Source organism: Rufibacter psychrotolerans (genome assembly GCF_016924645.1).
Classification (GTDB): Bacteria; Bacteroidota; Bacteroidia; order Cytophagales; family Hymenobacteraceae; genus Nibribacter; species Nibribacter psychrotolerans.
The window spans coordinates 1-115,343 of record NZ_JAFFJV010000016.1; the positions used below are offsets into that span (position 1 = coordinate 1).

The 115,343-nt window shown below is 54.5% G+C and carries 89 protein-coding genes and 1 pseudogene (1 of these 90 running past the window's edge); 46 read left to right on the forward strand and 44 right to left on the reverse strand.

Going from position 1 to position 115,343, the window contains the following annotated elements; all coding sequences use genetic code 11:
- Positions 1-494 (forward strand): hypothetical protein (locus tag JT718_RS15565; RefSeq protein WP_205503645.1); only part of this gene is annotated, 494 nt, incomplete at its 5' end.
- Between the two features lie 511 nt (positions 495-1,005).
- Here JT718_RS15565 and JT718_RS15570 read toward each other — a convergent pair.
- From JT718_RS15570 to JT718_RS15600, 7 genes are all read right to left on the reverse strand, one after another.
- Entirely contained in the window at positions 1,006-3,048 is a 2,043-nt protein-coding gene (locus tag JT718_RS15570; protein WP_205503646.1) for an IPT/TIG domain-containing protein, read from the reverse strand.
- A gap of 18 nt (positions 3,049-3,066) precedes the next feature.
- A complete protein-coding gene (locus JT718_RS15575) occupies positions 3,067-4,230 on the reverse strand; it encodes a glycan-binding surface protein (protein WP_205503647.1) in 1,164 nt (387 codons plus the stop codon).
- Between the two features lie 52 nt (positions 4,231-4,282).
- Positions 4,283-5,977, reverse strand: a complete 1,695-nt coding sequence (locus JT718_RS15580) for a RagB/SusD family nutrient uptake outer membrane protein (RefSeq protein WP_205503648.1) — start codon at positions 5,975-5,977, stop codon at positions 4,283-4,285.
- A gap of 18 nt (positions 5,978-5,995) precedes the next feature.
- On the reverse strand, positions 5,996-9,139 hold the full coding sequence (locus JT718_RS15585; protein ID WP_240337128.1) for a SusC/RagA family TonB-linked outer membrane protein: 3,144 nt from the start codon (positions 9,137-9,139) through the stop codon (positions 5,996-5,998).
- 1,583 nt (positions 9,140-10,722) lie between these two features.
- Positions 10,723-13,137 carry a glycosyl hydrolase family 95 catalytic domain-containing protein gene (locus JT718_RS15590; RefSeq protein WP_205503650.1) on the reverse strand — a complete coding sequence of 805 codons (2,415 nt, stop codon included), beginning with the start codon at positions 13,135-13,137 and terminating at the stop codon, positions 10,723-10,725.
- A gap of 70 nt (positions 13,138-13,207) precedes the next feature.
- Complete coding sequence (locus JT718_RS15595; RefSeq protein WP_205503651.1) at positions 13,208-13,879, reverse strand: GDSL-type esterase/lipase family protein; 672 nt, start codon at positions 13,877-13,879, stop codon at positions 13,208-13,210.
- Between the two features lie 127 nt (positions 13,880-14,006).
- Positions 14,007-16,865, reverse strand: coding sequence for a TIM-barrel domain-containing protein (locus JT718_RS15600; RefSeq protein ID WP_205503652.1), 2,859 nt, complete (start codon positions 16,863-16,865; stop codon positions 14,007-14,009).
- 383 nt (positions 16,866-17,248) lie between these two features.
- Between JT718_RS15600 and lpxD the strand changes: the two genes are divergently transcribed.
- The 4 genes from lpxD to JT718_RS15620 are packed head-to-tail and all read left to right on the forward strand — an operon-like array spanning position 17,249 to position 21,115.
- Positions 17,249-18,271, forward strand: coding sequence for a UDP-3-O-(3-hydroxymyristoyl)glucosamine N-acyltransferase (lpxD, locus tag JT718_RS15605; RefSeq protein ID WP_205503653.1), 1,023 nt, complete (start codon positions 17,249-17,251; stop codon positions 18,269-18,271).
- A 30-nt stretch (positions 18,272-18,301) separates the two neighbouring features.
- On the forward strand, positions 18,302-19,696 hold the full coding sequence (locus tag JT718_RS15610) for a bifunctional UDP-3-O-[3-hydroxymyristoyl] N-acetylglucosamine deacetylase/3-hydroxyacyl-ACP dehydratase (protein WP_205503654.1): 1,395 nt from the start codon (positions 18,302-18,304) through the stop codon (positions 19,694-19,696).
- Positions 19,693-20,484, forward strand: coding sequence for an acyl-ACP--UDP-N-acetylglucosamine O-acyltransferase (gene lpxA / locus JT718_RS15615; RefSeq protein ID WP_205503655.1), 792 nt, complete (start codon positions 19,693-19,695; stop codon positions 20,482-20,484). Before JT718_RS15610 ends, lpxA begins: the two co-directional genes overlap by 4 nt.
- Positions 20,474-21,115: an ABC transporter ATP-binding protein gene (locus JT718_RS15620; RefSeq protein ID WP_205503656.1), complete on the forward strand. Its 642-nt coding sequence runs from the start codon at positions 20,474-20,476 to the stop codon at positions 21,113-21,115. Before lpxA ends, JT718_RS15620 begins: the two co-directional genes overlap by 11 nt.
- 373 nt (positions 21,116-21,488) lie before the next feature.
- Here JT718_RS15620 and JT718_RS15625 read toward each other — a convergent pair whose 3' ends face one another.
- Both JT718_RS15625 and JT718_RS15630 read right to left on the reverse strand, forming a co-directional pair.
- Entirely contained in the window at positions 21,489-22,772 is a 1,284-nt protein-coding gene (locus JT718_RS15625) for an erythromycin esterase family protein (protein WP_205503657.1), read from the reverse strand.
- 291 nt (positions 22,773-23,063) lie between these two features.
- Positions 23,064-23,804: a DUF4197 domain-containing protein gene (locus JT718_RS15630; protein WP_205503658.1), complete on the reverse strand. Its 741-nt coding sequence runs from the start codon at positions 23,802-23,804 to the stop codon at positions 23,064-23,066.
- A 71-nt stretch (positions 23,805-23,875) separates the two neighbouring features.
- Between JT718_RS15630 and JT718_RS15635 the strand changes: the two genes are divergently transcribed.
- The 3 genes from JT718_RS15635 to JT718_RS15645 all read left to right on the forward strand — a co-directional run bounded on the left by JT718_RS15635 (position 23,876) and on the right by JT718_RS15645 (position 27,430).
- Positions 23,876-25,138 carry a competence/damage-inducible protein A gene (locus JT718_RS15635; RefSeq protein ID WP_205503659.1) on the forward strand — a complete coding sequence of 421 codons (1,263 nt, stop codon included), beginning with the start codon at positions 23,876-23,878 and terminating at the stop codon, positions 25,136-25,138.
- Positions 25,139-25,301: 163 nt separating this feature from the next.
- Positions 25,302-26,681: a dihydrolipoamide acetyltransferase family protein gene (locus tag JT718_RS15640; RefSeq protein ID WP_205503660.1), complete on the forward strand. Its 1,380-nt coding sequence runs from the start codon at positions 25,302-25,304 to the stop codon at positions 26,679-26,681.
- Positions 26,682-26,887: 206 nt separating this feature from the next.
- Entirely contained in the window at positions 26,888-27,430 is a 543-nt protein-coding gene (locus JT718_RS15645) for a coiled-coil domain-containing protein (protein ID WP_205503661.1), read from the forward strand.
- Between the two features lie 387 nt (positions 27,431-27,817).
- Here JT718_RS15645 and JT718_RS15650 read toward each other — a convergent pair whose 3' ends face one another.
- Positions 27,818-30,451, reverse strand: coding sequence for a valine--tRNA ligase (locus tag JT718_RS15650; protein WP_205503662.1), 2,634 nt, complete (start codon positions 30,449-30,451; stop codon positions 27,818-27,820).
- Positions 30,452-31,005: 554 nt separating this feature from the next.
- A complete protein-coding gene (locus JT718_RS15655) occupies positions 31,006-31,353 on the reverse strand; it encodes a 4Fe-4S dicluster domain-containing protein (protein WP_205503663.1) in 348 nt (115 codons plus the stop codon).
- A 123-nt stretch (positions 31,354-31,476) separates the two neighbouring features.
- On the opposite strand from JT718_RS15655, the gene JT718_RS15660 reads away from it, so the two are divergent.
- Both JT718_RS15660 and JT718_RS15665 read left to right on the forward strand, forming a co-directional pair.
- Entirely contained in the window at positions 31,477-32,496 is a 1,020-nt protein-coding gene (locus tag JT718_RS15660) for an acyl-CoA reductase (protein WP_205503664.1), read from the forward strand.
- Positions 32,497-32,650: 154 nt separating this feature from the next.
- Positions 32,651-32,950, forward strand: coding sequence for a hypothetical protein (locus tag JT718_RS15665; protein WP_205503665.1), 300 nt, complete (start codon positions 32,651-32,653; stop codon positions 32,948-32,950).
- A gap of 255 nt (positions 32,951-33,205) precedes the next feature.
- Here JT718_RS15665 and JT718_RS15670 read toward each other — a convergent pair whose 3' ends face one another.
- From JT718_RS15670 to JT718_RS15710, 9 genes are all read right to left on the reverse strand, one after another.
- Positions 33,206-34,069 carry a nucleoside phosphorylase gene (locus tag JT718_RS15670; RefSeq protein WP_205503666.1) on the reverse strand — a complete coding sequence of 288 codons (864 nt, stop codon included), beginning with the start codon at positions 34,067-34,069 and terminating at the stop codon, positions 33,206-33,208.
- A gap of 214 nt (positions 34,070-34,283) precedes the next feature.
- Entirely contained in the window at positions 34,284-35,252 is a 969-nt protein-coding gene (gene trhO, locus JT718_RS15675) for an oxygen-dependent tRNA uridine(34) hydroxylase TrhO (RefSeq protein WP_205503667.1), read from the reverse strand.
- A gap of 223 nt (positions 35,253-35,475) precedes the next feature.
- Entirely contained in the window at positions 35,476-36,108 is a 633-nt protein-coding gene (locus JT718_RS15680; protein ID WP_205503668.1) for a NeuD/PglB/VioB family sugar acetyltransferase, read from the reverse strand.
- 150 nt (positions 36,109-36,258) lie between these two features.
- Positions 36,259-37,548, reverse strand: coding sequence for a hypothetical protein (locus JT718_RS15685; RefSeq protein ID WP_205503669.1), 1,290 nt, complete (start codon positions 37,546-37,548; stop codon positions 36,259-36,261).
- Positions 37,545-38,846: a DUF2851 family protein gene (locus JT718_RS15690; protein WP_205503670.1), complete on the reverse strand. Its 1,302-nt coding sequence runs from the start codon at positions 38,844-38,846 to the stop codon at positions 37,545-37,547. Before JT718_RS15690 ends, JT718_RS15685 begins: the two co-directional genes overlap by 4 nt.
- 144 nt (positions 38,847-38,990) lie before the next feature.
- A complete protein-coding gene (pyrF, locus tag JT718_RS15695) occupies positions 38,991-39,821 on the reverse strand; it encodes an orotidine-5'-phosphate decarboxylase (protein ID WP_205503839.1) in 831 nt (276 codons plus the stop codon).
- A 187-nt stretch (positions 39,822-40,008) separates the two neighbouring features.
- Positions 40,009-40,662: an outer membrane lipoprotein periplasmic chaperone LolA1 gene (gene lolA1, locus JT718_RS15700; RefSeq protein ID WP_205503671.1), complete on the reverse strand. Its 654-nt coding sequence runs from the start codon at positions 40,660-40,662 to the stop codon at positions 40,009-40,011.
- Between the two features lie 29 nt (positions 40,663-40,691).
- The gene (locus tag JT718_RS15705; protein WP_205503672.1) at positions 40,692-43,340 is read right to left on the reverse strand and encodes an FtsK/SpoIIIE family DNA translocase; all 2,649 of its coding nucleotides are present in this window, start codon (positions 43,338-43,340) and stop codon (positions 40,692-40,694) included.
- An 84-nt stretch (positions 43,341-43,424) separates the two neighbouring features.
- The gene (locus tag JT718_RS15710) at positions 43,425-44,453 is read right to left on the reverse strand and encodes a quinone-dependent dihydroorotate dehydrogenase (RefSeq protein WP_205503673.1); all 1,029 of its coding nucleotides are present in this window, start codon (positions 44,451-44,453) and stop codon (positions 43,425-43,427) included.
- 381 nt (positions 44,454-44,834) lie between these two features.
- On the opposite strand from JT718_RS15710, the gene JT718_RS15715 reads away from it, so the two are divergent.
- The 4 genes from JT718_RS15715 to JT718_RS15730 all read left to right on the forward strand — a co-directional run bounded on the left by JT718_RS15715 (position 44,835) and on the right by JT718_RS15730 (position 46,879).
- Positions 44,835-45,359 carry a GAF domain-containing protein gene (locus JT718_RS15715; protein WP_205503674.1) on the forward strand — a complete coding sequence of 175 codons (525 nt, stop codon included), beginning with the start codon at positions 44,835-44,837 and terminating at the stop codon, positions 45,357-45,359.
- A 10-nt stretch (positions 45,360-45,369) separates the two neighbouring features.
- Positions 45,370-45,666 carry a hypothetical protein gene (locus JT718_RS15720; protein WP_205503675.1) on the forward strand — a complete coding sequence of 99 codons (297 nt, stop codon included), beginning with the start codon at positions 45,370-45,372 and terminating at the stop codon, positions 45,664-45,666.
- Positions 45,639-46,010, forward strand: a complete 372-nt coding sequence (locus tag JT718_RS15725) for a hypothetical protein (RefSeq protein ID WP_205503676.1) — start codon at positions 45,639-45,641, stop codon at positions 46,008-46,010. The genes JT718_RS15720 and JT718_RS15725 overlap by 28 nt, the downstream gene beginning before the upstream one ends.
- 122 nt (positions 46,011-46,132) lie before the next feature.
- On the forward strand, positions 46,133-46,879 hold the full coding sequence (locus JT718_RS15730) for a DUF72 domain-containing protein (protein ID WP_205503677.1): 747 nt from the start codon (positions 46,133-46,135) through the stop codon (positions 46,877-46,879).
- 629 nt (positions 46,880-47,508) lie between these two features.
- Here the strand turns inward: JT718_RS15730 and JT718_RS15735 are convergent.
- Positions 47,509-48,537, reverse strand: coding sequence for an LLM class flavin-dependent oxidoreductase (locus JT718_RS15735; RefSeq protein ID WP_205503678.1), 1,029 nt, complete (start codon positions 48,535-48,537; stop codon positions 47,509-47,511).
- 161 nt (positions 48,538-48,698) lie between these two features.
- Here JT718_RS15735 and JT718_RS15740 point away from each other — a divergent pair, with 161 nt between their 5' ends.
- Positions 48,699-51,194, forward strand: a complete 2,496-nt coding sequence (locus tag JT718_RS15740) for a penicillin-binding protein 1A (RefSeq protein ID WP_205503679.1) — start codon at positions 48,699-48,701, stop codon at positions 51,192-51,194.
- A 508-nt stretch (positions 51,195-51,702) separates the two neighbouring features.
- Here JT718_RS15740 and folB read toward each other — a convergent pair.
- The 3 genes from folB to JT718_RS15755 are packed head-to-tail and all read right to left on the reverse strand — an operon-like array spanning position 51,703 to position 54,014.
- A complete protein-coding gene (gene folB / locus JT718_RS15745; RefSeq protein WP_205503680.1) occupies positions 51,703-52,062 on the reverse strand; it encodes a dihydroneopterin aldolase in 360 nt (119 codons plus the stop codon).
- 9 nt (positions 52,063-52,071) lie between these two features.
- A complete protein-coding gene (locus JT718_RS15750) occupies positions 52,072-53,088 on the reverse strand; it encodes a DivIVA domain-containing protein (RefSeq protein ID WP_205503681.1) in 1,017 nt (338 codons plus the stop codon).
- A complete protein-coding gene (locus JT718_RS15755) occupies positions 53,085-54,014 on the reverse strand; it encodes a WD40 repeat domain-containing protein (RefSeq protein ID WP_205503682.1) in 930 nt (309 codons plus the stop codon). The genes JT718_RS15750 and JT718_RS15755 overlap by 4 nt, the downstream gene beginning before the upstream one ends.
- A gap of 83 nt (positions 54,015-54,097) precedes the next feature.
- Here JT718_RS15755 and JT718_RS15760 point away from each other — a divergent pair, with 83 nt between their 5' ends.
- The 4 genes from JT718_RS15760 to JT718_RS15775 all read left to right on the forward strand — a co-directional run bounded on the left by JT718_RS15760 (position 54,098) and on the right by JT718_RS15775 (position 58,587).
- Positions 54,098-54,781 carry a 4'-phosphopantetheinyl transferase family protein gene (locus JT718_RS15760; RefSeq protein WP_205503683.1) on the forward strand — a complete coding sequence of 228 codons (684 nt, stop codon included), beginning with the start codon at positions 54,098-54,100 and terminating at the stop codon, positions 54,779-54,781.
- A 16-nt stretch (positions 54,782-54,797) separates the two neighbouring features.
- Entirely contained in the window at positions 54,798-55,391 is a 594-nt protein-coding gene (locus tag JT718_RS15765; protein WP_205503684.1) for a redoxin domain-containing protein, read from the forward strand.
- 138 nt (positions 55,392-55,529) lie between these two features.
- On the forward strand, positions 55,530-56,174 hold the full coding sequence (locus tag JT718_RS15770; RefSeq protein WP_205503685.1) for an O-methyltransferase: 645 nt from the start codon (positions 55,530-55,532) through the stop codon (positions 56,172-56,174).
- Between the two features lie 205 nt (positions 56,175-56,379).
- Entirely contained in the window at positions 56,380-58,587 is a 2,208-nt protein-coding gene (locus tag JT718_RS15775) for a LysM peptidoglycan-binding domain-containing protein (RefSeq protein ID WP_205503686.1), read from the forward strand.
- A 683-nt stretch (positions 58,588-59,270) separates the two neighbouring features.
- On the opposite strand, the gene JT718_RS15780 is transcribed toward JT718_RS15775, so the two are convergent.
- Positions 59,271-60,614 carry an MFS transporter gene (locus JT718_RS15780; protein WP_205503687.1) on the reverse strand — a complete coding sequence of 448 codons (1,344 nt, stop codon included), beginning with the start codon at positions 60,612-60,614 and terminating at the stop codon, positions 59,271-59,273.
- Between the two features lie 189 nt (positions 60,615-60,803).
- Here JT718_RS15780 and JT718_RS15785 point away from each other — a divergent pair, with 189 nt between their 5' ends.
- Both JT718_RS15785 and JT718_RS15790 read left to right on the forward strand, forming a co-directional pair.
- Complete coding sequence (locus JT718_RS15785) at positions 60,804-61,889, forward strand: AI-2E family transporter (protein WP_205503688.1); 1,086 nt, start codon at positions 60,804-60,806, stop codon at positions 61,887-61,889.
- 323 nt (positions 61,890-62,212) lie between these two features.
- Complete coding sequence (locus JT718_RS15790) at positions 62,213-63,112, forward strand: cyanophycinase (RefSeq protein ID WP_205503689.1); 900 nt, start codon at positions 62,213-62,215, stop codon at positions 63,110-63,112.
- A gap of 51 nt (positions 63,113-63,163) precedes the next feature.
- Here the strand turns inward: JT718_RS15790 and JT718_RS15795 are convergent, their stop codons facing one another.
- The gene (locus tag JT718_RS15795) at positions 63,164-63,472 is read right to left on the reverse strand and encodes a DUF3817 domain-containing protein (protein WP_205503690.1); all 309 of its coding nucleotides are present in this window, start codon (positions 63,470-63,472) and stop codon (positions 63,164-63,166) included.
- A 275-nt stretch (positions 63,473-63,747) separates the two neighbouring features.
- Here JT718_RS15795 and dnaE point away from each other — a divergent pair, with 275 nt between their 5' ends.
- Positions 63,748-67,383 (forward strand): DNA polymerase III subunit alpha, encoded by a 3,636-nt coding sequence (gene dnaE / locus JT718_RS15800; RefSeq protein ID WP_205503691.1) that lies wholly within the window; start codon positions 63,748-63,750, stop codon positions 67,381-67,383.
- Between the two features lie 207 nt (positions 67,384-67,590).
- On the opposite strand, the gene JT718_RS15805 is transcribed toward dnaE, so the two are convergent.
- Positions 67,591-68,082: a hypothetical protein gene (locus JT718_RS15805; RefSeq protein WP_205503692.1), complete on the reverse strand. Its 492-nt coding sequence runs from the start codon at positions 68,080-68,082 to the stop codon at positions 67,591-67,593.
- Positions 68,083-68,312: 230 nt separating this feature from the next.
- Between JT718_RS15805 and JT718_RS15810 the strand changes: the two genes are divergently transcribed.
- Both JT718_RS15810 and trxA read left to right on the forward strand, forming a co-directional pair.
- On the forward strand, positions 68,313-69,077 hold the full coding sequence (locus JT718_RS15810) for a hypothetical protein (RefSeq protein WP_205503693.1): 765 nt from the start codon (positions 68,313-68,315) through the stop codon (positions 69,075-69,077).
- A gap of 237 nt (positions 69,078-69,314) precedes the next feature.
- A complete protein-coding gene (gene trxA, locus JT718_RS15815; protein WP_062542637.1) occupies positions 69,315-69,641 on the forward strand; it encodes a thioredoxin in 327 nt (108 codons plus the stop codon).
- Between the two features lie 161 nt (positions 69,642-69,802).
- On the opposite strand, the gene JT718_RS15820 is transcribed toward trxA, so the two are convergent.
- Positions 69,803-71,734, reverse strand: a complete 1,932-nt coding sequence (locus JT718_RS15820; protein ID WP_205503694.1) for a hypothetical protein — start codon at positions 71,732-71,734, stop codon at positions 69,803-69,805.
- Between the two features lie 196 nt (positions 71,735-71,930).
- Here JT718_RS15820 and JT718_RS15825 point away from each other — a divergent pair, with 196 nt between their 5' ends.
- Complete coding sequence (locus JT718_RS15825; RefSeq protein ID WP_205503695.1) at positions 71,931-73,538, forward strand: glycosyltransferase family protein; 1,608 nt, start codon at positions 71,931-71,933, stop codon at positions 73,536-73,538.
- Positions 73,539-73,702: 164 nt separating this feature from the next.
- Here JT718_RS15825 and JT718_RS15830 read toward each other — a convergent pair whose 3' ends face one another.
- From JT718_RS15830 to JT718_RS15840, 3 genes are all read right to left on the reverse strand, one after another.
- Positions 73,703-76,723 (reverse strand): M4 family metallopeptidase, encoded by a 3,021-nt coding sequence (locus JT718_RS15830; RefSeq protein WP_205503696.1) that lies wholly within the window; start codon positions 76,721-76,723, stop codon positions 73,703-73,705.
- Between the two features lie 21 nt (positions 76,724-76,744).
- A complete protein-coding gene (locus tag JT718_RS15835) occupies positions 76,745-77,179 on the reverse strand; it encodes a hypothetical protein (protein ID WP_205503697.1) in 435 nt (144 codons plus the stop codon).
- A gap of 388 nt (positions 77,180-77,567) precedes the next feature.
- Positions 77,568-78,137 carry an apurinic/apyrimidinic endonuclease family protein gene (locus JT718_RS15840; RefSeq protein ID WP_205503698.1) on the reverse strand — a complete coding sequence of 190 codons (570 nt, stop codon included), beginning with the start codon at positions 78,135-78,137 and terminating at the stop codon, positions 77,568-77,570.
- Between the two features lie 75 nt (positions 78,138-78,212).
- Here JT718_RS15840 and JT718_RS15845 point away from each other — a divergent pair, with 75 nt between their 5' ends.
- Complete coding sequence (locus JT718_RS15845; protein WP_240337129.1) at positions 78,213-78,743, forward strand: DUF4385 domain-containing protein; 531 nt, start codon at positions 78,213-78,215, stop codon at positions 78,741-78,743.
- Between the two features lie 62 nt (positions 78,744-78,805).
- Here the strand turns inward: JT718_RS15845 and JT718_RS15850 are convergent, their stop codons facing one another.
- Entirely contained in the window at positions 78,806-81,028 is a 2,223-nt protein-coding gene (locus JT718_RS15850) for a cytochrome c biogenesis protein CcdA (protein WP_205503700.1), read from the reverse strand.
- Positions 81,029-81,249: 221 nt separating this feature from the next.
- On the opposite strand from JT718_RS15850, the gene JT718_RS15855 reads away from it, so the two are divergent.
- Complete coding sequence (locus JT718_RS15855) at positions 81,250-82,560, forward strand: hemolysin family protein (protein ID WP_205503701.1); 1,311 nt, start codon at positions 81,250-81,252, stop codon at positions 82,558-82,560.
- A 58-nt stretch (positions 82,561-82,618) separates the two neighbouring features.
- Positions 82,619-83,107: a hypothetical protein gene (locus tag JT718_RS15860; RefSeq protein WP_205503702.1), complete on the forward strand. Its 489-nt coding sequence runs from the start codon at positions 82,619-82,621 to the stop codon at positions 83,105-83,107.
- Between the two features lie 88 nt (positions 83,108-83,195).
- Here JT718_RS15860 and JT718_RS15865 read toward each other — a convergent pair whose 3' ends face one another.
- Positions 83,196-83,360 (reverse strand): hypothetical protein, encoded by a 165-nt coding sequence (locus JT718_RS15865; protein ID WP_205503703.1) that lies wholly within the window; start codon positions 83,358-83,360, stop codon positions 83,196-83,198.
- 534 nt (positions 83,361-83,894) lie between these two features.
- Here JT718_RS15865 and JT718_RS15870 point away from each other — a divergent pair.
- The 16 genes and pseudogenes from JT718_RS15870 to JT718_RS15950 all read left to right on the forward strand — a co-directional run bounded on the left by JT718_RS15870 (position 83,895) and on the right by JT718_RS15950 (position 103,841).
- The gene (locus JT718_RS15870) at positions 83,895-85,013 is read left to right on the forward strand and encodes an NAD-dependent epimerase/dehydratase family protein (protein WP_205503704.1); all 1,119 of its coding nucleotides are present in this window, start codon (positions 83,895-83,897) and stop codon (positions 85,011-85,013) included.
- Positions 85,014-85,059: 46 nt separating this feature from the next.
- Entirely contained in the window at positions 85,060-87,111 is a 2,052-nt protein-coding gene (locus JT718_RS15875; protein ID WP_205503705.1) for an SDR family NAD(P)-dependent oxidoreductase, read from the forward strand.
- A gap of 9 nt (positions 87,112-87,120) precedes the next feature.
- Positions 87,121-88,125, forward strand: coding sequence for an MDR/zinc-dependent alcohol dehydrogenase-like family protein (locus JT718_RS15880; protein ID WP_205503706.1), 1,005 nt, complete (start codon positions 87,121-87,123; stop codon positions 88,123-88,125).
- Positions 88,126-88,366: 241 nt separating this feature from the next.
- On the forward strand, positions 88,367-89,413 hold the full coding sequence (locus JT718_RS15885) for a Gfo/Idh/MocA family protein (protein WP_205503707.1): 1,047 nt from the start codon (positions 88,367-88,369) through the stop codon (positions 89,411-89,413).
- A complete protein-coding gene (locus tag JT718_RS15890; protein ID WP_240337130.1) occupies positions 89,403-90,527 on the forward strand; it encodes a glycosyltransferase in 1,125 nt (374 codons plus the stop codon). The genes JT718_RS15885 and JT718_RS15890 overlap by 11 nt, the downstream gene beginning before the upstream one ends.
- 300 nt (positions 90,528-90,827) lie before the next feature.
- Complete coding sequence (locus tag JT718_RS15895; protein WP_205503708.1) at positions 90,828-91,967, forward strand: CgeB family protein; 1,140 nt, start codon at positions 90,828-90,830, stop codon at positions 91,965-91,967.
- Positions 91,957-93,087 (forward strand): CgeB family protein, encoded by a 1,131-nt coding sequence (locus tag JT718_RS15900; protein WP_205503709.1) that lies wholly within the window; start codon positions 91,957-91,959, stop codon positions 93,085-93,087. The genes JT718_RS15895 and JT718_RS15900 overlap by 11 nt, the downstream gene beginning before the upstream one ends.
- A gap of 306 nt (positions 93,088-93,393) precedes the next feature.
- Positions 93,394-94,521, forward strand: coding sequence for a CgeB family protein (locus JT718_RS15905; RefSeq protein ID WP_240337131.1), 1,128 nt, complete (start codon positions 93,394-93,396; stop codon positions 94,519-94,521).
- A 184-nt stretch (positions 94,522-94,705) separates the two neighbouring features.
- The gene (locus JT718_RS15910) at positions 94,706-96,361 is read left to right on the forward strand and encodes a carboxylesterase/lipase family protein (protein WP_205503710.1); all 1,656 of its coding nucleotides are present in this window, start codon (positions 94,706-94,708) and stop codon (positions 96,359-96,361) included.
- Between the two features lie 164 nt (positions 96,362-96,525).
- A complete protein-coding gene (locus tag JT718_RS15915; RefSeq protein WP_205503711.1) occupies positions 96,526-97,410 on the forward strand; it encodes a 3-keto-disaccharide hydrolase in 885 nt (294 codons plus the stop codon).
- Between the two features lie 153 nt (positions 97,411-97,563).
- Positions 97,564-98,373, forward strand: a complete 810-nt coding sequence (locus JT718_RS15920) for a class I SAM-dependent methyltransferase (protein WP_205503712.1) — start codon at positions 97,564-97,566, stop codon at positions 98,371-98,373.
- A 231-nt stretch (positions 98,374-98,604) separates the two neighbouring features.
- Positions 98,605-99,420 (forward strand): TIGR04290 family methyltransferase, encoded by an 816-nt coding sequence (locus JT718_RS15925; RefSeq protein ID WP_205503713.1) that lies wholly within the window; start codon positions 98,605-98,607, stop codon positions 99,418-99,420.
- Positions 99,421-99,509: 89 nt separating this feature from the next.
- Entirely contained in the window at positions 99,510-100,067 is a 558-nt protein-coding gene (locus tag JT718_RS15930) for an NUDIX hydrolase (protein WP_205503714.1), read from the forward strand.
- A 173-nt stretch (positions 100,068-100,240) separates the two neighbouring features.
- A complete protein-coding gene (locus JT718_RS15935; RefSeq protein WP_205503715.1) occupies positions 100,241-100,828 on the forward strand; it encodes a Pycsar system effector family protein in 588 nt (195 codons plus the stop codon).
- A 228-nt stretch (positions 100,829-101,056) separates the two neighbouring features.
- Positions 101,057-102,394 (forward strand): annotated as a pseudogene (locus JT718_RS20565) (DUF2254 domain-containing protein).
- Between the two features lie 19 nt (positions 102,395-102,413).
- On the forward strand, positions 102,414-103,841 hold the full coding sequence (locus JT718_RS15950) for a glycoside hydrolase 5 family protein (protein WP_205503718.1): 1,428 nt from the start codon (positions 102,414-102,416) through the stop codon (positions 103,839-103,841).
- Between the two features lie 485 nt (positions 103,842-104,326).
- Here the strand turns inward: JT718_RS15950 and JT718_RS15955 are convergent, their stop codons facing one another.
- A complete protein-coding gene (locus JT718_RS15955; protein WP_205503719.1) occupies positions 104,327-104,611 on the reverse strand; it encodes a hypothetical protein in 285 nt (94 codons plus the stop codon).
- A 254-nt stretch (positions 104,612-104,865) separates the two neighbouring features.
- Positions 104,866-105,468, reverse strand: coding sequence for a histidine phosphatase family protein (locus tag JT718_RS15960; protein WP_205503720.1), 603 nt, complete (start codon positions 105,466-105,468; stop codon positions 104,866-104,868).
- Between the two features lie 366 nt (positions 105,469-105,834).
- Here JT718_RS15960 and JT718_RS15965 point away from each other — a divergent pair, with 366 nt between their 5' ends.
- On the forward strand, positions 105,835-106,917 hold the full coding sequence (locus tag JT718_RS15965; RefSeq protein WP_205503721.1) for a polysaccharide pyruvyl transferase family protein: 1,083 nt from the start codon (positions 105,835-105,837) through the stop codon (positions 106,915-106,917).
- The gene (locus JT718_RS15970) at positions 106,914-108,302 is read left to right on the forward strand and encodes a Coenzyme F420 hydrogenase/dehydrogenase, beta subunit C-terminal domain (RefSeq protein WP_205503722.1); all 1,389 of its coding nucleotides are present in this window, start codon (positions 106,914-106,916) and stop codon (positions 108,300-108,302) included. Before JT718_RS15965 ends, JT718_RS15970 begins: the two co-directional genes overlap by 4 nt.
- Positions 108,303-108,642: 340 nt before the next feature.
- On the opposite strand, the gene JT718_RS15975 is transcribed toward JT718_RS15970, so the two are convergent.
- The 9 genes from JT718_RS15975 to JT718_RS16015 all read right to left on the reverse strand — a co-directional run.
- Positions 108,643-109,581 (reverse strand): glycosyltransferase family 9 protein, encoded by a 939-nt coding sequence (locus JT718_RS15975; RefSeq protein WP_205503723.1) that lies wholly within the window; start codon positions 109,579-109,581, stop codon positions 108,643-108,645.
- A 260-nt stretch (positions 109,582-109,841) separates the two neighbouring features.
- A complete protein-coding gene (locus tag JT718_RS15980; protein WP_205503724.1) occupies positions 109,842-110,726 on the reverse strand; it encodes a glycosyl hydrolase in 885 nt (294 codons plus the stop codon).
- Positions 110,727-110,992: 266 nt separating this feature from the next.
- A complete protein-coding gene (locus JT718_RS15985; RefSeq protein WP_205503725.1) occupies positions 110,993-111,793 on the reverse strand; it encodes an alpha/beta hydrolase in 801 nt (266 codons plus the stop codon).
- The gene (locus tag JT718_RS15990; RefSeq protein WP_374729172.1) at positions 111,790-112,335 is read right to left on the reverse strand and encodes an STM3941 family protein; all 546 of its coding nucleotides are present in this window, start codon (positions 112,333-112,335) and stop codon (positions 111,790-111,792) included. Before JT718_RS15990 ends, JT718_RS15985 begins: the two co-directional genes overlap by 4 nt.
- Before the next feature lie 73 nt (positions 112,336-112,408).
- A complete protein-coding gene (locus tag JT718_RS15995) occupies positions 112,409-113,047 on the reverse strand; it encodes a class I SAM-dependent methyltransferase (protein ID WP_205503727.1) in 639 nt (212 codons plus the stop codon).
- Positions 113,048-113,230: 183 nt separating this feature from the next.
- On the reverse strand, positions 113,231-113,761 hold the full coding sequence (locus JT718_RS16000; RefSeq protein ID WP_205503728.1) for a GNAT family N-acetyltransferase: 531 nt from the start codon (positions 113,759-113,761) through the stop codon (positions 113,231-113,233).
- Positions 113,762-113,850: 89 nt separating this feature from the next.
- Positions 113,851-114,351: a hypothetical protein gene (locus JT718_RS16005; RefSeq protein WP_205503729.1), complete on the reverse strand. Its 501-nt coding sequence runs from the start codon at positions 114,349-114,351 to the stop codon at positions 113,851-113,853.
- A 63-nt stretch (positions 114,352-114,414) separates the two neighbouring features.
- Entirely contained in the window at positions 114,415-114,936 is a 522-nt protein-coding gene (locus JT718_RS16010) for a gamma carbonic anhydrase family protein (RefSeq protein WP_205503730.1), read from the reverse strand.
- A 290-nt stretch (positions 114,937-115,226) separates the two neighbouring features.
- Positions 115,227-115,343, reverse strand: the end of a protein-coding gene (locus JT718_RS16015) for a radical SAM protein (protein WP_205503731.1). 864 nt of this gene lie beyond the right edge of the window; 117 of the gene's 981 nt are visible here — the last part of the coding sequence; its start codon lies off the right edge, out of view; the stop codon is at positions 115,227-115,229.

Genomic DNA, 115,343 nt, shown 5'->3' on the forward strand with positions numbered 1-115,343 from the left:
CGAGAATCTTCCGTTCTGCAAACCCTCAGCGGCTTTTTTTTCTTTCTTTTTTTTCTCCCCGAACCTGTCGTCCTGGCCTATTCCCTGGCTTCGTTTCCGAAGCGGGTGCAAAGGTAAGAAACTCTTTTCGCTTTGCAACTCTTTTTTTTTTATTTTTTTTCTTCCGCCCAACCGGCGAAAGCCCCCCCTCGGAAGGGGCTGCAAAGGTAAGAACACTTCCGCTCTTTGCAAGCAACCCTCAGGATTTTTTTCAAGCTTTCCCCTGCCCAACCGGCAGGGAAACCCTCCTTTCGGAAGGGGCTGCAAAGGTAAGCAGAACTTCCCGCTTTGCAACTTTTTTTCATTTTTTTCTTCCGCCCGGCCGGCGGAACAACCTCCTTATCGGAAGGGCTGCAAAGGTAAGAAGCTCCTTTCACTTTGCAAGCACTTTTTTCTTATTTTTTCTCCGCCCATTCGGCGGAGCAACCTCCTTATCGGAAGGGCTGCAAAGGTAGCGAACTATTCCGGGACCGCAAGGGGGCGGGGCGAACTTTTTTTCTACCCGAACCCGCCTGGGCTTAGGCCGCGGCGGGGGGCTTCCCGGCCGGCGCCTAGGCAAGAACCAAACCTGATGCCCCGAAGTTCAACCGGGAGCAGTTTTTTTCAAGGCTTTCTCCCTTTGGCCAGTCCCCACCCCGCGGCCGGGCTCCAGAGGTGCTGGCGGCGGCGGGGACGAGGGATTGGCCTACTCCGTTACGCCCATCCGTCGGCAGCAGACGCTCCGTTTTTAGGCCGTTTCCAGGAAAACACGCCTAAAACCTCTAGAACTTCTGGGTATCTGTCCGAAGTTCGAATACTATGTCCTCTAAGTGTTGGTTAATCCTTTTTTGTAGTGAGCAATACATAAGAGTAGGAACGAAAATCCAACACTCCTCTTTATAGTAGTACATAACAGTTATAGCAAAGTAGGAAATAAAAAAGGGAGAGCAGTTCTGCTCTCCCTTTTTTATAAGCATTCCCCATCTACTATCTCAAACCTAAATCATCAATATAGAACGTGTTGGGAATAGTTCCTTGATTTTTGATCAGGAACTCATCTACACCAGATGAGATGTTGCCAAAGTTACTTAGCGGGATTTGAACAACAGTGTACTCACCTTCTACCAAATCAAACGCCTGTTCACCGGTAAAGGATCCATTGCCAAGCTTGAATTGAATAGCAGCTCTGGTATTGGCTGTCCCTTTTACGTAGAGTACGATATGGGTGAAACCATTAGCAAAGTTTGGCGAATTAGGCTTTAACTGGATAGTGCCAGATGCTCCGGAAAATGTTATTTTGAAAGATTTAGAACCTCTTTTAACATTGGTCGCATTATCTAAGTCCTGTACATCTACTCCGTTGTAACCATTCCATTTAGCCCAACCACTAGCTAGGGCGTCATCGTAAATGTACTCACTGATGGTTGGAGCCGCGGCGCCAACGGTAGCTTCTTGGGTTGTCTCAATTTCGGTATTGGTGTGAGTAACCAAAATTAGCTTTCCTGTTCTAGCCCCTGTCGGCACCATCAAGATTATCTGATTTTCAGACTGGGTTAAGAAGTTTGTCACCACTGAGTTGCCAGTGAACTTAACTGACTTCACCAAATTCAGGTTTGATCCATTGATTGTCAAATAAGAACCGGGTGCTACAGGCGTTGGTGTGATACTGGATACAGTTGGCATTACCACTGATACTTCAGGGGCTTCTACCACATAACCGGAGGCTAAGGTAAATTTAAGCGCACCTGTTTTGGCAGTAGTTGGCACCGTTACCTGTAATCTAGTAGCATTTTGGTTTAAGAACGTAGCAACTTTGGTAGTCATGCCACCAAACGTAATATCCTGTATAAGATCTAAGTTAGTACCATTGATAGTTAAGGTTCCGTTAGGCGCCACAACTGCTGGTGAATAAGAACTTACAGATGGCAACAATACATTGAAGTTGCCGGCAGAGGCTACGGTAAAATCATGCATCGTTTTGTAGCCGAGAGCTCCCGGTCCTGCCATTGCCGGCACGGCAACTACAATCTGGGTTTCAGACTGGCTAACAAAGTTTGCCCTAGCTACTCTAAAGTCTCCTGGGAAAGTAAGTTCCTTAATCTTGTCCAGATCAGTACCTGTAATGGTGGTATTCTGATTGTGTCTAACAGTTGTAATACCAGAGATAACCGGCAACGTAACAGTAATAGTCTGCGTAGGTTTAACCTCTACCATTGAGCCCTTAGTAACCAGGGTAAGTGCACCGTTAGTAGCATTGGTGGGCACTTTAAGGGTAATCGCCGTTGCCGATTGGCTTTCAAAGGTAACTACATTGCTCCCACCCGGGAACCTAACCTGCCCTACCAAATCTAAATTTGCTCCATTGATGGTTAACACTTCATCATGCCGAATAGCGGCAGGCGATAAGCTTGTCACCGTTGGCAAGGTTACAATCAACTCATTCTCAGTTTCAAGAAAGGTAGGATCCTCCCCTCCACCGTAAATTATCAATTTACCGGTTTTAGCATTTGCCGGCACCTGAAGTTGAATCTGGGTTGGCGTTTGATTGATAAACTGTTTTACCGTTTCATTGCCAAATCCCACGCTATCTACCCACGTCAACTTGGTTCCGGTGATCGTGATGGTGGCTCCTGGCCTGGCTTCTGCAGTTACGTTGGTAATGGTGATGGGCACGTTAAAGCTTAGAACAGTCTTGGACACAACATCGTCTCCCCCGCTCACTTTTAAGGTCACCATACCTTCCATGGCTTCCTCTGGCACGGTCAGCCTGATCAATTCAGAGGTGTGCTCAATAAACTGCGCCTTGGCAACAGTTGCTCCCTGAAACTGAATGGATTCAACTTTATTAAGATTATGTCCTATAAAGCGAATCTCCTCCCCGTGCTTAGCACCAGTGGGGCCGAAACTTAACAGTTCCACCTGCCCCCCGTTTGGGGAGTTCTCATCATCATCTCCGCACGAAGACAGGAATCCTATGGAGAATACAAGCAGGGCAAGTAGTGCTAACCTGATCTTATAAAGGTTTTTCATACGTAGTGCTTTCTTAAATTAAGGATTAACATTAGGTACTACCCGTACATTGTCTAACCCGAACTGAGCCGCTGTACCTGGTCCTACAAAGTGGAAGGAAACTGCATAGCCATTTGGGTTGTAGGTGAATGTATTACCACCTGCATTGTTGGCCGCATAGATTTCCTCAAAAGGAATGCTAACTGTCTCCCACTTGTTCTTGGTATCAATATTTGGCTCCCATGTGTAAGCGGCTTTGTCTCTGTCCCCAGGTCCACCGGTTCCGAAGAAAATCCGGGCACCGTTGTACACCAGGGGGACCTCTGTGTTTATCTCAAATTTGAGGCTATACTTGCTAGGGTTGGCAAAAGCATCTTCCGGGATATTTTTTGTCTTCTGCTTGATTGTACCATCTCCTACCCAAGCCTCAAACCAGCCACCGGTGTTCTCCTTATTAATGCGTAAGAATTTTCCGTTGATGCCCGAAATCTTATCATCTCCAGCAATAATAAAATCTTTACCATGCCACCAGCCATTGAAGTCTGTGTCTTCATAATCAGCAATAATGTTGCGATTATCACGGAACCAGAAATCTGATTCGGTTGCCCCAAAATTAGAAGTGATGGTGACAGGACCGGGCTGGGCTCCTTGTGGCACTCTTACTTCAAGGGTATTATCATCCTTGACAGAAACTACTTCCCCTTCTACCCCACCAGTAAAAGTTACCTTTAACGGTTCGTAAAAGAAATCTCCCACAATGGTTGCAATTTCACCCGTAGCCACATATTCACTCACCATTCTATCAATTCTTGGTTCGCTGATATCTACCGTGAAATCATGCGTCAGCTCTTCGCCGCTGGAGAAAACAAGCCTCATTTTATTGGTAACCTCAGTAGGAATCTGAGACGGAACCCTTACAATGATGGTATTATTGGTGATATAAGTGGGAGTTAAAGCAGCTGGTTGGTCATTGAACCAAAGCTCCCGAACATTTCCCAGGTTCTGCCCAACAATAGCAATCAGGCTACCCTGACCCGCCTTCGTAATGAGAGAGTCTGCAGAAGCAGGCCTGGTTACCCTAATGTAGCTTATCATGGGTCTCCCTCCGTTCTCAAGATCGTCATCTTCGGAACAGCCCGTAAATACTCCTGCCATCGCAAAAGCGATGAAAAGGAATAACAAGGTTTTTAAACTTGATTTCATATGGTTAATTTTTTCTGTACTTGAATAAATTTATCCTTTTCCCCTAACGGTGTTAATCTTTGAACACGTAAGGCACCGGGTCATTTCTCAAATTTGGAGCTTGGCTTAGTTCCACATCGGGGATTGGAAGCTGGAAGTTCCCAGAGTTGGCAGTGGCAGTTCTCTCATTAGAGGTTGCACTCTTGGTGAAAGTCCAGCCGGTGGGGTTAGGCATACGATCTGGTCTAATCAGGAATATCTCCCGGTCCTGGCTCTTAATGATGTCGTAAGCCTTCTGTGGATTGGAGTAATGCAGCCTCACTAAGTCATACCAGATCAAACCTTCCACTGCAAATTCCTTGGCGCGCTCCTCAAAGATGTCATCCCAGGTAAGCGGGCCCTCAAAGGGAGCTAACCCTGCCCGGGTATGCACTTTATTGAAGTACTCCAGCGCTTTGGCATCTGTAGTGGACGCACTGCTCCCTAAAGCCGCCTCGGCATAAATCAGGTACATCTCGGCCAACCTTAACATGTACGTGTTGTTAGGATATCTTTGCTGCGTAGCCTGCCCGCCAACGTCCCTTGCTTTCCCCACCACATACTTCTTAACGTTAGCGTAGCTAAAGTCATCATTAGCCCCCGGAGCTGGGAAGACTAACTCTTGTAAAAACTCTTTACCGGCTGCGTCTCTGGCAGTTTGCGAGATTTCTGGGTAATGAGCACCAGGCAGCATGAAGGTTGCCTTGAGCCGTTGGTCAAGGGTGAAACCAGGCCTTGTACCGTTATCCCGAATCAGGCCATCATAAAGGCTCAGCATCCACCAGGAGGCACTAAGGTCACCTCCCCATCCATCTGACCCAGCGGCAATGTCATTGCTGTAATTGAGCTGCGAAACCATGGTGTTGGCATACCCATACTCAGAGGTAAACACCCATTGCTGCTCAAACAAGGATTCATTATTGTTGTCATAAGGCCAACGGAACAAATCTGCATAGTTAGGCAGGAGGCTCTTACCGCTCATGGTAATAACCCGCTCAGAAAGCTCCTTGGCGCGGTTCAGGTGCTCCTGCTTCAACGTACCGCCGCTTGACTCCACCCCCGCTCTGGTTAGGTACACCTTGGCAAGCATACCTTCAGCAGACCAGTTTGTGATTCTACCCGGCTGAACTGGGGTGGCAGGCAGGTTGGCAGCGGCAAACTGCAGGTCTCTGGTAATAAACTCCCAAACGGTCTCCACGGTATTCCGGGCTACCTCAGGGTTATTCAACAGTTCCAGATTGTTCTCAATGATAGGAACGGGCCCATAATTAGAAACCAGGAAGAAGTACGCCATGGCACGCATGAACCTTGCCTCTGCAATGGCGTGATTTTTTATCTCCTGGCTCACAGCATCGCCCGCGTACCTGTTCACGTTCTGAATGAGCGTGTTGGCCTGACCAACTACAACATAAAAGGATCTGTACGCTTCCACATTGGAGACGTCAACCCCCGACGTGCGAAACATTACATCATTCTTGAACACATCATAGAATCCCCGCTGCAGAGTACCTCCCCTAACATCGCCAAGTGCCCAATAGCTTTTATCAACGTAGTCTTTCCAAACCACCGTGTACAGGGGAGCCGAAGCCGCCAACACCTGATCATTGGTTTTAAAGAAGTTAGCGTCTACTAAGGTATCTTGGGGAGGTCTTTCAAGGAATTCAGGTTCACAGCCAGAGAAGGCAGACAATGCTGCAAAAGCGGCCAGATATAGATATTTATTTTTCATTTTGCTTGAAGAATTACATTAGAAATCAATACCAATGTTCACTGAGTAAACAGGGGTTAATGGGTAGCGGCCATAGTCCACCCCAATAGCGGCATTATTTGCGTTTTCCAGCCCACCAACGTGAGAACCAACCTCCGGATCATATCCTGAGTAGTCTGTGATGGTCCAAATGTTCTGTGCACTTACACCAATTCTGGCACCTTTGATGTATTTCTGACGACCAACCAGGGAAGTAGGCAGGTTGTAGGTCAGGGTTACGTTCTTAAGTCTTACAAATGACCCATCTTCTACATACTTGTTTGTGTGACGGTTAAAGTTGTTGTTTCTGTTACCGCCAGACATTCTAGCCACAGTAGTTCCAGGATTTAACAGGTAAGGGTTGCCTTGCGCATCAAGCCCTACTCTGGCGTAGTCTAACGCCCCTACAAACAGGTTCCTACCCAGGTTGATGTTATTAGGGTTGGTGTTTTCATTACGCATCCAGTTGTAGATGTCATTACCAAAGGTACCGGTGATCAAGACGCTAAGATCAAAGCCCTTGTAGGAGAAGTTATTGGTGAAGCCGGCGAAAAACTTAGGCCAAGGATTACCAATGAAGGTTTGGTCATAGCTGTCAATTTTACCATCTGGCTGCCCCTGCGGGCCACTGATGTCGCGGTACTTCACGTCACCTACCCACACGCTGTTGGGGGCAATTGGAATGAGATCTCCGTTGTTGTCTGCAGGACGAGGGCTACTTTCCAGCTCCTCCAGACTCTGGAAGATGCCATCCTCTATATACCCCCAGAACATCCAGGGAGCCTGGCCTACCACGGTACGCTGTGACCACAGGTTCCACTCTCTGGTGGTTCTGTTTAAGATACTGTTCTCAGTAGAAAGACCGGTTACCTCTGTTTTGAAGTGCGAGATATTGAAGTTTGATGACCATTTAAACTGGCCATTGTCCACGTTCACGGTGTTCAAGGCGAAGCTCCAGCCCTTATTCTGAAGGGAGCCAATGTTTACGGTTGGCGGGCCAACCGAGCCGCTACCGCTAGTACCCATATAGATAGGCAAGCTCGCCTCAAGGATCAGGTTATCGGTGTTTTTAACAAAGTAGTCTGCCTCCAGCTGAATACGGTTCTCAAACAAGCCCAGGTTGATACCAATGTTGTTTGTTTTGGTTTCCTCCCACTGGAAGTTAGGGTTAGGATATCTGTTTGGTATAAAGCTGGTTCCTCCGCCAAAGGCGGAAGGTCCGGTTAAGAGGGTACCGTAGATTGCGCCACCACCCCGGGCATTGCTACCGGTTAAACCAATCTCATATCTCAGTCTCAGGTCACTTACGAAGGGCACATTGAAGAACTTCTCTTCAGAAACCCTCCAGGCAGCGGACACTGACGGGAAGTAACCCCATTTGTTCTCTGGACCGAAGAACACAGAACCATCGGCCCGGAAGGCTGCCTGAATAATGTAACGGTCACCAAAGTTGTAGTTAATACGACCCAGGTAAGACTCCATTGCCCAGTCACCATGACCACCATTCGCCACACTAGTCAGGATGGCACCCGCGTTCAGGTCAATCACATCATTGGTCTGGAAACCGCGTCTCTGCCCGGAGAGGTTTCTCCATTGAGACTCCTGCGACTCGTGCGTGGCCATTACGTTAATGCTGTGCTGCCCGAAGGTTCTCTGGTACTGGAGCATTTGGTTCCAGTTCCAATAAGTACCCAAGTTGTGGCTATTGTCTAATTGCGCCTCATCGCGTCTTTGATAACCAAACTGGTAGGTTGGTTGGAAGAAAGTTGAATTAGAGAAGTTCACGTTTCCGTTGAAGGAAGTACGGAACTCCAAGCCTTCCAGAATCTTGAAGCCCAGGTTAACACCACCCAAGACTTGTCTTCTGGTAAGCTCATTGGTAATGATGCTAGCCAGACCAATGGGGTTAGCCGGGGTAAAAATCTCAGACTGGTTAGTGGCCGTTACCGTTCCGCCACCAAAAGTTCCGTTGATGTTTCTAACCGGAATGTGCGGAGGCAACTGGAGGGCAGTTGAAATCAGGTTTGACTGGGTAGAGGCTAGTCTCTCGTTAGTTTGGGCAAAGTTGAAGTTACCGCCAATGGTCAGCCATTTTTTTGCCTGGTTGTCTAAGTTCAGACGTATTGAGTAACGGTCAAACCCAGATCCCAGGGCAATACCTTCCTGGTCCATATACTCCCCAGACAAATAGTACGTAGTTTTTTCACTACCGCCACTAAGGCTGAGTTGGTGCTTTTGCATGGGCGCACTGTTGAAAAGCTCGTTCTGCCAGTCAGTTCCTTCACCTAACAGCGAAGGATCCAGGAACTCTTCTCTAACAGCACCACCGGCAAGCGCCTTGTACTCATTCTCCATTTGGGCATACTGCCGCAGATTCATCACCTTCTGTCTTTCTGGGGCCGTCTGAATGCTGTGCAGATATCCGTAGTTCAGGCGAATCTCACCAGATTTACCACGTTTGGTGGTAATGAGTACCACCCCGTTAGTTCCTCTTGAACCATATACCGCGGTAGCCGAAGGACCTTGCAACACTTCCATGCTCTCAATATCTGCCGGGTTGATGGCCGACAAAGGATTTGCGCCAGAAGCTGAGTTGGTGGGTTGAATCTGCACACCGTCTATCACGTAAAGAGGCTCATTGGTACCACCAAGTGTACTTACCCCTCTAATGTTTACAGAGATGCCACCCCCTGGCGCTCCAGTGTTTTGGGTAACGTATACTCCGGGCGCTCTACCCTGAATAGCCTGCTCAATGGTTGTGTTTACGGTGCGCTCCATCTCTACCGCGCTGATAGTTGTCTGAGCACCGGTGATGTCGTTTCTTCTCAGTTCACCATAACCGGTCACTACCACCTCGTTCAATGTTTGAGCGTCTTCTCGTAGACTCACATTGATGGTAGATCTATCTCCTACTGCCACCTCCTGGGAAACATAGCCAATGAACGTAACCACCAGAACATCATTACTGGTAGCCTCCAGGGAAAAGTTACCGTTGGCATCAGTAGAAGCACCGTTGGTTGTGCCCTTCACCACCACGCTAACCCCTGGCATTCCCGTATTGTCAACGGCCGAGGTTACTCTGCCAGTGATGGTTCTTCTGGCGCCCTGGGCCAGACCATCATAAGCATGGAGAACGATAGCCATAAGTAGGACTATCACCTTCCATGCTGTTCTGGACTTTAAGGCAAGATTACTGGTTAGGTAATCTTTTTCTGTGTAAAAGTTTTTAGTCATAGGGTAATTTAGGTTAGGTAGTAAACTTTGAAAATCAGTTAGCAGCACTAATGATAAAGCGTTCAATAAACTGTATTACATATAATAAAAAGACTAGAGCAGACACCACAACTACAGAGTAGCACTTCCAAAAGGCAATGTTACCGGCCAGTGTGCAGGAGGGGGAGTGACACACTTTTTCACCGGACCTTACTACTTTTAGCGTTACACCTAAACGGCACTTTTCAACAGCTATACAAAACTAGTAGGATTGCGCACAAGCTTATAACACTATTTTATCAATTGTTTGATTGAAGAGACCTTAACTGCCCCACAATCAATGCCATCGTTGGCATAAATAATAGACTTTGGGGCTATTTTAATGAAAACTAACCAAACAGGCTACTAATCTAACTGATTTTGTTGAATTCACAATCAAAAATGCATCTATTAAAATTTATTCAATCCCACACATGCTTAAAACTAAGCTTCCTTCATGTATAATCTTACATGCTAAGTTTTGTTAGTTATAAGAAATCAGGTTTCACTTAACCATAATCAAGAACCCACACTAATACTTATTTAGCCTCTTCTTGTATAAGGCAGAACATGATTCTCAGGAGTATTCTAGGTTTTCCTTTGATTTATTAGAGTCTTCTATCTTGATTCCCTTCCCACAAAACTCATTACAACAAACTTTTCCCTTATTGGATAGGTGCTTGCGTCATCGCCATTCATCTTGACTGGAATGATACTCAACAAGGATATGTATTGTTTTGGGTGCGTTTTAGAAAATCTACCCCAAAATCAGGCTTCTTACTCCTCAACCAGGGTGCAGTGATCGTCAGAATCAAATTCTACCCCCAGTGTGGTTAACAAAACAGACTCTGGTTTCAGATGAATAAAAATACGCATCATTATCAAATTACAAAGGATTGAATGTTTTGATTGAGGGTATCAAATGTTAACATCGCAGAACAAGCCTTATTTTACCAGTATTTGAATGCTCTACTTTAAACCACACAGATTGTAAGGAAACCCGTCAACGCCCTTTTCAAGAAATGTCATTAAAACATTTATATTTTCACCTCTATGCTCCACTCTTCAGGTGGTTTGTACAATTCAGGGCTGCAATATTTTTTTTCAGTTTTACACCCATTAACTCAAAGCGATTGCCAAGCTTATCTTCAACACAGATTTATTCTAAGATTTTATCAACACAGTTCAATGAAGTTGCCTCTTGTAATAATTGCTAAAAGCAGCTACTCAGGCACAGCTTGCGCCAGGAACCTCATGCCGCGGTCTACCCATATTCTACAGGATTGAAGTTTTGAATGGCCGCAGGAATGAACCGGCCAAACTACCAGGTAAACCCTTGAGAGTTAGCAGGAATTTTTACGTTTTTGCCCTAAATTCTGGAAAACGGCTCTGAAAGAGGCGCCCAGTACCCTGACTTGCCCCATCCACCGCCTACTTCTTCCGCAACCCAGCTCCCAGAGACGGGCCTGTCCCTTTCAAGGCGTTTTGAACACCAGCCGGACTTCCTTCCCGGCGGGCAAGGTCACCTGGGTGGACTTGTTGGTTGTGGGGAACCTGGCATTACCGCCAGAAACTACCCGCATGGAAGCCGGCCCCTGCACCGAAATCACCTGTTTTCTGGGAGATTGCAGCACAACGGCAACTTCCTGCTTGTTCCAACTAAGGTGCTTTACCTCTATGCCTCCCCTCAGGAGCAGCCCCGAGACGCTACCGGTGGACCAGGAAGCCGGCAATGCGGGCAACAGTTTCACCAAACCTGGCTCAGAGTAAATCAGCGTACGCATGATGACCGAAGGGTAGCCGCCGCTCAAATCCATATTGAAGAGGTTGCCAGGGTTGTGGTACGTGCCCAGTCCGTTGGTCCAGTAGTAGCGGGCCAGCCAATCAATAAGTTGGGCGGTAGTGGCGGCGTCTTCCAGGTTGGCGGTCACAAAGGCCATCTGGGCCAACCCAAATACCATCTCCCCCCCGTTTTCGCGGTGGCGGAACTTCATCTTCTCCAGCACCACCTGGCGGGCTCCTTCTAAAAGCGTGGGATTCTGCTTGAAATCGGGGTCTAACTGGTCATAGAGGCTGTACAGGTGCGAAACGTGGCGGTGTTTGTGGTTGTTCTGCATCCCGGGCCAAAGCCACTCCTTCAGGGCGCCGCCTTCATCCAACGCATAGGCCGGCATCCTGGTGAGCACCTCCTGCCAGCGTTGCACCTGGCGTTTATCAACCCTCAGCTCCTGGGCTGCCGCAATGCAGTTCCGGAGCAGTTGCTTGGCGATCATGACATCCATGGTAGCGTTGATGCTGGCCTGCGAGGTGGTGTTGGCGGGGTTGTTCTCGGGCGAGTACGACGGGTTAAACCTGTACTTGCCGTCTGGCCCCACCTCCACAAAATCCTCGTAAAACAAGGCCGCTTCCTTCATGAACGGGTACGCCCGCTCTTTCAGAAATTTCTTATCACCAGTGTGCAGCCAGTAATCATAGTAAAAGCTTGCGGTCCAGCCGGCCCCGCCCGTCCAGAGGCAGAGGCACCAGACAGGGTCAAAGTGGTTGTCCCAGCCGTGGCTGCTGGTGTGCGAGGGTACGTGGATGCCCCGGGCCCCGAACATCTTTCTGGCGTTGTCGCGGTAGAAGGGCAGGCGCTTGTCGTGGTAATTGAAGTAAGCCAGCAGGAGTTCGGGGGTACGGCTGGTAAGCAGGGCCGAGATGGCCACCTCCACATTCCCGTCGTGGGTGAAATCTGATGACCAGGGTGGTGTCCAGCTGCCGCCCCAGATTCCCTGCAGGTTGGGCGGATTTAGGCCGGTGGCCGAGATGATGTTATACCGGGCCGCATCAAACTGTTTCTGGATGATGGCTGGCGACACCTGCCCGGCGCGGGCAACCTGGTTCATGGTCTCGCTGTAGAGATCCTCGTCCTCCTTCCCGGTCCCCAGGGTGAGCTGCACCCGGTTGAACAGGTCGCCGTGTACTTGCCGGTGGCGGTCGAGCAACGCCTGGTACTCCTGGGGCAAACCCGTTAAATGCTGCTTGAGCTGCGGCACCTGAGACTGTGCATAGTCAAAGTTGGCGTTGATCTTGATGAATACCAGCACCTCATCGGCGTTCTGGATCACCATCTCCGCGCCTTCGGTCCGGGAGCTTCCGCCTTTCACCTCTACCCTGCCTACCCCTTCATAGCCCTGCAAGCTCCCGGGCCAGCGTTTCTTGTAACCGCTGCGGTAGGTGAGCCACTGCCCTTCAGCGGAAGCCTGCACGCTTTCAATGGTTTTGTTAATGTGCTCCCACTGCTGCCACTCCACCGGGCGCCGGGCGAAAGACAGCCGCCCGGTGATCTTAGCGGTACCCGTGATCTGGATGACCACCGCACTGTCGGGCCGGGACACAAACACCTTGCGCTGGAAGGTGCCCCGGGCATCGGTCCAGGCCACGGTGGCCTCGCCGGTTTCAAAGTTGACCGTGCGCACGTATTTCTGCACGTTGCTGGGCTCCTGCTGTAGGCGCACATCAAACGCCGGCACGTACGGGTCTGACCAGCGGTGCCCCCCGTAGCCTTCCTTCAGGCTTTGTTCCACGGGAATCCTGGCGGCCTCCTCGTATTTTCCCTGCAGAATGAGCGACCGTATCTGGGGTAGTCTACTGGCTTGGTCTATGGGCGGCAAGGGCTCGCTGGCGGGCAGGTACAGCAGCGCATGGTTCAGGATAATGGTCTCCTCGTGCGGATTGCCCATGACCATGGCCCCCATGGTGCCGTTGCCGCTCAGCAGGGCGTGCTCCCAGGCCGGAGCCGGCAGCCAACTGGCGAAACCTTTCTTAGGAGTTGCAAACGGGTCTGCCTGCGAGAACGCAGTGGCTGCACGAAGCAGCAGGAACAGCAGCAAAAGGGGCCGAGGGCGCATGTACCGTAGAGGATAGGGTTAAGAGCTTTGTTTCTGGGCTGTTCTGCGGGAATTGGGCCTAAAACAGCACTTACCGGTGGGCACTCGCTTTTTGGTTTACCTTTTTCTTAGGCAGGGCCTTGAACACCTGGGTCGCCAGGTATGCGGCTCCTTCGTCGTTGGGGTGAATGCCGTCATAGGTCAGGTGGGGTTTGCCTACAAAGGGCGTGTACAGGTCAATGGTCTTTACCTTGGTCTGGCGGGCCACGTCCTTTATGGCCGGTACAATCTCGTCCTGGATAATGCTACCGGTTATGCCCCACTTCTCCTCAAAGGCCGGCAGCGGCAGGGCCAGGTAAATCTTGGGCTTGGAGGCCAGCGCCTTGAAGGAACGCACGAACGCCAGGTAGTCTGGCTTGAACTCGTCTTTGAACGCCCAGTTCTGAGGTTTGGAGTCGTTTGTGCCCAGTTTGATGATGACAATATCTGGCTGCCACGCCAGGGCCTCCTGGTACTTGTCTTCCTGCCAGTACGGCCGATTTCCTTTTTTGAGCAGCGTGCGCCCTCCCAGGCCAAAATTGCGCACCTCGTAGGCCTGCCCCAGGAGTTGCTGCAGCGCAGCCGGGTAAGGTTGCGTGAGCCCCGCCCCTTCCGTGATGCTATTGCCCACGCAGGCTACCTTAATCTTGTTTTGAGCCTGCGCGCCGAACGCCAACAGCAGCAGGCAACACAGGGCAAGCAGCGACAAGCCTTTGCTTTTCATGGTGAACTGGTTTAGTGATTGATCTCCCTAAAATGGGAATTCTTTTGCTGGTTTTAGGCCCGTTTCCGGAAAAACAGGCCCAAAACGATTTTGGTCCGGCGCCCCCCCCAAAGGCAGGGCCCCAACCCTACGGTAACTTGATGGATTTCGCCTCGCCCGAATAAGCAATGGTGGCATCTGGCTTCGCCTCAAAGTTGAGGGGCTTGGCCCTACCCGGCTGCACGTACACCACCTGGAAGGTTCGGTTCCTGAGCATACCATCAAAGTCTCCCTGGCGCTTGCCCACCGTCAGCGTCTTGCTGGCTTCATGGTAGGTGATGGGAATGGTGGCGAACTTGCCCTGCTCGTAATTGTAATTGGTGTTTTCGTCTTCGTACAGCTCAAAGCGGGCATCTTTGCCGCCGTACACGTACAGGGTGATGATGTCGGCGGGCTTTTCCAGGGCGTACTGCAGTTCCGGCCCGAACGGCAAAATGGAGCCTTCCTTCACAAAGAGCGGCAGGCGCTCATAGGGAGCATCGGCTTCAATCTGGCGGCCTCCTTTCTGGTACGTGCCATCGTAGAGGTTGTACCAGCCCGTGTTGGCGGGCAGATACAGGCTCCGGGTGGTGGCGTGGCGGGCGTACACGGGGTTCACCAACAGGCTGGGCCCAAACATGAACTGGTCGCCTATGTTCTGCACGTTTTTATCTACGCCGAAATCCATGATGAGCGGGCGCATGATGGTGCCGTGCTGGTGGTACACCTGCCCGGTGAGCGAGTAGATGTACGGCATGAGGCGGTAGCGCAGCTTGTTGTAGTACACGATAGACTGGTACGCCTTGTGGTCCTCCGGGGCTATGTTGAACACCTCCCGGAATGGGAACTGCCCGTGCGAACGGTACAGTGGCGTGAACGTGCCGTACTGGTACCAACGGGTGTTGAGCTCGCGCCACTCTTCCTGGGCATCCGGGGTCATAGGGCCGCGGTCATACTTGTTCTCCACGAAGAAGCCGCCAATGTCGGTGGTCCAGTACGGCAGGCCGGAGAGCGAGAAGTTGAGTCCGGCCGGAATCTGGCGCCCCATTTCCTCAAAGGTAGCAGCTATGTCGCCGCTCCAGGTGGCGGCCCCGTAGCGCTGCAGCCCGCCAAAAGCCGAGCGGGTCAGGATGAACACCCGGTCTTTGGGGTTGGTGTTGCGCTGGCCCTCATAGATACCTTTGTTGTGCTGCAGGACGTAGGCGTTGAAATACTTATCGGCGGGGCCCAGGTAGGTGGGGTTCATGAGCGCCTTGCGGTGCGCAATAGAGGCGTTGGAAAGAATGTCTGGCTCAGAGGCGTCTTGCCACCAGGCGTCTATGCCCATATGGTAGAGCTTTTGGTTAAGCAGGTCCCAGAACAGTTTTCGGCCCTCTGGGTTAAAAGCGTCATAAAACGTAGACACGTAGCCCTTGCCAATCCAGTCCCTGATCTGCTCTTTGATACTGGTTTTGTACAGCAGGCCTTTTTTGTCAAACTCTTTGTACGTGTCTATGCCCTCGTAGAACTTGGGCCAGGTGGAGATCATGAAGTGCACCTTGTGCTGGTCGTGCAGTTCCCTGATCCAGCCTTTGGGGTCTGGGAAGCGGGTCTCGTCAAACTCCTGGCTGCCCCACTGGTCCTCTTTCCAATAGGACCAGTCCTGCACAATGTTGTCCAGGCCAATCTTGCGGCGGCGGAATTCCTTGACCACGTTGGTGAGCTCGTCCTGGGTTTTATAGCGCTCGCGGCTCTGCCAGAAACCCATGGCCCACTTGGGCATCACCTGGGCCGCCCCGGTAAGCTGGCGATAGCCGGCAATAACGTCATCCAGGTTTTGGCCGTGCACAAAGTAGTAGTCCATTTTATCACCGGCCTCTGAGGAAAACGCGATTTTGTTCTGGTCTGCGGCCGGAATGGGCGGCAGGTAGCGCAGGGCCAGGTAAGACACGCCACCGTCTGGGTTCCACTCCAGCTTGAACGCGTGCTTCTGCCCTTTCTGCAGTGGGTGCTTGAACACCGAAAGGCCCGGGTTCCAGGCTTCGCGCCAGCGGTCCAGCAGCAGCTTGCCGTCAATCCAGACTTTCACGTAGCCGCTGGAGGGCATTTCAAAGCGGTGCTCGCCCGTAGCGGCCGACTCTATAAAGCCCTCCCAGGTCATGAGGCCACCATCCAGCTTGTAGCCCTGCGGAAACTCCTTCTGGTCTTCCAGGAACTCGTAGCTGATCTCGGACTCGGGCCGCACAATGGGGGCTTTGCCGGTTTTTGGGTCAAAGGCGTAGGTGGCGGTGAGGCCGCCGGGCTTCTGGTCTTTGCCGTAAAGCTTGAGGGTGGAAAGGGGTTGGTACGGGCGCACATCCCCAAACTTGGTGATAGAATTGTTGTCCCACAGAAGGCCGTAGTTCTTACTGGACACCAGGAACGGCACCACCGCCACTGAGTTGTATTGCGTGAGGTCTACCTGCCAGCCCCGGTAATTCATGAGCCCCGCCTGGTGCTGCCCCAGTCCGTAAAACGCCTCGTCTGGCGCTACGTTGAATGCTTTCTGCAACCGGTAACTCTGGGTGGTACCCAGCGTGACGGGCGCAAATGCCGGTTGGCCCTGGGTGTTTTCCTGCAGCAGCTGTTTCCCGCTTTGGTCAAAGAAAGCCACCGCCCCGTTCTCCGGCCCAATCTCTACCCGAAGGGCTTTGGTACTGACCACCAATTTGCCTTTCCTCTCCTGGAACTGCCAGTGGGCGTTGGGGTTCTTGTTCTCCAGCACCATCAGGCTTGGCTCCTCAGAGAACTTCTCCACCGGCGAGGCCGACACCTGCACGATGTTATCGGCCAGGACCCGCACCTTCACCATCTGCGGGCTGCCCGCGGTTGGCTTCGCCACTTTCACCACTACCCCGTCGGCAAGCTTCTGGTAACTTTTGTCTGCCGGTCTCTTGAAAGAAAACAGCCCCGCTACCAGGGCAAAACAAAGCACGTTTCTGATTTTCATTCTGTATCTACTCTCATTAGAAAAGCTGGTCCGCTGCCTCCTCCACCTGAACCCGAAAGGTAGGAAAAGCGCCCAAGTACAAAAGGTACCATTTGTTTCTTATAAGTGACAGATTTGTTAACAGGGGCAATAAAAGCAGATGGGCAGGGGACCAAATGTTTTGCCTGGGCAGCGCACGGTTCCTGAGACCGCCCTCTCCTCACCCCGCCGGCTGCCCAGAACACTCCTTTTAAGGCTCGCCTGTTTTTGCCCCATTTTCCCGGAAACAGCCCCAAAAAGCAGCGGTCTCCTTTGCGCATAGCGCAACCCCCCTGCACCTTGAAATAAGGAACCGAACCGGCGCACATGCCACCGTTTAAAAATTGTTTCCTTACCTTTGCCCCATGGAATTTACGGTACAACAGATTGCTGATTTACTCCAGGGCCAGGTGCAGGGAGATGGAAATGCCAAGGTGAATACCCTGGCCAAGATTGAGGAAGGCACCCCCGGAGCGCTTTCTTTTCTGTCTAACACCAAGTATGAACCTTACCTCTACACCACCGGAGCCACGGCGGTGATTGTGGCTAAGACCCTGGAGATCAAGCAACCCGTTTCCGCTAACCTTATTCTGGTAGAAGACCCGTATTCTGCTTTCTCCACCCTACTGGAAGTGTACCAGCAAGCGGTGGCCGCGGCCCGCCAGGGCGTGGAAGAACCCTGCTTTATGGGCGAGAACTCCACCATTGGCGAACGCCATTACCGGGGCGCCTTCTCTTACATTGGCAAGAACTGCAAGATTGGTACTGGGGTGCACCTCTACCCGCACGTCTACATTGGCGACAACGTGACCATCGGGGACCATACCGTTATCTACGCCGGCGCCAAGATCTACGCCGACACCAAAATAGGCAGCCACTGCGCCATTCATGCCGGGGCCGTGATTGGCAGCGACGGATTTGGCTTTGCGCCGCAGAAAGACGGTTCCTACAAAGCCATTCCGCAGATTGGCAACGTGGTGCTGGAAGACCACGTGCGCATTGGCGCCAACGCCACCATTGACTGCGCCACCATGGGCTCTACCATCATCCATGCCGGTACCAAAATTGACAACCTGGTGCAGATTGCCCATAACGTAGAGATTGGTAGCCATACCGTAGTGGCCGCCCAAACCGGTATCTCGGGTTCTACCAAGATTGGCAACTACTGCACCATTGCCGGCCAGGTGGGCATAGTAGGCCATATTTCCATTGCTGATAAGACCATTATTGGGGCGCAATCGGGCGTTTCCAAAACCATAAAAGAGTCGGGCACCATCATTCAGGGGTCACCGGCGTTTGATTACAAACAGAATTTAAGGTGCATGACGGTTTTCCGGAAACTGCCCGAGTTACAGAAACAGATAGAGGAACTCAGAGAAAACCGCTAACTTTAGCCCCTCTTTACCATTTAGTGCTTCATGAACGATAAACAGCATACCATAAAGGCGCCGGTAACGGTATCCGGGATTGGGTTGCATACTGGGGTAGTGTCTAACATGACCTTTCTGCCCGCTCCTATCAACCACGGGTATAAATTCCAGCGCATTGATTTGCCTGACCAACCTATTGTTGACGCCGATGTAGACAACGTGGTAGACCTCTCCCGCGGCACTACCATTGAACAGAACGGCGCCCGGGTCAATACCGTGGAGCACGTCTTGGCCGCCCTGGTGGGCCTGGAGATTGACAACGTCCTCATCCAGATTGACGGCCCCGAGCCTCCCATCATGGACGGTTCTTCTATCCTTTTCGTGAAACCCCTGCTGGAGGTGGGCCTGGAAGAGCAGAACGCCCTGCGTAACTTCTTTGAGGTGCCCGAGGAAATTATGTTCCGGGATGGTTCGCGCGAAACCGAGATCGCGATTCTGCCCCTGGATGACTACCGCGTCACCGTAATGGTAGATTACCACTCGCCGGTACTGGGTTCTCAGCACGCTTCCCTCACCGATCTGCGTCAGTTCAAGGACGAGATTGCCTCTTGCCGCACCTTCTGCTTCCTGCACGAGCTCGAAATGCTTTACAAGCAGAACCTGATCAAAGGCGGTGACCTGAGCAATGCCATTGTGGTGGTAGACCGTGTGGTGGAAGAGAACGAACTAGACTATCTGTCTGACCTTCTCAAAAAGCCCAAAGTGGCCGTGAAGAAGGAAGGAATCCTGAATAATGTGGACCTTCGGTACAAAAACGAACCGGCCCGCCACAAGCTCCTGGACCTGATTGGGGATTTGGCGCTGGTAGGCCGTCCGTTGAAAGGCCAGATCCTGGCCGCCCGGCCCGGACACGCGTCTAACGTGGCGTTTGCGAAGAAAATCAAGAAATACATCAAGGAAACGTCGGTGAAGAACGTGCCGGTGTATGACCCCAAGAAAACGCCCGTGATGGACGTGAACCGGATCATGCAGACCCTGCCCCACCGCTATCCGTTTGTCCTGATTGACAAGATCATCCATCTGGATGAGACCACCGTTACCGGGGTGAAGAACGTGACCATGAACGAGTCCTTCTTCCAGGGGCACTTCCCGGGCAACCCCGTGATGCCGGGCGTGATCCAGATTGAGGCCATGGCGCAGACTGGCGGGATTTTTGTACTGAGCACCGTGCCAGACCCCGAAAATTACTGGACCTACTTTATGGGCATTGACAAATGCCGCTTCAGACGTAAAGTTGTGCCAGGAGATACCATTGTTTTCAAATGCGAACTGTTGGCACCTATTAAACGCGGCATTGCCAGAATGCAAGGCCAGGCCTACGTGGGCGGGCAATTGGTCATGGAAGCCGAGATGTTAGCAAGTATCGTAAGAAAAGACGCATGAATCAGCCATTAGCTTACATCCACCCAGAAGCCAAGATTGCCACCAACGTGGTGGTAGAACCGTTTACCACCATCTCTAAGAACGTAGAGATTGGCGAAGGCACCTGGATTGGCCCCAACGTGACCATCATGGAGGGCGCGCGCATTGGGAAGAACTGCCAGATTTTTCCGGGTGCCGTGATTTCGGCCCCGCCGCAGGACCTCAAATACAAAGGCGAGCCCTCTACGGTATCCATTGGCGACAACACCATCATCAGAGAATGCGTGACCCTGAACCGGGGTACGGCCTTGGATAAAAACACCACCGCCATTGGCGCCAACTGCCTTATCATGGCCTACGTGCATGTGGCGCATGACTGTATCATTGGCAACAACGTGATTGTGGCCAACGGCGTGCAGCTGGCCGGCCACATTGTGATTCATGACCATGTGTTCATTGGCGGTACTTCTGCGGTACACCAGTTTGTGAGCATTGGGGCGCATGCCATGGTATCCGGAGGATCTCTGGTGCGTAAAGACGTACCGCCGTTCATCAAAGCAGCGCGTGAGCCGTTGTCCTACGCCGGGGTAAACTCCATTGGGCTGCGCCGCAGAGGTTTCAGCAACGAGCAGATCAACGACATTCAGCAGATTTACCGTATCCTGTTCATGAGCGGCCTTAACACGGCTTCTGCGGTAGACAAGATTGAGATTGACCTGTCACCTAGCCCGGAGCGCGATGAGATTGTGAACTTTGTGCGCAACTCCGGCCGGGGCATTATCAAAGGGTACCAAAAAGATGCAGATTAAGCTTACCTCTTTAGGCAAGCGCTTTAATTACGAGTGGATTTTCCGGAATCTGTCCTATGAGTTTGTCTCGGGCAAGGCGTATGCCGTGCTGGGGCACAATGGGTCCGGGAAATCCACTTTGCTTTCTATCCTGAGCGGGTACCAGCTGGCCTCAGAGGGCTCGGTGGCCTACGCGGCCCATGGGAAAGAGATTCCCGTGGAACAACTCTACCAGCACCTCTCCCTGGCGGCGCCTTACCAGGACTTGCTGGAGGAATTCACCCTGGAGGAGATGATTCAGTTCCACACCCGTTTCAAACGCCTGCGGGGCGTCACGCCCCAACAACTCCCCGACTTGCTGCAACTCCAGGCGGCCAGGCACAAGCTGGTGCGCGATTTTTCCTCGGGTATGCGGCAGCGCCTGAAACTGGGCCTGGCGCTCTACTCAGACACCTCCCTCCTGCTCCTGGACGAACCCACCACCAACCTGGACCAAGCCGGCGTGGCCTGGTACCTGGAGCATCTGGAACAAAACCGCAGAAACCGCCTGGTCATCATTGGCTCCAACGTGCCCCACGAGTACAGCTTCTGCGACGAGCAACTGCCCATTAACCAATTCCACTACAAAGCGCCGGACCGGAAAAGAGGGTAAAGCCCCGAGGCGTTTTGAGCTTGTTTTTAAGAAACTAACATCAAAAGAGACCCTCGTAGGACCTCCGGACCCTACGAGGTCCTGTGCATGAACCGCAGAGCAGCAAGGGCAAAAGATAATTTTATGAGGCGAGTTGCTCCAAATATTTTTGAAAGAACTGGAACAGCCTAAAAAGTAGCGACTACTCCAAAGACCTCATAGGGTCCGGAGGTCCAACGAGTGTCTCTGCCAAGGGCTTTTCATTTTCCGCCTCCTTTCCTAAAAACACCACCAAAACGCCCAAACTGAAAAAAGCCACCCAAACGGTGGCTTTCCCATATATGTAGTAAGATGGCGCAGATTCTGTTTTACAACAGAGAAAAGGCTTATATGTTTACTCGTTGGCCGGGTACATTTCCGGGGGCTCCTTTTCCTTGGTTTTCAGGATGAAGGGGCGCAGGGCCTCGGTCTCATCAAGGTACAGGAATGCATCGTAGCGCTCCGGAATGATGGTGGGCACGTAGTTGCCGTACTTCTCGCGGTTGGGGTCATAGACCACGCCTATGGCGCGGTGCGCGATCTGCTGCCGGGCCTCGTTGATCTCGCGGAGCTCCCTTGACAGCAGGATCTTGTCTGGCGGACCGGGCATGTGGTGCAGCCAGTCTTCCCAGGAACCCTCGCGGGCGGGCGGTACTTCCATCTTCTTCATGGGCGCTCCCCAGGAATCGCCGGCAATGACGGAGCCCTCATAGGAACCGAAGCCCGCCAGGTACACATTCTCGCGCCCGTACTGTTGGCGCGCCAGTTGCCCAATGTTGACCATCCCGGCCCGGGCCATGTCGGTGAAGCGGGCATCGCCGATGTGGGTGTTGTGCTCCCAGATAATGGCTTTGGCGTTGGGTCCGTGGAATTCCAGCAGCCGGTTCAGGGTCTCCATCATGTGCTCATCCCTGATGTTCCAGGAGTTGCCACCGCCTCGCACCATAGATTTGTAGTAGCGCTCAGCGTTCACGGCTACCAGGGCGTTTTGCTCGGCATCAAACACTGCCTCGGGATTAGTGGGTTCGCCCTGTTCCCGTTTGCCCAGTTCCTGCAGCATAGACACTACCTCTTCCTCGCAGTCTTCAGACACGTAGGCCACGGCCCGGGCGTATTCCTGCGGGTCTGAGCTGTAGGGCTCAAAGCACTTGAACGCTTCCTTGGCGGCTTTCACGGCCTGCCCGTCTTTCTTCTCCAGGTACTTCATGATGCGCTGCAACGAATCCCAGAGGCTGTAGACGTCTAGCCCGTAGAAGCCCACTTTGTTAGTGTTAGGCCGGTCATTGTGTTCTTTGAGCCACTCCACTAGCGCGGCTACTTCCCAGTTGCCCCACATCCAGGTGGGCCAGCGGTTGAAGTGCTTGAGCACGTCAGACACCTTGGTGCCGGGCTTGCAGTAGCCGCGTATGAACTTGTTGATCTGGTAACAGTCGGGCCAGTCGCCTTCCACGGCAATGAAGGTAAAGCCTTTCTCTTCAATCAGGCGCTTGGAAATGGCGGTGCGCCAGGCGTAGTATTCTGAGGTGCCGTGCGAGGCCTCTCCCAACATGACAATGCGGGCATCGCCAATGTCCTCCAGCAGAATATTCAGGTCAGCTTTGTTCTCCAGCCGATGGCACGGCAGTTTCAAATAAGTCATGGATTAAGGGCAAAATGAACTCCCTGCCTTTTACCCCCCAAGGCTTTTAAAAGTTTGCCCGTTTTTGGCCTATTTTTTCAGAAACAGGTCATTTACAGCAGCTTCTACATAGCTCAGTCTTTGAATAAGTACATCGCGCAGGCCCCGGCAACAGAATAGCTCTATTTTTTGCAAAGGCAGGGAAGCGCCCCCAAACCCGGCTGCCAGCCCTTGGTGTTGGACGGATTAAAACGAAAAAGTGGCGGCATCTGGTTAGACGCAGCCACTCCGTGATAATTGAATTTTACAATATTACCGTCCCCCGAAAACTCTTCGGAGCAGCTCGGTGGTGCGGGCCACCGGGTTTTCCCGGATGTTGGCTTCTTCCTGCGCCACCAGCGTAAACAGGCCGTCAATGGCTTTTTGCGTGGCGTAGGCCTCCAGGTCTGGGTTTACTTTCTTCACCATCGGGATTTTGTTGTAGCTGGTCACCAGCTGGGTGTAGTACTTGGTGGCGCTCACTTTGTCCAGTGACTGCTTCATGATGGGGCTGAACGCCGCCGTGAGCTGGCTGGTGGTGGTGCGCTTCAGGAACTGCGTGGCGGCGTCTTTCTCCCCGCGCAGGATGTTCCAGACATCGGTGAAGGTGAGCTGCTTGATGGCGTTGAGGAAGATAGGCCCGGCACTTTTTGCCGCATCCTCTGCCCCACGGTTGAGCGTGAGAATGAACTTGTCTACCTCAGCCCCCAGGCCAATCTGCCTGAGCGTGTTTTCTACCCGCTGCACATCGGGCGGAAAAGGAATCCTGATCAGGCTGTTTTTATAGAATCCATCGGGCTGGGAGGCCTGCGCCGTGCCTTTGTTGATGCCCTGCGACAGGGCTTGCTTCAGGCCATTGGCCACCTCGGTTTGGGTAAGCGGGCCCGCCGTGGTTTGCCCGGTTTGCTGCATCACGCCGCCAATGGCCTGTTGTACCTGGCTGGCCGTGCAGGAAGACAGGGCTATCATCAGCAGTCCGCTGAAAACAAAAGAGGGCGAGACTAGTTTCTTCATACGTGCGTACATGTTTATTACTTTTGACCTACGGTGGTCAAGGGGGCCCACGCATAAATCAAGCCAAATAAATGAAACAGGAAATATCGGCAGAAATCATCACCATCGGTGATGAGCTTCTGTACGGACAGGTCATTGACACCAACTCGGCCTGGATAGGTCAGGAACTGGCCAAAATAGGGATCAGGGTACGGCAGATCACCAGCATCTCAGACCAGCCAGACGCCATCTGCGCCGCCTTAACCCAGGCCCTCTCGCGGGCCCACGTTATTTTGCTCACCGGCGGCTTGGGCCCTACCAAGGATGACCTCACCAAACACACCCTGGCCCGCTTCTTTAACACGGAGTTGCAACTGCACCAGCCTTCGTTAGACGACGTGGAAGCTATTTTCAGGAAATACAACCGGCCCATGCTGGAAGTAAACCGGCAGCAGGCCTTTCTGCCGGCTACCTGCACGCCCATCCGCAATGCGCTGGGCACCGCGCCGGGCATGCTGTTTGAAGAGCAGGGCGCGCTCATTGTGTCTATGCCCGGGGTGCCGTTTGAGATGAAGCAGATGATGTCTGATTCTGTACTTCCGCGCCTACAGCAGCACTTTCAACTGCCGCAGATTGTCCACAAGGTGGTGCAGACCGTGGGCATTGGCGAGTCATTCCTGGCCGAGGCAATCGCCGAGTGGGAAAACAACCTTCCTCCAAATCTCAAGCTGGCGTACCTGCCGCACCTGGCGGGCGTGCGCCTGCGCCTGACCGGCATACCCGATGGCACACACGACCTGGAAGCCCAGCTGCAAGACCAATTAGCCAAGCTAACCCCACTCATTGCCGACCATATCTTTGCCTTCGGCGAAGTGACCCTGGAGGAAGCCATTGGACGATTGCTGAACGAACGGAACCTTACCATTTCCACCGCCGAGAGTTGCACCGGCGGCTTGGTGGCCCATAAGCTGACCAGTGTGCCCGGCAGTTCGGCGTACTTCATGGGCAGCGTGGTGGCCTACAGCAATGAGGTAAAGAAAGCTCAATTGGGCGTGCCCGCTGAAATATTGGAAAAACATGGCGCCGTAAGCGAGGAAACCGTGCGGGCCATGGCCGAGGGTGTAAGACACCTGCTGCACACCCATGTGGGCATTGCCACCAGCGGCATTGCCGGTCCGGATGGCGGCACCCCTGAAAAACCCGTGGGCACCATCTGGATTGCCTACGCAGACGCCCACCAAACCGTGGCCCGCAAACTAAATTACAACAAAACCCGCCAGCTCAATATAGAGTACACGGCCTTGCAGGTCCTGAACCTGGTGCGGCAAAGTTTACCGCCGCGGGTTGAGGAATAAGCAAAAAAGGCTAAATTTGCCTAACAACAGTTAGGTTCGTAGAGATCTGTTACCCGGCAAGGGCAATCATTCCCTGTTTTTTCTGTAACATTGTACTACCTATTGCTTACCCAACTGACGTATTCTGTTCCTTCATTAACCAATAATTGACTGACACATACCTATGGCTCTTGTAGAAATGGTGATGCCCAAAATGGGCGAAAGTATCATGGAAGGCACCGTGCTCAAATGGTTAAAGCAAGTGGGTGATACCATTGAACAAGACGAATCTGTACTGGAAGTAGCCACCGACAAAGTTGATACCGAGGTACCGGCCATCCACGGCGGGGTGCTGAAGGAGATTCTGGTGCAGGAAGGCCAGGTGGTAGCCGTTGGGGCCCCCATTGCCCTCATCAGCACCGGCGGCGATGACGCGCAGCCCACATCGGCTCCGGCGCAGGAGGCCGCTCCCACTGCAGCCCAGCCTGCTACCCAACCAGCCGCGCACCCGGCCGAAGCTCCGCAGGCATCGGCCCAGGTGACCCAACGCTTAGAGCAACCCGCCTCAGGCCGTTTCTACTCTCCTTTAGTACTGAATATTGCCCGCGAAGAAGGCATTTCTATGCAGGAACTGGAGTACATTCCGGGTACTGGCAAAGAAGGCCGTGTGTCTAAAAAAGATATCCTGGAATATGTAGCCAACCGCCAGAATGGCGCTCCCGCTGCACCAGCCCAACCCGTTCCTCAACCGGCTGCGGCTCCTGCCCCACAACCGGCGCCTGTTGCAGCTCCTCAGCCTCAGGCTGCTCCGGCGGCCAGCACTCCGGCAGTAACTCCGGCGCAGTCTTACAGCGGCAATGTGGAAATCATTGAGATGGACCGCATGCGCAAGATGATCTCGCAGCGCATGGTGGACAGCAAGCGGATTTCGCCGCACGTGACCTCTTTTGTGGAGGCCGATGTGACCAACCTGGTGAACTGGCGCACCAAGATGAAGGACGCTTACAAGAAGCGCGAGGGCGAGAACCTCACCTTCACTCCAATCTTCATTGAGGCCATTGTGAAAGCCATCAAAGATTTCCCGATGATCAACGTGAGCGTAGACGGCGACCGTATCATCAAGAAACGCGACATCAACATTGGGGTAGCCGTGGCCTTGCCATCTGGTAACCTGATTGTGCCCGTGATCCACAACGCCGACCAGATGAACCTGAACGGCCTCACCAAGAAGGTGAACGACCTGGCTAACCGCGCGCGTCTGAACAAACTTACCGCCGCTGATCTGGCCGACCCCACCTACACCATCTCCAACGTGGGCTCCTTCGGGAACGTCATGGGCACACCAATCATCATGCAGCCGCAGGTGGCTATTATGGCCGTTGGGGCCATCAAGAAGAAACCGGCGGTGATTGAGACTCCGGAGGGTGATTTGATCGGGATCCGGCAGTTCATGTTCCTGTCGCACAGCTATGACCACCGCGTGGTAGACGGTTCTTTGGGCGGCATGTTCGTGCGCCGCGTAGCGGATTATCTGGAAGGTTTCGATCCGAACACCACTATATAGATTTGAAGATTTGAAAATTGGGAGATTTGAAAACACTCTCCTGACCAGAAAGCCTCTCCTTTGCCGGAGAGGCTTTTCTGTTATGAGGTACGTTTCCAGCCCTTTTTCGGCAAAACAGCCTTAAAACGGAATTCAATAACCAACATCCCAAGAATATAGTAAAAGTGTTATCTTACCTTGAACAGACCATCTGACGTTTCTACCCTATGAAAAATGCGCTTTTACTCGTCATTATTGCCTTTCTACTTTTTCTGTCCATATTCTTCTACTGGAAGCAAAGTCAGGCCGAAACCGAGTTAGCCTCAGCCAATGAGAAAATCACCAGCCTGGAGCAGCAGATCCGGCGCATGACGAATAATATACCCGCAGATACGCTTCGGCCCACCCAGTCTACCCAACCAGAAATAGCATCCACCGAGACTGAGGAGAAAATCACCCCGCCGGAATCCACCACGTTTGAAGAGGAAATCGGTACGCTAAGCGAAAGCGATGTGCAGCGCCTCAAACGCAAAGGCCTCAGGAACCCGGAAGCCGACCTCATGAACGATGTCATGCGGAAGCAAAAAAGCCTGATTACTGCTTCTGGCAGTGTAGGCGGCACCATGGCCATCCGTGACGTTCGCATCCTTAACGATCGGTACGCCCTCGCTTACTTTGAAGACGGCCACAACGGCGGTTATGTCCTGCTTCGCTACTCTGTAGACAACGGCGCCATCACCTGGACCAGGCTGGATTCTTATACCATGTAGTGTTTCAGGCCTGTTTTCTGGAATATGAGCTTGAAATAGAGTAAAGAAATTCCTAAAAGCACTGGCGCGAGACTTCAGTCTCGTGACTTGGGATGAAGCGAGTCTCCAGACTCGCCGGGAACCACAAGCTAAAAGGACCTTTCTATGGCGCGGATTTACTTCCGTTCCTTGCCTGTGTTCTAAAGGCACGGAAGTAAATCCGCGCCATAGTTAACTCAGCCATGCGCGGTTTCGCTGCGGGGCAGCGAGGGTAGTCTGGAGACTACCCATCATCGGTAGGCACGAGTTGCAAACTCGCGCCAGCGGGTGAGAACGTAAAAGGCTTATAAACAAAAAACGGCTGCCCTGTTGAGAGCAGCCGTTTTCTTATTCATCAAATTTCAACTTCTATTCAGTAGGAAGCGCAGCGAGGCTCTGCTCCAAGGCGGCAATCTTAGCTTCTGCGTCTGATTGCTTTTTGCGTTCGGCGCTGATTACGGCTTCCGGGGCACCGCTCACGAAACGTTCGTTGCTCAGTTTCTTCACTACGCTGGCCAGGAAGCCTTTGGTGTAATCCAGTTCCTTCAGGAGGCGGGCGCGTTCAGCGGCGGCGTCAATGTTGCCCTCCATCGGGATGAAGAACTCAGAACTGTCTACCACGAAGGAAAGCGCGTTGTCCAGTTGCTGCTCGGTTTCCTGGATTTCGCTCAGGTTTGCCAGTTTGCTTACCAACGTTTCGTACCCCGCGATGGCGTTCTTGCCTTCCACCAGGCGCACGTGCAAAGCCAGCTTTTTGGCCGGCGAAATGTTCTTGCTGTTGCGCAGGTTCCGGATCTGGCCAACCACGTTGAGTACGTACTCTGTCTGCTTGAGCAGATCAGCGTCTACCCTACCTTGCTGCGGCCAGGAAGCCACTACCAGGCAATCTTTGGCAGTACGCTCTTTCATGGAGTTCCATATCTCCTCAGAGATGAACGGCATGAACGGATGCAGCACCTTCATGAGTTTCTCCAGGAATTCATTGGTGGCCTGCAACGTAGCCGCGTCAATAGGTGACCCGAAGGCTGGTTTGATCATCTCCAGGTAATTGGAGCAGAAATCATCCCACACTAGTTTGTACACGGTGAGCAGGGCATCGGAAATCCGGAATTTGTCAAAGTGGTCTTCCAGGGTGTTGAGCGCCTCGTTGAACTTGGAGTCAAACCACTTGATAGCCTTCTCGTTCGGGTTCGCTAAGGTCTCGTCAACTTCCCAGCCGTTGATCAATCTAAAAGCATTCCAAATCTTGTTGCTGAAGTTCCGGCCCTGCTCGCAGAGTTTCTCATCAAACAGCAAGTCGTTACCGGCCGGTGAGCTGAAGAGCATCCCCGCGCGTACGCCATCGGCACCGTATTTGTCAATCAGATCCAGCGGATCTGGCGAGTTACCCAGCGATTTGGACATCTTGCGGCCTTGGGCATCGCGCACAATCCCGGTGAGGTACACGTTTTTGAACGGCAACTCCTTGCGGAACTCGTATCCGGCCATGATCATCCGGGCCACCCAGAAGAACAGAATCTCAGGGGCTGTTACCAGGTCATTGGTGGGGTAATAGTACAGGATATCCTCGTTGTCCGGGTCTTTGAACCCATCGAACACCGAGATTGGCCACAACCAGGAAGAGAACCAGGTATCCAGCACGTCCTCGTCCTGACGCAGATCAGACAATTGCAGATCGGCGTTGCCGGATTTCTCACGGGCTTCGGTTAAGGCTTCCTCGGCGGTACGGGCTACCACAAACGTACCGTCTGGCAGGTAGTACGCCGGAATGCGCTGGCCCCACCACAACTGACGCGAGATACACCAGTCATGCACGTTCTCCATCCAGGAACGGTACATGTTCTTGAACTTAGGCGGATGCAGCTTGATGGTGTCGTTCATCACGTTCTCCAGGGCTGGTTTGGCCATGGCGTCCATTTTGCACCACCACTGCATAGACAGCTTGGGCTCAATCACGGCATCGGTACGCTCCGAGAACCCTACGTTGGTCACGGAGTCTTCCACCTTCTCCAGCAGGCCAGCCGCCTCCATGTCTTTGGTGATTTTCTTGCGCACCACAAAGCGGTCCTCGCCCACGTACAGGCCAGCGCGCTCATGGATAGTTCCGTTGTCGTTTAACACATCAATGCTAGGCAGGTTGTGCTTCACGCCCAGTTCATAGTCGTTGATGTCGTGGGCCGGGGTTACTTTCAATACCCCCGTTCCGAACTCGCGGTCTACGTACTCGTCAAATATGATGGGAATGGCACGGTTCACCAGCGGAATGATGGCTTTTTTGCCGGCCAGGTGCTTGTAGCGCTCATCCTCGGGGTGCACGCAGATAGCCACATCGCCCATGATGGTCTCGGGGCGTTTGGTGGCTACGGTGAGCACTTCGTCAGAACCTTCAATGGCGTAGCGCAGGTAGTACAGCTTGCCGTTTACCTGCTTGAAGTTTACCTCCTCGTCAGACAACGCCGTTAATCCCTGCGGGTCCCAGTTTACCATGCGCACACCGCGGTAGATGTGGCCTTTGCGGTACAGATCCACGAACACCTGAAGAACGGCATCGGTCATGTCTGGCTCCATGGTGAAACGGGTGCGGTCCCAGTCGCAGGAGGCACCCAGTTTCTTGAGCTGCTCCAGGATAATGCCACCGTATTTTTCTTTCCACTCCCAGGCGTATTCCAGGAACTCCTCGCGGGTAAGGTCACTTTTGTTGATTCCTTTCTCCTTGAGCATGTTCACCACGCGGGCCTCAGTGGCGATGGAAGCATGGTCAGTACCCGCTACCCACAAAGCCTCTTTGCCTTGCATGCGGGCGCGGCGCACCAGCACATCCTGAATGGTGTTGTTGAGCATGTGGCCCATGTGCAGCACGCCCGTTACGTTGGGCGGCGGAATTACCACCGTGTAAGGCTCTTTTCTGGGGTTTGGTTTAGACTTGAAGAAGCCGCGCTCCAGCCAGGTGGCGTACCACTTGTCTTCTACTTCTTTGGGGTTGTATGTTTTAGGAATTGACATCACTACAATGTGCTAATGTTTTTATGTGCTGATGTGCCACTAAAGCAGCGCCCGCACGAACCATGCGAAGCTACAAAAATAGCAAATTAGCCGATGTTAGTTGCCAGATATTGGTCAAGCTCTCTGCTAATGCTCCCGTTTTCAGGATGATTTCGGGAAAAGAGGGTAGAAACGATGCCGGTGGTGACACTCGTAGGACCTTCGAACACTACCAGGTCTGTTGCATGGCACCACCTGCTTCCGCTGGCGCGAGCCTCCGGCTCGTGTCCGCACGCATTCCCGAGATAACCAGATTCACTCTCTTCTGTCATCCTGCAAGGATCTTGTGTCAAACCAGACAAGCATTGGAGAGACACTACTGCCGTTTGCCCACAAGATTCTTTCAGGAGGACAAAAAGAAGGTATGCAATGCGTGGGGACACGAGCCAGAGGCTCGCGCCAGCGAACAAATAGTGGCTCCCGTTTCGGGTCAATTTTACAGAAACCAGCCCTGAAACGTCATAAAACAAAAAACCCGCACGAGGCGGGTTCCTGAATAGCTTTCTATGGAAAGATTAGCTGGCGTGCAACCACTCTTTCTTGGCTAACAAGGCTTCCTCGGTCTCGCGGTAATCGGGGTCATCCACGCAGCAGTCTACCGGGCAGACCGCGGCACACTGCGGTTCCTCGTGGAAACCGACGCACTCGGTGCACTTGTCAGAGACTATGTAATAAAACTCATCTGAGATAGGCGGTTGCGGGGCTTTGCCGTCCACTACTACGCCGCCGTCTTTTTCCACTTGGGTCAGAGAGGTACCATCGGCCCAGGTCCACTGTACGCCACCTTCATAGATAGCCGTGTTGGGGCACTCCGGCTCGCAGGCGCCGCAGTTGATACACTCATCCGTAATCATTATAGCCATAATCGTATCTCCTGTTTCTTTTTAGTAATTTCGCGCCGCCCTGGGCACGCCATTCCGCGCACAAAAGTAATAGGTTATGCGCATTGTATCAAACGTTTCTCACGCTTCCACTGTTTCCCCAATATGCTTACCTTAGAAAACAGACTTTCCGCTTTTATACAACTGGGAGATTACCTCCGCACCTTACCCGAAGAGGAACGCCGCTACCTGGCCCGCCGGGCCGGCCAGCACAATAACTTCTTTGACTTCCCCAACGTCTCGGCGGCGCTGGACGGCATTGCCAGCATGTTGCAGAAAGACCAACTGGAGGCCTGGGTGGCTCAATATGATATTCCCCAAACCAATCCTTCGCCTAAGAAAGTGGGCGTGGTCATGGCGGGGAACATTCCGGCCGTGGGTTTCCATGACGCGCTTTGTATCCTGATTACCGGCCATGTGCTGCAGGCCAAGCCCAGCTCAGATGACCCTTTCCTGCTGCCGCACCTGCTGGGCAAGCTGGTGGAGATTGAACCGCAGTTTCAGGAGCAGATTCAACTGGTGCAGATGCTAAAGGAGTCTGACGCCATTATTGCCACTGGCTCTGACAACACGGCCCGCTACTTTGAGTATTACTTTGCCAAGCGCCCCAACATTATCAGGAAAAACCGCACCAGTGTGGCCGTGCTCACCGGCGAGGAAACCCAGGAAGAATTAGCGGCCCTTGGCGATGACATCTTGCAGTACTATGGCCTGGGCTGCCGAAACGTGGCCAAAGCCTACGTGCCCCAGGACTACGACTTCACTCCGTTTTTTGAAGCCATTCAGTCTAAACAGGAGGTAGCCAACCACCACAAGTACCAGAACAACTACGACTACAACAAGTCCATTTACCTGGTGAACGGCGTGCCGCACCTGGACAACGGTTTCCTGATGGTGACCCAAAGCCAGCAGTTGGTCTCCCCCATCTCGGTCCTTTTCTATGAGCCGTATACCACTAAGGAAGACCTGGCCCAGAAGCTGGAGGCGGTGCAGGAGAAGCTGCAATGCGTGGTTTCCAAGGAAGCGCACTGGCCCCAGAGCTTCGCCTTCGGGCAAGCGCAGTGCCCCTCTGTGAAGGATTACGCCGATGGCGTGGATACCATGGAATTCTTGCTTAAATTGTAATATCCTTTAGGGCCGTTTCTTAAAAAGTAGCCCTAAAACGCGTTTTTTCACGGTGGCAACAGATTTCATGCAGCTTTATTGCATAAAATATCGTTTGCAGATGTAATAAATTCTTTATTCATTGGTATACCGACTAACATCAAACACGCTTACCATGGAAAAAACCCTGCCCCACCACCAACTGATTGAGAAGGAAATCATACCGCAGCTACAGTTCGGACAAGAGGACGTACTACCCGATAAAGAATCTAAGGTAAGGCGTCAGCATGATCTGGAACGCGCCAGCCGTTTAGGCAATGGCTACCAGGGAAAGGTAGAACTCTCCTTCCAGGTGGTCACCGGCGATGTGCTTCGGGTACAGACTACCATCTGGCAAGTTGACAAGGAATTCACCACCATCAAATCTGGGGTTACCTTGCCCACCCGCTCCATCTTAGGAGTGGAGTTCTTCTAAGCAAGACGGCGTACGTTACATCACATTTACTGATAAAGCAGAAAAGGCCTTTGGTGTTCAACCAAAGGCCTTTCTCTTGCAGCGGGTTTACGGTGCTATTCTGCTATTGGCGATAGCATCGCCTAAAGCCTACTTCTGCTGAACAGTCATTCTGGGGCTTAATTTTAAAAACCAGCCTCAAAACGTAAACACCAGCGTACGCCTGGGCCAGTCATCAGCCAGAGGCTAGGCTCGCAAGCGGAGGAAATCTGGGCATTAGATTCTCTCCAGCACTTTCAGAATCAGGTCATCAATCACTTCCTCGGCATTTTGAGCGAACTGGTGGGTAATGCGGTTGGCCACAATGGCGTTGAGCGAAAGCACCTCGTGCCCCAGCAGGCGGCCCAGGCTGTAGATGCCGGCGGTTTCCATCTCAAAGTTGGTGAACCGTACGTCCTCAAACCGGAACGCCTGCAGCTTTTCAATTACGCCTTCAATCTTGGGCTGCAGGCGCAGCAAACGGCCCTGGGGGGCGTAGAACCCAGGGCAGGTGAACGTGTTTCCGTGAATCATGTCTCCGGCAATCTGTTCCCGCAACAGGTCTGAGCCTTTGGCGCAGTAGGGCAGGAACCCCAGCCCAAGGGCCAGTTGCAGGTTCACGGCAATCTCGGTCTCGTAGCCGGTTTCCATGAGCGGGTAGAACTGCATAAGCGTGTCTAGCCCCACGGCGTACTCAGTGGCCAGGTGGCTGCCCAGCGGCACGTCTTCCTGCAGAGCGCCGGAGGTGCCAATGCGCACAATCTTGAGGGCGATGCGGTCTTCAGGGGCCACTGGTTCGCGACTCACGAAGTCTATGTTCACCAGCGCGTCCAGCTCGTTCAGCACGATGTCAATGTTGTCCGTCCCGATGCCCGTAGACACCACCGAGATCCGCTTGCCTTTATAGTAGCCGGTGTGCGTGACAAACTCGCGCTTGGCCACCTGCACCTCCATGGAATCAAAGTGGCGGCTCACGCGGGCCACGCGGTCCTGGTCGCCCACGGTGATGATGGTGTCAGAGATCATCTCGGGCAGCAGGTTCAGGTGGTAGATGCTGCCATCGGCGTTCAAAATCAGTTCAGACTCCGGAATACGGGCCATAGGTTCATAGTTTTAGGTGGTGGAATCCCTTTTTGCCTTCGCCTTAGGCGGAAGCAGGAACGTTTTTGGTCATTCTCAAATCAGAGCCATCGGCCAGAGGCCGAAAGCAACTCACACCCGCCAGAGGCGAGCGAGGGAAATATAAAACAGAAAAGCGCCCGACACTGCTTACTTCTGAAGCAACATCAGGCGCTTTCTTCACAAATTATCTTCTTTATACAGCCTTGGGTTGCTCCGTCTTGCGTCGGGTCAGGCCTTTGTACGGGTTGTAGCCGTTGGTGTTTTTCTGGTAATACCCAGTGCCGTCATAGGGACGCTTGTCGGGGTGTTCCTGGCAGGTGGTGGAGCAGGCGCCGTCCATCTTGGTGCCGCATTCCTCGCAGATGGGCACGTGCAGGTTGCAGTGCGGGTTGGCGCAGTTTACCATACGGGCCGAGGGCGTGCTGCACACGTGGCAGCGGGAAATCACCACGGGGTTTACGGTGTTCACGTCTACGGCCACGCGGTTGTCAAACACGTAGCATTTGCCCTCAAAGTCCTCGCCGCCGGCTTCCATGCCGTACTTGATGATGCCCCCGTGCAACTGATACACGTTTTCAAAGCCTTTCTCCAGCAGGAACGCACTGGCTTTTTCGCACTTAATGCCGCCGGTGCAGTACGTCAGGATTTTCTTGCCCTCGTACTTCTCCTTCAGTTCGTCCAGCTTTTCGGGGAATTCCCTGAAGTTTTCAATGTCCAGCGTGACGGCGTTCTTGAACTTGCCCATGCTGTGCTCATAGTCTGAGCGCACGTCCAGCACCACCACGTCATCCTGGTCTTTCATCTCCTTGAATTCCTGCGGCGACAAGTGCACCCCGGTGCGTTGGGTGGGGTCAATGTTACGCAGGCCGGCGTGTACAATTTCGGGCTTGTGCCGCACGTGCAGCTTGGTGAACGCGTGCTCGTCGGCGTAGTCCACCTTGAAGTCGATGCCCTCAAAACGTGCATCGGCCTTTACAGCAGCCATATAGGCCTCGCAGTCTTCCACCAGGCCCGAGACGGTTCCGTTCAGGCCCTCAGACGCCACAATAATGCGGCCCAGCAGGTTCAACTTAAGACACAGCAGGTGGTGCTCCTCCCGGAAAGCCTCTGGGTCTTCAATCTTGGTGTAATGGTAATAGAGTAAGATACTGTACTTTTTCATACGGCTTAGTTTCAGACTAAGTGTAAAATGTAGTGAGACATAAGACACAAGATTCAAGACATAAGACTCTCTTCTTGAGTTCTAATTTTGGGCAAATTTACAGAAAACAGCCCGAAAACGGAAAATGACAAATATCAGTCCTGAGTTCTGAGTCTGTAGTCCTGAGTCTCCTTCATTGGGATAACAGAAGTCCTGTGGCTTATGTCTTGCGTCCTGTGTCTTTCTAAACCGGTTTGGCCGGGTTCCCGAAGACGGTTTGTTTGGCAGCCACATCGGCCACTACCACTGCTCCGGCGCCCACGCGGGCATTCTTCCCAATTTTCACCCCCGATACGATTACGGCCCCCGTGCCAATGAAAGCCCCTTCGGCGATGGTGACGCCCGCGTTGACCATGGCACCGGCCCCTAACTGCACATGATCTTCCAAAACGGCATTGGTGTCTACCACAGCCCGTCCGCCAATGATGCAGCCGTTGCCCACCTTAGCGTTGGCGTTCACGATGGCACCGGCCTGCACGAAGTTACCGTGCCCCAGCCAGGCGTGCTCAGACACGTAGCTGAACTTATGGATGGCGTTCACGGGCACCACCTTGTAATCTTCCTTGAGCATGTTGGTGAGGCTTTTGCGCGCGGCCGTATCTTCGGCGGCCACAAACACGTCACATTTCTCGCCTAGCATTTTGAGGAAATTCTCGTCCTCGGTGTTGCCCATCACGGTGATCTCGTTCACCTCTTGTTGCTGCAGGGCTACTTTGTCGTCTAGAAAGCAATACACAATGACGTCGTTGCTCTGGAAAGCATCTAACGCCAGCACGCCCAACTCCTGGGCGCCTAATATGATTACGGGATTTTGCATGGTCTTTACTTTTGGTGTATGTACGGCTGTCCTGCGGGAAAGCCTACGGTGCCTCTTCCTGCCAGAAAAGAGGCTTGGGTGACGCCTGTTTTCAGAAAAACGGATCGAAAACAATCGGCCCGCAAAAATAGGCAAAGAAAACCGAATAGGTTACCTTCTCCTGGAAGACAGCCGCTTGATCCAGTGAGGGATTGGCCCCCAACTTATCACCACTAACAAAAAGAAGGGTAGTAATGGTGCCCGGTATCGGTGCAGAGAACCCAGGTTAGGCGTGGGAAGCGTCACCAATACCGCCGAGATTATGAAAAAGACGAGCAAAGCGGCTAAGAAAGAAGGTAGCTGAGGGAGCCTTCTAGTTTTAACCAGTTGAAACACGCACAGCAATACAACTAGAACCAGAACGAGGCTTTCAACAGCCATGAGCTTGTAGAGCAGAGGCGCGGGCTCCCAGATAAACGGCCTGCATAGCATCTGAAACACGGCAGACGGCGCGTGCAACACCACAGAAACCACAGTAGGCTGTAAGTGGGGAAACGCCAAGTGCGGTTTGGAGAGATCCGTGATTGCCAGAAGGTTGTGGTAGTTCCAGAGAATGTGCCGGACGAAGAAATCAAGCTTAAAGGTAGGATGGGCAAAAGAGGCTATAAACGCTCCTATTACCAGTAGCCCCAACCAGACCATGCACTGCCTTGCCGTCGGCCGGAGCCACTCTACCCGGTTCACCAGCCATTTCACCGCCAGGAAAGTGGTTAAAAGCACCAAAACAACGGCTGCCAAAAAGAACTTAATGCGCCAGAGCAGCCAAATGCAGGGGAAAAGCCATAGCAGCGGTCTCCAGGACTCAGCTACTTTGGTTGCCTTGTAAAGCTGCAGGAACAGCCCTACCGTAAGGCAAAGACTTCCCATGAAGAGCGCATCTTTGGTGACACCGCTGGTCCAGAAAACCACCGAGGGGAAGTACAAAAAAGCAATGAGGGCTCCCATCCTAAACTGCGGAAAGTATTCGCCAAGCTTTTGAACCAGGAACCAGCATCCCCAGAAACTGAACAAAGAGAGGTAGGCTCCGCTCCACCAGTAAGAGCTGTTGGTTAAGAAATAGAAGAGGCTGAGCGGCTTCAGGAAAAACAGAGAATTGGAGTACGTACTCCAACCTATGCCAGTGTCAGTTACATCATTAAAAAACAGGAACCTAAGGTACCAGGACGGGTTTTGTGTTGCGGCCTCCACCACCTTCAGGGTTGCGGTATGACTGGTCCAAGTATCTCCACCTTCGTCTAAATAGTTCAAATAAATCCACCCTAAAACAACCCCGCACCCAAGTTTGAACAACAAAGCTGACCAGAAAACCAAGCCCAAGCCTTTTCCCCGCACAGGCTGCCAAAGCAGATACACCAACAAAAAGAAAACGGGAAGGTGGAGCCAATCGGCGAGTTGGTTCATGCGGGAGAGAGGTTCTGTTTCATCAGGCGGTGCCCGACCACGCAATGTACGCATTTTCGGGGAGTGCAGTAGCCATGGTAGAGCCCCAGGAGTGCCTGGGAATCTCCGGCCGATCTGTGCGGGAAGCCCAAACCGGTGAACAGGCGAGTGATGCTGTTGTGCTCCTTGCTCATGCTTTCCAGCAGGTCTACCGCTTTCTCCTGAAAGGCTCCTTTATCTATGCGGCGGCTGTAGGCTACCAGCAGGGGCGCTACCACGTTAATCAGGAGTCCGTCAACACTCTCGTCGCCCATTCCTGGCAGAGGAGTTTTGGCGGGTTTACCGGGCCCGTAATGCTGCTGCCAGTAGCGGGGCGGCACCTGCTTAAAGAAGGCATGGTACTCCTGTTTTGTCTCACAGGCCACCAATCCCGACCACAGGTGCTCATGGGCTTGCAACACGGCCAACCATTGGGCTACCCTTACCGCCGGGAAATTGGCAGGCCTGAGCCTAAGGTAATTCCAGGCGCTCTGCGGAAGAGCCGGGGGCAGCGAATGCTTCTTCGCCAGGTATTGGTGCTCCTTCGCCATGCTTGTCAGGTACTCTTCCTGTAGTTCTGCCTGGCCCGCCTGTAACAACCCGGCCTGCCCAAACACCAGGGCCTCCAGTTGCTTCGCGGAGTGCCGGTAGCGTTTCACCAAGCCTAGGGGCAGGACCTGTACCAACCTCAGGAAGCCTTCCTGGTTAATCTTAAACCCGAACCCGGCCGCCATGGTCTGGTACACGGTGCTTTCCCAATCCTGTTTGTTTTGCTCCAGCCGCTCCAGCACCACCTTGGCTTTGGCTTCAAGCCGTTCCAGCAGCGTTTTGTCCATCATGGAGGATTTATAGACCGGATCTACCTGCGGGAGCTGCGGGGCGCAGGGAATCACTTCCTGGCTCCAGACCAGCTCCTGGTATTTGGCCTGCAAGGGCAGCGCTGTCCGGCCCCGCAGTTCCAGGGTGGGCATCAGGGTTCCTTCTTCCCGGAGAACGGGTTCATCGTTTTCCCACACTACGTGCAGCACCACCTGGTTGTACCGGGCATCGTGCTGGTGTTGGTGCCGGCGCCAGTCAGAGGCCTTCAGGTGCAGTTCCACGCTGCCCACCCATTCGGTATCGCCAATCCTGATCCGGGCCCCGGTAAAATCCGGGCCGGCGTTGGAGCGGTTGTAGAAGCCAGGATGCAGCACGACCACTGCTTCACCGGTGGTGGTCAGCAGACCTGCTTTCCCGAAGTACTGGTAGCGCCAGAGGTAGTGCAGGAAGTCTTCTTTCATGGAACAGCCTTTCACGTGTCTCTGCTCATACGCAGGCGCACATGAAAGGCTGCTTTGAGACCTCTGCTGGAGAAGGCTTTCTGTTTTAGGGCCTATTTTACTGAATCGGGCTTAAAACAGATGAGTACGCTGTAAACGCCAGGGCTATTTGGGCAGGTACTCGTTGAGGTAGCGCTCCATCTCCTGCTGCACGGTTAAGGCCGCCGCGCGGGCTTTCTCGGCGAAGTCTTCGCCCTGAGAAGCGTAAATGATCTGGCGGGCAGAGTTGACCAGCAAGCCGCACTGCTTGTTCATGCCGTACTTGGCTACTTCTGCCAGACTTCCGCCCTGTGCGCCCACGCCCGGCACCAGCAGGAAGTGGTCTGGGGCCAGATCGCGGATGCGCTCCAGGTAGTCATGGCGGGTGGCACCCACCACGTACATCAGGTTATCGGCGGTGCCCCAGGCCTGGCTGTTGTGGATCACCTTCTCAAACATGAAGTATGATTTGCCCTCAGACACCACGCTCAGCAACTGGAAATCATCATGGCCCGGGTTAGAGGTAAGCGCCAGCAAAATCACCCACTTGTTGGGGAACTGCAGGAAGGGCGTTACTGAATCTATGCCCATGTACGGCGCCACGGTGAGCGAGTCAAAGTTCATCTGCTCAAAGAAGGCGCGGGCGTACAGTTCTGAGGTGTTGCCAATGTCGCCGCGTTTGGCATCGGCAATGGTGAAGATGTCCTGCGGAATGGCGGCCAGGGTGCGTTCCAGGCTTACCCAGCCTTTGGGGCCGTGCGCCTCATAGAACGCAATGTTGGGCTTGTAGGCCACGCACAGATCTGCGGTAGCCTCAATGATCTGCCGGTTAAACTCATACAGAGGATCTTCAAATTGAAGCAAATGCGGCGGAATCTTCTTGATGTCGGTATCCAGGCCGATGCAGAGGAAGGAGCGCTTGCGCTGAATCTGCTCAAAAAGCTGTTGTCTGTTCATGATGAGCGATAAGGTAGGTTGCCGCAAAGCTAAGGCGTTTTGGGCAGGTTTTGGGGAAATCAGGCGAAAAATGGCAGCCGTTCCCCTTGATTTTCTTCCCGCAGAACGGGCCTAAAACAAAAAGGCTCCCGCTTTTCAGCGGGAGCCTTCCTAAACCATCTTGGGGCCTGGGCCTTGCTACGGGCTCCTATCTCAGGTCTACCACTTTCACGCCTTTGTACTTGCTCTTGTCAAAGGTAAACGTGGCGGCCGTCACCGGCACGTTGGGCGTGAACTTGTTGATCTTGTAGGTGTAGCGGTTACCGTTCTTGCGGAACATCTTCCAGGACTTCAGGGAATTGTCTTTCTTGCTGATGTGCAGCCTGATTTTGAACACCTGGTTGTCGCGGTCATTGGGGGTTAGGTCAATCACGTGCACCGCCTCGCCGCCTTCCTTCTCCTCGCCGGCGTACATGTAGCGGTAGCCTTTTTTGTAGAGGGTGTAGATCTGGTTAGGCGTGAGCTCCTGCTCGTCTGGGTCGTTGTCAGAGATGGTGACTTCGTTCTCCTTCTTCATGAAGGTCCAGATGGTGGCGCCGTTGTTGATGATCTCCTGCCCGGCCACGGCCAGCCGAAATTTGTTGCCCGACACCAAAATATCGCCGGAAATAGACTCCTTGGCTTTGGCCGATGGGCTTTCTACCGTTTGCGTGAACGCCACTTTGAAAGCGTTCATGGCCTGGTATTTCTTGCTCATGGCGTCCAGAATGCGCTCAGCCTGGGGGTCTTTCTGCACGTTCTGGGCGTGGGCCAGTTGCACTACCGCCAACAGCGCGAGCAGATATGAAAAAAATCGTTTCATGGTCTGTGGTTAAATAGATTCGGGTTTACTTACGAATCCATGTTATTCAATAACTGTTCCAAACTGTATTCGTCGGGAATTAAAACTTCACGGGCTTTGCTGCCTTCAAACGGCCCCACTACGCCGGCGGCTTCCAGTTGGTCAATCAATCGGCCGGCTCGGTTGTAGCCCAGCTTGAGGCGACGCTGCAACAGCGAGGTACTTCCCTGCTGGTGCGTGACCACAATACGAGCCGCCTCCTCAAACATGGAATCTTTGTTGCTGGGGTCAAAATCGGCTTTCTCGTTGCCGCTCTCGTCGCCCACAAACTCCGGCAACAGATAGGCGTCTGGGTAACCCTGCTGCTCACCAATGAACTCACAGATGCGGTCCACTTCGGGCGTATCCACAAACGCGCACTGCACCCGGATGAGGTCTGACCCCAGCGAGAACAGCATGTCTCCCTGACCAATCAACTGGTCGGCACCGCCGGTGTCCAGAATGGTACGGGAGTCAATCTTAGACGTTACCTTAAAGGAGATACGCGCCGGGAAGTTGGCTTTGATGATACCCGTGATCACGTTTACGGATGGACGCTGCGTGGCCACCACCAGGTGAATCCCGATGGCGCGGGCCAGCTGCGCCAGACGCGCGATAGGAGTTTCCACTTCTTTTCCGGCGGTCATCATCAAATCGGCCAGCTCGTCAATCACCAGCACAATGAACGGCATGAAACGGTGGCCTTTCTTAGGATTGAGGCGGCGCTCCACAAATTTGAGGTTGTACTCCTTCAGGTTGCGGCAGCCGGCGTCTTTGAGCAGATCATAGCGCTGGTCCATCTCCATACAGAGCGAGTTCAGCGTGTTCACCACTTTTTTGGTATCAGTGATGATGGCCTCCTCGGCATCGGGCAGTTTGGCCAGGAAATGGCGCTCAATCTTGTTGAACAAAGACAATTCCACCTTTTTAGGGTCTACCAGCACAAACTTCAACTGCGACGGGTGACGCTTGTACAGCAATGAGGTCAGGATCGCGTTCAGACCCACGGATTTACCCTGACCCGTGGCACCCGCCATGAGCAAGTGCGGCATCTTGGCCAAATCGGCGATGAAGACCTCGTTGGTGATGGTTTTCCCGAAGGCAATGGGCAGGTCCATCTCGCTTTTCAGGAATTTCTCGGTGCTCAGGATGGACTTGATGGGCACCATCTCCTTTTTCTTGTTCGGCACCTCAATCCCGATGGTGCCTTTGCCCGGAATGGGCGCGATGATCCGGATACCCAAAGCGGCCAAACTGAGGGCAATGTCGTCTTCCAGGCTCTTGATTTTGGAAATCCGCACGCCGGCATCGGGCACAATCTCATACAGCGTCACGGTTGGGCCAATGGTGGCTTTGATGCTGGCAATGCCGATGTTGTAGTTGCCCAGCGTCTCCACGATGCGGTCTTTGTTGGCCTCCAGTTCTTCTTTGGTCACCTGCACCTTGCCCACGCCGTAGTCAATGAGCAGTTCCAGCGCCGGATACTGGTAACGCGGCAAGTCCAGGGTAGGATCGTAGTTTTCGCTCACCAGGTCATCGGCTTCTTCTTCCTCGGCCACTTTCTCGATGGCTAAATCAATCTCATCCTCGGGCTCAGCATCTTCCATCAAAACAGCTTCGTTTTCGTCCACTTCCAGCGAAAGTGGCACCGAAACGGTAGGTGCGGCAGCCCGGGCATTGACCGGCAACTCGTTCACCGCCAGCAGTTCCTCCTCGGGCTCTTCCTCCAGTTCGTCCTCCTCCAGGTATTCCTCTTCGTACTCCACCTCCGGTTCAGGGTCTTCTTCCGGTTCCTGCGGCTGCACCGCAAACGGGGCCGGATAGACGGGCTCCTCCTCTTCCTCCGGTTCCACCGTGCCCGATGGGTTGGTGAGGTGGTTCACGGCCATGGAAGGGGAAGCGTACACGCTAGCCGCTGGTTTCTCCTCCACGGCCGGGGCCGAAGCCGCCATTTTGGGGAACCGGGGCCGGCCCAGCGTGGTGATGTTGAAGAAGAACATAACGAAGGCAATGAGGGCAAAGCCCATGAGCAGACCGGTTCCCCAGCCCAGCAAACTCTGCAGCCAAAGCGCGGTCTCATAGCCAATGGCCCCGCTCAGGTAGCCAAACTCAGCCGCAGAATTGTTGAGGAGCACCAGGTAACCCGCAGTGATGCAGCCCCAGAGTAACCCGAACAAACACAGCGTCACCACTGAGGAAAGCGTGATGGACGTGCGCCGGAAAACAATCTTGTACCCAATGTAGAACACCACCGGGATGAAAAAGAAAGAAGCAACGCCAAACCAGCGGTTGATAAAATAATCTGAGATCCAGGCCCCGAAGAGGCCCAGCCAGTTCTCAGAAGCCAGGCCGGCTTCCTTCATGTCCTGGGTGGTCACCGACTCTACCACGCTCTGGTCGGCGGTGCCCGTGAACAGGAACGAGACAAAGGCGATGGCCAGGTACAAAGAAGACAACAGGAAGAAAAACCCGATGAACAGCTGCAGCCGCCGGTCTTTCAGGAAATCAAAGGAAAGTTGCGGTTTGGGGAACGACTTTCTGGGCTTGGCCTCTTTGGGGGCGCGTGCTTCTGTCTTTCCCTTCGGTTCATTCTGGCTGCGGGGCGTGTTCTTAGGCCGCGTACCAGTCCCTACATCGCGTTTGTATGTGTTCGTTGCCATGCTGTCTCCAAACTTCAAATCTACATTTTTCCGGCCAATATGCCTTGAACATTTTACCAGTATCTGGTATCTGCTATATAGTAATTACCTGAGCAACCGTTGGTTGATGCGCTTCACCAAGCCCGGGCCCTCGTAGATAAAACCGGTATACAGTTGCACCAGATCGGCGCCGGCCGCCAGTTTTTCCAGGGCATCCTCGGGGGTCATGATCCCGCCCACGCCCACCAGTCCAACGCTTGGGGGCAGTTGCTGGCGCAGGTACCGCAGCACCTCGGTAGACGCCTTGGTCAGGGGTTTGCCGCTGAGGCCGCCCGCCCCCATCTGCTCAATGGTTCTGGCCGGCGTGTGCAGGCCCGCCCGGCTGATGGTGGTGTTGGTGCCGATCACGCCCGAGAGTTGGGTCTGCACCGCTATCTCCACAATATCATCCAGTTGCGCTTTATTCAGGTCGGGGGCAATCTTGAGCAGCAGCGGCTTGGGCTTGGTTTTGCCCTGGTTGCGGTGCTGCAGGTGGCTGAGCAGGTCACGCAAGGGCTCTTTTTCCTGCAGGGCGCGCAGGTCTGGGGTATTGGGCGAACTCACGTTCACCACAAAGTAATCTACCACGTCATAGAGGGCATCAAAGCAGTACAGGTAATCCTGCAGGGCCTGCTCATTGGGCGTGACCTTGTTCTTGCCGATGTTGCCGCCCACAATCACCTGGCTCTTACGGCTGCGCAGGCGCTCCACGGCTTGCGCCACCCCCTCGTTGTTGAAGCCCATGCGGTTGATGATGGCCCCGTCCTGCGGCAGGCGGAACAGCCGCGGCTTGGGGTTACCGGCCTGGGGCTTGGGCGTAAGGGTGCCGATCTCAATAAACCCGAACCCCATCTCGGCGAACTCATCCACCAGGCGGGCATCTTTGTCAAACCCCGCCGCCAGCCCCACCGGGTTGGGGAAGGTAAGGCCAAACACCTTGCGCTCCAGCCGTGGGTCGGTGACCTGGAACATGCCCCGGCTGATGGATTTGGCCAACGGCAACTGATAGGCACTCTTAAGGGCGGAGGCGGTAAGATGATGCACCTTCTCTGGATCTAACTGGAAGAGCAACGGGCGAATGAGGTTCTTGTACACGGTAAAACAGGTTTAGGCAAAGATAAAAAATTAGCCTGCTTCTGGGGTGAAATAAGTTACTTATCCTTGGGTGGGGCGGCCCCTAAACTAGTTTGGCAACCTAAGCCCCTGCTGCTTAGTATTTTATTTACACTAAGGATAGTTCAAAAACCGACCCTACCGGCCCCGCGCACCTAAGTGGCTGTTTTAGGCCTACTTCCCATAAAAACGACCCAAAATGCGTGGGTTCACAGCCCTTCCCCACCCGTCGGTTTAAAAGGCCTGTTTTCGCACTTGCATGGCGCTCTTTTTAGTCCTACTTTTCAGGTTCAAGAATATTCCATTGCGACCCTAGAGGCACAGATTTTGCTTTTCACCAAGAGCAAACGACACAAGCTGAAGATGTTAGAGACCTGGAACCCCCGATTGGAAGTAGCTTGGAGCACCGATGACATTCAGGTGCTGGATGCCGCCGTTTTGTTGAGCCAGCAGTCAGAGCAGGCGGCCTACGCCGAGAAAGTGCTTATGTTTTTATATGAGCAGACGCACGCCCACGTGCTCATGCTGTGCCGCCGGGCCAGCCTTACGCCCCAGGGCCAGATGCAGGCGCTTACGATTCTGCTGCAGGGCCAGTTGCTGCCTTCCCAGCCCCAGTACTCCATAGAAGGAAGCCCCTGCGCCAACGTGACCCGGCACGGGGTGCTGTATTTTCCTGCGGGCGTTCAGAAACTTTTCCCCAAAGATGCGTACCTTCAGCACTTCGGGATTAACAGCTACTTTGGGGCTCCGCTGCTGGATTCTAACAGCAACCTGTTGGGCATAGTGGCCATTTTGCACCAGAAACCGCTTGCCAATCCCAGTTTACTTGAACTTGTGCTTACCATTCTTTCCCCTTCGCTGGAGGCCTTACTGGAAGCACACCCGTAATCCGCCCGCCATGACAGCAAGCAGAAAATGCCCCCACTGCGGCCACTGGTCTGCCTGGAACCAATCCCCCACCGACCTTTGCGAACATTGCCACCACCCCCTGGACCCCATAGCCCTGGAGCGGCAGCAGGCCCAGGAAGACCGCAGGGAAGAGGAGAAAAAACGGTTCACGGTAGACCTCATCCAGATTAACCAGGAGGATTCTGCCTTCACTAAATTCTACAAGAGCATCGGTCTGGGCTTTCAGCTGGCGTTTGTGGGCATTGTTTCTTTTTTCCTATGGCTGATCGCGCTGCTGGCCGGCTAATCTGGGGCACCTTCACCCCGCTGTTCTGGGCCTTGGCGGCCCTTTACCTGGCCCACCGCTGCCTGGTTTGGCTAGACGTGGTCCGTCCCTTCTGGCTGCGCAACTACCTGGATGACCTGCTCTGCCTGCCCCTGGTGCTCACCGGCACTTTGTTCTGCCTGCGGGCGCTCTATGGCCCTAACGTTACCCTTTCTGGCTACCAGGTGGGGTTTGTGGTAGTGTACGTCTCGGTGTCGTTCGAGCTGTTTTTCCCCATGTTCCTGCCCCGGTACACGCCTGACCTTTGGGACGTGGCGGCCTACGCCGCCGGCGGGCTCTTTTATGACAGGTTCCTGAACAAGTAACCGGGCGGGTGCCGCTTCGACCTACTTCCCCCACCGCCTCTCCCCTGTTTCAGGCACGTTTTCCTGAAAAACCGCCAGAACTACCCAGAACCCCAGGCCCGCCGCAGGGGTATAAGCGGGGTATGCAGGAGAAAGGAACCATTTACATCGGCACCTCGGGCTGGCACTACAACCACTGGAAAGGCAACTTCTACCCGCCGAGCGTCACGTCCAAGCAGTTCACCCAGCATTACCTGCGCTACTTTAAAACCGTTGAGATCAACAACTCCTTTTACCGGCTGCCCTCGGCCGAGACCTTTGCCGCCTGGCGGACCAGCGTGCCCGAAGATTTCCTGTTTGCCGTGAAGGCCAGCCGGTTTATTACCCACATGAAGAAGCTGAAGGAGCCGCAGCAGGGCTTGGCGCAACTCTTGGGCAACGCGCAGGCGCTGGAGGAGAAACTGGGGCCTATCCTGTTCCAACTGCCGCCGGCCTGGCGGGTGAATGTGGAGCGCTTTCAGGAGTTTCTGAGGGCCTTGCCGTCTTACTACCGCTACACCTTTGAGTTCCGGGAACCCAGTTGGTACCACCCTGCCATCTATGAGCTGCTTCGGGACCACAACCACGCCTTCTGCATCTATGAACTGGCCGGGCACATGTCGCCCCTGGAGGTGACCGCCGACTTTGTGTACGTGCGCCTGCACGGCCCCGAGGGCAAATACGCCGGCAGTTACGCAGAAAGCGCCCTGCAGTGGTGGGCTACCACCTGCCAGACCTGGGCCCAACAAGGCAAAGACGTGTACCTTTATTTTGACAATGACCAGAATGGCTACGCCGCCTTCAACGCCCTGCGGCTGCAGGAACTGGTGCAAGGTAATTCTGAGTCTTGAGTTCTGAGTCTACGCTGTGTCTAAAAAAGGGCGGGGCAGTGCCGTTTTGGACCTGCTTTTGGAAAAGTAACCCGAAAACGCTGATCTACAATAGGCGCTGGAAGCAGCAATGCGCGGAAAGAAACCGGATGGGAAAGACCCGGAAGCACTTCTTAGGCATAGCCTAGGAATGAATTCACCGCTGGCGCGAGCTTGCAGCTCGTGTCCGCACGCATTTGGAAACGGTATTTCAATCTATCTTAAGAGGATCAGCAATGTGAAGGCACGAGCTGCAAGCTCGCGCCAGCGAAGGTTGATAGACAGCAAATTATCTGGCGCGAGTCTGGAGATTCGTGCCTCCGGATGCCGGGTAGTCTCCAGACTACCCTCGCTGCCCCGCAGCGGCACCACGCATTGCTGGACCACTCCCGAGAACAGCCTTTCCAATAGCCTTCGTGTTAACCGCATTTCAAAAGGCAAATGACCTGCTCTGCTCAATCAAAGACGAACCATGCGAAAACAAAACCAGCAGGCGTGTGGCAGTGAAAGTGACAGAATTCCCACGAGTCTGAGACTCGCCTCATGCAGAGGCACGAGTCTCCAGACTCGCGCCAGCGCACGAAACAAAACTCTCCAATTAAAGATAACTATTAAGCCCTCGGCTCTAGCCCATACACTTGGGCCAGCAACTCATAGCTGCGGAGGCGGTCCTGGAAGTCATGGGTAATGGTCACCACCACAATTTCGTCTACGTGGTAGGCATCAGCCAGAGCGTCTAGTTGGGCTTTGACTTGCTCGGGGGTGCCTACCACCATGCGCTGGCGGTTGTATTTCACCTGGGCCAGTTCATCTTCGGCCAGGTCGTCATAGAAAGCTTTGGCGGTCTCATAGGAGGGCACCCCGCCCGTTTTGCCCTGCCGGATGTGCAGCAGAAGCATGTCCATGGAGAGTTGCAGTTCCTGGGCGCGTTCCTCGGTGTCGGCGCAGATAACAAAGATCCCGAAGTTGCCGGCGGGTTCCTTGAGCAGGGCCGATGGCGTGAACCGGGACTGGTAAGCGCGCATCATCTCGGGACCGCCGTTGGGGTTGATGAAGTGGGCGAACGAGAACCCCATGCCAAAGTGCGCCGCGAACACCCCGCTCTGCCCGCTGGAACTCAGGAGCCACCGTTCAGGCGCCCCGGCCGAGCGCGGCGTGACCTTCACTTCGGGGGCCTCGGTGCCGTTGAGGCCATCCTGAAGGTAGCGGTCCAGGTCTATGAGTTGGGTGACAAACTCCTGCTCGTTGAACTGGTTGTAGGGGTTGAGCAGGGCGGCGGTTTTGCGGTCGGTGCCGGGGGCGCGGCCAATGCCCAGGTCAATGCGGTTGGGGTAGAGCGCCTCCAGCAACCTAAAGTTCTCGGCCACTTTCAGGGCGCTGTAATGCGGCAGCATCACGCCGCCGGAGCCAACGCGTAGGTGCTTGGTGTGCGCCGCCAGGTGCGGAATCAGGACCTCGGGCGACGGCCCGGCCAGCCCCAGCGTGTTGTGGTGCTCCGAGACCCAGAAGCGGGTATAGCCCAACCGGTCGGCCAGTCTAGCCAGTTCCAGGGTTTCGCGCAGGGCCTGTTCGGCGGTGCCGCCCGCCCGCACCGGCGACTGGTCCAGGACACTCAGTTTTATCTTTTTAGCTTCGGCCATGGTGCATCATTCAGGTAAAATAAGCGCAGGCAGCCCTTAACCGCAGGCGGCCGCGTGCTGTTTTACGGCTAATTTGCCCAAAACGGCCCGAAAATTGCGCAACCCTGGCAGTTTCATCTGGGTAAGCATACCCTCAGCCTGGCTTTATTCGTTCCTCACGCATGCCCCTTTTTAACTCATCTTTTGCAAACTTCTCTCACTGGCTCCATACCCGCCGCAAGCGCTGGCTCGCCCGCCACGGCCAAAAACTCACCCTGCGCTACTGGCAGTCCTTAGACCAACGGGGCTGGCTGCGGGTCCTGGGCAAGGCCCTTTCGGCGGTGGTGCTGGTGCTGTTTGTGTTTTACCTGTCGGTGTACTTTGGGTTGTTTGGCTGGCTGCCCACCAAACGGCAGCTTAAGGCCGTGCAGAACAACATGCCCTCAGAGGTTTACTCGGCCGACAGCGTGCTCATTGGCCGCTACTTTATCCAGGACCGCACCAACGTGGCCTATGACAAGATTGCCGAACCTGCCATTCACGCCCTGGTGGCCACCGAAGATGCCCGCTTCTACGAGCACGGCGGCGTAGACTACAGGAGCGTGGCCCGCGTGTTCATTAAGAGCTTGCTGTTGCAGGAAGAAAGCTCGGGCGGGGGCAGCACGCTCAGCCAGCAGTTGGCCAAAAACCTGTTTCCGCGCAAAGACCTGGGGTTTCTTTCCATGCCCGTGAACAAGATGCGCGAGATTATCCTGGCCCGGCGTTTTGAGGCCATTTACACCAAAGAAGAGCTGTTGGAGCTGTACCTGAACACCGTGCCCATGGGCGGCAACGTGTACGGCATAGAATCGGCGGCCCGCCGCTTTTTCAGCACCTCGGCCGACTCGCTTAAAACCGAGGAAGCCGCCGTGCTCATCGGCCTGCTGAAAGGCACCACCTACTACCACCCCAAACTGAACCCCGAGCGCTCCAAACAGCGCCGCAACGTGGTACTGGCCCAGATGACCAAATACGGGTACCTGACCCCGGCCCAGAAAGACTCCCTGCAGAAGCTGCCGCTCAAACTGCGGTACAACCCCTACTCGCACCACACCGGGTTGGCGGCCTATTTCAGGGAACAACTGCGCGAGGAGCTGGGCCGCTGGGTGAAAGAGCAGAAAAAGCCCAACGGAGATGCCTACAACCTGTACACCGACGGCCTCAAAATCTATACCTCCATTGACAGCAAGCTGCAGCGCCACGCTGAGCAGGCCCTGCGCCAGCGCATGAAAACCCTGCAGGTGGAGTTTGACAAGCACTGGGGACAACGCGCGCCCTGGAGTGGCCAACCCGATATCCTGAAAGCCGCCAAGGAACGGTCGCTCCGCTACAAGCGGCACAAGGCCGCCGGGCTGTCAGACAAGGAGATTGACGAGCAGTTCAACACCCCGCGCAAGATGCAGGTGTTCAGGTGGCGGGGCGAGGTGACCCGCACCATGAGCCCTATGGACTCGCTCAGGCACTACCTGCGCTACCTCAACGCCGGGTTTGTGGCCATGGAACCCACCAGCGGCTACGTGCGGGCCTGGGTTGGCGGCATCAACCACCACTACTTTCAGTATGACCACGTGCGCTCGCGCCGCCAGGTAGGCTCCACGTTTAAGCCCATTGTGTACGCCACCGCCCTAGAGAAAGGCATTGCCCCCTGCTCCTACTTCCCCAACGACCGCCGGGTGTTCCCCGAGTACGAGAACTGGTCGCCCCGCAACGCCAACGACCAGTACGGCGGCGCCTACTCCATGCTGGGGGCGCTCACGCATTCGGTGAACACGGTGTCGGTGAACGTGGCGCTGCAGGCGGGAATTCCAGACGTAATTCGTACGGCCCACAACCTGGGCATTACCGGCGAACTGCCTTCCACGCCTTCCCTAGCCTTGGGCACCGCCGATGCCAGTCTGCTGGAGATGGTGGCGGCCTATGGGGCACTGGCCAACGGAGGCTACGCAGTAAGGCCACGCTACCTGCTGCGCATCGTGGACCGCGAAGGCCGCGTGCTGTTGGACCAGACCAACCCCAACGGACAAGGCCGGCACGTGCTTTCCAGCCAGACTACGGCCCTGCTGCGCCCCATGCTGGAAAGCGTGATCAACGAGGGAACCGGCCGCCGCCTGCGCAGCGAGTACCGCCTCAGCATGGACATTGCGGGCAAAACCGGCACCACCCAGGCGCACGCCGATGGCTGGTTCATTGGCTTTACCCGTGACCTGGTGGCCGGGGCCTGGGTGGGCGGCGAAGACCGGCGCATCCGGTTCCGCAACCTGGAGCAGGGCGGCGGCTCCAACACCGCGTTGCCTATCTGGGGCAGTTTTTTCCAGCGCCTGAGCAAAGACCGGGAGTACCGCCGCTACGCCTACAGCCGCTTCGCTCCGCTGCCCTACCACCTGCAGGGTTACCTTAACTGCCCGCCCTATCAACCGCCTGTTCCGGTGGAGCAGTACGAAGAACACCACGAGAGCGGCATTGAGCGCTTCTTTAAAAAGAGCGGCAAAAAGCTGAAGGACCTGTTCAAGCGCAAGGACAAGAAGGAGAAAGACTGGCAGAAAGACCTGGAGAAGGAACTGGAGAAAGCCCAGGAACGAGAAAGGGAGCGAGAGAAAGAACGCGGAAGAGGCCGGGGCCGCTGGGGCCGGGAGGAGTAACCCTTCGGCTCTCTCAGGTTTACCGGGTGCTTTACCGGTGCGTGCCCCGGAGGCGCACTTCCGTCAAAGTGCCCGCGTGTTTTTCGCCAGATTTTACAGATTCAGCTTAAAAATCCATCAACTCCCCTCGCTCGCCTCTGGCGAGTGTGCGTTATTGGGCGGCCTCTGGCCGCCGGGCAGGAATGCAGCGATTGGTTGATTGGCAATTGTTCAAGCGGTAGTTTACCTGTTTTCGGGCTTTTTCTCCAGAAACAGGCCTGAATCGTGTAAATCCCCAATGCGGCCAGAGGCCGCAGCATACCTCACACTCGCCAGAGGCGAGCGAGGAATTGGTTTTAGGATACCGTGTCCCTGCTGTCTGCACCTGCACCTGGTTTTCACCTATACTTGAAATAGCGTTGCAAGAGACTGCCAGATACAAAAACGCCTCACCGGTGAATAGACCAGTGAGGCATTTTGTATTATTCTGTTTTGGGACTGATTTCTATAAATCTGCCCTAAAACGCGGTTAGGCATGGCGCTTCTCCAGCGTGACCTTGGCTTTGTGGCAGATGCCGCCAAGGGGCGGGTTGAACTTGGAGACGCTGACCTGTACCTGCTGCACAAACGGAAACTCCCGGAAGACGCCTTCAATGATGCGGTGGCCCAGGTGCTCCAGCAAGCGGGCCGGTTGGCTCATTTCATGCCGCACCAGTTTGTACAGCACCTCGTAATTCACCGTCTGGTCCAGGTTGTCTGAGGCGGCGGCGTCTTGCAGGTCGGTGTGGAGGTAGAGGTCTACGCCGTATTTGTTCCCTATTTTCTGCTCTTCGTCATAAAACCCGTGGAAGGCGAAAAACTCCATGCCTTCCAGTGCAATCTGTCCCATTCGCGCTGGTTAGATTTCGTCAAAGAACGAGCCGCCGCTTACCGCTACCGCCGGGGCTGGTTTGGCCTGGGTGGTCAACGGTGGTTGTACCTCGGGCTTGGTGGGCACGGGCTGCTCGCGCTCTGGCTCGGGCTCCTCAATGGGCGTTGGGCTGGGCACGGGCGGAATGTCTGGCTTGGGCTCCTCGCGCTGCGGCGGGTCTATGGACGGCGTGGGAATGTGCGGCGGCACAATCTCCGGGGTGCGCGGGTGCACATCGGGCGCCGGGTTGGGGATGTGCGGCTCTGGGAAAGTGCCTGGCGTGGCCGGGATAGACTCACGGCTGCCGCCGCCCCCAATTTCATAGGCTTGCGGCTGATCTGTGAAAGCCTGAGCCGGTACGTTGGTCTGTGGGGCGGCCGGGGGTATGGGCGTTGCGGTAAATGCATGCATAGCGGTATCTTTTTCGTCATCGGGCCGCTGTACTTTTACCTGGGCGGCCCTTTGTAAGATACTGCCAATAGAGGCTTTTGGTTTAGATTTGGTCTTCTCCACCTTCTCCAGGGCGTCTGAAGCCAGGTTCTGCAGGTCGCGTACCATGTTCTCCAGGTAGTCTTCCAGGCGCAGGTAATCCTGCTCCAGGGTTTTCACCTCGGCCTGCATTTCAGTGACGGTTTTCTCGGCTTGCTGGTAGGCGTTTTCCAGCACACCGCGGGCTTTCTGGCGGGCAGACTCCAGCAGTTGGTCGGCTTTCAATTGGGCTTCCCTGATCTGCAGGTCGGCAGCTTTGGAAGCCTGCTCCACCATGCTGTTGCTGGTGTCTTCGGCGGTCTTGAGGGTTTTGTACAGTGATGATTCCACCTCGCGCAGTTTCTGGACTTCGCGGTTCGCCACTTCCAACTTCACGCGCAGGTCTTTGTTCTCGTCCTGCAACTTCTCCCACTGCTGGGAAAGGTTGAGCAGGAACGCCTGTACCTCATCTTTGTCCAAGCCCCTAAACGCTTTCTCAAACGTTTTCTGTCTGATTTCTAACGGTGTAATCTTCATATTTCCTTCAAGGTTAACGCCCAAACCGCAATGCTGCGGTCATCACTACACGAAACTAACTGATTCCAATGAGCCGACCAAAACAATTTGTTCACCGAGGTGCCGTGCCCGGCGTGCCGCGCCTTGTCTATGACTTTCAATAATTTGAAGGTCTGGGCATCCCACACCTTCACGCTTTTGTCCATGCTGCAGGTGGCAAACAGCCGTCCGTTGGGGCTAAAGGTGATGTGGTTGAGGGTGAACAAATGAGCGATGATGCTGGCGTGTTCCCGGTACTCGTTTTCTGCGTCCCAGACCCTCAAATGGGCATCGCGGCTACCGCTGAGCAGGTAATTCCCGTCGGGCGTGTAGGCCAAGGTGAACACAGAGCCCGTGTGGTTTTCCAGCACGTGCTTCCCCCGTAACGCAGAAGTTTCCAGAACCAGTATGCGGTTGTCGCTCAAGCCCACCGCCAGTTCAGGTTTAGTGGGGTGCAGGGCCAGGCACCGCACACTCTTTTCAGAAAGCCGCACCGCCTGCTGCACTTCCAGCTTTTCCAGATCAATGATCTGCAGGGTGCCATCGCCCAGGGCCAGGTACGCCTGTTGGGTTTCCCAGCAGTACTGGATGTCAAAAATGGCGGCAGACGGCAGCGGAATGGTTTTCAAGATGGCTTTCGCCGAGAGGTCCAGCACTTCCAGGCTGTTGTGGTTGTGGCCAATGAGCAGCCAGTTGCGTTCCTCCACGTACTTGAGCGCGTACACGCTGGAACTTACCTTGGCCACCAGCTCGCCGTGCTCAGGTTGGGTCAGGTCCCACAGCGCCACCATGCCATCGGCCCCGGCCGAAAAGAATTTGTGGGTCTCGGGCGCCCGTTCCAGGGTGTAGACGCAGTCGCGGTGACCAGTGAGGGTGGTGATTTTCTGAACCTGAAACGGACTGGCCATGGCGTGCGGAAAAGTGGTGGGACGCGATTTTTGCCTAAATTTACCAAAAACACCCCGAAAACCCGTTTCCTCCTTCCTCGCGTATGCCACTCCTCCAACTCAACACCCTGTCTTCTTCCTCATTATTAGGGCTTTGGCGAGTGGAAGAAACGGTGGAGCAACTCAGAACCCAACTGCTTTCCCTCAGGCCCAACCATGAAATCCCTGTATTCAAAGCCGAGTCGCGCACCCGCGAGTGGCTGGCCGCCCGCGTACTGGCCTATACCCTGCTGGAGAAACTATCGGCCCCTCCGTTGCTTTTGCACAAACTGGAAACCGGCGTACCGGTGTGCTCTGTAGAAGGCTGGCAAGTAAGTTTAACGCACTCAGGGTCTTGGGTGGGAGCCTTGGTCTCCCATTCGCACCAGGTGGGTTTGGATCTGGAAATGAAAGGAGACAGAATCCCGAGGCTGGCCTTTCGGTTCCTGAGCGAGCAGGAGCTGAACGCCGCTGCAGCTGATCCCGAGAAAATGCACCTGTACTGGAGCGCCAAGGAAACGTTGTACAAGGTGTACCAGCACCGACAGCTTTTCTTCATTGAGAACCTGCAACTGGAGGATTTCACGCGACAGCCCGCCGGAGAATTCGCCGGGTACGTCATCACCGATACTTTCCGGCGACAGTACACCGTTCACTATGAAGTGCATCCCGAGTTTGTGCTCACGTACGTAGTAGCCCCTTTGACTGGCCGCGAGAACGAACCTCAAGCACTTGGGCACGCTATTTGATTTGAACCTGATACCTATGAAAAAATATTTTACTTTTTTACTGGCTCTAGCCCTTTGCAGCGCCTCCTACGCCCAGACGGGTTACCGCATTGGTGCCAAGGTGGAGAACTTCACCCTGAAGAACGCCCAAAACCAGGCGGTGGAATTGTCTAGCTTCAACGATGCCAAAGTGCTGGTAGTGGTATTCACCAGCGTAACCTGCCCCTATTCCAGGCTGTACGAAGGCCGTCTGCAGAGCCTGGCCCAAACCTATGCTGGCAAAGGCGTGCGGTTTGCCTACGTGAGCACCACCATAGGGCTGGAAGAAGGCGGCGAAGCGCCCAAAGCCCAACCAGACCGGCCCAGTTCCCAAACCGCTCCGTACCTCACCGACGAAAGTCAGCAACTGAGCAAGCAGTTTGGCGCCACCAAAGCCCCCGAGGTTTTTGTGCTGCAGAACGCCAGTGACGGATTTTACCTGCGCTACAAAGGCGCTATTGACGATAATCCGCAAGCGGAGAGTTACGTGAAAGAGCGCTACCTGGCCAGTGCCCTGGATGCCTTGTTGGCCGGCCGGTCTGTGGCCACCGCAGAACGCCGCGCCACCGGTTGCCTGATCAAGCGTTTCTAAGCCATTTCCCTGAAAATAGCCCCAAAACAGAAAGCCTGTCCCGCAAGAGACAGGCTTTCTGTTTATAGTTCGCTCCAAAACTTCCCCTGCGTACCTTTGCCATTCTTAATTCCTAATTCTCAATTCCTAATTAAAAAGATGGATTTCCTGGACCCAGACTTACACGCCTACGCCGAGGCGCATACCACCCCCGAAACTCCGCTCCTGCACCGTCTTAACCGCGAGACGCACCTGAACGTGATGAAACCACGCATGCTCTCGGGGCATTTGCAGGGACGCACCCTGGCCATGTTCTCGCAGATGATGCGGCCCCGCCGGATTCTGGAAATCGGGACCTATACGGGCTACTCAGCACTTTGCCTTGCCGAGGGACTGGCCGAAGACGGCATGCTGCACACCATTGACGTGAACGATGAGTTGGAAGACATGGTGCGCCGCTACATCTCAGGAGCCGGGCTGGAACAGAAAATTCAGTTGCACATCGGCCAGGCCGCCGACGTGATCCCTACCCTGGACGAACAATGGGACCTGGTGTTCATTGACGCCGACAAGAAAAGCAATGGCCTGTACTTTGACCTGATCATTGACAAAGTGCGGCCCGGCGGCTTCATTCTCACCGATAATGTGCTGTGGAGCGGGAAAGTGGTGGAGAAATTCCGGCCGAAGCTGGACAAAGACACCGAACTGGTCTTGGATTTCAACCGCAAAGTGCACGAAGACCCACGGGTAGAGAACCTGTTGCTGCCCATCAGGGACGGCATCCTGGTAGCCCGGAAAAAGTAATCCACATTCTGTGGAAAAGCCCGTGGATAAGCGGGTGGAAAAATTTTACCGCCCGCTTTCTTCCATTCCCCTCCCAAAATCATCTACTTTGTGGTAGAGCCTGGCGGTACAACTGGTTACCAAATAAGGATTTAGCCCTGCACAACTCCAGTTTTACAAGAACATAGGCTTTCTACTATTTTTTACCCAACCCTCCGATAAGTAGATGAAAAAATCTTTATCGCTCCTGCTACTCAGCCTGTTATGCTTGGTGGCGCAAGCCCAGAGTCCCGTAGTCCCCAACAACATTTACTTCGCCGATATCCACCTGAAGGTGCAGGAGGATGCCCGCGCTGACATTCAGAAGATTGTGGATGCGCTCACGAAGCATCCGGGTTACTTCCAGAAGAAGGTAGACCTGGCCGATGCCTATTTCCCGTTTGTGGAGCAGGCGTTTAAGGAGCACAAAGTTCCTACTGATTTCAAATACCTGGTACTGCAGGAAAGCGGCCTGGTGTCTGATGCGGTTTCCACCTCCAACGCCGTTGGGTTCTGGCAGTTCAAGGAAGGTTCGGCCACGGAGCTGGGTATAAAGGTGAACAGCCAGGTAGATGAGCGCAAGCACATCATTGAGTCTAGCCGGGGCGCGGCCAAATACATGCTGCGCAGCAACGCGTATTATGACAACTGGTTCAACACCCTGCTGTCTTACTACCAGGGCCTCACTGGCACCAAAGCCCTGACCAAAACGGCAGACATTGGGGCCAAGAAGATGGAGGTCACCAGCCAGACCAACAAGTACCTGCTCACGTTCCTGGCCCACAAAGTGGCCTATGAGAACGCCATTGGGAAAAATCCCAACCCTACCATCACCCTGCAGCCCGTAAAGGCAGCGCCGGGCCAGACCCTCACCGAGATTGCCATGCAAGCCCAGGCCGATGCGGCCGAAGTACAGCGCTACAACAAGTGGCTGATGGCCTCTAACGTGCCCTCAGACAAGGAGTACACCGTCATGATTCCGTACGTTTCGGGAGCTCCCCGCCCAGTATTGGCGCAAGCCAGTACAGTGGGCAGTGGCGCTACTGTTAGAACCACTGCCGGCAAGCCGCAGGACAGCGTAGACAGAATTAAAGGCTTCTTCTCCAAGATTAAAGCCAAGCTGAATGGTACATATGAGCCCAGATCAGTAGTGGCCCAGTCGGGCGACACCAAAGACATGCTGGCCCTGAAGGGCGACATCTCTACCAGCAAATTCCTGCGCGTGAACGAAATGCAAAGCTTTGACGAGATTGTGCCGGGCAAAACCTACTACTTTGAGGCCAAACGTAGCAAAGCCAAGAACGCCGAGTACCACGTGGCCCAGCGCGGCGAAACCATGCATGATGTTTCCCAGCAATACGGCGTGAAAGTAAGCAAGCTCCTTGCCAAGAACCGCATGAGCAAAACCGAAGCCTTGGCTCCGGGCCGCGTGGTGTGGTTACAGGAAACCCGCCCTACCAACATTCCAGTAGAGATACGGCCGCTGGAAGAGGAAACGGCTCCCGCGCTGGCTCAGACAACAGAACCGGCTGCCCAACCAACTCCTGCTGCTCCCAAGGCCGCCGCAACTCCTAAACCAGGCGCCATTAGTGTAGAGGTGGAAGACACCACCGCAGCCCCGTACGTGCGCAAGACTCGCCCCGAAGAGGAAGTAGCCGCGCCAGCCGCCGCCCAGTATCCTGTGAAAAACACCACCACCGCAGCCAGACCTGCGGCCCCCATTGAGCGCAAAGCCCCCGATGCGCCGGTTACCCCGGTAACCCAGCCGCAAATGGCCGCCATCCCGGCCTCAGGCAAGCACGTGGTAGAGAAAGGCGAGACATTGTTTGCCATCTCCCGCAAGTACCAGGTACCGGTTGCCGACCTGCTCGCCTGGAATAGCCTGGACGGCAGCACGCCTATCTCGGTGGGTCAGGAACTCGCTTTGACCGCAGCACCAGGCGCCAAGGCTTCCACGCAAGCTGCCCCCACACAACCGGCCCCTGCTGCTGCTACGGCAGCCCCGGTAAAAACCACTCCAGCCGTCTCTGCCCCAGCCTCCGCCGCTGAACACACCGTTGCCCCCGGCGAAACTCTGTACGCCATTTCCCGAAAATACGGCGTGAGCGTACAAAACCTGCAGGCCTGGAACAACCTGGAAGCCGGTGCTATCTCCATCGGGCAGAAGCTGGTAGTAGCCGCCCCGGCTGCTGCTCCCGCACAGACCGAAGAAGCTGTGTCTGCCACCCCAATCCAGGAAGCCGCTTCTGTTACCCACAAAGTAGCCCCGGGCGAGTCTATGTACGGCATCTCCCGCAAGTACGGCGTTACCATCCAGGAGATTATGGAATGGAACAACAAACCCGACCACAACGTGTCCATCGGGGAGAACCTGGTGATCAAATCCAAGAAATAAGGCAACGTCCTTCCCAAACAGAGACAGCCCGCGCCAGTGCGCGGGCTGTCTCTGTTTTAGGGCTATCGCAAGAAAATTGGTTTGTAGAACTGAGGCTTTCGGCAGTTACAAACTGCCCTCAAGATAGGTCCAAGTCACAGACTTGAACCATGGATGGTGTTTGAATTAAGATAAAAACCTGATTGAAAATCAGAAGTCATTATGGCGCGGATTTACTTCCGAGCCTTTCTACTTTCTGGAAGGAGCAAGTTAGGCACGGAAGTAAATCCGCGCCATAGAAAGGGGATTTTACGGATCGAAGGAAGAGACCCCACTGGTTTTGAAAACCTGTGAGGTCTAGCGTTCTGAAACAACATCGCTACTATGCAAGTCCACAGTTGGAAGATCTCGATTCCAGTCTTTGGCTCGAGCGCCTCGCTTGTGGCCCCTGGTTAGCTTCTACTAAGAGCAGACTGCAAGTGTGGGCCGCAAGGGCAGTGCGAGGGGCAAAGACGGGGCCCCGCGGCCGTGAGCGCACCAAGTAAACTATGAAACAATCCAGCCCATAAATCCATAGACAAACTGCCACTACGCCAGCAATAACCCCCTAACAGCAACGGCATTCCGCCAGCAACAGCTAATCACCAGCCACAACACCACACCACCGCTTACAAGCCCTTTCCAAAAAAACACCCCCAAAACGCTTACATTTTCCCGCCCTCCGGCGGCGAAGACAAAGTAGAAGCCGTCTGCAACCCGGTGGCAATCTCGGGCAGAATACCCAGCCGCTGGTAAATGGGCCTGACCAACTGACGGGTCTTCGGTAGGGCCAACACAAAGGGAATAATGCTCAGAAGACAAATGAAGCCGCAGCCCAGCAAGGTGTACGTGAGGCCAATCCGCTCGGCGAGCCAGCCGGCCAGCAGACTGCCAATGGGAGCCATGCCCATGAACGCCATGGAGTAAAAGCTCATCACACGGCCGCGCTTGTCTTCGTCCACAATGGTCTGGATGAGCGTGTTGCTGGAGGCCATGCGCAGGATCATGCCCAAGCCCACCACAAAAATGCTCCCCATGGCCAGCAGCAGGGTGTTGGCCAGCGCGAACGCCATCAAGCCTACCCCAAACAGCACCGAGGCCACCACAATGACCCGGGCCAGCCCAAGCACGGTTTTGCGGGCGGCCAGGTAAAGCGCCCCCAGCAAAGCACCCACGCCCGAGGCCCCCATCAGCAGGCCCAGCGTACTGGCGTCGCCGTGTAGGACATCGCGGGCGAAAGCGGGCATGAGCACCGTAAACGGCATCCCGAACAAACTGAGCGTGGCAATCAGGAGCAAGATGTCACGGATGGGCGCAAACCCGAAGGCGTACCGGAAACCTTCGCCCAGGGACTTCAGGATCTGGGTGTCCTGCACCTTGCGTTCCACCTGCGGCACACGCATCAGGAGCAGGGAGGCCAGCACCGCCAGGTAACTGATGGCGTTCAGCAGGAAGCACACGCCCTCACCCACCGCCGCAATGATGCCCCCCGCCACCGAAGGGCCCACTAACCGGGCCATGTTGAACATAGAGGAGTTAAGCGCAATGGCGTTGCTCATGTCTTCGCGCTTTTCCACCAACTGCACCACAAACGACTGCCGGGCGCTCATGTCAAAGGCGTTGATAATGCCCGCCAGCACGCCCAGACCCAGGATGTGGAAAATGGTAACGGTATTGGTGAGCACCAGGGCGGCCAGCGTACTGGCTTCCAGCAGAAACAGGAACTGCGTGAGCAGCAGCACCCGGTGGCGGTTAAAGCGGTCTGAGATCACGCCCGCGAAGGGCCCCAGCAGGAACGAGGGAATCTGGTTGGCGAAGCTCACCATGCCCAGCAGAAAGACCGAGTTGGTGAGGCGGTACACCAGCCAGCTCATGGCAATCTGCTGCATCCAGGTGCCAATGAGTGAAATACTTTGTCCGGTAAAGAACAGGCGGTAATTGCGGTAGCGCAGGGCCCTGAACATGCCGCCCAGGCGCGAGGGAGTATGGGGGGTAAGTGAATCTGCCATTGGTTCTACAGCTCTTGGGAGCCGAAAGGGTGTACGGGCCAAACGGGTGCTTTTGTTCAGCCCTCGCCCCAATGCCCTGCCATTCTCTCCCCCTTTTCGGGCTGATTTTCCAGGAAAGAGCCCCAAAACAGAAAAACAAGCCGGAAAAACCCAATTCCCGGGCAGCACCGTATCATACCAACAAACGCTATGAAGAACGTCTCCCTCCACCGAGTAAACGCCTGGCTGTTGCTCCCCATCCTGACAGTGGTGCTGCTGTATTACGGCCGTGTCTTCCTGATTCCGGTGGGGTTTGCCATCTTGTTCGCCATGCTGCTGTTGCCCGTGAGCCGAAAACTGGAGGGCTGGGGTCTGGGCCGCATACCGGCCACGCTGCTCTGTATTCTGCTCATTGTGCTAGCGGTGGCCGCGGTGGTGCTGCTCATCATTGCGCAGGTGGTGGCCATCTCTGAAGACTGGCCCCAGATGCAGCCCAAGCTGATGCAATTGGTGGCGCAGGTGCAGGAGTGGATCAGGCAGCAGTTTGGGGTGGCCCCGCAGGAGCAGATCAGGCTGGTGCAGGAGCAGATCCAGAAATTCTCGCAGTCGGCGAACCAGGTGGGCACCCAACTGCTGAAAGGCTGGCTGGGCCTGGTCACCTCCTCGGTCCTGGTGCTGCTGTACCTGTTTTTCCTGCTCTGGAAACGGGAGAAATACCGCGAATTCTTCCTCAGGTTGTTTGCCCAGGAGCGCCAGGCCGAGGTAAACGCCATCCTCACCGCCATCACCAAGGTCTCTGGGCAGTACCTGGCGGGCCGACTGATCTCCATTTGCTTTATTGCGGCTTTCTACGCCCTGGGGTTTTCCATAGTGGGCCTGCCGAACGCCCTGCTGCTCGCCCCCATTGCGGCCATCCCCATCCTGATTCCGTATGTGGGCGCTTTTGTGGGGGCCGTGTTCCCGCTGGTGTTTGCGCTTACGGCCGGCTCTACCGGCATGCTGCTGCCCACCCTGGGTGTGCTGGTGGCGGCCCAGGTGATTGACAACAACCTGATTGAGCCTATTGTGATGGGCTCTAAACTGAACCTGAGCCCCATCTTCACCATTGTGGCGGTGGTGTCGGGTGAACTCATTTGGGGCGTGGCGGGCATGATCTTGTTTGAGCCGCTGTTTGCCGTTGTTAAGATTCTCTGCGACCACATTCCGGCGCTGCAGCCTTACGGGTACCTGCTGGGCAACGAGGTGAAAGAACCGGGCTGGGTCACAAAACTCAAGCGGATGTTCAGTAAAGCCTAGCGCTCAGCCGCCCCTGGCGTGCCAAAACCCAAGCCACTCTCTTGTGTCCGTTTTCAGTGCGGGCTTCTTTCTGTTTTAGGGCACATTTTCAGAAAACAGGCCTGATTTAACGCCTCGGGCCCAAGCCAACTCCTGCCCGGCTCCTGCTTTTCACCGGCCAGATGGCGCAAAACATTTACCAGAGCATTCTTGCTCATTTTCAAATAATTAAACCTACCTTCAGCCTCACCATTGTCAAGGTTGCGCGTATGTACAAGAGCCCACCGGCCCCTGGCGTAACCCCGTGACAGCACCCACACCCATTTAACCCTAAGCCCAACACCATGGCCACCGAAAAAAGAACCCATATTCCTCACTCAAAAGCCACCAGGGTGATACCCAGGGGCAAGCTGTTGATCATTGGGGGCAAAGAAGACAAAGGCGGGAACCTGGCGGCGCGGGAAAGGGATGCCACCAACATCAACTTTGTTGCCGAGCAGATCATGAAGCGGTTTGTGACGGAGTTGAAGGGCGAGAACCCGCTGGTGGTGGTCATTCCCACGGCCTCGCAGGTACCCGAGGAATCGGCCCGGGACTACATCAAGGTGTTCGGGGAACTGGGGATTTCCAACGTGCAGGTAGCCGACGTGCGTACCCGAAAAGACGCCAACAACCCCGAGTACGTGGAGTTGGTCCAGAAGGCGGCGGGCATCATGTTCACCGGCGGCGACCAGCTTCGGCTCACAGCCATCTTCGGGGGCTCAGACATGCTGGTGGCCATGAAAGAAACCTACGCGTTTACTGACGTGATTGTGGCCGGCACCAGCGCCGGCGCCGCGGCCATGTCTACGCCCATGATTTACGAGGGCGAGTCGCAGGGCGGCTACATCAAAGGCGACGTGCGCGTGACCACCGGCCTTGAGTTTCTGAAGAACGTGGCCATTGACACCCACTTTCTGGCCCGGGGCCGCATTGTGCGCATGACGCAGGCCATCTGCACCAACCCAGAATGCATTGGCATGGGCCTGGAGGAAGACACGGCCATTCTGGTGACCCAGGGCGGCCACGTGGAAGTGGTGGGCAGCGGCCTGGTGACGGTGATAGACGGCATGGGCCTCACCGAGACCAACATCTACGAGATAGGCAACGGCGAACCCTTCACCGCCAAAGGCCTGCGCGTGCACCTGCTGGGCGATAAGGACGAATACGACGTTCCCTCCTACAAACGGTTTCAGCTACAATAGCAGCGGGTGGGTTTCAGGGCCGTTTTCTCAGAAACGGCCCTGAAACCAAGCCTACCGGGCTGGAGTATCGTTGGCGATTTTTTTGTCGAAGTAAAACGTACCGAAAGGCACCAGCGACCAGAAGAAGGCCGCCGCCGCTTTCTTAAACGACCAGCGGTACTCAATCCAGACCTGCAGCAGCAAAAACGCGAACAGCACAAACAGCACCCCGTGCGCCATGCCTGGCCACCGCACCGCTTTCTCAATGCCGCCCACATATTTCAGGGGCATGGCAATAAACAGCAAAATCAGGTAAGAGATACCTTCCACAAAGGCAACCAGCCGGAAACGGCCCAACGAAGTATTCAAGGGGAAATGCATGGAAACGAAAGTTAGCTGCCGCAAAGGTACGCCAGCCGTTTAGAATAGTCACCCTCTTAACGCAGGAAGCTTCTTACATCGTATAAACGCTATTTTCCTCCCCTGCTTGCGCCCATTTTGTTTTGCGCCTGATTTCCAGAAAACAAGACCCAAACGCCTCTTTGGGGCGCAACTTTTACCCCTGTATCCGGTGTTTTCTTTGTATCTTCGTAGTCCGTTTTGCGTCCATTTTCAACTCAGGACTCAAGACTCAGAACTCTAGACTATTTACCGCCGTGCCAGATTTTTCCCACCTCCATACCCACACCCAGTACTCGTTGCTAGACGGGGCCGCCAGCATCAGTGCGCTTATGAAAAAGGCGCAGGCCGATGGCATGAAAGCCGTCGCCATGACCGACCACGGCAACATGTTCGGGGCGTTCAACTTCGTGGCCGAGGCCAACAAGTACAACGTGAAACCCATTGTGGGCTGCGAGTTTTACCTGGTGGAAGACCGCTTCCAGAAATCCTTCTCCAAGGAGCAGAAAGACGTGCGGCACCACCAACTGTTGCTGGCCAAAGACCAGGAAGGCTACCAGAACCTGGCCAAGCTCTGTTCCTACTCCTACATTGACGGGCTTTACAGCAAGTGGCCGCGCATTGACAAGGAACTGCTCCTGAAATACCACAAAGGCCTTATTGCCACTAGCTGCTGTATCGGGGCAGAATTGCCGCAGGCCATCCTCTGGAAAGGCGAGGAAGAAGCCGAGAAACTCCTGAAATGGTGGCTGAACGTATTTGGCGAGGATTTCTACATTGAGATCCAGCGCCACGGCCTCATGAACATTGACGGCACCGGCAAAAGCCAGGAAGACGTAAACCAGGTGCTGCTTAAATGGGCCATCAAGTACAACGTGAAGGTCATCTGCACCAACGACTCGCACTATGTAGACCAAACCGACTGGAGCGCGCATGACATTCTCCTTTGCGTGAACACCGGTGAGCAGCAGAGCGTGCCCGTTGGTGACTTTAGAACCAACTACTTCCGTTTAATGAGCGGCCAGGGCGAGGTGATCTATGATACTCTGGACAACATCCGGAAGTCTTACAGCCACGACGACAACGTGCGCCGCATGCTTTACCGCATTGAGGAAGAGCTGCAGAAACCGCGCCCCGCGGACCGTTTCGGATTCCCGAACGACCAGTTCTACTTTAAGTCACAGGCCGAGATGAACGAGCTGTTCAAGGACGTTCCGTTTGCCGTAGACAACACCAACGAGATTGTAGACAAGATCACGCCGCCCAAGCTGCAGCGCGATATCCTGTTGCCTAACTTCCCGCTTCCTCCGGAGCACCCCACCGCCGACTTGTTCCTGCGCCACTTAACCTTTGAAGGAGCCAAGAAACGCTACGGCGAAATCACCCCTGAAATTGAGGAGCGCCTGAACTACGAGCTGGGCATCATTGAAACCATGGGTTTTGCGGGGTACTTCCTCATTGTGCAGGACTTCATCAACAAAGGCCGCGATATGGGCGTGGCCGTGGGCCCGGGCCGGGGTTCGGCGGCGGGTTCTGCCGTGGCGTACTGCGTGGGGATTACCAACATTGACCCCATCAAGTACTCGCTGCTGTTTGAGCGTTTCCTGAATCCTGAGCGGGTATCCATGCCCGATATTGATATTGACTTTGATGACGTGAACCGTCAGCGCGTGATTGACTACGTGGTAGACAAGTACGGCAAAACGCAGGTGGCCCAGATCATCACCTTCGGTACCATGGCCGCCAAATCGTCTATTAAAGACGTAGCGCGTGCCCTGGACTTACCCTTGGCCGAGGCCAACGAACTGGCTAAAATGGTACCGGAAGCGCCGGGCACTACCCTGGCCAAAGCCTTCATAGAAGCCCCGGAACTCGCCTCCATCCGGGAGCAAAGCGACCTGAAAGGCGAAACCCTTCGGCTCGCTGAGAAACTGGAAGGCTCCGTTCGGAACACCGGTATTCACGCGGCAGGGGTTATCATCGCGCCGGATGACATCACCAACTACATTCCGGTTTCTACCTCCAAGGACTCTGACCTCCTGGTGACGCAGTTTGACGGAAAGGTGATTGAAAGCGCGGGCATGCTGAAGATGGACTTTTTGGGTCTGAAAACCCTGTCCATTTTGAAGGATGCTATGGCGCTTATCAAGCGGAACCACGGCGTGGAGATCGACATTGACAACATTCCGCTGGACGACGAGAAAACCTACGCCCTCTACCAGCGCGGCGATACCATTGGTACGTTCCAGTTTGAGTCTGAAGGGATGCGCATGTACCTCAAAGACCTGAAGCCGACCAATATTGAAGACTTGATTGCCATGAACGCCTTGTACCGTCCGGGCCCGATGCAGTTCATCCCGAACTTCATTAACCGGAAGCAAGGCAAGGAAGAAGTGGAATACCCACATGACCTGCTGGAGCCGATTCTGAAGAATACCTACGGAATCATGGTGTACCAGGAGCAGATTATGCAGACGGCTCAGATTCTGGCAGGCTACTCCCTGGGTGGTGCCGACTTGTTGCGCCGGGCCATGGGTAAGAAAGACATGAAGAAAATGGCCCTGGAGCGCGAGAAATTCGTGGCCGGCGCCAAGGAGATTCATAACATCCCGGCCAAGCACGCCTCTGAGGTGTTTGACGTGATGGAGAAGTTCGCGCAATACGGCTTTAACCGCTCGCACTCCGCCGCTTACTCCGTAGTCGCGTACCAGACCGGTTACCTCAAGGCGCATTACCCCGCTGAGTACATGGCGGCCGTGCTTACCCACAACATGAACGACATCAAGAAGGTGACGTTCTTTATTGAGGAGGCACGCAAGCAGCAGATTCAGGTATTGGGACCAGACGTGAACGAATCCATCCACCAGTTTAACGTGAACCAGCAGGGGCAAATCCGTTTCGGGATGGGGGCTGTGAAAGGAACCGGTGAAGCCGCCGTGGAAGCCATCATTGAGGAACGTGAGAAGAACGGCCCGTACACCGATATCTTTGACTTCGCGAAACGCGTGAACCTGCGCGCCGTGAACAAGAAAACCTTTGAAAGCTTAGCCCAGGCCGGCGCTTTTGACTCGTTTGAACGCTACCACCGCGCCCAGTATCTGGAAACCCCGGAAGGCGAAAGCATCAACCTGATTGAAAAGGCCGTACGCTTCGGTAACCAGTTCCAGGCCGAGAAAAACGCCGCCCAGCAATCACTCTTTGGCGGTGGCGGTGCCGTAGACATGCCGTTACCAAAAGTGCCGGATGTACAGCCCTGGACGTTGACCGAGATGCTGCGCCGCGAGAAAGAAGTAATCGGGTTCTACCTCTCGGGGCACCCGTTGGATCAGTTTAGGCTGGAGATCGATTCCTACTGTACCTGTAGCCTGGACCGCATCGCTGAGTTCAAGAACCGAGATGTGAACGTGGCTGGTATTGTGAGCAACATTGTGGTGCGTACCGGTAAAAACGGCAATCCGTTTATGCTCTTCTCGCTGGAAGATTACGAGTCTTCTCTGGGCATGGCGCTGTTTGGCGAGGATTTCGTGAAGTTCTCGCCGTACATCAAAGAGGGCATGTACCTGTTCATCCGGGCCAAAGTGACCTTACGCTACAAGTCTGAGGACCAGTGGGAACTGAAGCCCATCTCCATGCAGCTCTTAAGTGATGTGGCCGACAAAATGGCCAAAGGCGTGCGCATGGACATTGACATCCGCAACATCAACGCCATGCTCATTGATCGTCTGGAAGAAGCCGCCATCAACAGCCCGGGTCAGAAGAAGCTGGAACTGGTGCTCACCGAGCCCGGGGAACGTTTAGCGGTGGAGTTGTTCAGCCGCAAGTACCGCATTGACCCGAAGGCGTTTCTGGAAAACGTGAAGGATTTGGAAGTGGCAACGTGCCAGTTGATATAGAAAGCTAAAGGAAAGAAAAAAGCAGTAAGCCCATCAATTTGAGTATTGATGGGCTTTCTGCTTTTTCTGCTTATAGCGAATATAGTTCTAGAATTTTAGTTTTCTGCTTCTACTTCGCCGCTTTGGAAGAACTTAACCGCCCTGTGCAGAAACTGGTTTGAAGAATCTAGTAATTGAAAACCGCCTATTACTCAGAGTTTTCAGGAGTTAGTTAATCTCACCTATAACTGCACACTGACCTGTTAATCTAATTTTATCGGTTTCCTCTTTGTAGTCAATGGTTTTTACAATTCTATAACTTTTTATATCTGGGGTATAGCTTTTTACTTTCTCAAGTTGAGTATTTAGACTAGCCAAATCCTTTGCAGAGTAAAATTTATAGCTCAAATGCGTGCTTTTGTTAGAGGAACATGAAATAGTGTTCTCCACTAACGCAATCACATTGCCACTCCAGTTAAAATGGTGGAATGACTCCACGTAAGTGTCTGCATTTTTCTCCTTCGCAGCCGCTATGAATTGATCTCTGGTCTGCTGGTCACAAACCCATGCATAACCATAGCGCGCCATTCTTGGATTGCAACCTGGTACTTTCTCCTGTACCCTATACCCCACAAAAGTCCATTTTACAGGATTTTGGGCGAAAGCCGCAGATGGCAGCATCCCCAATAACACAATCGTTAGAATCAACAATTTTCTCATACTCCACATTTTTCCAGATCTACAAATACCTTTTTGTACTTATTCGGCATCAAAGGTAAGAAACTATTCAGCAACTCTCTGCCCCTGGCCTGCCAGGCGAAATATTCTTTGGATGGGCCTTGTTGCTTTTTTGCGGCGTTTTCAGGAAAGGGTAGGAAAACCCGGAATAGTATCTTTTGCCTCATTTATGCTGGTTTTCCTATATTTAGGTTGAACCACCGGCAACGTCTATGCACCTTTCCCTCACCCCCAAGAACCTGCTCGCGTTTCTGGCGCTCTTGTTTATCTGCCATGAACTGCATGAACTGGCCCATACTCTTATGCAGTACGTGATCTGTGGGTGCTGGGGGCCAAGGGACTTCCTGGGCTGGAAAACCTGCGGAGCGTGTGACACCAGAATTCTGGCTACCTGGATCTTTCTGTTCGGGCCGCTGCTGTCGTACGGGCTCATGTGGGTGGCATTCGGGCTGATGGCTCCGGGCAAACGTGCGGGGCAGAAGGCGCTTGGCTGGGCGTTGCTTTTTGCCAATCTGCCACTGGGGCGCCTTATTCCTGTGCTGGACCGCGAAGGCGATGAGTCCCTGATTACCCGCAACATCATCAATAAAGAATCCATGACCGTATTGTCTTGGGGCACAGAGCTGGCCCTTGTATTCCTGCTCACTCTTCCGGTGCTGTTCAGGGCCTGGCAGGTGCTAGAAGCCAGACACCGGGTCTGGGTCTATGCCGGCTTTCTGACGCTGCCCCTGCTGGCGGAATCGCTGTTGATGAATGGGTTGGCCAACTGGTTTCTGCGGCAGAAGGTGCTGGCAGGGGATGGCATCCTGGGGAGCCCCGTTTTGATGAATGTCTGGAATGCCGGTTGGCTCCTGGTGCTGCTGTTTACCTATGAGCATTTATACACCCTGCTGCGCCCCGCGCAACCGGCCATAGACCCTGCCAGAGAGGCACCCGCCGGCTCGTTGTTAACGTTCAAAAAGGAGAAAAGACCTTAGAGACGGCCCCGCCATTCTGTCATGCGTTTATCTTTGTCTCTCAGCCCCAACCTTTTCCCGGTGAATCAGTAGATATACTAGTTTTACAGGCGTTTTCCCCCAAACAGGCCGCCACGGTATCCTTTAGGATATTGACAAACCTGACACAAATGCGTTAGTTTTACTAAACCAAAGCAGTTGGTTCTATTTTTGAACCAGGTCTTTCATCGTTATAGATACTTATATAAACAGACAATTATGGCACATAAAGCAATCGAGATCACCGATGCCAACTTCGAGGAGATCATCAATTCAGATAAACCCGTTCTGGTAGACTTTTGGGCAGAGTGGTGCGGCCCTTGCCGCATGGTAGGCCCGGTAGTAGAGGAACTGGCCGGCGACTATGAAGGCCGGGTGGTAGTAGGAAAAGTGGACGTTGACGCCAACCCACAGACTTCTGCCAAGTTCGGGATCCGTAGCATTCCAACCCTGTTGGTTTTCAAGAACGGACAAGTAGTAGACAAACAAGTTGGTGCCGTTCCTAAGAACGTACTGGCCCAGAAATTAGATGGTCAGTTAGCGTAAGCCACACCTTCTTTCCCATACAAACAAGAAAGCCGCCCTTTTGCAAGGGTGGCTTTCTTGTTTTAGGTCTGATTTCTGACAAACGGCCCTAAAACAGAATCCTGTCTTAAAAACCAGTCCTTACCTTTCCAACTCGGGACTCAGGACTCAGAACTATCCACTTACTCACACCCGCACAGGTTCTTCTCGGCGGCGCAAATATCGGCGTAGCCTTGGTCCAGGCGGCGCAAGAAGCCATTGAGCCGTTGGTTGTGTTCCCGCACGGCATCCAGTTTCATTTCCTTAGGCGGAGTGCGGAAGAGGTTGTCCAGTTCCCCCACGTGCTTCTTGAGTTCTATCTTTTTCTCGTAGAGCCGCTGCACATACTCCGGCAACGACTCGGCGGGGTATTGGGTCTTGAAAGCGTTCTCTATGCAATCGTCCTGCTTCAGGTAGGCGATGATTTTGCGCTCCACCTGTTGGTTCAGGTCCAGCAAGCGGGCTTTTTCCTTTTCCAGTTGCTGCTCCTCCAGCCGCTGGTTGAACTGGCGGGCGGCCAGTTTTACCTCCTCGCGGCAGCTGCGGCACTTGGTGGCGCTGGCTTTCTCCAATAGGTTGTTCCTAAAGGTGACGTTCTCTTCGGTGGGCGGGGCATCGCGCAGGCGCATCACTTCTTTGGCGTACACGTCATTGTACTGCGCCGACTCCAGGCGGTTGAGGTGCCGGTTTATGCCCTCGCCCTCCAGCGTGCTGGCCAGGAACTCGGGGTTGGGCAACTCCACGGCGTAGATTTTGTTGAGGTACTGCTCGCGCTGCGCCACAGAGAAAGCGCGAGCCTGCTCCTGCTCCAGGTCCAGCACCGTGTTTACGAGCTCTTTTCCGTTTTTCAGGTTAAAATCAGACTCCATGTAATTGTCGGCAGAGGCCAGAATAGAGGCGTACTCTCCCTTGAACACCCGCTGGTAGGTATGGTTGCGCGAGAACTCCCGGTCGCGCTGGGCGGCCAGGTTCTTCAGGCGTTTGTAGTCCTGCACCACCGCAAACAGGGTCTTGGCGTTGGCCTCGGGGCTGTTGTTTTTATAGTTGAGTTGGTAGTTGTTCAGGTTCTGCTTCAGGTCAGAGAAATTGCGCAGAAACTCCACGAACAGCTTTTCCTGCTTGTAGGCATCCTCAGTGACCAGGCCGGCGGTAAAGGCCTGCTCTATCCTAACCCGGCGTTTCTCAATGGTTTCTGAGGTGATTTCGCTGCCCGAGAGCACATCCATGCGGTAGAGCGACTTGTAGTTGGCCACCACCAGCACCGGATAATCTTTGTAGTTAAGGGCGGCCTCCAGTTTCTGCCGCTCAAACCCCTGCGGGCTGTTGCCCAGGAACTCGGTCAGGCGGTAGGTACGCAAGGCCGGTATTTTAGCGAACGACGGCACAAAGATGTACACCCGTACGGAGTGGAGCCGAGTGTCAAAGTTCTGTCCCTCGTACAGCCGGATGGTGGAACTAAACTTGTACTCCTTCCGCTGCGCCGCGTGCCTGATCAGGTTCCCAAATTCCCCTACCAACGACAACATGGCCGCCTGCGGCGTTACTTGCTTGGCAATGTTGGTGAGCTGATTGGCAATGATGTTGAAGAACAGCTCGCGGCTGTCTGAGGTGAACAGCTTGGCCTCCACGGTAGCATCAATGTTGCGTTCATCGGCGGCCAGCGGCAGCTTGTCTATGATCCGGATGGCCTCAATATTGTCTGAGATGCGGGAGGTGTAGTTTTTTTTGTCATTGGCCGGCTCAATGGCAAAGTTGTACAGGGGGTACACCACCGGTTCCTGCCCAAACAGCTTGGCGTTCTTGAGCTGCGCCGAGATGAACAAAGACTCCAGGTTGATGTAGTCGCGCCGGCGGGCCTTGGTGGTGCCCTGCTCCAGTTCATTGATGACCTTGGAGAACTGCCCCGGATTGAACAAATACATGTCGGTGGTGAGATACTGCCACTCATCGGTGAACTCAAACTTGTCCAGGTAATTGTACCCTAACCTGGTCTGAATCATGTCCTGTGCCCTGCCGGTGAAGGCGCACAAAAGCAGAAAAAGCAGAAAGGAGCGTGCAATGCTTCTTGGCTTCATGTATTCACTCTTTAAGATGTTTGTTACTGGGTAACGCCGTGATGCCCCAACGCGTGTGTGGCTCTACAAAGTTCGCTCCTAAATTGACTAATCCCAAGAGTTCAGGCAGTTGCTTCCTGCAATGTTTCTCCCGACCTTGCCTCTTTCTACTAAATTCTTGTTTGTGCGTCCCGGTTTTTTGAAACTCCAAGCCCTGTTGCAGTCTCCTCTTTTCTGGTTTTTGGCGGTTAGCAGCTTTACCCTGGTCTACTTCTTTGCAGAGCATGAGGGCTTTTACTTTGGAGATGATTACTCTTACAGCCTCTATGCCCACCAGTTGATCTGGGGCGGTTTTCATTTTGATGATTACTCTTTCTGCCACCGCTTCATGGTCTTTGTGCCCACGGCCCTGTTCTACTGGCTGTGGGGCATGAACATTTATACCACCACCTTGTGGCCCTTGCTCTGTACTTTAGGCACCCTGCTTTTACTGTATCTAGCGTTCAGGAAGGCGCACCCGGTGGCCACTTCCTGGGCTTTGGTCTTGCTGGGACTGTACTACTTCCAGCTGAACACGGTCAATTACCTGTACCCAGACAATATTCTGCTTTTCTTCACCACGGCCTGTCTGCTGGTCTTGTATCGCGCCAGAACCCAGTTGCCATCAGCAAAGCAGGAGATCACCTGGGGAATCTTGTTTGCCTTCCTGAACCTGCTGGCGTTTCTTACCAAGGAAACCATTGTATACACCGTTCCCTTTTACCTCTTCGTTCTGTTTCAACACATCAGGAACCGGGAGAACCTGCGCTTCTGGGGCTCCGCGCTGGTGTCGGGCACAATTCTGCTGGCCCTTTATTTCCTGCTATACAAAGTCTATTCCGGCGACGCCCTGCAACGGCTATATGATATCAAGGCCACCAATACCGTTGAAACCAAACAGGCCTATTTAGACAGCAGATCGGCTACTTTACTCCCGCGCCTCACGTATGAGCCTGTCTTGTTTTTCATAGGCTCTGGCCTTGCCATTCCCCTGGTCTTGACAATTTTTTCTTTCTTCACCAAAGGGAGCCACAGAGGCCAATCCACTGCTGAAACACTGCGGTTCTGGTTTGCAGCCATGGTGTGCATGCTGCTCCCTATCTGGTTTGGCACCGCCACGGTAGATTTCTACAAACCCATGCCCTTGGTACCCCGCATGTTCCATCCTTTGCTGCCCACCTTTTGCTTGTCGGCAGGATTAGTGGTAGAGAAAGCCTGGGGAAAGCGCCCAGCTTTTCTGCTGCTCACTTTCTTGTTTGTAGTCTGCACCGTTTTAGCCGGAGAGAAGATGTGGGTTCTTTACGCCCCCTTGGCGGCATTCTTCGCGCTCTGCAGCTTCTTTAGCCGCCCCCTACCACACTGGCTGGGATTGATTATGGTGACGCTTGTGTTAGCCATCAGACCGGTTTACTTTATGGCCAAGCCCACTGTCTCCTATTATTTTGAGCAAAAAGAAATAGTAGACCAGCACTTGAACCATCGGGTTGGCAAGTATACGGTCTTGATGGATTCCGTCATGCTCAACAGGTATAGATACTTCTACGGCTTTCACACACCCACTAATTACCAGTTTAAGAGATACACAGACCTCTCTACCACGGGCCAACAGAATGTAGACACGGTGTTTCTCCTGATCAACAACGGCGTACTGGAACATCCGGAGCTCATGATGCCCATACGGGAGAAAGACGTGCTGCCCCTTTTTCCGGCAGCCCGTTTGATTACCCAAAAAGGCAAGGTAAAGCTATACTACTTACCAAAAGACTCATCCGCTTCAGCGTTTTAGCGCCTATTTCCGGTAAACAGGCCAAAAACACTCAAGCCAAGCAAACAGCATTTCACAAGGCCACTCCTTTTAACTGCCAAGGATAATTCGTTCTTCCCTTACCCAAACCAAAGAGGCCCTGCTACAGAATAGCAGGGCCTCTTTGCGGATGGTGGCGCAAACCACTATTGCTTGATGAGCCGGTAGCTGGAAGTTTCCGGGCCGTTGGTGAGGCGCAGGACGTACGGGCCCGAAGGCAGATCCTGAATGGAGAGAGTTTTCACGTTGGTGCCTTTCTGCGGGTGGCTGATCTGGAACCGTTTAGTCTCCTGCCCCAAGGCGTTGAACAGCTGAATCATGACTGCTCCTTTTCCCTTGTACTCAAAGCTGCAGGACAGTTCCGTTGCAAACGGATTGGGGAAAACAGACGCGTTCACCCGGTCGGCCATATCTTCCTCAGAGGCCAGCAGGTTCCGGTTCCCCTGGGCGTACCACACGGCCCACTTCGAATTTCCGATGAGCCCGGTGGCGTTGCCGGTGGTCAGGAGTTTATCTTCGGCCAGCGGGAGGGCACCGGTCACCAGGGTAGTGCCATCTACCGCCCGGGCACCAAACACCACCCGGCTATCGGTGCGGTCAAAGGAAGGCTCGTTCATGACGGTACTCCCGAAGATATCACGGTACACGTATGTCTTCAGGTTCATGGTGACCAGGTAATAGATGGTCTGGGCCGAGGATTTATCCACGTAGTCAAAGGCCACAATGTGGGGAGAGTTCTTCGCGAACGCAGGGTTGATGACATCTGAGTTGAACTGCAGGAACTTCTGGATTTTCCCGTCGCCGGCCTTATTGCCGGCCCGGCTCCAGAGGTTCGCCAGCCCTATGTCCCAGTACTCTTTGTCTTGGGTCTCCTCCACGTAAGAATACAGGGCGTCAAACAGGATCTTTTCACCCGTGTAATCCCATTCCAGACTGTGGATGTCCACCATTTTCTCGCCCTCATGAACGGGAACCGTGTTGTTCAGCTCCACGGCGGTCCATTGGCCCCGAGGGATATCATAGACGTGGATGATGGGCTCTTTGGCTACTTTGACGGCAGCCAGCTTGGTACCGTCTTTAGACACCGCCACATTGTCCCAGATGGTCTGGTTGTCAATGGTTCGCTCGTTCACCGCGCCTTTGAGGGTAACCGCCCTGATAATGCCGCTCTGGGCGACAAAATAGGCCTCGGTTCCGTTATCGGTGACGCTGGGCTTGCCTTTGAGGGGCGTATTGGTGAGGATGGTAGCCGTTTGCGTGGCCATGTTGGCGTTCCGGAGGGTGTTGTCAGAGGTGCTGTAGTACAGCACAAAGTCACCGCCGGGGTTCACCGGCAGCGTGGAGGCGTAACCGGCTTCGGTTGGGCCAGAGGCTGGCTCCACAATGCCCACCGAGGTGAAGGCATTCTTAGCCGCAGTTACTTCCCCCGAAGTGGCTCCATATAAATCGGTAGCGGCCTGAACCACGGCGTAGCGTAAGTCGGTGAACTGTGACAGCCTGGTCAGGTAAAGCGTGAGGGCCCGGTAGTACACGCGGCCGGCTTTGTCTTTGGTCATGCCCGGGGCGGTGGCAAACAGGTAGAACGCCTTGTTAGGAATACCGCTGTTCACGTGCACCCCGCCGTCATCCTCGTTCCCGGTGTACATTTCGCTCACGTGGGCGGGCTGGTACCCCTCGTTGAAATCGGCCAGGCTGGTGCCGCCGTTGTGCGGGTCCTGCAGGCTTCTAAGCGCCCCAGAGGGGTACGAGGTCGGTTTCACGATGTCTTCGCCAATGGTCCAGTTCCTGCCCTCAATCAAAGCCCCAAACACATCGGCCATGGACTCGTTGATGGCCCCAGATTGCCCCTGGTACTCCAGGTTGGCGGTGTACTGCACCACGCCATGGGTGAGTTCGTGCCCCGCCACGTCCAGGGCACCGGCCAGGGGTTTGAACGCGTCTTTGCCGTTTCCATAGATGATGTATTGCCCGTTCCAGACGGCATTGTCCCAGAGTTCATCTTCTTCATCCTTGGCGTTGATGATGGAGATGATAGACCCGCCCCTGCCGTCAATGGCATTGCGCCCGTGTTTGGTCCGGAAGTATTCATAGGCCATGCCCGCGTTGTAATGCGCCGAAACCGAGGCAGGGCTGGTCCAGGTATTGTCGGTGGAGGTGACAAAGAACATTTCGGCCTCCTCATTGGCGTAAGAGGCATCTTTCAGGTCCAGGGTATAGATCACGCCCATGCCGCTTTCGGGCAAGGTGGACCGGTTGTCGTACATGGCGCGGGCGGCATCCAGCAGGTAATAGGTCTCCCCTTTCTGGTAGGTATTCAGCGACTGGGTCACGTTGTTAAGGTCCTTGGCCGAAGCCGTCTGAGGGCCATCAAGGGAGCATAAATGGTTGTACTTGTGCAGAACGGCTCCGCTTTGCGCGTCAATGAAGTACTCCCAGCGGTGCACCAGCCCCGGCTGCACGGTCACGTGCCAGGTAAGGCGCTCTGCGGCCGGGTTACGGTTTGGGTGGTAAATCACCAGCTCAGCGGTGGTCTCGCGCTGGCCCAGAATGGTAGACAGCAGGCTTTTGTGTGAGCGGGAAGAGGTCTTGCCTACCGCCGCCAGCGCCGTTTTAATGGCGTTTTGCTCAGAAACCGTTGGAATCACGCTTACCAACGACGGGGTGGGAAAGTACTGCCCGTTCAGCACGCTTACCTCATTCTGCTGGGCATGCAGGTACAGCTCGCCCCCGTACACGGGAACCCCGCGGTACTGTTGCCGCATCTTGATGTGCGTCTGCTGCAAGGCATCGGTTTCCACGCGGTCCACGGCAAACTCCTGGTCTGGCTCTACAATCTGCAGGGTGGCTTTGAGCTCGCGCAGGTAAGAGAAACCGGCTTCCCGGGGCGTGGTGGCTTTTCTAGCGGCCGCCTGTCCCTTGCGGGCGAGTTTGCCCTTGATGAACACCGGCAGCGAGGCGGGCCCTTGCCTGATTACATTCAGGCCCTCGGGGTCTGCGGGCCCGCTGTGCAGCACCCGGCTGTTGGCTCCAGGCCCAATTGAGGTAGACAGTTGAACCGACTCCGGCAGGAAGGCGGTTTGGGCTTGCTTCTGCCCCCAGCCCACCGAGACTTGGGCGAAACAGAAAATCATGGCAAGCGCTGCTTTCCGGGTAAAGGTTAGCTCCATAGGGATGGGTATAAGGTGGATTTATTTTTTAACCAAGGCCTGTAACTGCCGGTAGAGTGCCTGCACCTGGGGTGGGGCGGTAAACTGGTTGCTGCCCCACACCGCCTCTTTTTGCAAGCCCGTGGCATCTGCCAGCTTAATGTATTGGTACAGGTTGCCCGGGTGCCTGAAGGAAAGCTCCAAGGCGCTTGCCTGCTCAAACAACTTCTCTGCCTCTTTGCCGCTGATGGCGCTCAGTTCCTTGGCTTGCCGCGAGAGCGGGTCCCGTTGGAATACCTGTCCGGTGGGCAGCAAAACATACTCCGTGACTCTGCCGCTTACCCCGCCCCCGTTGCCCCACGCAATCTGGTTGCCCTGGTAAGATTCCAGCGCCACTTTCTGCGAAGCGCACCCCAAGGGCAGGCCCGCTAAGCCCAGTGAGACCACGAAGAAGAAAAGAGGGAAGAAGCTCCTCATATTATGCCAGGAATAATAGGGTGGAAAAGAATGGTTAAAGTACAAAACATTCCTTAATAACTCAACACCTCGCTCTAAAATGGCTATTGTACACCCTCTTGGCAGCAGTACTTGCATAAAGCTGAGATGCAATGTACCAGCCTCGTCATCCGTACCCCTTGTTCTTCAGGAGTTGCAAATTGGCTTGAAAACAAAAGAGGCCGGATCTATTTCCGGCCTCTTTTGGCTAAAGTAGCGTTAAAATAGCAACCCAGCCGCCCCTAACCTGCCGGGTTGTTTTTGATGGGTTTTGCAGAAATGAGGCACAAAACGGAGGTGGCCCAAACGCGGGTGGCCCACCTGCCACCGGCAGGAGCACTCAAACCATGCGACCCAACTTTGCAAAGGCTTACTGCCCGGGCTGCCCCTTTTTGATGCGTTGGTAGTCTTTGAGGTCGGCGCGGTTTTCCAGGGCCAGGTACTCGGCCTGCAGGGCTTTTATCTTGGTGGCGTGCCGCAGGATGATGTCATCGTGCAGGGCTTTCTCGCGGTCGTTGAGGCGTTTATAAATGGCGTTGGCGTAGTCCCAGTCTTCTGGGGTCCAGGTGTCTTTGCGGTCCCGCACCTGCTGCAGGAAGTGCACGTAGGCGTCGCGCAGGCGATCAGGGGTAACGGCCGACAGGTCGCGGTACTCGCCCAGGAGTTCGCGCTCCATCTGCAGTTGCTTGCCGGCCACCGGGCCGCGGGCTTCGCGCATTTTGCGTTCGGCCCGCTGTCTGGCCAGGGCCTGGCCTGCTTCCTTGAGTTCGTCTTTCGTTTTAGAGGCGGCCTGGCTGGCCCGCTCGTCTAGTTTATCCAGTTCCCGGGCGGCCGCTTCTTTTCGTTCCCGGGGCGTGGTGTCGCAGGCTACCAGGGAGGTCGCCAGCACGCCGGTGAGGAACAGAAGCAGAGTCAGCGGAAACAGTTGCGTTCGTTTCATAGTAGTACAATAGGTGATTCACCTCCCATACGCAAAGATGGGGCCAGAAGGTGCTTCCCCGGCATGGCAGGCGATATGGGCAAAAACAGTTTCAACTACTCACTGGATTTTAAGGCGGTAGATTTCAGGCAGCACCCCGAGCTGTACCGCATTGGCGTGGGCGAGCAGGGCGTGCTCCTGGTGGAACCCTATAAAAGCGAGCTGCTGCCCCATTGGCGGTTCAGGAACGTGGCCGTGGCTACCCAATCGGCACAAATTATTTACTCCATGTTTGAGGAATATCTGGCCCGGCAGGAGTTTGTGGGGGCCGACATGGCCCGCAAGTTCCTGCAGATGGGCTTTACCCGCGCCCGGCGCTATGCCAACCACAAGGGCGGAAAGAAATACGCGGCTTCCCCCGAGGCCAATAACGCGGCGCTCCCCTATCCTTACTCCTCCGGCAGCCCCAACAAAGGCAACGCCATTCTGCCCCAAGAGCAGGACGCCCTCACCAACGAGAAGGCCCAGGCGGCGGCGGTGTTCAAGGCGTACTGGTTCAAGGCCAAGGCGCACCCGCAGTACCTGGCCCAGAAACAGGCGTTCAAAGACAAGTACTACCTCCCCTAAAGCGATGGGGCTGTTTTAGGGCAGATTTCACCAAAACAGCCCCAAAACCAGGAAGGCAAATGCTACTCCTGCGCCAGCTGCCGCCGCGCCTTGTACGCGGCCACCCCGGCATCCAGGAACTGGATGAACTTCTGCACATCGCGCTCGTAGGCCACCGGCGTGACCAAGGAGTTCTCGTGCTCGTCCATGAGCACGTAGTAGGGCTGGGCGTTCACGTTGAACTTGGTGATCTGGTAGTCGGCGTACTTCTTGCCCAGGGTGGTCTTCTGCTTGCCGTCATAGGGGCTGGTGTACCATTCGTTCTCCGGAAGCTCGCTTTTGTCGTCTACGTACAGGGCGGCAATCACGAAGTTTTCGCGCAGGCGCTTGAGCACCTCGGGGTGCGACCACACGTTGGCCTCCATTTCGCGGCAGTTCACGCAACCGTGGCCAGTGAAATCAATGAAGATAGGCTTGCCTTGCTCCTGGGCACAGCGCTTGGCCTGCTCCAGGTCAAAGTAGCCCTGCAGGCCGTGCGGCAACTCCAGAAAATCGCCGTATTTGGGCGTGTCGCAAAGGGTGTTAGTGGCGCTGGCCACCATGCCGCGGTTAGCCCCCAGGTCAAAGTCCTGGGTAGACTGCGGCGGCAGGTACCCGGCCAGGGCCTTGAGCGGAGCGCCAAACAAACCCGGCACCAGGTACACCACAAACGCGAACACCACCACGGCAAGCAAGGTGCGCGGCACGCTCAGGTACGGCAGGTCAGAGTCGTGCGAGAACTTGAGCTTGCCCAGCAGGTAAAAGCCCATGAGCGTGAAAATAACAATCCAGAGGGCCAGGTACACTTCGCGGTCCAGCAAACCCCAGTGGTACACCTGGTCGGCGATGCTCAGGAACTTGAGGGCCAGCGCCAACTCTATAAACCCCAGGCACACCTTCACCGAGTTCAGCCAGCCACCCGACCGGGGCAGCGTGCTCAGCCAATTAGGAAAAATGGCGAACAGGGTAAACGGCAGCGCAAAGGCCATGGAGTAGGCAAACATGCCGGCAATGGGCTTCAGGGTCTCCCCTCCCGCTGACATTACCAGAAGCGAGCCCACAATAGGACCAGTGCAGGAAAAAGACACCAGCACCAGCGTAATGGCCATGAAGAACACGCCGTAATACCCGCCCTTGTCGGCCTGGGCATCGGCTTTGTTCACCAGCCAGTGCGGTAGCGTAATCTCAAACATGCCCAGAAACGACATGGCAAACAGCAGGAACACCACAAAGAACAGCACGTTGGGCAGCCAGTGCGTGCTCAGGAAATTAGCCACCTCGGGGCCGGCCAGTTTGGCCACCAGCGTACCGATGAGCGTGTAAAACGCAATGATGGACAAGCCGTACACCAGCGCCTTGATGATTCCGCTCAGCCGGGTGGCGCTGCCACCGGTGAAGAACGTCACCGTCATGGGAATCATGGGGAACACGCAGGGCGTGAGCAAGGCCACCAAACCCGACAGAAAGGCCGCCAGCATAAAGTCCCACAGCCCTACCGTGGCGGTAGAGGCTTCTTCCGCCGAGGTTGCGGTAACCTCGGTTGGGGTAGGCGCAACAGCGGCCACGGCGGTGTTGCCCGAGTCAGTTGCCTGGGGAAAGGCGGTCACGGGGGCGGTTTCGCTCAGGAGCGAGGTATCGGGCGTTGTGGGAGCGGTATTGCTAGCAGCCGGCACCGCGGCTGGTTGGGTGCCCGTGGCCTCCCCAGCCGGGGCATTCTGCACAGGAGCAGCTCCGCCGGTACCGGTACCGGGAGCCGGCTGGTTCGCCGGGGCCGCCGCACCGGGCAGCACCTTGATCTGGGTAAAGTTAAAGTCGCCCTCGCCGGGGATGCACTGGCCGTTCACCTCTGAGCACACCTGGTACTCGTAGCTTCCTTTCACCACCAGCGTGGGTTGCAGCACCTTGATCCGCTGCCGGAACTGGCCGGTTTTGGTAAAGTACGTGTACTCGCCGCCCCAGGTCTGGTCAAACTTCTTCTTGGGGTTTACCGGCTTTATCTTGCCCACCAGGACGTAGGAAGGGTGTTTCTGGAAGGTGAACGTGGTCACAATGGGCCCCAGGTCCGGGTCAAAGTCCGAGGAATAAAGGTACCATTCGGGGATGATTCTGGCGTTGAAGATCAGGTCCACCTCCTCGCCCACCTTCACCTCGGTAGCCGACACGTCATGGCTCCAGGTAGCCGGTTTCAGGACCTGGGCCTGCGCCGCGAGCATGAAGAAGAACAAGGCCAGCAGCAAGCCCCCGCCACGTTTCCAAACTATTTCCATTTGTATTTTTTAACGCTTGATATAGAGGGGCTAAATTAATACAATTACCCCGTAAACCCGAACAAACCCACCGCAGGGCCTCTAAATTGGGGCATAACGGCGGTTTACTTTCTGCCACCGTTCCCGTACATGAAACGAATATATTCTCTTTGATAGTGCTAATAAACCTTTAAATTTGAAGCAAGCGACCTTTTCTCACCCCTGAGAGGTTGCCCTGACCTATGATCCTGAACATCTTCCTTACCATTCTGCTGGTTGCCCTGAATGGTTTTTTTGTGGCCGCTGAGTTTGCCCTGGTAAAAGTACGGGCTTCGCAGATTGAGCTGCGGGCGCAGGCCGGCAACCAACTGGCCAAAGTGGCCCACCACATGATCGGGCACCTGGATGCCTACCTTTCTGCCACGCAATTGGGCATCACGCTGGCCTCCCTGGGCCTGGGCTGGATTGGCGAGGGCGTGGTGTCTGAGATTATCATTGAGATCATGCACGCCATGGGCGTTGCCGCAGACCCAGAGTTGGCGCACCAGATTGCCCTGCCCATCTCCTTTGCCGTGATCACGGTACTGCACATTGTATTTGGCGAGCTGGCGCCTAAGTCGCTGGCCATCCAGCGGCCCGAGTCTACCACCCTGGCAGTGGCCGTTCCCCTCCGGATTGTCTACTACATCCTGCTGCCCTTTATCTGGGTTCTCAACGGCTTCTCCAACTTTATCCTGAAACGGGTGGGCATCACGCCCATGCACGGCTCTGAGGTGCACACCGCCGAGGAACTGCGTCTCTTGTTTGAGCAGAGCGCCGAGAGCGGCGAGATTGGCGGCAGCCAGCAGGAGCTGATTGAGAACGTGTTTGAGTTCAATGAGCGCATGGTCAAGCAAATCATGGTACCCCGCACCAAACTGGTGGCCCTGGACCTGGACTCCACCGAGCAGGAAATCTTTGACGTAGTCTTCAACGAAGGCTACACCCGCATGCCCGTTTACCGCGACACCATTGACAACATTGTGGGCATCCTGTACGTGAAGGACCTGCTGGTGGTGCTGCGCGCCGGCGAGCAAGTGAACCTGACGAAACTCATGCGCCAGCCTTACTTTGTGCCCGAAACCAAGAAAATCAGCCGCTTGCTCAAAGATTTCCAGCGCAACCGCATGCACATTGCTGTAGTGTCAGACGAGTTTGGCGGCACCTCGGGCATCGTGACCATCGAAGACATTATTGAGGAACTGGTGGGCGAGATTCAGGACGAGTACGACGAGGAAGTGCCCCTGGTGGAAAAAGTGGGTGACTTTGAGTTCAGGGTAAGCACCGCCGCCTCCATCCAGGATGCCAACGACGACCTGCCTTATCCGCTCCCCGAGGGCGAGGACTACGAAACCGTAGGCGGATACCTCAACATGATCTACGGCCGCATTCCCGAGATTGGCGAAACCGTGGTGGAGGGCGTGTACGAGTTCAAAGTCCTGGAGAAAACCGAGCGCAACGTAGAATCGGTGCTTCTCACCGTCACCGAGGACAAACGCGACGATATCTTGTAAGGTGTTTCGGGGCTGCTTTCTGGAAAACAGCCCCGAAACACCTTCGCTTTTCTAAAGAATGATCCGGCTCACAGAACAGAAAAAAGCCCGCTTGGTTTCTTTTGGGATTGCCACGGCTGTGCTGACTGGCTTTTGCTCCTTCATCAGTTATTTTCTTGAAACCAACTTTTCCTATCAGGGTGAAGCTGCTCTGAAGGGCTACGGGCACCTCCTGGAAGAAGACCTTACCAAGGGCCTGTTTGTGGTCATCTCCGGTAATCTGGTTCTTTCCACCTTGATCACCCACCAGTTCTTTTTACTCCTGGAAAGGGAAGTGCAGGTCATTGCCTACAAACTTTTAAGAGGGGCAGCTTTGTTGATTTTAGCGCTGCTGTTGGCATACCTTGGAGAGAAAATACAGGAAGGCCTTTCCGCTCCCCTACTCCATCACACAAGACTCATAGACATCACGCTGACTTGGGTACTGAGAATAATCGGCTTCTTCCAGGGATATTGGCTCACTAAAATAGTGTGTACCTATTCGAAACATTCAAAAGTCTCTATTTAAGAGATTGTCCTATTAAAGTTCAGCACTTAGCCACTCCCTCAGAAGGCCTAATCCAAACCATTGCAAGAATAAGCTGTTTTTTGGGCTTTTACCCTAAAACAACCTCAAAACAGGTATTGGCTATCTTCATACTTGAATTTTTTTCAGCATCTTCTTCTATCACTTCTTTTTTACTCTTTCTCCATCCGCTGCTATTCCTTCCAAAGCTCATCACCACTAAAATCACAATAAAGCTTAATTCAAGATATATCATAAATAATTTAAAGCCAACTACTTAAACGCAACACATCAAATACCCAATCAAAATAATACAACATCATCACTTAAACACTACAAACCCTGCTACACAGGTTCTACTAGGAGCACATTGTATTTTAAGCTTCTTTGTTGCCCGGCTAAATCCAAAGGCACTGATGCACCCATAACCCTTTGTACCTTTTTCACGTTTCGGGTATTAAAAAGCAAAAAAGCTATATATTAATTCCTCAGCATCATCTACTATGGTTCAACCGTGCTTCCATTTTCAGATCTCTGCCGAAGCTTTACAGGGCAAGGTATCTGAAATCGGGAAGGCGGCCGGTGGGGAATCCGCTGAAAACGCTCCTTTCGTCAGGAATACTTTTCTCAACCATACACTTAGATCTATCGGAAACGGAGTCTTGGCCCCTCGGCATTCAGCCAAGGCGTTGCTGTTTGCTTTGCATTCATGGCGGCACGCCTCTGGGCACCTTGTCACGTGCGCTTCCCTCCGTAGCCCTTTTAACCCCCTAAACACCCACTGATAACTATGAAAAAGAAAGTCTTGATTACCGGCGGTGCAGGCTTCATTGGGTCTCACCTGGCAGATGAACTAATCAACTTCGGATATGAGGTACGCGCCCTGGATAACCTTTCTGAGCAAGTGCACGGCAAAGATTGTGAGCGCCCAGAATACCTTCACCCCGAGGTGGAGCTGCAGGTAGGCGACGTGCGTGACAAAGCGGCCGTGAAGAAAGCCCTGGATGGCGTAGATGCCGTGTTCCACTTCGCCGCCATGGTGGGTGTGGGCCAGAGCATGTATGAAATCAAGGAATACACTGATGTGAACAACATCGGCACCGCCGTTCTGTTGGAGTGCTTAATTGAGAAGCCGGTGAGCAAACTGGTGGTAGCCTCCAGCATGAGCATCTACGGCGAGGGCCTCTATACTTCCACCACCGGCGAGAAGGTGATTGCTGCCGAGCGTGGCCTGGAGCAACTCAAAGCCGGCGACTGGGAACTGAAAGACGACAAAGGCGGTATCTTAACCCCGATCGCAACGCCTGAATCTAAAATTCCGTGTCTGTCCTCGGTGTACGCACTGTCCAAATATGACCAGGAGCGCCTTTGCTTAATGGTGGGCCGTGCCTACAACATCCCGACCGTGGCCATGCGCTTCTTCAACGTGTATGGCACGCGTCAGGCGTTGTCTAACCCATACACCGGCGTGCTGGCCATCTTCGCCTCGCGCTTCCTGAACAACAACGCCCCTATGATTTTCGAGGACGGAAACCAGCAGCGCGATTTCGTGCACGTGCGCGATGTGGCGTTGGCTTGTCGTTTGGCCATGGAGAAAGAGGAAGCCAACGGGCAGGTCTTCAACGTGGGCAGCGGCAACAACTACACCATTAAAGAGATTGGCGAGCGTTTAGCTCAGGTAATGGGAAAACAGGAATTAATTCCTGAGATTACCGGTAAGTACCGCGTAGGCGACATCCGCCACTGCTACGCCGACATCAGCCTGGCCAAAGAGGTGCTGGGCTTCTATCCACAAGTAGAATTCAACAGCGGTTTAACTGAGCTGGCCGATTGGCTGGAGGGACAGATTGCGTACGACCGCGTCAATGAGGCGAGCGCCGAGTTAGCAGCCCGGGGCTTAACCGTGTAAGTCCGCGTTTCTGACTTGTTTTCCCAAAAAGAAGCTTAAAACCCGTATGACAAGAACCGCTAAATCACAACCTAAACATACTCCCCTGGCCGCCCCCACCATCGGCTTGGTACAATGGTTCCAGCCTGGTGAGCACGCCCGTGTGGAAGAATCCCTCGCGGAAATGAAAGAACTTGGCGTCACGGAACTGCGCACCGGCATCTCCTGGGCAACCTATACTACTGAGGAAGGCAAGGCGTGGTACAGCTGGTTGATTCCTACTTTGGCCAAACAAGTGCAGGTGCTGCCTTGTTTCCAGGGAACGCCCCCGCATTTGGGAGTAACTGCCAAGACCTCGGCCCCGCCGCAAAATCCGAACGCTTTCGCAGAGTTCCTGCACGAGGTATTGGCTGACCTGGGCACCCACTTTGAGTGGGTAGAGCTCTGGAACGAGCCCAACAACATTGCCCATTACGACTATACCTTAGACCAGAACTGGAACACGTTCTCCCAGATGATAGCCGTAGCGGCCCAAGTAGCCAGGCAGCACGGTAAGAAAACCGTATTGGGCGGCATGAGCCCCATCGATCCCAACTGGCTGCAACTCATGTACAGCCGTGGCGTGCTGGAAAACATTAACGCCGTAGGCATCCACGGGTTCCCCGATGTTTATGACCAAAATTGGGAAGGCTGGGACGCGAACATCCAACGCGTGCGCGAGGTGCTGGACCGCAACAACACCAAAGCCGAGATCTGGATCACCGAGGCCGGTTTCTCTACCTGGCAGCACGACGAGTTCAAGCAGTTCCAGGAGTTCAGAAAGGTGAGCAAAGCCCCGGTAACCAAAGTGTACTGGAGCAGCCTGCATGACCTGGACGCTGAAGGCAAGTTTCACGTGGACAATCGTGCTTTGTTCTTCGGGTTGAAGAACGTGGATGGCTCGCCTAAACTCCTTTATAGATTATGGGCTGAAAACGGTTTGGATGGGCTGGACAAGTTCAACTTCATCCGCCGCAAAGAAGATTTCTCAGACCAGGAGCGCTATTCAGTAGTGACGGGCGGAGCTGGCTTTGTGGGCACTAACCTAGCCAAACGCCTTTTGGAGCAAGGCAAGCGCGTGCTCATTTTTGATAACCTTTCCCGCACCGGCGTAGAGCGCAACCTGCAGTGGCTGCACCAGAACTACGGCGAGAAGCTGGAAGTGTACGTAGGCGACATCCGTGACCTGCAGGCCGTGAAACGCGTGATGAAGTACGCCAACGAGGTGTACCATTTTGCGGCGCAGGTAGCAGTGACGACTTCTTTGACCGGTCCCATCCAAGATTTTGAAATCAACGCAAGAGGCGTGGTGAACGTGCTGGAAGCCATCCGGGCGCAGGACAATCCGCCGCCGCTGGTGTTCACGTCTACGAATAAAGTGTACGGCGGCCTGGAAGACCTTCGGTTCATCCCGAACGGCACCCGCTACAACCCTTCAGACAAGCACATTAAAGCCAACGGCATTTCAGAGGCCCGTCCGCTGGACTTCCACAGCCCGTATGGCTGCTCCAAAGGCGCCGCTGACCAATACGTGGTAGATTATGCCAGAACGTATGGCATTCCGGCCGTGGTGTTTAGAATGAGCTGCATCTACGGTCCGCACCAGTACGGCAACGAAGACCAGGGCTGGGTAGCGCACTTCGCCATCAGAGCCATTGAGAACAAGGCCATCAGCATTTACGGAGACGGTAAGCAGGTACGCGACATCCTGTTCGTGGAAGACCTGGTAGATGCGTTTTTGCTGGCGCAGGAGAACATGAAAGACCTGTCCGGACAGGCCTTCAACATTGGTGGCGGCGTGAAAAACACCACCAGCCTGCTGGAGTTACTGGACTTGATTGGCACCTACCGCGGCAAGAAAGTGAACCTGAGCTTCGGCGACTGGAGACCAGGCGACCAGCACTATTATGTGTCTGACATCCGAAAGTTCCACGAGGCCACCGGCTGGTACCCAAAAAACAGTGTGGCCGAAGGCGTAGCCAAATTGTACCAGTGGCTCTGCGAAACCAGAGGCATTGAAGTGTCTTTGAAAGCTCCCGTCGCTGTGGAACAAGAAACCGATAACGTAGCAGTAGCTTAATACCCTATCATGCAAACCGACCTATTCCAAGAAACCCTTGACACCGCCGCTGCCACCACCATGGCGGCAGCGGTGATTACCGCTCCTAAACAAGTAGAAATCCAGGAGGTAGCGCTGCCCGAACCAACTGCCACGCAAGTGCGCATTAAGCTGGAAGGCTGCGGACTGTGCGCCTCCAACATTCCCGTGTGGGAAGGCCGCGAGTGGTTCTCCTACCCTATCTCTGCTGGTAATCCCGGCCATGAAGGCTGGGGCATCATTGACGCCGTGGGCGCTGAGGTAAAAGACCTGAAAGTAGGCGACCGCGTAGCCGCCCTTTCCTATAATTCTTACGCCGCCTATGACGTAGCCGAAGCCACCTCGGTGGTGAAGTTACCGGAGTCATTGGCCGGCAAGCCGTTCCCCGGTGAGCCCTTGGGCTGCGCCATGAACATCTTCAAACGCTCTGATATCAAAGCCGGACAAACCGTGGCCATCCTGGGCATCGGGTTTCTGGGAGCTTTACTCGTACAATTAGCCAAAGAGGCGGGCGCCAGGGTTATTGCCATCTCCCAGCGTCCGTTCTCTCTGGACATCGCCCAGCAATGCGGTGCCGATGAAATCATCCCCATGGATGACCACTACAAAATCATTGAGCGCGTGAAAGAACTCACCGGTGAAGTCTTCTGCGACCGCGTGATTGAGTGCACCGGCAAAGAATGGCCGTTGAACCTGGCCGGCGAGCTGTGCAAAGAGCGCGGCCGCCTCATCATCGCCGGGTTCCACCAGGACGGCATGCGCCAGGTGAATATCCAGCTCTGGAACTGGCGCGGCCTGGACGTGATTAACGCCCACGAGCGCGACCCGCAGATGTACTTGGATGGCATCAAAGAAGCAGTAGTAGCCGTAGAAAGCGGCCGCCTGAAACCCGAGATGCTCTACACCCACACCTTCCCGCTGGAGAAAATGGACGAGGCATTCGCCGCCCTCACGGACCGCCCGGAAGGGTTCATGAAGGCGATTGTGACGATGTAGATTTCGCATTGATGATCCGTACGGACAGGTCGCGACCTGTCCTACTCGTCTCCCCGCGCATTGAACCAAAATTCAACGCAACAGGCAACTGGTACTGCATTGAACAACCGTTTAGGACAGGTCGCGACCTGTCCCTACAACCACAACAAACCCGTTTCCCACCTCTTTTTCCAAAGACAGGTGGGAAACATTTTGCTTCTACAAAGAAGCTGAACAACCTGGAAACAAACCCTTTCAACCTATGGCTGAAGACACTTTACTAGAACCCACCCAAGAAGCAGCAACCCCCACCGTTGCTTCCACAGATACTTTAAAACTCGGCTTTCTAGGCATCGGCTGGATTGGCCGTAACCGCATGGAAGCCATCGCCAATGCCGGCGTAGCCGAGGTAACTGCCGTGGTAGACCCAGCCCCGCAAAACGTAGAGGAAGCCCAAAAAACCGCTCCGGCCGCCAAAGTGGGCAACACCATTGAAGACTTACTAACTGATGAAATAGACGGCGTAGTCATCGCAACGCCCAGCTCCTTCCACGCAGCCCAATCCATTCAGGCCCTGGAAAGCGGGAAAGCCGTTTTCTGCCAAAAGCCTTTGGGCCGGTTTGCCGAAGAAACCCAGCGCGTAGTGGAAGCGGCCCGCAAGGCCGATACACTCTTGGGCGTGGACCTCTCCTACCGCAGCACCGTAGCCATGCGCAAAGTGTATGAACTGGTAAAATCAGGCGAACTGGGCGACATCTACGGCGTGGAGCTGGTGTTCCATAACGCATATGGTCCAGACAAGCCGTGGTTCTATGACCCGAAACTCTCCGGCGGCGGCTGCGTGATTGACCTGGGCGTGCACCTGGTGGATTTGGCGCTCTGGACCTTAGACTTTCCCGAAGTGGAAAGCGTGACCAGCAGCCTCTTCTCCAAAGGCAAACGCCTGACGTCTTCTGAAGATACCGTGGAAGACTACGCGATGGCCAGCATCCAATTAGCGACTGGTCCGCACGTGCAGCTGACCTGCTCCTGGAACTTGCCTGCCGGGCAGGAAGCCATCATCAGTGCTACGTTCTACGGCACCAACGGAGGCGCGGCCTTCAAAAACGTGAACGGCTCCTTCTATGATTTCGTGGCGGAGCGGTTTTGGGGCACCCAAACTGAGACCCTGGTTTCCCCTCCGGATGCCTGGGGCGGACGTGCCGGTGTGGAGTGGGCGCAGCGCGTCGCCAACGGCGAGAAATTCAGCGAAGAAGCCGAGCAGTTTGTGAAAGTAGCAGAAGTACTAGACAGAATTTATGGTAGATAAACCGCATCGGCGCGTACTCATGACCACCGACAGCGTAGGCGGCGTCTGGACCTACAGTCTGGAGCTCATCCGCGCGATGGCGCCTTATAACGTGCACTTTTACCTGGCTACCATGGGCGCGGCCATCACCCTGCAGCAACGACAGGAACTGGCGGCACTCACCAACGTGACCGTGTACGAAAGCGAATACCAGTTGGAGTGGATGGACAACCCTTGGACCGAGGTAGACCTGGCAGGCCAATGGCTGCTGGAGCTGAACGAACAGCTCAACCCAGACCTCATCCACCTGAACAACTTCTGCCACGGGCATCTGCCCTGGAACAAACCGGTGCTCATGGTCATCCATTCCTGCGTGCAGACCTGGTGGCGCGCCATGAAAGGCGAGAACGCCCCGGCAGATAGACACTACTACTTTGAGCGTGTACGCGATGGCCTGCACGCCGCCGATTTGGTGATTGCGCCCACCGAGGCCATGCTTCAAGAAGCGGAAACCGTTTACGGCACCTTTTCCCAGAAACAGGTCATAAACAACGGCCGTGACCCCCATGCCTTCCACTTCGGCCGCAAAGAACCGTTCATCTTCAGCATGGGTCGCGTCTGGGACGAAGCCAAGAACATCGCCCTGCTTACCCAGGTAGCCGATGCCGTGGACTGGCCTATTTATATCGCCGGTGATGCTGTGCATCCGGCCACCGGCGACAGCAAGCTGTTCAAAAACGTGCATTTCCTGGGCAAGCTCTCGCAGCGCGAAGTAGCCAATTGGCTTTCTCGTGCCTCGTTGTACGTGCTGCCTGCCAAGTATGAGCCGTTCGGGTTGTCTATTCTAGAGGCTGCTTTCTCAGGATGCGCGTTGGTGTTGGGCAAAATCAACAGCCTCAAAGAAATCTGGGGCACCTCCGCCGACTACGTAGACACCGATGATGTGGAAGGATTAACCACTATCCTTCAGAAACTCATCGATGATGAATTCCTGCGCAACATCATGGCCTGCCGGGCAGTGAAAAAAGCCCAGGACTACACCACCGCGCTCATGGCCCAGGAGTACCTGCAAGCCTACGCCACGTTGCATACGCGGGTAAAACCCAAAGCGCCTAATCAGGTGGAGACGTTGTAGTGGAGTTTAAGCGAGCAGATTCTCCCCTTGAGGGGAGATAAAGAGGGGTGTTTACATCTGCGGAGACGATTTTAGCTGAACAAATAGAATCTAGCAATGTGTGAATCAGCAGGTGTAAACATCCCCCTTCGCCCCCTTCAAAGGAGGAATATCGGCTAATGTTGTTTGCGACTAACATCACACGGCAGTTACAAACTGCCACCATGATAGGTCCAAGTCACAGACTTGAACCATAGAATAGATAAGAAATCAAATTAGTCTAGTATCTAACATCCAACTACTAGCATCTAACTAAGAATTATGAAACTGGTATTATTCTACCACTCGCTGCTCTCTGACTGGAACCACGGCAATGCTCACTTCCTGCGCGGCATTGTGCAGGAACTCAAGAGCCGCGGCCATGACGTGCAGGTTTACGAACCCAAAGATGGCTGGAGCCTCAGCAACCTCATTTCGCAGTACGGCGAGGAAAAAATTGAGGAACTGCACCAATACTATCCGGGCCTTGACACCAACTTCTACGAGCTGGACACGCTCAACTTAGACGAGGTGCTGGCTGGTGCCGATTTGGTGCTAGTACACGAGTGGAACGACCATGACCTGGTGCGCCTGGTGGGCGAGCACCGCAGCAAGAACAACTACCGCCTGCTCTTCCATGACACCCACCACCGGGCTGTGACTGAGCGCGAGAGCATGGCCGCCTATGACCTCACCCACTATGATGGGGTACTGGCCTTTGGTAATGTCATCAAAGAACTGTACCTGAACGAGGGCTGGACCAAAAAGGCTTGGACCTGGCACGAAGCCGCCGATACCCGCATTTTCTATCCGCGCACCTCCACCGAGAAGGAAGGTGATTTAGTCTGGATTGGCAATTGGGGCGACGAAGAGCGTACCGCCGAGCTCCACGAATTCTTGCTGAACCCTGTGAAAGAACTCGGCCTGAAAGCCAAAGTCTACGGGGTGCGCTACCCAGACCACGCCATCAAATCATTGGCCGAAGCCGGAATTGAATACGGCGAGTGGCTCCCCAACTACAAAGCGCCTGAGGTGTTCGCCAAGTACAAAGTGACCGTGCACGTGCCGCGTAGACCGTACGTAGAGGCATTGCCGGGCATTCCCACCATCCGCCCGTTTGAGGCGCTGGCCTGCGGCATTCCGTTGATTACCGCGCCTTGGGAAGATGCAGAAAACCTGTTCACCCCAGGCGAAGATTTCCTGGTGGCCAGAAACGGTGCCGAAATGAAAAAACACCTCCAAAGCGTACTGCAAGACACCCGCCGCACCCAGGACATGGTGGCTGACGGCCTGCGCACCATCAACCGCAGACACTCCTGCTCGCACCGCGTGAACGAGCTGGAGGAAATCTGCGAAGAACTGGGCATCGCGCCCGAAAAAATCTATCCATCCTCAAAATCTCCTGTGACCCATGCAGAATAAAAAGCTCAACATCGCCTTCTTCGGCTCTAGTTTGGTTTCCGCGTACTGGAACGGTGCCGCCACCTACTACCGCGGCATCGTGCGGGCGCTGCATGACCGCGGCCACCAAGTCACCTTCTACGAGCCCGATGCTTACCAACGTCAGGAGAACCGTGACATTCCGGACCCCGAGTACGCCAAAGTAGTGGTGTATCCGGCCACCGAGGAAGCTGTGTACCAGATGCTGGAAGACGCGGCCTCGGCCGATGTGGTGGTGAAAGCCAGCGGCGTAGGTGTCTTTGACGAGTTGCTGGAAGCCGAGGTGCTGAAACTGCAAAGCCAGAACTGCCTCGTGATTTTCTGGGACGTAGACGCGCCCGCCACCCTGGACCGCGTAGAAAACGACCCCGCCGACCCATTCAGAGCCCATGTTCCGCAATATGATCTGATTCTGACCTACGGCGGCGGCGACCCGGTCATCAACGCCTACGCCAAACTAGGCGCCAAAAAATGCATTCCGATTTACAACGCCCTGGACACCGCCACCCACTATCCGGTTGAACCCGAGGAGCGTTTCCAATGCGACCTCGCCTTCTTAGGCAACCGCTTGCCCGACCGCGAAGCCCGCGTAGAGCAGTTCTTCTTAGACGTAGCCGCCCAATTATCAGAGCAGCAGTTCATCATAGGCGGTAGTGGTTGGGGCGATAAACCCATGTCCTACAACGTGAACTACATCGGGCACGTGTACACCAAAGAGCACAACGCCTTCAACTGCACGCCAAAAGCGGTGTTGAACATCAGCCGCGAGAGCATGGCCCGCTACGGCTTCTCCCCGGCCACCCGCGTATTCGAGGCCGCCGGTGCCGGCGCCTGCATCATCACCGACTACTGGGAAGGCATCGACTTCTTCTTCGAGCCGGAAACTGAGATTCTAGTAGCCAAAGACGGTGCTGAAGTAGCCAAGTTGTTACAAGGTTTAACGCCAGAACGCGCCAAAGCCATCGGCGAAGCCGCGTACAAAAAAGTACTGGCCCAACACACCTACGGCCACCGCGCCGATGAACTGGAGCAATTGCTTTTGACTACGCCTCGCACCAAAACCGATATTACGGCCACGGACACGAAAGAAGTAGTGTCCTAGCCTCCATCCATTTAGGGGCTGCTTTTCTAAAAACGACCCCTAAACGGAAACCAAATAAACCGCTGGCGCGAGCTTGCAGCTCGTGTCCGCACACATAGCAGGTCCTCTTTTTGTCATCCTGAAAGGACCTTGTGAGAAAACGGTAGTGGCGTTTCTCTAACGTGTTTCTAGTTCGCCCACAAGATCTTTCCAAGATGACAGGAGTGTTTGAATTGCATATCATTGTTATACGTGCGGACACGAGCGGGACGCTCGCGCCAGCGAAAAAGTCTTGATACTTGATACATGATACTTGTGTCTAAAAATATGAGTAAAAAACCGTTGAACATAGTCATCCTGGGCTTGTCCATTACCTCTAGTTGGGGCAACGGGCACGCCACCACGTTTAGGGGTCTAGTGCGCGAGTTGCGTAACCGGGGCCACCACATCCTGTTCCTGGAGCGTGATGTGCCGTGGTACGCCTCTAACCGTGATCTACCTAATTCAGAGTATTGCCAGACCGAGTTGTACCAGTCGCTGGAAGATTTGCAGGCCCGCTTCACGGAGCAGGTGCGCGACGCTGATTTCGTGTTGGTAGGCTCGTACGTGCCTGAGGGCGTGGCTGTGGGCGAATGGGCCATTCAGACCGCGCAGGGCGTCACCGGTTTCTATGACATCGATACGCCGGTGACTCTGGCCAAACTGGCCCGCGAAGACTACGAGTACCTGCACCCGCGCCTCATTCCGCAGTATGATATGTACCTTTCCTTTACCGGCGGTCCTACGCTGGAGAAACTGGAGAAAGAGTTTGGCTCGCCCATGGCCCGGCCGCTGTACTGCTCGTTTGACCCGGAGCTGTACTTCCCAGAGCCGCAGGAAGAAAAAGTGTGGGACTTAGGCTACCTCGGTACTTACTCCGATGACCGACAGCCGCCGTTGGAGAAACTCATGCTGGATGCTGCCCGGGAGTGGCCGTTGGGCTCCTTCGTAGTGGCCGGCCCCCAGTACCCGGATACCATTCAGTGGCCCGAGAACTGTGAGTATATCCACCACCTCCCGCCCGCCGAGCACCGGAAGTTCTACAACCAGCAGCGCTTCACCCAGAACATCACCCGCGCCGATATGATTAAAGCCGGCTACTCGCCCAGCGTGCGCCTCTTTGAAGCCGCCGCCTGCGGTACGCCCATCATCTCCGATTATTGGGACGGCCTGAATGAGCTGTTTGAATTCGGAAAAGAGATTCTGGTCTCCTACTCCGCGGAGGACACGTTGAATTTCCTGATTGACCTGCCAGAAGAGGAGCGCCTTGCCATTGGGGAACGCGCCCGCCAGAAAGTACTGGCCCACCACACCGCCGCCCACCGGGCGCAGGAATTGGAAAGCTATGTGTTGGAAGTCCTGAGTGCTGAGTCCAAAGTCCTGAGTGGCAAAGAGGAATTGGAGTTGGGAAGTTAGTCCTGCTTCAAAATACGTGAATGTCGGTTTTCGGCCTGTTTTGAGAAAAGCAGGCCGAAACTGTTTTATAGAGTTCTAGCCTATTAGAAATGCCCTACTAGAGAATTTCCATTATTCATTCAATCATGCAATTTCTTACCTTCACTAACCCTTAGCATGCTTTACCAGCTATAATGACGAAACTATGAACCACCGCATTCCTAAACTTTTAGCCTTGCTGCTACTCGCCTTATTTCTGGCACCGGTAGCAAACGCACAAACCAAAAGGGCCTCAACTACTTCCACTTCCTCCAACCAGGTAAAAACCGCTAACGGCATTTTAGAAGGCACGCTGGAGAAAAGCGGCATTCGCTCGTTCAAGGGCGTGCCGTTTGCCGCGCCGCCGGTGGGCGAGTTGCGTTGGCGCGAGCCGCAGCCGGTGAAGAACTGGCAGGGCGTGCGCAAGTCCACACAGTTCGGGCCGAGGGCTATGCAGTTGCCGGTGTTCGGGGATATGAATTTCCGGAGCAACGGCGTGAGCGAAGACTGTTTGTACCTGAACGTCTGGACGCCGGCTAAAACCGGAAAAGAAAAGCTGCCGGTACTGGTGTACTTCTACGGCGGGGGCTTTATTGCCGGCGATGGATCAGAGCCGCGCTATGACGGCGAGAGCATGGCCCAGAAAGGCATGGTGGCCATCACGGTGAACTATCGGTTGGGCGTGTTCGGGTTCTTTGCGCATCCAGAGTTGAGCCAGGCCTCTCCGTACAAAGCCTCGGGCAACTACGGTTTCCTGGACCAGACGGCGGCTTTGCGGTGGGTGAAAGAAAACATTGCTGCCTTTGGGGGTGACCCTAACAAAGTGACCATTGCCGGGGAATCGGCGGGATCTATGTCGGTGAGTGCGCAGATGGCGTCTCCGCTTTCCAGGAACCTCATTGCCGGGGCCATTGGTGAAAGCGGGGCCTTGGTGAACTCGGGCTTTGATCCGGTTCCGTTAGCGGTAGGCGAACAAAACGGGATAAAATTCGCCACCAGCATTGGCGCTAATTCTCTGGCGCAATTGAGAGCCATGGACGCCCAACAATTGCTGACCGAAGCCGGCAAACCGGGGGTAAGCCGGTTTAGTCCTACCATTGACGGCTACTTCTTCCCGAAAACGCCTGCCGCCATCTTTGCCGCCGGTGAGCAGGCGAAGGTTCCGCTGCTGGCCGGCTGGAACTCGCAGGAAATGGGCTATCAGGCCTTACTGGGTCAGGACGCGCCCACCAAAGAGAACTTCACCAAAGCCGTGCAACGCGTGTTCGGGGAGCGGGCCGAGGAAATCCTGAAGCAATACGCCGCCACCACCGATGAAGAAGTGATGCAAGCCGCCACCGATTTAGCCGGTGACCGGTTCATTGCCTACAGCACCTGGAAATGGATGGACCTGCACGGCAAAACCAGCGGCAAACCCGTGTACCGTTACCTGTACTCCCGCCCCCGGCCCGAGATGGTGCCGGAGATGGGCAATGCCACGCCGGGGCTGGCTGGTGGCGTGATCAAAGACAGCAATGCACCTAAAGCGCCACCCGCGCGAGGTGCCGTCCATTCCGCCGAGATTGAATATGCCATGGGCAACCTGGCCACCAACAAAGTCTACGCCTGGACTCCCGAGGACTACAAAGTTTCCAAAACCATGCAGGAGTACTTCGCCAATTTCATCAAGACCGGCAATCCCAACGGCGCAGGTTTACCCAAATGGCCAGTAGCCACTGGTAACACCCCGCAGTACCTGAACATTGACGTAAACACCCGCCTTGAAACGGAGAAAAACCGCGGCCGCTACCAGCTGCTGGATGAACTCGCCACCAAGAAGTAAACCTTCATAAGGCTCCTATTCCAGGAAAGCCATCGGTCTGAATGCAGCCTTACAAAAGCTGAGGTTCAGACCGATGGCTTTCTCTTTTTATGCTTACTTTAGCCCTGATTTCCAGAAAACTCCCCAAAAAATAAATCCAAGATTCTATCCACCCCACCTGTGCTATGAAAACAAAACTTGTGCTTGGCTTTATCGCTCTGCTGCTCACCTGCCTTGGTTTATCGTCGTTTCTGCCCAAGAAAGAATGGACGCCCTTGCTTGACAAAGACCTGTCGCAATGGGAAACGTACCTAAGCTACCGGCACAAAGTGGGCTACAACGGCAACGTGCCGGTAGACGCCCAGGGGAAAGAGATCGCGCCCATGGGCTACAACCCCAAAGGCCAGACGGTTTTCACGGTGGTGGAGGAAAACGGCGAACCTTTGCTGAAGGTAAGCGGCGAGGTATACGGCTGCGTGTACACCAAGCAGGAGTACGAGAATTATCACCTAAAGCTCAAATACAAGTGGGGCCAGCACAAGTTTGACCCCAGAAAAGACCTGCTGAAAGATTCGGGCGTGCTGTACCACTCCATCGGCAAGGCGGGGGTAGATTACTGGCGGGCCTGGATGCTCTCGCAGGAGTTCCAGATCATGGAAGGCCACACCGGCGACTACTGGAGCATTGCCAACTCTGCCATGGATGTGCGGGCTTACCTCCCAGAGCCGCCCCTGGTCAACGCCATTGCCAGTCTGGGGCAGCCCTTTCTTGGGTTTGGCACCGGTACGGGTCGTACTGGTTTCTGCCTCCGCAGCGCCGATTACGAGAGCAAAAACAATGATTGGACCGAGATTGAGCTGATCTGCTACGGCGACAAGAGCCTGCACCTGGTGAACGGCCAGGTAGTAATGGTGCTGCAGAATTCCCGCTACGTGGAGAACGGCAAGGCGACACCGCTCACCAAAGGCAAACTCCAGATCCAGAGCGAAGCTGCCGAGGTCTACTACAAAGACATCCTGATCAAGCCCCTCACCGAGATGCCGAAGAAGTACGCGGCCTACTTCAATTAACCGCTTTGCACAGGTGGGTGGGGCGCGCAACCGCCCTCCGCTTTCCGTACGTTTCGCTACCCTCAGCACAAAAGATCAGCCTTTACCCACATCAGGGCACAAACCCTATTTTTGTGCTGAAAACAGGAGGGCAATGCACCTCCCCGCCCATCCATGAAAAAAGGACAGATTTCCAATTTCCTCCGCCAGGCCAGGCTGCTCTACCTCACCGACTGGCTCCGGTACCACCTGCAGGCCTACAAAAACAGCAAAGCCAACCAACGATTCAGGAAAGAGCATCCGGGGGTGGTTCTGCCGCCCGACTACCTCATGTATGAGTCGTTTCAGCTCAACTATGACAAGTATTACCGGGGCGGGCGCGAAACGGCGCAGTGGCTCACCCATCACCTCAGCCGCCACACGGCGCTAGAGGACAAAAAGATACTGGACTGGGGCTGCGGGCCGGGCCGAATCATCCGTCACCTGCCCGAGCTGGTGGGCAACGGCTGCCAGTACTTCGGCACAGATTACAACGCCCGGTCCATTGCCTGGTGCGCCCGGCACCTGCCCCATATAAAGTTTCACCACAACGGTCTGGCCGCGGCGCTGCCGTACCCAGACGCGTTCTTTGACGTGATCTACGGCATCTCCATCTTCACGCACCTCTCAGAGCAACTGCATCATGACTGGTTCCTGGAGCTGCAGCGGGTGCTGCGCCCCGGCGGTATCTTGTTTCTGACCACCCAGGGCGACAACTTCAAGCCCAAACTTACCGCTGCCGAAGTGCAGCAGTACACCCGTGGCGAGTTAGTGGTGAGGGGGAACGTAAAGGAGGGGCACCGCACCTATTCTGCCTTTCACCCCAAGCCGTTCATGCAGCGGCTGTTTGCCGGGGCCCGGGTTCTGGAACACCTTGAGCCCGCTCCAGAGCCCGGCAAAGGCCTTCCGCAGGACATCTGGATCATCCAGAAACCGCTGGCATGAAGGGCTGATTCTCTCACCAAGGGCCTGCGGGCAGTCCGTCACTCTACCTGTAAGCGTAAAAACCGATCCGCCCGCAACCTGGCCTTTGTGCTTGCCCCCAGAAGGAATCAACTGTTTTTAGCCCAGTTTTAATTTTTCGCCCCCAAAACACCTTCTGCACAAACATATAACTTTTACTATCCTGTTTTCCGTAAAAGCGGTTGAGAACACTTTCTAACCCAACCTACCCCTATGGACCTAACACAGGAAATTGCCTCCCTCGGCCCCTGGTTTCATAACCTGCACTTACCAGACGGTACCCAAACTGCCCCCAACCACAGTTTAGGCGATTTTCCATCCTTTAAGTGGCAACACATCCAACACCATATTCCGCAGGATCTGAACGGCTGGCGCGTGCTGGATGTGGGCTGTAACGCCGGCTTTTACACCATGGAACTGGCCAAACGCGGCGCCACCGTGCTGGGCATTGATGTGGACCCGCACTACCTGCGCCAGGCGCAGTGGGTAGCCGAGCAGTTTGGGCTGGATGACAAAGTAGAATTCCGGCAGATGCAGGTCTATGACGTGGCCCACCTGCAGGAGAAATTTGATCTTATCTGGTACATGGGCGTGATGTACCACCTGCGCTATCCGCTGCTCTCGCTGGACATCCTGTCGCAGAAAGTGACGCGCCTGATGGTGTTCCAGACCCTGACCATGCCGGGCGAGGAAGTAGCCGAAATCCCCAATGACATTGAGTTCAACGAGCGCGAGGTCATGCTGGAGCAAGGCTACCCCAAGATGGCGTTTATTGAGCACAAACTGGCCGGCGACGTCACCAACTGGTGGGCGCCCAACCACGCCTGCATTGAGGCCATGCTGCGCTCCTGCGGCCTCAAAGTGACCCAGAAACCCGACCACGAAATCTACCTCTGCGAGCCAGACCCCAACAACCAGAACAGCACCCATACCTGGAACAGCTCAGAGCTGCTGTCGGCTACCGGGCAGGCCTGGCAGGAGGCCGTAGCCGCCAAAGTAGAAGGAAAAAACCGCACCCTCACCCGCTAATCTTTTACAGAAAATATGCTCGTTTTTGGCGCACTTTCTGGAAAATGAGCCAAAAACGAGCATATTTGTTTCTACTTACTGTTAACCACATGTCAACTCCCCGTCCCTGGAAACTGCTTCGTTCCCAGATCGCCTTTAAACACAGATGGTACACCCTGCGCCGCGATGAGGTGGAACTGCCCAACGGGCACGTGGTAGATGACTTCTTCGTGAGCGAACGCCCAGACGGGGCCTACGTTTTCCCCTTAACCGAGCAGAACGAAGTTATTTTTGTGCGCCAGTACAAGCACGCCGCCGGCAAGATCTTTCTGGAGCTACCCGCCGGTTCCTTCTTCCCCACTGAGGAAAAAGCCGAAGACGCCGCCGTGCGCGAACTGGTAGAGGAAACCGGGGCCGTTACTACCCAGCCGCTTATTCCCATGGCCGTCATCCATGACAATCCGGCCAAAGACACCAACCGGCTACACCTGTTTCTGGCCCAGAACGTGCGCATTGAGCAAAAACAGGTACTGGACATTACCGAAGACATTGAAGTAGTACCCGTACCCCTGGACCAGGTGCTGCCCAAAATCCTGAGCGGCGAAATCTGTGTTTCGGGCTCGGTTTGCCTGTGTTTTCTGGCCTTGCGCTATTTGGGGCAGCTTTAGGGCTAGTAACAGAACTCCGTTTTAGGGGTAGAATTCTCAAGAAAGGTGAAAACCGCCCCAACTGAACGCCTACTTACGTTAGAAGGGAAATTGGGGGCAGTAACCTTTCCGGTGCCGGTTACCGTAGAACCCGCAAAACCTCATCCCCAATTACCCTTAACCCCAGCAGCGCGATGGCGGAAGTGACCGAGGGCCTGGCCCCTGAAGAAGGCAAGACGAAGAAAGATAAATCCTTGAAATCCAGGCGCGGGGCAGACACCTTGTTCCGGATTACGGCGGCCAACCAGATGCGTCTCAGTGACATGGCCGACAACAAAGCCCACATCCTGCTCACCATCAACTCCATCATTGTCTCGGTCTTGTTTACGGTGCTGTTCCGGAAAATTGACACGGAACCCGAGCTGATTGTACCCGGCATCCTTTTTCTGCTTACCTCTTTGAGCACCATGGTCCTAGCCATTCTGGTGACCATGCCCCGCATCAAGCGAGACAAGCCCGCTGTGCAGCCCCCTACCAAAGACAAACTCAATCTTATGTTCTTCGGGGATTTCCACAGCATGAGCCTGCTGGAGTACGAGGGGCAGATCATGGAACTGATCGCTGATCCCAAAACCCTGTACGCCAGCATGATCAAAGACAATTACCACCTGGGCGTGGTGCTGCAGAAGAAATACACCAGCCTGCGGTTTGCCTATATCTTTTTCATTGTAGGCTTTGTGGTCTCGGCGGTTTCCTTTGCCGTGACCGAGCTGTTGTTTTAGCCTCTACCAAGAACTACGCCTTGATGGTAGTGCAGAAAGTACTCTCGGTTTTGGGGACTTTTTTGGAAAAACATCGCCAAAACACCAGAACTCCGGTAAGCCTGCTGGAGAGAGATAGATTCAGCTACCTTTCAAAAGAAGGCTCCTTTTGCATTTCCAGTATTTATTCAATTATCCTGGCTAGTCTGTTTTACGTTTTAGGGCTTGCTGCATAAGCCATTTGCCTACATGAACAGACTCTACAAGAAACTCTACCAATTTTACTTAACTATTACGGGCAGCATCGCCCTTTGGCCTTCTGTTATTGCGTTAGGCTTCTTATCACTGGGCTTTTTTATCCTGTACTTTGAACGCACGGCATTGGGTATTTCGCTGGAGAAGAACTTTCTCTCCCGGCTTAACAGTGAGCCAGACAATGCCCGCCTAGTCTTGACCACCATTGCCTCTGGCACCATCACCCTAATGGTGTTCAGTTTCTCCATGGTGATGATTGTCTTGAGCCAGGCCACTTCTAACTTAACTCCCAGAGTAGTTCCGGGGCTTATCTCAGACAAGATGAACCAAGTGGTGCTGGGCGTGAACATTGGCACCATTCTCTACACCCTTATCCTGATTCTAAGCTTTAAACCCGGCGAAGAGAATGCCAGTGTGCCCATGATGGGGATTTTGCTGGGAGTGCTGTTCTCCATTTCCTGCGTAGCGTTGTTTGTTTACTTCATTCACTCCATATCAAGGGCCATTAAGCCAGACACCATTCTCACGCGCATTTACGCCACCACGCTTAATTCCCTGAAAAAGCAGACTTTGGGGGCGCATGAGAACGAAGCCTTGAAGAAGTTCCAGGATCCGGCGAACTGGTATGAGGTAAAAAGCAAGGAAGGCGGTTACCTGCGCGTTATTGAGCTGGAAAGCCTCAACAAATTGGCCCAGAGAGAAGACCTGGTCTTTGAGGTTACGGTTTCTATCGGGAAATTTATGGTACCAGGCTTCCCGTTTCTGCGCGCTAACAGGGACATCCAAGAAAACTAAGCCCTCTTGGATGACATCCAGGACTGCTTTGTTTTCTCCCTGGAGGAAGTGGCCGTGTCCGATTTTGAAAACGGTCTGCGGCAGATCAGCGAGGTGGGCGTAAAAGCGTTGAGCCCCGGCATCAATGATCCGGGAACCGCCCTTGGTGCCCTTGATTTTTTAACCCTGCTTTTGATAAAACGCATGCAGAGCTTTACGCCCAACTGCCTTTTGGATGAGAACCGCCAACTTAGGGTGATTAAGCGGCCCACTTCGCTGGAGGAGCTGCTTTATCGTTTTCTCACTCCCATCCGTACCTATGGCAAGGCAGACATCATGGTCATGCGCAAACTGCTGATGTGCCTGCAGTACATGCTTTACGCCGACCGATGCCTCAACGCGCATTCCAACACGTTATGGCGGCAGGTGCTGGTCATCAGAAATGATGCCCAGGAAAGCATCCAGAACCCTGAAGACCGGGAAGAAATCAACAAGGTTCTGGAAGAGATTAACAAATTACTGCCCCAGCAGCAAAAGCCAGTCACCTTATTGTCTTAAATCACACCCCGGCATATTTATGCTTCAAGCTACTTCTCCGGCATCGCTCCCCTGGATTCAGGTGGCCCCGGATGCTCCCTACTTCATCACCGAAGACGGTCAACCCTGGACCCCGGTGGGCCAGAACGATGCCATTACCTGGCCCGAGCTGGAAGGCCTGTTCCGCCGCAAAAACCTGCAGGCGGTAGAAGAATACCTGGCCTATCTATCGGCGCACGGCGTTACGTGTCTGCGGCTCATGTTGGAGTACGCCCAGGTACAGTATCGCTACTTTGAGAAACCGGCGGGCACGTTCAACCCCAGAATGGTCCAGCTCTGGGACGATCTTTTTGCCCTCTGCGCCAAGTACGGTCTGCGCATCCTGCTCACGCCCTATGACACGTTCTGGATGTGGATTAAGTGGAAGTACCACCCGTACAACAAACAACTGGGCGGTCCCTGCGCCGCACGCGGCCAATGGCTGCTGTGCCGAGACACCATGGAAGTGATCAAAAACCGCCTTACGTTTGTGATAGAGCGTTGGGGCGGCAGTGGCGTCTTGTTTGCCTGGGATCTCTGGAACGAGATGCACCCCGCCCACATGGGCAACAGCTCAGAGAATTTCTCGGCGGCGGCCACCGAGTTGAGCCAGCACGTGCGCGAGCTGGAGATGCGTTTGTACGGCCGCTCTCACCCGCAAACGGTCTCTATTTTCGGGCCCATCCTGTACACTAACCCAGACACCGCCGACACCATTTTCCGGCACCCGCTTCTGGATTTCGCCAGCACCCATTTCTACGATGCCAAAACCATTGACTACCCCAAAAATACGGTAGATTCGGCCATAAAGGTAGGCGAACTGGTGCGCGAGGCGCTGGAACACGCCCCGGCCAACCGCCCGTTCTTTGACAGCGAACACGGCCCCATTCACCTGTTCAAAGACAAAAAACACACCCTGGCCCCTGAGTTTGACGATGAGTATTTCCGGCACATTCAATGGGCGCACCTGGCCTCCGGCGCGGCTGGCGGCGGCATGCGCTGGCCCAACCGCCATCCGCACACGTTAACTCCCGGCATGCGTGTAGCCCAGAAAAACATGGTAGGTTTCCTGCCATTAATTAACTGGGCAAACTTCAAACGCAAGAACCTGAATCAGGAAATCAAGGCTTCTGAACCTGCCTTCGCGGTGATGGGCTGCGGAGACGAACAACAGGCCGTGGTGTGGCTTCTGCGCCAGGATGCGCTCTACCAAAGAAACCGCTTAATGAACCCCGCCGCTGTCCCTCTGGACGTAGAGCTTCACATCCCCAACCTAGCGGACGGAACCTACCAGATCACCACCTGGAACACGCAGGAAGGCAAAATACGCGAACAATTCCAGACCGAGGCCTGGGATGGCTACTGCTGCTTTATCGTGCCCGCCGTAAGAACGGATGTGGCGATTGCAGTAAGTAAATTGCCTGAGTAATAGTTTTCACTGTGTGTTATTGATTCTCCCCTTGAGGGGAGCGTAGAGGGGTGTTTACTTCTGTTGATCAGGCATCTGTTCCCTCGCTCGCCTCCGGCGAGTGTGAGTCATCAGGCGGCCTCTGGCCGCTGTGGAGGAAAAATGTTCAGCTTGATTGTGGTGCTTAAATATGCTCAGAAATGTAGCTTGTTTAAGAGCATAGCGGCGAGACGCCGCCCTATAACTTACACTCGCCAGAGGCGAGCGAAGGAAAAACTAGAAAGAATCGTCTGCTTTCATCCGGAACACATTTGATCCGTTAGGCTTCTTGTTTAAGGACTATTTTAGGAAAATCAGCCTTAGAACAGAAAGTACAAAGGGCTGCCAACTGAAATCCTATGTCGCGGAAGTTACTTCCGTGCCTATTAATCGAAAGTCACGGAAGTAACTTCCGCGCCATAGGAAGACATAGGGAGGCAACAGCTCCTAAAATTTCATACTTCTCGCTACAAAAACGCCTCCACCAACGCTTCCCATTCTTCCTGCAGCGAAACAGATGGTCTTTTCTTTCCGGCCCGGTTGTACCAGTAATCAGCGTTCCAGAGGTCACCTTCTTTGCGGTGGAAATAGGCATGAATCCAGGAGGCATTCTTGTCCGGCACATCCTGAATCAGTTCGTGCCCTTTTTCCCACTTGCCTTGGGCATCGTACCACAAAGCCTGCAAATACACCGAAGCTCCAGTGGGCGGAACGGGTGCGGAAAGGCTTTTCCTGAAATCTGTAAAGTCCATAGCTTCTAGAGGTTAAAGGAATCCAAGACGAGCCTGAAGGTGAGACAAAAAAATCGGAATATCAACGGATTTATTCTGTGTTCTTGATCTTCCATTAGTTTCGGTAAGCGGAAAAACCTGCTCATTACTGCCCTTGTTGGTGTTATCACCAACAAGCATAAAAGCATCACCTACTTCCAGTACAAGCGCAATGGCACCCGCTGCGTTTCAAGGCAGTTTTCCCTAAAATAGCCCCAAAACCCAGCCCAGAGAATCTACACCGGCAAAGCGCCAGTGTCATTGATCACCATGATTCTAGCTGTCTCATCGTACACCTCAATCAAGCTCACCGAGGCGGGGCTGATTTCTAGGCGTTGGAACATGTCCAGGTGGATGCCGGCGTAATAAGCCACGGCAGCTTTGATCAGGTCAGAGTGACTTACCACGGCTACCGTTTCATGGGGGTGTTTTTCGCACAGTTTCTGTAAACCGGCCACAAAACGGGTTTGGGCTTCCAGCATCATTTCGCCGCCGGGAATCTGGGCCACGCTTCTGAACGTGTTGAATTGGCGAAATTGTGCATTGCCGTTCAGCTCCTCAAAAGGCAGGTTGGTCCATTCCCCGAAATTCAGTTCCAGAAACGCCTCGTTGATGATGGGCTTAAGTTTGTGATGTTGGGCAATGGCTTCGGCGGTTTGCATGGTACGCTCCAGGGGGCTGGTGTAAATGGCCGAGATTTTTAAACCAGAGAGGCGTGCGCCTAAAGCACTGGCTTGGGCTTGTCCTTCTTCGTTCAGATGAACACCCGGTGTGCGGCCCGATAACCGTTTGCCTACTGAGTTGGTGGTGGCGTGCCTGATAAGTAAAAGTTTGGTCATGTAGCTGAGAAACTGGTATTCTGAGAGTATATACCCCAAGAAAGGGGCTGAGGCTTCTAACGGAACAGAGGTGATATCCGTTGTATAGGGCAGTTACTATATTCCAGAACCTAATCATTCTTGAGGTTCTTTTATTATGCCTTCGTACAAAAGGTAAATTTCCAATGGTCATAGAAGGCTAGCGGCGCAGGAAAAGAGTAAATCAATTTAGTATATAACCTAAACCGTATGTATCCCGTTGGCATGATACAGCAGTAAGCACGTTACTGGCATATCCCATGTTCTGGCTGTTTTCCTAGCTACTTCGCAGACAGAAGATCAACATAATTCAGAAAAGCCTTGGAGAAGATTACCCACAAACCTGTATTGAAAATTGGTGTTCTGACCTTTCACCGCTGTATAAATTTCGGGAGTTATTGGCAGGCCCGTTGCCTGGCCGAAGGACTTCAGGCCCGCGGCCATGAGGCCGAAATCCTGGACCATGAATCCAGACGCGTGAACTTGGCCGAGTGGCGCTGTGCGTTTCAGCCGGTGCTGCCCACCCACGTGCCCGAAAGTGACCGCCCCCTGTACCGCGCCAAGATACGGAAGTTCTTCCCCGTGTTTGACACCTTGCCGCTGTCGCCTAAGTTTGAGTTAGACACCCCCGCCGGGATGGAAGACTACGACGTAGTGGTGGTAGGCAGCGACGAAGTCTGGAACCTCACCCACCCGTGGTACGGCCGCTGCCCGCTGTTCTACGGCGATGGCGTGAAAGCCGAGCGCTTGATTTCCTACGCCGCCAGCTTCGGGAACTACGATGCTTCCTGGGGCCTGGAACCGTACTGGGCCGATAAACTCAGAAACTTTGACGCCATTTCCGTGCGCGACGAGAACTCCCAGACCATCATCCAGAACGCGTTGGGTTTCACGCCCGAGATGGTGCTGGACCCCTGCCTGCAGTTCCCCATCACCCCGGAAGCGCGGGACTTAGACATTCTGAAAGAACCTTATGTAGCCGTGTACGGCCACAACTTCACCGAGTCGTTTGCCCGTGAAATCAAGAAATGGGCCCAGAAACAGAACCTACGCCTGCTGAGCATCGGGTACCGCAACGACTGGGCCGATGAGCAGTGGATCACCGCTGATCCGCATGATTTTGCGCACTACATGGCCAACGCCCAGGCCGTAGCCACCAACTTCTTCCACGGCTGCGTGTTTGCCTTGCGCAACGCCAAACCGTTTGTGTGCGAGTCATCGCCCTACCGCCGGCATAAGTTGCAGGGTCTCATGTCCAAAATTGGCGGCGAGAAACACCTGCTGCCCGAGGGCACGCCTACCGAGGTGTACCAGACCTTGCTGAGCACCCCGCTGGACGCTGAGATTCTGCAGAAGATTGAGCGCCTGCGCCAAACCTCCCACAAATACCTGGACCGCGCCTTGAGACATAAACAACTGGAACTGGCATGAAGGAAGTATTGAGCCCCAAAGACATCGTACAATCGGGTTTGTGCATTGGCTGCGGCAGCTGCGTGGCCCAGGCGCACGCCCCCCAGGTACAGATGGACTTTGATGAATACGGCCAGTTGAAACCCCAGGGCCCCAGCAGTTGGTACCAGCGCGGATCGGAGCGGTTTACTCAAACCTGCCCCTTCTCGCCGGCTGCCAAGAACGAAGACTACTTGGCTAACCTGTTGTACCCCACCGCCCCGCACCAGGATGCCGCGTTGGGCCGCTTCCAGAGCAACTACGTAGGCCACGTGGCCGAAGAAGATTTTAGGATGCAGGGCAGCTCCGGTGGCATGGTGACCTGGGTAGCCACTGAACTCATGCGCAAAGGCCTCATTGACGGCGTGGCGCACGTGATTGCCACCAAAGACCCACAGGCAGATGGCCGCTATTTCCGGTACCGCATTGCCCGTACCGAGGCCGAGGTGCGGGAAGGCGCCAAGTCGCGCTACTACCCTATTGAGTTGTCTGAGGTGCTGAGTCTGATCCGGGAAACGCCCGGCCGCTACGCGGTGGTGGGCATTCCGTGCTTTATCAAGGCCATTCAGTTGCTGCGCCACCAAGACCCATTGTACCGCGAGCGCATTCAGTTCACCTTGGGGCTGTTCTGCGGCCATATGAAGAGCGCCCGCTTTGTGGAGAGTTTTGCCTGGCAGATGAACGTGCCCGCGGAGCAGATCCAGCAGGTGGAATACCGCCAGAAAGACCCTACCCGACCCGCCAACTGGTACACCGCCAAACTCACCATGAAGGACGGCCAAACCGTGAACCGCGACTGGTGGCACCTGGCAGATGGCGACTGGGGCGCGGGTTACTACATGAACTCGGCCTGCAACTATTGTGATGACGTGGTTTCCGAGACCGCAGACGTAGCCTTCGGCGATGCCTGGGTAGAACCGTATTCGTCTGATGGGCGGGGCACTAACGTGGTTATCGCCCGGTCTCCTCTTATTGAGAGTTTGATTCAAAACGCCATGCAGGAAGGCCGTCTGCAACTGCAGGAAGTAGACGCCAAATTTGTGGAGCAGACCCAGGCCGCCGGTTTCCGGCAACGCCGCGAAGGGCTGGCTTACCGGCTCACGTGGTCAAAGGATGGTGTAAAGCCCTGCAAACGCGTAGCGCCAGATGCTACCTCGCAATCCCGCGAACGCAAAATCATTTACCGGCTGCGCTACTACATTTCCAAAGGCAGCCATCAGATGTTTAAGTTGGCCCGCAAGTGGCAGAAACCTACCCTGTACATCAACTGGGCTAGAGTCACCTTATCGGCTTACCACGGCTTCGCCTATCACCAGGGCAAGTTCGGGGAGATGATGACCAGGTTTAAGCAACTGAGAGGGCACTAAAAAAGCGGAGGGGCAACTCTCCGCTTTTTATTTGTGAATTGATCAACACTGCCGAACCCACCCCTTGCCCCTCCCAGGAGGGGAGTTTGTACAAATTCCCTCGCTCGCCTCTGGCGAGTGTGCGTTATTTTGCGGCGTCCCGCCGCTGGGTACATCTTTTGGAACATCTCGCACAAATGGGCATTCTGCACGGCGGCCAGAGGCCACCCGATTACTCACACTCGCCAGAGGCGAGCGAGGGGCATCTACAAAGAAGCCGCAATACTGATTTGAGTGAGGGTCACTCACACAGAAGCAGCCACACTGTTTTGGGCCTATTTTCACAAAAACAGGCTTAAAATCAGATACTGTCTACTTGTACTTCTTTCTTGAGCTTCTCCAATTCAACTTTTACCCGCTGGATCACCCCCCCCCAGTCGTCTTCCTGTTCTTGCCGGAAGAGACGCATGGTGGGGTACCAGGGGCTGTCTTCGCGGTGGTCCATCCAGCGCCAGTCGGCTTGGTGGTGCAGCAGGGTCCAGACGGGTACGTTGAGGGCCCCGGCCAGGTGGGCAGGCATGGAATCAACGGTGATCACCAGGTCCAGGCTGCGGATTACGCGGGCGTAGTCATACAAACTGAACTCGCCTGGGTTGATCCCGAAGCCTTCCTGCCAGCCGTTCTCCGCGGCATTGGCCTGCAAGATGTAGAACTGAATATCCTTCAATTCGGCCAACGGCGCGAAAAAGTGAAACGGGATAGACCGGCGGGGTTCCCAATCGCCGGGTTTCCAGACCAGGCCTACGGAGAGCCGCCTCTTGTCCATGGCAAGCGGCATGGGCTCTACTTCCAGGTAAGGGATCCTGGACGGGATGGTTTCCAGCGTAGTCCGGAAGATGTGCGTGAGTTCCATGATTTCCACGTCTACATCGTACTCCACCTCGGGGGTGCCGTCGTGCAGGGGCAGAAGCTGGTCTATGCCTTCCACCGTTTCCAGCAGCGGGATTAACGGTGCCTGCGCCCAGACAATGACTTCTTTGGCGATGGCTTTAAGCATGGGCGCGAACCGGATAAACTGGATGGTATCGCCCAGGCCGTGGTAGCAGCGCACCAGCACGCGTTTGCCTTCCAAAGAACTTCCGTCCCAGATGTACTGGAAGTGGCGGGGCCAGTGCCAGCAGGGTTTTCCGGCCCGTTCCTTTAAAACGGCATCGCTGTGTTTCCAGGCTTCTTCAAACGTGCCTCGGCGCATGTTCAGCATCCACACATTCGGTGCCTCTTCCTGGGTTTCTTGGCTCATATCGCGTGTGTCAGGGATTATCAATTGCAGATTACTTCAGTTTTGGGGCTGTTTTAAGGAAATGAAGCCCAAAACAGGGCGGTGCTGAAGGAGTAGGTTAGACGCACCACAGACGTACTTCTGCCATACGCACGGTAGTAAATCTGTGTGGCAGCACACCCCATCCTTAAGAACCATCTATGCCCAGCGTTTCAGGCCTGGTTTACGCAAAACAGGCCTGAAACGCTGGGGCATGATGCATGGGAAAAGCTTGCCTGAGGTTAGGCGTAGCGGCGCATCATTTCTGCGCAGAAATCTGCGAACTCTTCAATGTTCTGCGGAGGACTGGTGTGGTGGGGCTGCACGCCTTTGTGCTCGGGCGTGAAGCAGAAGGTGGCGGTTACGTCAAAACCTTCCAGCTTTTTCATGACGTGGTCAAACCATTTCTCGGCATCAGGGCGCAGCCAGTCGGCCCAGCTCAGGCCGGTGCGCAGCTTGGTCACGCCCAGGTCCTGCAGGTGCTTCACGGCGGCATCCAGGCGATGGTCTTCAAAGTGGAACCACTGGCAGATGCCGAACTCGGGGGTGAACTCGGCGAAGTGCTTGTGCGCTAGTTTAGGCGTGCCGTCTTCGCGCAGCAGGCCCATGTGGAAGTGGCGGTAGTACGAGGAACCTTCGGCTTCGCGGTGGCGCGTGGTGGCCTCCCAGGCCTGCGGCAAATCATAGAGGCTGTACCAGAAAATGCGGTCAACCCGACCCATGAGCAGCTCGGCGGTGCGGCGCAGGCCAAACTCCTGCACCTCCTCAGCCCCGAAGGACGAAATGCCCACCTCGGTGACCCACACGGGCAGGTTGGTGACGGCCTCAATCTCGGCGATCTTGTCGGGCCATTCGTCCAGCTTCCAGAGGTTCCAGTCCAGCGGGAACCCGTGCACGGCCACGGCATCCAGGTCCTGCAGGGTGCCGTGGCGCTCCAGGGTCTTGATGAAGTGCGGGTCAATGGGCGAAATGCCGCCCAGCACGCGGGTAATCTCGGGCTTTTCGGCTTTCACGGCCTGGGCGGCCAGTTTCACCATCTCGGCGAAGGTTTTCCATTCGGGGTCAATCTCGTAGGCCCAGTGCGACTTGTTGTTGGGTTCGTTCCAGAATTTAACGGCTTCTATCATAGTTTCAGACTTCGCCCGGGGCAGGACCGGATTACCGGTGCACCCGCGGGCAGTAGTGGTTTGGGTGGCTTGGTTGGGGCTGGGGCGAGCCTGGTGGTTTGGGTGTAACGGCCTGCCCGGCAGCCGACAAAATCTATCTGTTTAGGTGTACCAAATATCGTAGATTCTAAATTATTGCCTAGTACGAGCTACAAAGCTGCCCGTTGCCTCTTCTTGGAAAAATACGATTCTGCCCAATGCCCGGCAAGCGACGTACTTGCCCGTTTTTACCGGGCAAGGATCTGCTGCAAGGCTGCCAGATACTGCGGATGGGTGCTCATGCCGTTATGGCTCTGCCCCCGGAGCGTGATAAACCTATCAGTCGCTTTCAGCAGGCCTTTTAACCGCACGGAAGAGCGGTAATCAATGATTTCGTCCTGGTCTCCGTGGAAAATGGCCACGGGCATGCTGCATTGGGGCAGGTAGGCGTGGGTCTCAAACCGGTATTTGAGGAGAAAAGCCGGCACCCAGGGGAAGTAGCGTTTCATGAGGTCTGGCAGGCTGTAGTAGGGCGCCTGCAGCAGGAGCAGCCGGGGCTGGTTCTGGGAAGCCAGCCAGGCGGCAGGCCCGGTTCCTATGGAATATCCTAAAACCACGATCTGATTTTCTGGGTAACGGGTTTTGAGGTGGTCGTAGGCCGTCTGTACATCCTGGAAAAACTGTTTCTGGCTCTTTATCTGCCCTTCGCTTTTGCCGTAGCCGCGGTAATCCAGCATGAAAACGTCATAGCTCAGGTGGGTATAAATGGAGGCAACGTCGCCCCAGGAGGCCAGGGAACCGGCGTTGCCGTGCAGGTAGAAGATGACGCCTTTGGGCTGCGCTGCTTTGAACAGCACCGCATGCAACAAGACGTTGTCTGCCGTTTTTACGCCGATTTCCTCAAAAGCCTGGCGAAACCCGAACCGGTAGTCTTGGGGCAGCTTCTCTGGGTAGAAAATGAGTTTTTCCTGAAGAAAGTACAGGAGCACACAGATGCCCGCATACAACAAAAGCCCTACTTTTAAGACGGTGAACACCATTGCTTTCATGGGTGGGTGGCGTGCCAATTGGGTTGGGCGTGGGGCTGGATTTGCTGCTGTTGCCTGAGTTTCTCCTGCAGCAGCGCCTCCAGCGTTTCAAAATTGCAGGCCAGGGTGTTAGAGGTGATGACCAGCGGGGTGCCGTACATGTTCAGGTTGCCTTGCAGGAGTTTCCGTTTCAGGCCAGTGGCCCTGTTCAGGTATTTGTCTGGCTGATGGGTGTAAAGGAGCAGGAATTTGGTGGACATGACTTGCTCTAGCTCCATGTGGGTGATGTCTGCCCACTCAATGCGCCCTGCGCTTGCCGCGTTGGTGTTGTCTGTAATGCCGGCCTGGTCAATGACCAGCCCCACGGCCTTGTCAAAGAACTTTCTGACGCCATACACCGCCACTCCCCCAAAGAACAAGATGGCCGCCCTCCCACCAGCCGTAACACAAAAGCACTTCTGAAAAGGGGCGAAACAAAGGCTTGGGGCGTGATGCAGAAAAGTACCCCTAGCAGCACAAACCCTACGGCCCCGGTAATGACCAGCGCTACTTTTGTCTTGCACAGCGGAATCTCAATTCTGTCCATGGTTGCTGTTGCCTAAGGTGTGCGTTTATGGATGGCCTTTGTTTCAGGTACTACTGGTCTTCTTCTTTTCGGCATAGCACCCGCCAGAAGCACTGGCTGGGTCTGTTCGCGGTGGGCGTTGCTGATTCTTGTATCTGGGTAGCCTCCACCAACCCGTATGCCCCAAACTCTTTCTCTACTGAAGCTGCATCATAGAAAAAAAGGGTAACGCCGTGCCTGGTCAGAAACCGGTCTTTGCTTACCTTTTCTCCTTGCCCATAAGCGGCATCCTCTTTGGAGATGGCCACAAACACCATGTACCCGCCGGGTTTCAGTTGATGGTAACAATCCCGGACCAGCTTTGCGCGGTCTTTGGAATTCAGCAAGTGAATCAACGCGTAGCAAAAGATTCCATCGTATAGCTCCTGGTCAAAGGGCATTGCGCTCACAGCACCATGGTACACGTTCACCGTATCACCGAAGCGCTTTTTTGCCAAGGCAATGGCCGTTTCTGATATTTCAATTCCGGTTACCTTGAACCCATGTTCCGTGAAAGGGCTGGCATTTCTGCCGTAGCCAAACCCGGGTATCAGGACATGCTTGCCCCCACTGCGTTGGAATAAGTGTAGGGCTTCAAGGGCAGAAGCAGCCGGTCTAAATCCCCACATGGTCTGCTTTTCCTGAAAGCTAGATTCCCAGAATTCTGCCATCCTGTTTTCTGTTTAATGCGTGCATGACGTTCTTTAACGAGTTGTAGCTGCCTTAAGGTAGCCGTTTTGAAACACTTGCCCCGGCTGCCAGCAAAAATTTATAGAGCAAGAAGCTACATCACACCTATTGACCGCCACTTTTGAGTAACTGTTTTGTGCACCGGGTTTCTGTCTTCGCCAGAGTCACTCCTGGCTGGTTTTGCTCATGATAACGGTGTCGTGGTAATCAGGAATAAAGCTATACGGGAGATGATCGGTTTCTTTGAAGCCTGCTTTTGCATAGGCTTTGATTGCATGTACATTTCGCCTGGAGGGCGCCATGTAAAAGAGCTTGCAGTTATAGGTTTTATCCAGAAAGGCGCACAGCATTTTTACTGCCTCTGTTCCTAAACCTTGGCCTGCGAACTTTCTGGCAGCTAGCCAAATATCAAGTTCGGTGGAATGCGAGGAAATAGCAATTTGGTTATGGTTTATCTGCCCTATCTCCTGCCCATGATGGATGATGATAAAGCATTGCCCCTTGTGTGGTTGGGAGCCATCAAAGTAATGGTCTACATAATCTTCGTTGAACTCCTCCCAGGTTGGAATGGGTGCGTCGGGGTAATTTGGCGGGCCAAGCATTTCGCTTGTCAAGTCAGAATGGGCCAGCCAGTCATAGACCACTCGCTTGTCGTGCACAGTTGCTGGTCTAAGCGTCACTGCTTTGGTTGCCAAACTTTCCATTTTTACACCCCTCTAGAGGGATCTGTTGTTCACACACTTGTAATTACTGAATCATGTAAACGGCGGGCGTTTAGGTGTGGTTACGGCCAGTTTTTCTTTATAATATCATGTAGTGCTTTAAGCTTTTCTGGTTCGTTTAAAGTCCACTTCCTCATTGTGCTCAAATTGACCATTCTTCCGAAATCGTTACTACTCTCAATTATATAGTTGTACTTATTCCCTTTAAACCAAACCACGGCGTAGCATATTTCCCCTCCATGCTTTTGCTGAAAGAAGCGCTTTGCCTTGGTTTCTTTAAAAAGTGCGTTCAAATGGGCTATCTCGGCTCCGCCCAATTTTACTATTGCAGCTTGCCTGGAAGAGAGGTCTCGATGGTAATGTTGTAGACCTGCCGTTGTCCCTGCGCGTTTGAAATCACTATAAATAAAGATTGAATCTGCTTCAATTTGACAAAGTGCAGGAATTGAAGAAAGTAGCAGAGATGTCAGGATTAATACATTTTTCATATGTATAAATTGGCCATCACCATCATATAAACCTATATCATATAACCCTAACCCAATTCCGTTTAGCTGCATCATACCTGCCCATTGGTGATGGAATTGAAAAGCAGGAACCCGAAGCTTTTGGAAGGCCTTAAACTCCTACTTATCCTCATCCTGAAACCAGCTGGCATACAGCACATAGTTGTCGGCGGTGCGGGCCATGTGGGCGATCTGTTCGGGGCTAAGGGCTTTTACTTTTTTGGCGGGCACGCCGGCGTAGATGTGGCCGCGCTCACAGAGGGTATTCTCCAGCACTACGGCCCCGGCGGCAATGATGCAATGTTCCTGCACCACGGCGTTGTCCATGACAATGGCGCCCATGCCAATGAGCACGTTGTCTTCCACGGTGCAGCCGTGTACCAAGGCGTTGTGCCCAATGCTCACGTTGTTGCCAATATGGGTGGCGGTTTTCTGGTAGGTGCAGTGGATCACGGCCCCGTCCTGAATATTGGTTTTGTTCCCGATGCGGATCTGGTTCACATCGCCGCGCACCACGGCGTTGAACCACACGGTGCATTGGTCGCCCAGCACTACATCGCCCACAATAGTGGCATTGGGGGCAATAAAACAGTCTTGGCCAAGGACAGGATAGACACCTTTCACGGGAAGTAGCAGCGGCATAGCTTATCTCATTAGGAATTGTAAATGAAGAATCAGGAATAGATCAAAGATAGGAAGTGTGTCGGAAAAGCTGCTCGGGCATGGCTTCCGTTTTGGAGCTGATTTTCTGAAAACAGGCTTCAAATAGAAATGCAGCCACCATTCTGTAAAAGAGAATTTTCCGAAGTCTGGCGTATGAAAATCTGACGATGCGTTTTGGGTCGGTTTTCCTGAAAACTGCCCCAAAGCGCTATTCTTTCCCGTGCGCCGCTCCCAATACCTGATACGTATTTCCTGCTACTTGCTACAGACTAACCCAGCATCTTCTTCCAGGTGCCTTTCCGGAGGTTGTATTTGAGGGTGCTGGGCAGGGCTTTCCACCAGTAACGGCTCAGTTCCACGGCGAAGCTGGGTTGCATGTAGCAGTT

What these genes read in the sequence shown, in the direction of transcription:
- JT718_RS15570 (WP_205503646.1), bottom strand. Translation starts at nt 3,048, where the DNA reads ATGAAAAACCTTTATAAGATCAGGTTAGCACTACTTGCCCTGCTTGTA.
- JT718_RS15575 (WP_205503647.1), bottom strand. Translation starts at nt 4,230, where the DNA reads ATGAAATCAAGTTTAAAAACCTTGTTATTCCTTTTCATCGCTTTTGCG.
- JT718_RS15580 (WP_205503648.1), bottom strand. Translation starts at nt 5,977, where the DNA reads ATGAAAAATAAATATCTATATCTGGCCGCTTTTGCAGCATTGTCTGCC.
- JT718_RS15585 (WP_240337128.1), bottom strand. Translation starts at nt 9,139, where the DNA reads ATGGCTATCGTTCTCCATGCTTATGATGGTCTGGCCCAGGGCGCCAGA.
- JT718_RS15590 (WP_205503650.1), bottom strand. Translation starts at nt 13,137, where the DNA reads ATGCGCCCTCGGCCCCTTTTGCTGCTGTTCCTGCTGCTTCGTGCAGCC.
- JT718_RS15595 (WP_205503651.1), bottom strand. Translation starts at nt 13,879, where the DNA reads ATGAAAAGCAAAGGCTTGTCGCTGCTTGCCCTGTGTTGCCTGCTGCTG.
- JT718_RS15600 (WP_205503652.1), bottom strand. Translation starts at nt 16,865, where the DNA reads ATGAAAATCAGAAACGTGCTTTGTTTTGCCCTGGTAGCGGGGCTGTTT.
- lpxD (WP_205503653.1), top strand. Translation starts at nt 17,249, where the DNA reads ATGGAATTTACGGTACAACAGATTGCTGATTTACTCCAGGGCCAGGTG.
- JT718_RS15610 (WP_205503654.1), top strand. Translation starts at nt 18,302, where the DNA reads ATGAACGATAAACAGCATACCATAAAGGCGCCGGTAACGGTATCCGGG.
- lpxA (WP_205503655.1), top strand. Translation starts at nt 19,693, where the DNA reads ATGAATCAGCCATTAGCTTACATCCACCCAGAAGCCAAGATTGCCACC.
- JT718_RS15620 (WP_205503656.1), top strand. Translation starts at nt 20,474, where the DNA reads ATGCAGATTAAGCTTACCTCTTTAGGCAAGCGCTTTAATTACGAGTGG.
- JT718_RS15625 (WP_205503657.1), bottom strand. Translation starts at nt 22,772, where the DNA reads ATGACTTATTTGAAACTGCCGTGCCATCGGCTGGAGAACAAAGCTGAC.
- JT718_RS15630 (WP_205503658.1), bottom strand. Translation starts at nt 23,804, where the DNA reads ATGAAGAAACTAGTCTCGCCCTCTTTTGTTTTCAGCGGACTGCTGATG.
- JT718_RS15635 (WP_205503659.1), top strand. Translation starts at nt 23,876, where the DNA reads ATGAAACAGGAAATATCGGCAGAAATCATCACCATCGGTGATGAGCTT.
- JT718_RS15640 (WP_205503660.1), top strand. Translation starts at nt 25,302, where the DNA reads ATGGCTCTTGTAGAAATGGTGATGCCCAAAATGGGCGAAAGTATCATG.
- JT718_RS15645 (WP_205503661.1), top strand. Translation starts at nt 26,888, where the DNA reads ATGAAAAATGCGCTTTTACTCGTCATTATTGCCTTTCTACTTTTTCTG.
- JT718_RS15650 (WP_205503662.1), bottom strand. Translation starts at nt 30,451, where the DNA reads ATGTCAATTCCTAAAACATACAACCCCAAAGAAGTAGAAGACAAGTGG.
- JT718_RS15655 (WP_205503663.1), bottom strand. Translation starts at nt 31,353, where the DNA reads ATGGCTATAATGATTACGGATGAGTGTATCAACTGCGGCGCCTGCGAG.
- JT718_RS15660 (WP_205503664.1), top strand. Translation starts at nt 31,477, where the DNA reads ATGCTTACCTTAGAAAACAGACTTTCCGCTTTTATACAACTGGGAGAT.
- JT718_RS15665 (WP_205503665.1), top strand. Translation starts at nt 32,651, where the DNA reads ATGGAAAAAACCCTGCCCCACCACCAACTGATTGAGAAGGAAATCATA.
- JT718_RS15670 (WP_205503666.1), bottom strand. Translation starts at nt 34,069, where the DNA reads ATGGCCCGTATTCCGGAGTCTGAACTGATTTTGAACGCCGATGGCAGC.
- trhO (WP_205503667.1), bottom strand. Translation starts at nt 35,252, where the DNA reads ATGAAAAAGTACAGTATCTTACTCTATTACCATTACACCAAGATTGAA.
- JT718_RS15680 (WP_205503668.1), bottom strand. Translation starts at nt 36,108, where the DNA reads ATGCAAAATCCCGTAATCATATTAGGCGCCCAGGAGTTGGGCGTGCTG.
- JT718_RS15685 (WP_205503669.1), bottom strand. Translation starts at nt 37,548, where the DNA reads ATGAACCAACTCGCCGATTGGCTCCACCTTCCCGTTTTCTTTTTGTTG.
- JT718_RS15690 (WP_205503670.1), bottom strand. Translation starts at nt 38,846, where the DNA reads ATGAAAGAAGACTTCCTGCACTACCTCTGGCGCTACCAGTACTTCGGG.
- pyrF (WP_205503839.1), bottom strand. Translation starts at nt 39,821, where the DNA reads ATGAACAGACAACAGCTTTTTGAGCAGATTCAGCGCAAGCGCTCCTTC.
- lolA1 (WP_205503671.1), bottom strand. Translation starts at nt 40,662, where the DNA reads ATGAAACGATTTTTTTCATATCTGCTCGCGCTGTTGGCGGTAGTGCAA.
- JT718_RS15705 (WP_205503672.1), bottom strand. Translation starts at nt 43,340, where the DNA reads ATGGCAACGAACACATACAAACGCGATGTAGGGACTGGTACGCGGCCT.
- JT718_RS15715 (WP_205503674.1), top strand. Translation starts at nt 44,835, where the DNA reads ATGTTAGAGACCTGGAACCCCCGATTGGAAGTAGCTTGGAGCACCGAT.
- JT718_RS15720 (WP_205503675.1), top strand. Translation starts at nt 45,370, where the DNA reads ATGACAGCAAGCAGAAAATGCCCCCACTGCGGCCACTGGTCTGCCTGG.
- JT718_RS15725 (WP_205503676.1), top strand. Translation starts at nt 45,639, where the DNA reads ATGGCTGATCGCGCTGCTGGCCGGCTAATCTGGGGCACCTTCACCCCG.
- JT718_RS15730 (WP_205503677.1), top strand. Translation starts at nt 46,133, where the DNA reads ATGCAGGAGAAAGGAACCATTTACATCGGCACCTCGGGCTGGCACTAC.
- JT718_RS15735 (WP_205503678.1), bottom strand. Translation starts at nt 48,537, where the DNA reads ATGGCCGAAGCTAAAAAGATAAAACTGAGTGTCCTGGACCAGTCGCCG.
- JT718_RS15740 (WP_205503679.1), top strand. Translation starts at nt 48,699, where the DNA reads ATGCCCCTTTTTAACTCATCTTTTGCAAACTTCTCTCACTGGCTCCAT.
- folB (WP_205503680.1), bottom strand. Translation starts at nt 52,062, where the DNA reads ATGGGACAGATTGCACTGGAAGGCATGGAGTTTTTCGCCTTCCACGGG.
- JT718_RS15750 (WP_205503681.1), bottom strand. Translation starts at nt 53,088, where the DNA reads ATGAAGATTACACCGTTAGAAATCAGACAGAAAACGTTTGAGAAAGCG.
- JT718_RS15755 (WP_205503682.1), bottom strand. Translation starts at nt 54,014, where the DNA reads ATGGCCAGTCCGTTTCAGGTTCAGAAAATCACCACCCTCACTGGTCAC.
- JT718_RS15760 (WP_205503683.1), top strand. Translation starts at nt 54,098, where the DNA reads ATGCCACTCCTCCAACTCAACACCCTGTCTTCTTCCTCATTATTAGGG.
- JT718_RS15765 (WP_205503684.1), top strand. Translation starts at nt 54,798, where the DNA reads ATGAAAAAATATTTTACTTTTTTACTGGCTCTAGCCCTTTGCAGCGCC.
- JT718_RS15770 (WP_205503685.1), top strand. Translation starts at nt 55,530, where the DNA reads ATGGATTTCCTGGACCCAGACTTACACGCCTACGCCGAGGCGCATACC.
- JT718_RS15775 (WP_205503686.1), top strand. Translation starts at nt 56,380, where the DNA reads ATGAAAAAATCTTTATCGCTCCTGCTACTCAGCCTGTTATGCTTGGTG.
- JT718_RS15780 (WP_205503687.1), bottom strand. Translation starts at nt 60,614, where the DNA reads ATGGCAGATTCACTTACCCCCCATACTCCCTCGCGCCTGGGCGGCATG.
- JT718_RS15785 (WP_205503688.1), top strand. Translation starts at nt 60,804, where the DNA reads ATGAAGAACGTCTCCCTCCACCGAGTAAACGCCTGGCTGTTGCTCCCC.
- JT718_RS15790 (WP_205503689.1), top strand. Translation starts at nt 62,213, where the DNA reads ATGGCCACCGAAAAAAGAACCCATATTCCTCACTCAAAAGCCACCAGG.
- JT718_RS15795 (WP_205503690.1), bottom strand. Translation starts at nt 63,472, where the DNA reads ATGCATTTCCCCTTGAATACTTCGTTGGGCCGTTTCCGGCTGGTTGCC.
- JT718_RS15805 (WP_205503692.1), bottom strand. Translation starts at nt 68,082, where the DNA reads ATGAGAAAATTGTTGATTCTAACGATTGTGTTATTGGGGATGCTGCCA.
- JT718_RS15810 (WP_205503693.1), top strand. Translation starts at nt 68,313, where the DNA reads ATGCACCTTTCCCTCACCCCCAAGAACCTGCTCGCGTTTCTGGCGCTC.
- trxA (WP_062542637.1), top strand. Translation starts at nt 69,315, where the DNA reads ATGGCACATAAAGCAATCGAGATCACCGATGCCAACTTCGAGGAGATC.
- JT718_RS15820 (WP_205503694.1), bottom strand. Translation starts at nt 71,734, where the DNA reads ATGAAGCCAAGAAGCATTGCACGCTCCTTTCTGCTTTTTCTGCTTTTG.
- JT718_RS15830 (WP_205503696.1), bottom strand. Translation starts at nt 76,723, where the DNA reads ATGGAGCTAACCTTTACCCGGAAAGCAGCGCTTGCCATGATTTTCTGT.
- JT718_RS15835 (WP_205503697.1), bottom strand. Translation starts at nt 77,179, where the DNA reads ATGAGGAGCTTCTTCCCTCTTTTCTTCTTCGTGGTCTCACTGGGCTTA.
- JT718_RS15840 (WP_205503698.1), bottom strand. Translation starts at nt 78,137, where the DNA reads ATGAAACGAACGCAACTGTTTCCGCTGACTCTGCTTCTGTTCCTCACC.
- JT718_RS15845 (WP_240337129.1), top strand. Translation starts at nt 78,213, where the DNA reads ATGGGCAAAAACAGTTTCAACTACTCACTGGATTTTAAGGCGGTAGAT.
- JT718_RS15850 (WP_205503700.1), bottom strand. Translation starts at nt 81,028, where the DNA reads ATGGAAATAGTTTGGAAACGTGGCGGGGGCTTGCTGCTGGCCTTGTTC.
- JT718_RS15855 (WP_205503701.1), top strand. Translation starts at nt 81,250, where the DNA reads ATGATCCTGAACATCTTCCTTACCATTCTGCTGGTTGCCCTGAATGGT.
- JT718_RS15860 (WP_205503702.1), top strand. Translation starts at nt 82,619, where the DNA reads ATGATCCGGCTCACAGAACAGAAAAAAGCCCGCTTGGTTTCTTTTGGG.
- JT718_RS15865 (WP_205503703.1), bottom strand. Translation starts at nt 83,360, where the DNA reads ATGATATATCTTGAATTAAGCTTTATTGTGATTTTAGTGGTGATGAGC.
- JT718_RS15870 (WP_205503704.1), top strand. Translation starts at nt 83,895, where the DNA reads ATGAAAAAGAAAGTCTTGATTACCGGCGGTGCAGGCTTCATTGGGTCT.
- JT718_RS15875 (WP_205503705.1), top strand. Translation starts at nt 85,060, where the DNA reads ATGACAAGAACCGCTAAATCACAACCTAAACATACTCCCCTGGCCGCC.
- JT718_RS15880 (WP_205503706.1), top strand. Translation starts at nt 87,121, where the DNA reads ATGCAAACCGACCTATTCCAAGAAACCCTTGACACCGCCGCTGCCACC.
- JT718_RS15885 (WP_205503707.1), top strand. Translation starts at nt 88,367, where the DNA reads ATGGCTGAAGACACTTTACTAGAACCCACCCAAGAAGCAGCAACCCCC.
- JT718_RS15890 (WP_240337130.1), top strand. Translation starts at nt 89,403, where the DNA reads ATGGTAGATAAACCGCATCGGCGCGTACTCATGACCACCGACAGCGTA.
- JT718_RS15895 (WP_205503708.1), top strand. Translation starts at nt 90,828, where the DNA reads ATGAAACTGGTATTATTCTACCACTCGCTGCTCTCTGACTGGAACCAC.
- JT718_RS15900 (WP_205503709.1), top strand. Translation starts at nt 91,957, where the DNA reads ATGCAGAATAAAAAGCTCAACATCGCCTTCTTCGGCTCTAGTTTGGTT.
- JT718_RS15905 (WP_240337131.1), top strand. Translation starts at nt 93,394, where the DNA reads ATGAGTAAAAAACCGTTGAACATAGTCATCCTGGGCTTGTCCATTACC.
- JT718_RS15910 (WP_205503710.1), top strand. Translation starts at nt 94,706, where the DNA reads ATGAACCACCGCATTCCTAAACTTTTAGCCTTGCTGCTACTCGCCTTA.
- JT718_RS15915 (WP_205503711.1), top strand. Translation starts at nt 96,526, where the DNA reads ATGAAAACAAAACTTGTGCTTGGCTTTATCGCTCTGCTGCTCACCTGC.
- JT718_RS15920 (WP_205503712.1), top strand. Translation starts at nt 97,564, where the DNA reads ATGAAAAAAGGACAGATTTCCAATTTCCTCCGCCAGGCCAGGCTGCTC.
- JT718_RS15925 (WP_205503713.1), top strand. Translation starts at nt 98,605, where the DNA reads ATGGACCTAACACAGGAAATTGCCTCCCTCGGCCCCTGGTTTCATAAC.
- JT718_RS15930 (WP_205503714.1), top strand. Translation starts at nt 99,510, where the DNA reads ATGTCAACTCCCCGTCCCTGGAAACTGCTTCGTTCCCAGATCGCCTTT.
- JT718_RS15935 (WP_205503715.1), top strand. Translation starts at nt 100,241, where the DNA reads ATGGCGGAAGTGACCGAGGGCCTGGCCCCTGAAGAAGGCAAGACGAAG.
- JT718_RS15950 (WP_205503718.1), top strand. Translation starts at nt 102,414, where the DNA reads ATGCTTCAAGCTACTTCTCCGGCATCGCTCCCCTGGATTCAGGTGGCC.
- JT718_RS15955 (WP_205503719.1), bottom strand. Translation starts at nt 104,611, where the DNA reads ATGGACTTTACAGATTTCAGGAAAAGCCTTTCCGCACCCGTTCCGCCC.
- JT718_RS15960 (WP_205503720.1), bottom strand. Translation starts at nt 105,468, where the DNA reads ATGACCAAACTTTTACTTATCAGGCACGCCACCACCAACTCAGTAGGC.
- JT718_RS15970 (WP_205503722.1), top strand. Translation starts at nt 106,914, where the DNA reads ATGAAGGAAGTATTGAGCCCCAAAGACATCGTACAATCGGGTTTGTGC.
- JT718_RS15975 (WP_205503723.1), bottom strand. Translation starts at nt 109,581, where the DNA reads ATGAGCCAAGAAACCCAGGAAGAGGCACCGAATGTGTGGATGCTGAAC.
- JT718_RS15980 (WP_205503724.1), bottom strand. Translation starts at nt 110,726, where the DNA reads ATGATAGAAGCCGTTAAATTCTGGAACGAACCCAACAACAAGTCGCAC.
- JT718_RS15985 (WP_205503725.1), bottom strand. Translation starts at nt 111,793, where the DNA reads ATGAAAGCAATGGTGTTCACCGTCTTAAAAGTAGGGCTTTTGTTGTAT.
- JT718_RS15995 (WP_205503727.1), bottom strand. Translation starts at nt 113,047, where the DNA reads ATGGCAGAATTCTGGGAATCTAGCTTTCAGGAAAAGCAGACCATGTGG.
- JT718_RS16005 (WP_205503729.1), bottom strand. Translation starts at nt 114,351, where the DNA reads ATGATGCAGCTAAACGGAATTGGGTTAGGGTTATATGATATAGGTTTA.
- JT718_RS16010 (WP_205503730.1), bottom strand. Translation starts at nt 114,936, where the DNA reads ATGCCGCTGCTACTTCCCGTGAAAGGTGTCTATCCTGTCCTTGGCCAA.